Source organism: Arthrobacter sp. NPDC058097, assembly GCF_042884885.1.
Lineage (GTDB): Bacteria > Actinomycetota > Actinomycetes > Actinomycetales > Micrococcaceae > Arthrobacter.
This window is the reverse complement of the sequence record NZ_JBHVSZ010000004.1, coordinates 179813-295155: the sequence shown is the minus strand read 5'-3', so window position 1 is coordinate 295155 and position 115343 is coordinate 179813. Positions and strand designations below refer to the sequence as shown.

The window sequence follows — 115343 nt, the reverse complement described above, 5'->3', positions numbered from 1 at the left end:
CGCTCCGGCCGTGGCAACCACCTACCCGGCGCCCGGCAATGAGCAGGGACTCGTTTCCGACGGCACCATCGCTCGCGGCGAATCCATCACTTTCTCCGCCAGTGGCTACATCGCCGGCGAAGCGATCAACATTTCATTCCAGCGGACCGGCGGCAAGAAGGATTCTGAAGGCCGGCGGGCCGCTCCGTCCAACTTCAGCGTCTCCGCTGACCGCACAGGCGCCTTTTCCACCACCATTACCTTCACCGAGGGCGGCAACTACATAATCAGTGCCGTCGGCGCGACCTCCGGCACCACCCGCTCGGCAGCCGTGGTAGTGAATTCCGGGAACGGCGGAGGCAACAACAACGGCGGAGGTAACCACGGCGTGGGCAAGGGCAAGGGTAATTCCGATTTCGCTGCTGTTTCCAGCGTTACCGCCGCCGGCACCGCAACCGGCCATGTCAACACCAATGCCGAGTCCAACCTGGTCCTGTGGTCGCTGGTCGGCGCAGGCGCTTTGGCCGCCAGCGGGGTATCCGCCGCCGTGGTTCGCCGCCGCTTCAAGGCATAGCCTCCCAAGGGAAGGAAGGCGTCTTCACCGAGGGCAGGTGCTTTTCTGGGAAACCGGAAAGCACCTGCCCTTTGCTTTCGACGAGCAGATCACGGTCCCCAGCGTGCGGCTGGGAGTCGTCGCCGGGTCCGGCGCAAGGCTGGGAAATGCGTTCCGGACCCGGCGATCTGAAGCTGCGGTTAGCGGCTACCTGTGCTTCAGTGACGTGTTCACTCTGCACCCGGCACATTATGAAATGCGGGGTCTACCTGAGAGCCGGAGCCCAAATTAACCCCTCGTTTGAGGGGGCCGGCGGCTGCCTCCAAGGTTTTCCCAAGCTCCGCCAAAACAGGTCGCGGAATTCTGGACGCCAACAAATAAGCAGCCTTACGATTGAGGTGCGTTGTGGAGCCTTTGGGCTCCAGGGGGCAGCCCAATTGGGGGAGGCCTCGAACGCCGCCTGGCGGCCCTGCGGATGCTTCCCCGGGGCCGCCGGTGTCACCTGTATACGCGGACCCAGTCGATCTGCATCCAGCTGGGTTTGGTCGGTGTTCCGTTGGGGAACCAGTCCAGCTGGAGCGTTTGATGCATTGCCGCGGGCGGCAGTTGCGCCTTGTTGGTGTCCGTGAACCACAGGGCACCGTCGATGTATCCGGTGATCCCGGCGGAGTTCCACTGGACGGCGTAGTTGTGCCATTGGGTGGTGTCCACCTTGCGCGCTGCCTGGGCCTGGTAGGGATGGGGGCCGGGGCAGGCGTAGTGCAGGTTGAACTTGACCAGGGTGGTGTCCGTGAGCGACTCGGCATAGTCCACCTCGGGGCATGTGGTCACGCCGGTGTTGGCGTTGGGCCACAGGAGCAGGACGGGGTGGTACTTCGGGTCGCGGATGCTGGTTCTCATGCGGACTTCCCACCGGCCGTATCTTTGCATCGCGAATTTGGCCGCCATCCCGCCCGTGGTGCCGTACGCATTGCCGGTCACGGTCGCCACGCCGTTGGCGACGTTCCAGGCCTTGGGGCTGCGGATTCCCTTGCCCGCATGGCCGGCACCGTTGTAGACCGTCCACCTCAGGGCGCTGGGTGCCCCGGTGTAGGAGAACTCGTCCCCCGCAACCACTCCACCCCAGCCCCGCAGGACGGCTGCCTGGACGCCGGACGAGGTAGCCACGGCCAGAACCGGGCCCAAGGCCGGCGTTGGCTCCGTCGGGTGCCCGGCCACGGTCAGGGCGGCCGCGGCCAGTGCCGCTATCGCCACGGACGTCACGGTGGCGGCCAGCTTTCGCTTCAACATCGAACTCTCCTCTGCTGTAGCCCGGCATCCCCGGTGCCGGGCGGTGGGTGAGGAGACGCCGGGCCGACGCAACCGCGGGACAGCGCTCCTGTCCCAGTGAGTCGGTGTGCGGGCCGCCAGGCCCGGGACGCGACCACTCTGGCACGCCGGCCTTGGGAAATTCCCATGTGAGCTTGGCGCGGGCCACCAGTTAAGGGGGTAACTGGCAGTGAGCTCTTGGAAGGCGCGGCTCCTTGACGCCCTTCGCCGCTTCCGCATATCCTGAACGAACGGTCGGTAAATAATCCGAGTACGGACGTGAATGCATAGGAGCAACCATGGCAGCGCAGAACCTGCAGTCAGTGCCTGACCAGCCGGCAGCCCCGGGCGCCGAAGAAGCACAGGCCCAGCTGGAGGCCGAAGGCCAGGCGTATTTTGACCGCGTGATCGCCGACGACTCGCGCATTGAACCCAAAGATTGGATGCCGGCCGCCTACCGCAAGACCCTCCTGCGCCAGATCTCGCAGCACGCGCACTCGGAGATCATCGGCATGCAGCCGGAGGCCAACTGGATCAGCCGCGCCCCCAGCCTGAAGCGAAAGGCCATCCTCATGGCCAAGGTGCAGGACGAGGCCGGCCACGGGCTCTACCTCTACTCCGCCGCCGAAACCCTCGGCCAGACGAGGGACCAGATGATGGACGACCTCATCGCCGGCAAGGCCCGCTACTCCTCGATCTTCAACTACCCGGCCCTCACCTGGGCGGACATGGGTGCTATCGGCTGGCTGGTGGACGGCGCCGCGATCTGCAACCAGGTCCCGCTGTGCCGCGCCTCGTTCGGCCCCTACGGCCGGGCCATGGTGCGCATCTGCAAGGAAGAGTCCTTCCACCAGCGCCAGGGCTTCGAGATCCTGCTGGAACTGTCCAACGGAACACCCGCGCAGAAGCAGATGGCCCAGGACGCCGTGAACCGCTGGTACGCCCCGGCCTTGATGATGTTCGGCCCGCCCGACGACGATTCCCCCAACTCCAAGCAGTCCATGGCCTGGAACATCAAGCGCTTCAGCAACGATGAGCTGCGCTCGCGGTTTGTCGGCATGATGGTGGAGCAGGTCCGGGTCCTGGGCCTCACCCTCCCGGACAGCGAGGTCCGCTTCAACGAGGACACCAAGAAGTGGGAGCACGGCCCGCTGGACTGGAACGAATTCAAGGAAGTTTTGGCCGGACGCGGCCCCTGCAACTCGCAGCGGCTTGAGCGCCGCCGGCAGGCGCACGACGACGGCGCCTGGGTCCGCGAGGCAGCCTCTGCTTACGCAGAAAAACAGATGGCCAAGCAGGTTAACAAGCAGAAGGAATACGCAGCATGAGCCCCCACGGTAACCCGGAAGTACCGGCCAGCTCCGCCGGAGCGGTTGAAAGCTCGGCTGCCAAGGTCCCCGTGGCCGATGCACAGGACACCGAAACCCCGCACCGCAGCGTCTGGCCGCTCTGGGAGGTCTTTGTCCGGTCCAGCCGCGGGCTCTCCCACGTGCACGCCGGAAGCCTGCACGCGCCGGATGCCGCCATGGCCCTGCGCAACGCCCGTGACCTCTACACCCGCCGCAACGAGGGCGTGTCCATCTGGGTGGTCCCCGCTGACGCCATTGCAAGCAGCGACCCGGATGCCAAGGGCTCGTTCTTCGAATCGCCGCAGGGCAAGGACTACCGGCACGCCACGTACTACACCAAGAGCGAAGGAGTGAAGCACCTGTGAGTTCAGAAAGCAGGACGGCTCCGGAGACGCAAGAAACCACAGGCCACGGCGACATCTCCGTCGGCGTCGCCGGCGCAGGTGCCAGCGGCGACGGGTCGGCCAGCGCCACCCGCATCACGCCGGGCAACGCGCTCCGCCCGGAGGACATCGCCCTCGAGGTCCGCACCGGCCTGGCCAAGCCCACCGAGGACGTGGCCGAGTACGCGCTGCGCCTGGGCGACGACGCCCTGATCCTCGCCCAGCGCCTGGGCCACTGGATCTCCCGCGCCCCGGAGCTGGAGGAGGACGTGGCCCTGGGCAACATCGCCCTGGACCAGCTGGGCCACGCCCGCTCCTTCCTCAGCTACGCCGGGGGAGCGTGGGAGAAGTCCGAGGATGACCTCGCCTACTTCCGCCGCGAGCACGAGTTCCGGTCCGCGCACCTGTTCGAGCAGCCCAACGGGGATTTCGCCGTCACCATCGCCCGGCAGTTCGTGGTGAGCTACTACCAGTTCGAGCTCTACCGACGGCTCACCGAATCTACCGACGCAACCATCGCCGCCATCGCCGCCAAGGCCGTGAAGGAAGTGGACTACCACCGCGACCACAGCACCCAGTGGGTCCTCCGCCTCGCGGGCGGCACGGACGAGTCCCGCCGCCGCATGATCAACGGCCTCAAGCTGATCTGGCCGTACGTGGGGGAGCTCTTCGTGGATGACGGGCTGACCACCCGCCTGGCTGAAGCCGGTGCCGCCGTCGAGCCTTCCAGCCTGCGGGCGGACTTTGACCGCCTCACCGGCGAGGTCCTGAAGGAAGCCGAGCTCGAGGTCCCGGACGTTCCGGCAGCGCCGGGCGGCGGCCGCCGGGGCCGGCACTCGGAACACCTGGGCTACGTCCTGGCCGAGATGCAGGTGCTGGCCCGGGAGCATCCCGGAGCGGGCTGGTGACCATGTACGTCGCCGACTTCGAGGCCCGGACGGCGGAAACCGCCGAGCAAAAGGCCTGGGCCGTCGCCGCCACGGTGTGCGACCCCGAGATCCCGGTGCTCACCATCGAGGACCTGGGCATCCTTCGCAGCGTCCGGGTGATGCAAGAACAGAACACCGACGACGGCGGGCCGGTGCCCGCCGTCCAGGTCACCATCACGCCCACGTACTCGGGCTGCCCGGCGATGGACGCCATCCGCGATGACCTCAAAAAGGTCTTCCACCAGGAGGGCTACCCCAGCGTGCACGTGGAGCTGGTCCTCGCGCCGGCGTGGACCACGGACTGGATGACTGAGTCCGGCAAGGCCAAGCTGCGCGAGTACGGCATCGCGCCCCCGTCAGGCAAAGCGGCCTTGGGCCACAACGGCCCGGTCCGGCTGAGCCTGGCCGTGAAGTGCCCGCAGTGCTCGTCGCTGAACACCAAGGAACTCACCCGCTTCGGTTCCACCTCCTGCAAGGCGCTGTACGTGTGCCAGGACTGCAAGGAACCGTTCGACTACTTCAAAGTCCTGTAAGGAAAAAACCCATGCCCGTTGTCCGCCAGACCGCAGCCGAATCGGCAGAGGCCACCGGCCGCCGTCGTCCGACTTTCCATTCCCTCACTGTCGCGGAGGTGCGCCGGCTGACGGAGGACGCCATCGAGGTGACCTTCGCGGTGCCGGCGGAGCTGGCCGGCCAGTTCGACTACCTGCCGGGCCAGTACGTAGCCCTGCGAACCACGCTCCCGGACGAGTCCGGCGAGTCGAAGGAGATCCGCCGCAGCTACTCCATCTGCGCCGAGCCGCGCAGCTTCGCGGACGGCAGCAGCGAGATCCGGGTGGCCATCAAGAAGGACCTGGGCGGGCTGTTCTCCACGTGGGCCAACGCCAAGCTGAAGGCCGGGGACAGCCTGGATGTCATGAGCCCGATGGGCGCGTTCGTCTCCAAGCACGGCCGGGACGGGCAGGCCGTGGAGCAGAACGTCATGAACTCGATGAACCACCCCGAGGACCTGGCGGGGGAGCCGGGGAACTTCGTGGCGATCGCCGCTGGCTCGGGCATCACGCCCGTGATCGCCATCGCCCGGACGCTGCTGGCCGCCAACCCGGACACTCGGTTCGACCTGATCTACGCCAACAAGGCCGCCATGGACGTGATGTTCCTGGAGGAGCTCGCGGACCTGAAGGACAAGTACCCGCAGCGCCTGGCGCTGCACCACGTGCTGTCCCGCGAGCAGCGGATCGCCCCGCTGCTGAGCGGCCGGATCGACGCCGAGAAGCTGCAGAAGCTGCTGGGCACGGCCATCCACGCGGACGACGTGGACGAGTGGTTCCTGTGCGGGCCGTTCGAGCTGGTGCAGCTGTGCCGGGACACGCTGGCCGAGCGCGGCGTGAAGCCGGAGCACGTCCGGTTCGAGCTGTTCACCTCCGGCAAGCCGGACCGGCCCGAGGGCAACGCCGGGCGTCCGGTCATCGAGGACGAGTCGCAGGAGACGTACAAGATCACGTTCAAGCTGGACGGCCTGCAGGGGGATGTCGCCAGCCCCACGCACGCCCGCGAGTCCATCCTCAACGCCGCGCTGCGGGTGCGCCCGGACGTGCCGTTCGCGTGCGCCGGGGGAGTGTGCGGCACCTGCCGCGCCAAGGTGGTCACCGGCACCGTGAACATGGACGAAAACTACGCGCTGGAGCAGGATGAGCTGGACAAGGGCTACGTCCTGACCTGCCAGTCCCACCCCACCAGCAAAGAAGTCACCGTCGACTTCGACGTCTAGCTCCAACCGCCCCGCCGCACCCCGAACGAAGGAACCCCATGATCTCCCTCTCCATCGCCGACGGCGTCGCCGAAGTGGTCCTCAACGCCCCGCAGAAGCTGAACTCGCTGGACGAGCAGGCTCTGGCGGAACTGTCCCAGACGTACGACGACGCCGCTGCCGCGGCCTCGCGCGGTGAGGTGCGGGCGCTGCTGCTCAGAGGGGAGGGACGTGCCTTCTGCGCGGGCCGGGACATTGCCGGTGTCACGCCGGAGAACGACGACGCCGAGGCGTACCTGGGCGGGCTGGTGCAGCCGCTGCTGCAGAAGATGAGTTCGTTCCCCGCACCCACGTTCGCGGCGGCGCAGGGAGCGTGCCTGGGAGTGGGACTGGGGCTGCTGCTGGCCACGGACGTGGTGTACGTGGCGGAGAATGCGAAGTTCGGGTCGCCGTTCGCCAAGCTGGGCGCCACTTTGGATTCTGGCGGGCACTGGTACTTCACCGAGCGGCTTGGCATGCACCGGACGCTGGACCTGATCTACACGGCGGAGCTGATCTCCGGCGCCGAGGCTGTGGCGCAGGGGATGTTCAGCCGGGCGCTGCCGGCGGACGAGCTGCTCGACACAACCCGTGCGGTCGTGGCGAAGGTGGCCACCGGTGCGACCGGCGCGTTCAAGGCCAGCAAGGAGCTGGTGGCGCATATCCGCGACCAGCGCCTGGGCCTGTGGACCTCCATGCAGGAGGAGAACGCCGAGCAGGCGCGCCTGTGCAAGAGCGACGACTACGCGGAAGGCTTCAGGGCGTTCCAGGAAAAGCGGGAGCCCAGCTTCAAGGGTTAGCCGATCTTCGGAGGCCGGGCTGGTTTCGGTGGCAGCGCTGGTTGAGCTTGTCGAAACCACTCCTCCAGCACCCCCAGCACCCAAACCCCCAGCATCGCGCCGGCTGTATTGGCCACGATGTCCATGGCGCTGGGAAACCGGTCGTGCAGGAACAGCTTCTGTCCCAGTTCAATGCAGCAAGACGCTAGGAACGCGCTCAGCACGATCCGTCCCCGGTGAAACGCCGGAAATGCGAGGGCGGCGAGCATGCCAATCGGTGTGAACATCAGGATGTTGGACGCGAATTCCACGAAGCTGTAGTTGATCAGCTCAGGTACCCCCGAGTGGTGGAGGGCAAACAGCACCGCCTGCAGCCGCCCGGCTATAGGACGGTCAACAGGGGTCGGCCAGAACGCCACGAACGCAAGGGCTGCCAGATACAGACCCAGCAGGGTGCGCGCATAGCCAGTGACGTCGGCCCGGCTCCATTTCCCCATAGGGAAACGCTACGGGAGCCCCTTCCCAACCCGAAATCTGGCCCTGGAAATTTCTCTTTCCGCAAGTCAATTTGTAAGGTTCGATCATGACCATGGGGAAATCAGTACGTAAAGCAGTTATTCCGGCAGCCGGACTTGGCACGCGCTTCCTGCCTGCCACCAAGGCGATGCCGAAGGAGATGCTGCCGGTAGTGGATGCACCGGCCATCCAGTACGTCGTGGAGGAGGCCGTGAATGCCGGCCTTGACGACGTCCTGATGATCACCGGCCGCAGCAAGCGGGCGCTGGAGGACCACTTTGATAGTGCGCCGGCTTTGGAGCGCACACTCGAACTCAAGGGCGACCAGGCACGGCTGGATTCTGTGCAGCACGCCTCGGGCCTGGGGCCCATCCACTACGTCCGGCAAGGCGAGCCCAAAGGCCTCGGCCATGCCGTGCTGTGCGGCCGCCAGCACGTCGGTGACGAGCCTTTCGCCGTGCTGTTGGGCGATGACCTCATCGACGAGCGGGACGAGCTTCTGACCACGATGATCGAGGTCCAGGCCAGGACCGGCGGTTCGGTGATTGCCCTGATCGAGGTGGAGCCGTCCCAGATCAGCGCTTACGGCTGCGCAGACATCTCGGCAGTCGACGGCGAGGGCTACGTCCGCGTCAACAGCCTGGTGGAGAAGCCGTCTGTGGACGAGGCGCCGTCAAACCTGGCTGTTATCGGGCGGTACGTGCTGCACCCGGCTGTATTCGACGTTCTCGAGAAGACTGAGCCCGGCCGCGGTGGGGAAATCCAGTTGACGGACGCACTCCAGACCCTCGCAGCGGGGCAGGGGGAAGGCGCGGGAGTCTACGGTGTTGTCTTCCGCGGTCGCCGCTACGACACCGGTGACAAGCTCAGCTACCTGAAGGCCGTTATCACGCTGGCTTCCGAGCGCGCCGAGTTCGGTGAGGACTTGAAAGCTTGGATGAAGGAATTCATCGGATAGCCCCGCTGCAAGCCAAGACGTGAAAGCCCCGACTTTGGTCGGGGCTTTTGCCATCTGCACTCTTCCTTCCGACAACAAGAAAGCGGGCCAGATCCGGAAATCCGGATATGGCCCGCTTCATTCAAGCATGGAGCGTAGTGCTTAGGCAGATGCCTCAGCGTTGGCGCGGCGGCGAACTACGACCACCGAAGCAGCACCGGCAGCGAGTGCACCGGCGCCGACGAGCGACCACAGCACGAGGCTGGAGTCAGCGCCGGTGTTCGCCAGACCAGCGCCACTGCCGCCGGTGTTGGACAGGCCCGTGCCCGTGCCCGTGCCACTGCCGGTTGCGGCAACTACCGTGACACTGGCAGAGGCCCGGTGACCGGAGGTGTTACCAACAGCGAGAAGTGAGTACGTCCCGGGCTCGCTAAGGCTAACCGGAAACGCGAAGGAGCCATCAGCCGCAGCCGTCGTGGTGAATGTCTGCGGAGCAGTCAGAACGTTGATCTTGGACGGGACCGACATGGCGGTACCACCCGAGACGCCGCCACCCAGTGCCTGCGGAGTGCTGGTGATGGTGATGGTGATGGTGACGGTTTCACCGGCCAGGAAGCCAGTTCCGGAGAAGGTGAAAACCTCGCCCGGGACGACGGTGCCGTCTGAAACGGTGCCCGGCGTGGTAGGCGCTGGGTAGTTAGCGGCCATGGCCGGCACGGCGCCGGTCAGTACGATGGATCCCGCAAGCGCAAGCGCGGCAATAGACTTCTTCAATTTGTCCCCCCTGAGACCTTTTCAACACGGATGTCACATATTTGTGGAGATTCTCCATCCCCATGTGACCGTGGGGCGAATCTCGTGGTTTAACCCAAGGAGAGATTAGCACCCCCAGTGCCGTGTCTCCAAAGTGAATCCAAACACTTTACATACTGTTAATGCGCCGGCTACGAGGCCGGAGCGCATGTCACTGCTTCAGTTTTTTGAATCACGTCTTTCAAGGCCTGCACTGTGGGCGTGACAGCGACGACCGGATCGGTATGCTGCACTATCTTGCCAAATGAAAATTCAACAGTACTGCTCTGACCTGGTGCTAGGCGCACCGTCACGGTGCCCACGGGCCGTCCGGCGTGACGCTGCGATGCAAACGCGGTTTTCTTGCCGCCGACAAAGACTTCCTCAACGTTCGACTGCACCGGTCCGTACGCAATAATGTTCGTTTGCACGCTCCCGGCAGGTACGCCAAATGCACCCCCACCTGTGACGTAGTCCGGGAGGGAAGTTGCGGCGTCTTCGGGTGCGGTGTTCGCACTTGTGACCCGTACCTTCACCTGGGAATAGCCATCAGCCGGGCATTCTTTGACGAGTTGGACAGTTCTTTGGACGTGGTAGTCCATTTTTGCGCCGGTCCCGTCATTGAAATAAACACCGAACTCGGCGGGGGATAGGCTCGGGCCTTCAATGGAGCCGCTGACCGCATACTTCGAAAGAACAGCCTGCTCGGTCGCTGTGCTGGACCAGAGAAGTACTCTTCCTTCACTCGTTCCACGTGTAATACCTCGGATGAGGCCCTCGGCATCGCCCTTACCCATCGAGAGCGCCGCGAACACTTCCTTTGCAACGCCTGCGAAATACGCGTCCTGGAGTTTTGGATCTTTGATCTTGGCGTAAACGTCTGAAAGAAGAGTCGGGACGACGTTCTCGCCATTCAGTTGGGTCGGCAATCCGGTCTTTGCTAGATCGGCGAGTTCAGGACTGCTCAATCGGACAGGCCCTGTTGCATCCAGTATGTAGCCAAGTGTCACGGGGTCAACCGAAACGACCCCATCCAGTCGTTGTCCTCTTGATCTTTCCCACATTGTCTGGGCAGTGCTGGCAGCAGTGGGAAAGTCGGGCGTAAGATTGACGTCTTGTATGTACTTGCCGAGCCGCGATGAATAGATCCGCTGTTGTTCGGAATCCACAGGCAACGCTGGCGACATCACGGCTATGTCGCCAGCGCTGCTCTGTGAACTAAGTTTGAGTTTGCCGCCATTGAAGGTGAGCACTGCCAGTGCTCCCGGGATGCCTCCGGAAGCTCTCGCTTCGGCATTATTTTGGATCATTAGCAGGTAGCTGCGCGGGCCTCTGACTCCGAGCATGCCTGGGGCGATTTGGGCAGCATCTGCCGATGCGTTGAGCGCGCCGGTCACCATTTGTAGCTGCTCGCGAGTCTTGGTCAACGGCTCGCCAACTTGGGGTAACAGCTTGCTTGCGTCGATGCGTTCCAGGCGTTCCGCAGAAGCGCTTACTGCGTGAGCGGCCACCGACACGCTGGGCGCAGCTTGTTGAAGAGGCTTCAAATCGGTGCCGGCTGCGCTGGGCATTAGGTTGTCCCAATTGAGGGACCCAAATACCTTGACGAGTGGTGCGAGCCCATGGACGGCGACGTCGTCGGCTGACTGCGCAATTTCTGTAACTGCGCCAAAGTTCGCCCCTAGGCCCGGGATAGCCGATGCTAGTGTCCATAAGGGGTCGCCCGATGCCTCTCGAGCCGCTTCAGTGTGTGATCGCAGACGGGCCACCGTGGACGCTGCAGCATCGGCACGGGCCGACGCCACTTCGTCCTTTAGCTGGGGCACGAGTTGAGTCGCAGCCAGCAGTTCGTTTTTTATCACGTTCGACTGCTGCACTACCCGTGCGGCAGCCCCCAAAGCAAGCAGGCTTACTACCGTTAGGCATCCTGCGGCGATGAGAAACCTGCGGCGTCGGCGCAATGCTGTGTTGCTTCTAGAACCCCGGGACAGGAAATTGTCTTCCGCCGTTCCCACTGCCTCATTAGATTCGCTCATAGCTATGGACGCCCAAGGCCCCGATAAGTCCATCCCGCGGCTCGCCATTTCGCGGCATCGAGGACGTTTCGACCGTCCAGAATGCGAGGAACGGTGACGTTGGCCGCTAGTTCGTAGGGATCCAGGTCTCGGAAGACAGGCCACTCGGTGAGCAGTAGTATTGCGTCGGCCTTGGTGGCCGCCTTTAGCGGATCTGCTTCGTAGTGTAACTCTGGGAATCGTTTCGCCGCGTTAGGTAGAGCCTTTGGATCCGTGACGGTCACGACAGCGCCCTGTAGTTGAAGCTGGGCTGCGATGCTGAGAGCCGGCGAGTCCCTGACATCATCGCTTTCAGGCTTGAATGCAGCACCAAGAACCGTGATTCGTTTGCCAAGTAAGCTGTCATCGCATAGATCGCGTGTGACTTCAACAACGCGGGAGCGGCGTCGCATATTGATGGCGTCGACTTCACGGAGGAAAGTCAGAGCCTGGTCGGCTCCCAACTCGCCTGCCCTAGCCATAAACGCACGAATGTCCTTCGGAAGGCATCCCCCACCGAACCCAATTCCCGCATTCAGAAATTTCCGTCCGATGCGGTCGTCCAAGCCAATGGCGTCGGCTAGACGCGAAACGTCGGCTCCCGACGCCTCACATAGTTCTGCCATTGCGTTTATGAATGAAATCTTGGTCGCCAAGAACGAGTTGGCTGCGGTTTTGACTAGCTCCGCGGTGGCATGGTCAGTAATTAAACGGGGAGTGCCGGCGGAAAGCGGCACAGAATACACTTCATCCAGTACAGCCACTGCGGGATGATCCTCGGAACCACCATCCACGCCGTACACAAAGCGATCAGGACTCAAAGTGTCGGCCACGGCGTGGCCTTCACGAAGAAACTCGGGGTTCCAGACCAGATGAGCTTCTGGCTGACGTCGATGTATGTCACTGGCCAAGCGAGCTGCCGTCCCCACAGGTACCGTCGATTTGCCTACCACAATGTCGCCGGGCGCCAGATGTTCAAGCAGTGCGTGTGTCGCAGCATCAACAAAGCGCATATCTGCGCCGTTTTCCCCACTCTTTTGAGGAGTACCAACGCATATAAAATGGACGCTACTTCCAGCAGCATGGGCCATGTCATTCGTAAAGGATAAACGGCCAGTTGCCTGAACCTCTTCGAGCAATTGATCCAAGCCTGGTTCGTAGAAGGGTGATTTCGAGGCAGCGAGGGCATCGATTTTTTCGCTGTCTACGTCGATTCCCACCACATCGTGTCCAAGCTTCGCCATGCAGGCAGCGTGGACTGCTCCGAGATAACCACAACCAATTACTGAAATACGCATAAGTTTGCCTTCCCGTACCGGGGATGCGCGGCAATGGGCCGCTGAATTTGTGGCGGAGCTGATCAGACCGCACCCGTGCTTGCAAATACTGCTTTGAATGTTCTAAATAAGATCACAATGTCCCCCATTAGTGACCAATTCTCGACGTAGTAGAGATCAAGACGGATACTCTCCTCCCAACTCAGATTTGAGCGACCACTGACTTGCCAGAGCCCGCTCATCCCGGGGCTGACGTAGAGTCGGCGGTGTGCGGCGTCGTCGTAGAGCGCGACTTCCCCCTCACGCTGTGGTCGAGGCCCGACAAGACTCATGCTTCCACCGAGAACGTTCAGGAGTTGAGGAAGCTCGTCTAGAGAATATTTTCGAAGTACCCGTCCCAATGGTGTAATTCGCGGATCGTTTTCCACCTTGAACAGGGGAGTTTCCCCGGTCCCTTGGGCAGCCAGGAGGGCCTGAAGTTCGGCATCGGCATTCACTTTCATTGACCTGAACTTCAGCATATTAAATGTAGTCCCGTTAAGTCCCACCCGCTCTTGGCGATAGAACACCGGCCCTGGGTCCGTGATACGTACGAGCACCGCCAGGAGGAAGAATATCGGTGAGCATAACGTGACCAAAGCACCTGCGATGACTAGGTCAAACGCCCTCTTAGCTACTTTCTTTCCCCCGGTGAGTTTCGGTGTGGACACGTGTATGAGGGGTAATCCGGCCACAGGCTGAGTGTGTATTCGGGGACCGGCTACGTCCGTCAGCGCTGGAGCCAAGATCATGCCGATATCTCTCGCGGCCAGTTCCCAACCTAACCTGCGTAAATCTTGCGGGTGCAAGTTGACTCCGGCCGAAACGGCGACAGCGTCGACCTCTGTGGAGAGTATGACCGACAGTATTGAGTCAAAATCAGAGTCAAGGCCAGCTACTGGCACTGGCAAGTCAGAGAGGCCACGGTGGTCAGCACCAGAGCCCGGTAAGTGTGCGGCCACAGGCAGATATCCTGCGGTTGGGGCACTTTGCAGCGAACGCGCCAAATGAGCGGCCGAATATGGGCCACCGATAATTAGCACGCGTGAACTGCTTTTGCCGTGACGTCTCTCTAGGCTGAGATGCTGTCGCACTAGCCAGCGGGCAACGAGAAGCCCCAGCGCACCTGCCGGAAAGGCCAGCCCGACGAATCCTCTTGCGGTGTCGATACGAAGCGCATACGACACGACTGCCACGAAGCCGAAAAGCCACACCGAACTGGCTATGACGCGCTTGTACTCTTCGGATCCGGCTCCCAGAACACGGGCATCCCTGGAGCCCCAGAAATCCAACATCAACCACCAAGACACTACAAGAACGCCCGACAGGACTAAGTAGTCAACGTCTTGTGAGCCAGTTGCCGGGTCATCGGTAAATCCGAAGCGTACACCGTACGCTCCCGCGACGGCCCAAACCACCACTCCGGCATCGACAAGCCTGAGCCGCGTTGAATATTTGCGTCTCCAAGGCGCTTGCCCGCGCGAAGTATCCAACTTCCACCCCCATACATTGAATGACCAGCGCCCCTAAGGACGGACCTGTGTCGGTCTGAATAATACTTGGTCAAACTAGGCGCGTAAGACGCCAGCCTGTTGGACGGTCCTTGAACCATGCTGTGGACCCGGTGTTACGTACGAGGCAAGTGGCAACATTTGACAGGTCGGTCAAGAAATATTGCATCTTGCGAACGCGCGTGGCCACGGTGGGGGCCGTGGCTTACATCAACCGCTTACTTACCTGCGATTATTACGTCATGGCTCTTCTGGAGAAACTTGTGTACGCGGTCAAGCTACCGTTCATCGGCCGCGCTGCCACTGTCTTGATTCGCGTGCTTGGAGTGAATATTCCGCCTAGTGTGGAAATAGGCGAGGGATTAGTTCTCCCGCATGGCGCGGTGGGCCTGGTTGTACACGAGCGCGCCAGGATAGGTGCGAGAGCCAAGCTGTATCAAGGCGTAACGTTGGGCAGATCCGATACCCATCTGGAGGCGAGTCTGATCAAGTCTGGGGGGTCGATTGAGATTGGCGACGACGTGATCATCGGGGCGAACTCGACGGTACTCTTCCGATCGGGTGAGACACTCACCATCGGCGATAACGCAGTCATCGGAGCAAACTCCGTCGTGCTTCGAAGCGTTCCGCCCGGTGAGATATGGGCCGGCAACCCCGCTCGGCGTGTATCCACCCGCAAGTGATCGCGCTTCCTGGCTAGGCGGTGTCTCGCGGTGGACGACTTTGAGAGGTGAACTTTTTATCGCTCGCGTTTGCACCGGATAGACTGTCGGGGACCACACTTAGAAACGCTGCACCGGAAGTGCCGAATGGTGCCATCTCCGGGCGCCACAGGGGGACCCGACATTGGCTGTACATGATTACTTACTAATGGTGCGCCGGAATTGGTTGATTGTCGTCGCCTGCACGCTCATCGGACTCAGTGCCGGTGGCGCCGCCTCCCTTTTGGTGAAGCCTTCGTACACGGCCGAGACCCAGCTTTTCGTCGCGATACAGGGCGCGGGTTCTGTGCAGGAACTGCAGCAAGGTAATACGTTCAGCCAGGCCCGCGTTCAGTCCTATGTCAAAACTGTTGTTGCACCGATTGTTCTTCAGCCTACGATTGACAAGCTTGGGCTTCCAATGTCGGCTGAGGAGCTTGCCACTAAGGTGAAAGCAAGCACCGACCTGAACACGGTGTTGATCAACATCGCGGTGACCGACAACTCACCTGTTCAGGCGGCAGCAATAGCGCAAGGAGTGGCGGACAGCCTGGTCCAAGCAGTCGACTCACTCGAGAAGCCGAAGTCGGGTGGTACTTCCCCGGTAGGGCTTTCGGTGATCACGCCTGCCACCGCGCCGACAAGCCCGTCTGCGCCTAACACGCGACTGAACTTGATGGTCGGGTTTGTTGCGGGATTTGCGCTCGGTCTAGGCGGAGCCGCTTTGCGTTCAGCTGTAGACAGGCAACTACGTGGCGAGAGTGAAGTACGGCGCATCACTGATGCCCCGGTCCTCGGCCGAATCTCCTACAGCCAAGAAGCCGCCAAGAACCCCTTGCTGACAGAGGCTTCAATGCAGGGTCCGCGCGCAGAGTCCTACCGCCAACTTCGCACCAATTTGCAGTTTGCCAGCGTTTCCGCCGTGTCGAGAACTATCGCTGTCACTTCTTCCATGCCTGGGGAAGGCAAGAGTACGACTGCTGCGAATTTGGCCATAGCCTTGGCGCAGTCTGGACAATCCGTTTGCCTAGTCGATGCAGACCTGAGAAGGCCCATGGTCAGTGAGTATTTGGGTCTTGAGAGGAACGCTGGACTGACGACGACTCTCGTCGGGGATGCGGACGTCAATGACCTGCTGCAGCCATGGGGCGACGGGGGTCTCTATGTTTTGACCTCCGGCCAAATACCACCGAATCCTAGTGAGCTATTGGGTTCGGATGAGATGAAGCAACTGCTCATCCGCCTTGAGCAAGTTTTCGACGCCGTGATTATCGACGCTCCGCCACTGCTTCCCGTAACGGATGCAAGCGTGCTGGCTCAACAGGTTGGGGGGGTGCTTGTAGTAGTCGGCTCACGAAAGATCAAGCAGCACGATCTGGAAAAGTCTCTCGGCGCACTGCAGTTGGTTGGAGGAAACCTGCTTGGGGTTGTTCTAAACTTGTTGCCCAGCAAGGGTCCAGACGCTTATTCCTATGAGTACCGGGCATACGACGCCCATGAGGTTTCTCCAAAAGCATCGAGCGGCATGCGACGCCGTACAAATGGATCATTCAACCGTGACAATGGCAGGAAGTCGCGCTCTGACACAAGGCAGGTTCGGCCGGGGGACCGAACTTCTGACCTGTCGAAGTAAAGCGCGAGTCTGAACCTGGTCAATAGAATCTTATAGTTGCTTGTCCAAGTCAGGCCATCGTCTCGAGCTTGTAGTGCGCCTAAAGATTGCCCTCAGGATTCGATTCAACCGGCGGGTGTGTGAAAAGCCCTTTGTTGATGCAGATTTGTGGCGTACAAGAATGGAAGAGAATGAATGGCCATCACGACTCGAAGTTTTGCAAGTAGAGGATCTTCTTTTCATGTCATTACAACGACCTTAGGGAATCTCCTGGGTCCTGTCTCGACACTATTATGTGCCCCGATTTTGGCCTATCAGCTGGGTGTTGCAGGTCGAGGTGAATTGGCGGCGTCGACCATGCCCCTTGTTCTGCTAGGTGCAGCTCTCACCATAGGTCTGCCCGAGGCCCTTACATTTCGCCTCGGTCGATTTCCTGGGGACGGGCGGCAGTCGCTCAAAATGGCCACATTGGTTCTTTCAATTGCTGGAGCCTTTGGAGCCGTAATCCTTCTTTTTCTGGCTCCTTGGCTTGCCACCGACTCACCTACTGTTATCGAGCTCGTTCGGCTCTCCGCCATTGCCGCGGTGCCTACGGTAGTGCTGTGGGCCCTTAGGGGAACAGCCCAGGGTTTGCAGCGGTGGGCGACTCTGAATGTAGAAAAGGCCCTGACGGGAACGGCGAGACTGCTCGGCATTGGCTCATTAGCCCTTTTCGACTCTCTAACAGTCCATTCGGCATTTGTTGTCACTGTCTGCGCCCCCCTTGTGGGTTACGTGGCGTATGTCAAAATGATCCTGGGTATGTCGCAAACCCGGCGTAGGCGCCGCCGTACGCTGCACGACATGATCTCATTTGGCAGTAAGGTTTGGCTGGGATCTATCGCGGGTATCCTGATCACACGCTTGGACCAGGTGTTGATTCTTCCACTGTCTTCAGCGGAGCAACTAGGGTTATACGCGGCTGCAGTTAACGTTGGTGACATTCCATTTTTCATGACGGCCGCGTTTGGCAGCATTATGCTCGCCAAGGAAAGTTCGGCAGCATCAAATGCAAGAGTCGAGTTCGCGTCACGGGTTCTCTTTTCAATAGTCCTGTGCGTCACGAGCATTGTTGGTGCCACCAGTCATCTCTGGTTCGGATGGCTCTTCGGCCCGTCGTTTGCCGTTGGAGCGGACACGGCCGTCGTTCTATTAGGCGCTGCCCTAATTTCGGCGCCCGGGACAATTGCGGGATCCGCACTCACAGGTCGTGGTCATGCCCATGACAGGAGTCTTGCCTTGGGAGTTGGGCTTCTTGTCAACGTAGTGCTTCTGTTGTGGCTCGTTCCGATACTCGGAGCATTTGGGGCCGCCTTAGCTACCTTCGGCGGGACGCTGGCTGTGACGTCGCTAAATCTCATGCAACTATGGCGGAGATTGGGAATTCGACCAGACAGGATGATTCTACTGCGGAGGCCTGATGTGGAAAGGTTGATCGTTGAACTTTTTCGGCGCCGGCGATAGTCAGGTGTCTGACGCGGTGACTTGTTGAAAATAACTAAGAGGGGGAAATGGTGTCTGGGGTATTAGTTCACGAATGGGTGGGCGAAACGGGCGGCGCGGAGAAGGTTTTCGATGCCTTTGCAGAAGTGTTCCCTGACGCCGACATGTACTGTCTTTGGGACGATGCATCCAGGCATGGTTCGCGCAACCTTAATGAGTCAGTGCTGGCTAGGACTCCTCTGAGGAGGAACAAGGCTCTCGCACTTCCTTTCATGCCACTCGTCTGGCGGCAATTGCGATCGGCGAACGAGTACGAGTGGATGTTGATAAGTTCCCACTTGTTCGCGCACCATGCCCAATTTGTTGGCAAGAACGCGGACACTCCGAAGTTTGTTTATGCGCACACGCCTGCCCGGTACATCTGGGAACCCGAGCTTGATCAGCGCGGTAACAATCCTTTGGCGAAAGCATTGAGTAAAGGTTTTCAAGTACTCGACCGGGCTAGGGCAGCCGAACCGGTTTCGATAGCTGCCAATAGTCGATTCGTGGCCGAGCGAATTGAGCGATGTTGGAACCGCGAGGCCCAGGTCATCTATCCGCCTGTCGACGTGGAGCTTATTAGGTCTACGAGGGATTGGACGACCAAGCTCGATGATGCCGAGCTGCGGACTCTGCAGGAGCTTCCGGCTGAGTTCGTTCTCGGTGCCTCGCGCTTTGTTGGCTACAAGAAGTTGGACACAGCCATTCGCGCGGCAGAGCTAGCGGGGTTACCGGCGGTTATTGCTGGCTCAGGACCTGATGAAGGACGACTTCGTGAACGGGCAGCCGAATCGTCCGTTCCCGTCATCCTCGTAGTTCATCCCAGTGACCATTTCCTTTATGCCCTGTATCAAAGATGCAGTGCATTCGTATTTCCGCCAATTGAGGACTTCGGAATCATGCCCGTTGAAGCGTCCGCTGCCGGAGCACCGGTCATCGCGAACCGACGAGGGGGCACAGCGGAGACGGTATTGGACGGGCAATCGGGCTTTCTCGCCGATATGGAGGACGAACAAGACTTGAAACTGGCCGTCGAGAAGGCGATTTCACTGGATCGTTCGAAAATTTCGATGACCTCTCTGCGTTTCTCTTCGGATATATTTCGTGAAAAGGTCTCGGAATGGATCCCTTCTGGTTCACCGTCTTTGGATAAAGTTCAGGAACGAAGTTAAGATGTCACTCTATGTAGACCAGCGATGGCTAGGTATTCACGGGATCGGACGGTTCGCCCGCGAAGTTTCGGCCAGACTCTCGTTCGATTACAACGACCTGACGCGTTCAGGCTCGCCTTCGTCCCCACTCGATGTACTAGCGCCGGCCCGCATGCGGCTTCGCCAGGGTGACGTCGTCTATTCACCTGGTTACAACGCAGGTTTGACGCGAGCAACTCAAATTCTGACTCTCCATGACCTTATCCACCTCGACGCGAAAGGGCCACGGGCCGAGCTTCTCAAAGCATATTATGAGCGCGTTGTGAGGCCTACGGTCACTCGAGCCGGGTCCGTTATCACAGTTTCGGAGACCTCGGCAGATGCTATTAGCGCATGGCTAGGAACGTCCCGTGTACGGGTGGTGAATGTAGGCAATGGATGCTCAGACGTATTCACCGCAGCAGGCGAATCAGCCTCTCGCGAAGGACCTTACTTCTTGTACGTCGGTAATCTTAAAGAGCACAAGAATTTTGATGTCCTCCTTCGAGCGTTGAAGAAACGACCCCATTTCCGCCTTATTGCTGTTATAAATGACTACGCCAGCGCTGCCACCGTCATCGAAGCTTCGGGTTTAACTCGACAAGTGGAGGTAGTGTCAGGACTATCCGATGTGGAATTGGCACAGTACTATCGCGGTTCCATCGGCCTCGTCATGCCGTCGCTAACTGAGGGGTTCGGGTTGCCTGCGGTTGAGAGCCTTTCTTGTGGTCGCGCGGTTGCCTACTCGAAGTCATGCAGCAGTGTGGCAGAGATTGTTGGCGACTTTGGTGTTCCCGTTGACAGGGTGCAAGACGGAGTAAGTTGGGCAGAAGCCATGGATGCCTTGTCAGATGGCGCATCCGCTTTCCAGGCTCCTAGCAGCACATGGCGCGATCAATACCGATGGTCGAATGTTGCAGAGAATATTAACACCCACCTTGCGCAAATTTTGAATTAAGCATTTCGAGGAAGAAAAATGAAGATTCTATTTCTGAGTCATACGCCGGACAATGGCGTGTTTAAGGTCGGAAGTCACCATCTTGCCCGCGAACTGTCCAAGTCTTCGATTGCAGTGGCCCACGTTTCGACTCCTCGTTCGTTTGCGCATAAGATGCTGGGCAAAAATTCTTCGAATCAAAAAGGTGGAGAAGAGTATCTGGATGAATTCGGAACGCTCCACGTGATCCCGAACGTGGTTCTGCCGGTCCAAATCTTCAAGGCCGGCCGGCTTTTGGGCGACTTAATTAAGAGGATTGAATTCGATGACGCAGATTTTGTCTTGGTCGATCAGCCATTGATGGCAGGCTACGTAGAAAATAACAGACTTCACGGCAAGGTCATCTACCGTCCCACAGACACCTACAATCGAAATCCGGCGGCAGCGCGGCAAGCTCGTTTGGCTAGCACCGCGGACGGAGTAGTAGCGACATCCGGTGCGGTTCTCCAAGGTTTAGACCTTCCCCACACTACGCCCCGTATGGTCCTGGAGAACGGCGTTGAGCTCTCTCGGTTCCGCGCGCAAGAGGTCGCTGGGCCGGATGCCAGCGAACGGGCTGGAATGGTTTATGTGGGGGCCATAGACTACCGGTTCGACTGGGAAAGCCTCATCGCTATTGCGATTGCGAATCCAGATCAGCAAATCAGCCTTGTCGGGCCTGTCTCGCGGCACCGAGATCAATTGCCGGGCAACATTTCTCTGCTGGGGTCCGTTCCGTATGACGAAGTTCCAATCCATCTTAGCGGCGCGCGTGTCGGTTTGATCCCGTTGAACGCAACGGAAGTGAACCAAGGCCGAAGCCCGATGAAATACTACGAATATTTGGCGTCCGGGCTAAGCGTCCTTGCTACATCAACGGCATCCCTTCGGGAAAGACAAAGTTCTCAAACATTCCTGTTTAGTAACGCTGAGGAAGCGGCCAAGTTGTCTAAGCGTGCCCTAAGTGCTGACGCGCCCAATCTGCGTGGAATCCAAGAGGCGGCAGGCCAGGACTGGTCGACAAAAGCGGCTGTTTTACTAGAGTTTTTAGAATCGCTGTAAGGAAAGCAGGTACTCCCATGCGCAGGCGTTCGTTGGAAGTGGCGGTGGTTTTCGCATTTGCCATTCTCCTGGTGTCACGGTCGGTCCTGCTTCCTTCCTGGGCGTCCCAAGTGGCCCCGTTGCTGGCCGGACTACTGATCTTCGCTGGGTCGTTACCCTATTTGCAGCGCTTCCGGGTTCCTTCGTCCGCGATCCTTGTCGGGCTGCTCGTGGCGGTGTATGTCGCTGCAAGTGCCGCTTCGGGGGTGACCGACAACTTTGTGAAGTCTTTGAGCATCGGCTTCTTGTGGTTCGTGGCGTTTCTTGTTGCGGCGAACGTCGAGCCGAATGAAAAGTCAAGGTTCTTCAAGTTGGTGCTTGTGGCGGCGGTGTTGGAGCTAGCCATAGCGGTGGGTGAGACTCTCATCGGTCTACCGAGTATTAGATCAATGGTCGCCGCGACTCAGGACGGGATATACACCGTGCGGCCCAACACGATCCTCGGGGCATGGACCAACAGGGCCCAAGGAACTATAGGGTATCCGATTCCTCTGGCCCATTTCTTTGCCTTAGGGCTAGCTATAGTTGTGTTCGCTCACCTCGGTCTGTCTATCTTTAATAGGTGGCTGGCAGCGATACTGCTTTTTGCGGGGATATTGCTGACGGGTACAAGATCTGGAGTCGCAGCGGCACTTGCGTCGTTAGCCGCGGGGCTCCTTGTGTCGCGGCGCGGCGAGCAGTCAAAGCTGCGCATTTGGCTGCTGGTGTTGCTGGCCACTGCAGCGCTTCTCGGCGTTCTGATCCTCATGGATCAGGAAAACCTTTCCACTGACGGTTCGTTCACTCACCGAGTCGGGGTTTTGACGTCAATCGGCGAGATAGTCCGCTTGCCGGCGGAGCGAGTTCTCTTTGGGTCTGGCCTCAATTCGCACGAAAGCCTGTTTGAGTTGGGGTATCTCGGCACTAGCGGGACCTTTGCCGTAGACAACGGTTTCATTACATTGCTGATTTACACCGGAGTGGTTGGTCTCGTTAGCTTTCTCGTGGTGACCGGAAGGGCGCTGGGACATGGGACTCCAGATGAGGTTTCGGTCCTGGTTGGAAGCCTCACTTTCTCCATGACTTATGACTTTATCAACTGGCATTTGCACGCAGCCTTATTCTTTGCAATGGCAGGTTTGACTTTCAGTCGTCAGAATACATTCTTCGATACCGATCCTAAAGTATCAGTGATAAACAGAAGTGAAGCGTGAACTGTGAAAAGCATAAAAGAGCTAAGGTTTGTTGCCACAACAGGTTTTGAGGGCGGAGCCGAAAAATACATAGCCGCACTGGCAAAGGTTCTCGCAGCTGATGGCCTCCCCGTGCGACTACTCGGTGATCTGCGAACGTGGCCAAAAACGCTACCCCACACGAGTCTGGAGGCGGGACCTAAATGGAGCTTGCGTTCTTTGCCTGGTGGGCTATTGCGTCTTGCGCAAGAATTGCGTTCGCTGCGCAGGGCCACTGCGTCCCTGGGGCCCGGAACGTATCACTTGCATTTCAAAAGAGAGCAAATAGCTTACACTCGACGGTTGGGTTCCCTTGGGCGAGTCGTCTGGACCGAGCATGGCAGGTTCCCTACTGGGCCGTTTGGATGGATCATTCGGCCGTTCTACTTCAGGGCCTCCCGCGGCGTCTCAAGCATCGTTTGTGTTTCAGAAATTGTCGCGAAGGATATCGCTCGCTTCGTGGCGGATCCATCTGTAATCGAGGTTGTCGACACCGCCGTAGACCTCCACGATTATTCTGTTCCATCAGCCGAGGAACGTCGGCACCTGCACCTCCAACTTGGTTTGGATGATCGCCCGGTAGCTATTTATGTAGGACGGATTGAGCCCAACAAGCGCCCCGAATTGGCTATCAGGGGAGCTTTGGCAGCGGATGCGCAGGTTGTGGTTGCCGGATCAGGATCTCAGCTTTCCTATTTGGAGGAAGTATTCGCGGCGGAACCTGATGTTAGGTTTCTCGGGCAACTGGACAACGCGAAGAACGTCTATTCGGTGGGAGACGTCCACATCTTCTCGTCGACTGGGGCTGGGGAAGGGTTTCCGACTGTAATCATCGAGTCTGCAGCCTGTGGACTCCCGACCATAGCTACGTCGGATGCTGGCTTCGGGTACGCCGTTGATTCGGCGGGCGGGCGTTCATGCGAACCGACAGTTGATGAGGTTGCCGCTGCCATTGATGTCGTTCTGGCCGATCTGCCCCAGCGCAGGTTGTCTGCGAGACGCTGGGCTGAATCGAGGGATTTACGGACCTGGGCAGAGCAGTACAAACGAATTTTACACGGCGAGAGCGATCAGTGAGGGCTGAGCTTGACATCTGCTAGCCTGGCGACTGGATGCGTTCTACCGGGTTGGCGCCATGCAGGTATCGTCGTCCGCTCGTCGTGAAAGCGGATCGACAAGTGCGCACACCTCGTCGATCCATGACACCCGGCTGATCACGACCGAATTCATCCCCGAGGAGTTTTGGTGCTAGACGCCGGTCGAAGAACTGTCTTATGCCCGGCTCTTGGTGGTTCGTGGGAAAATGAATCCCTGGGATGAGCGTCATGTCGCCGTTCAAGAGAATAACCGATTTGCGGGAGCCGCGCGCGGTTCGTTTGACGTCCTTTATGGCGGCCTGTTGTGGCGCCGGTAATGATCAGCACCTCGATTTCCTTCCACCACCGGCACGCGGTGCGGTAGATGCTTTTCGTCTCCGGCTTAGCGGCTCCCAACTTGACGGGTGAAGCTTCTGGTGCAGTGGGTCTCCCTGGCATCGTCGTTAGGTCAAGGTTTCCTTGACCTAACGACGATGCCTGCTTTCGCGCCGCGAAGGGATTCAGTTGACCGTTAGCCGATGAGACGGGCTACGCCGCTTGGCGCCAAGTCTGTTCTCGAGGCGTCGTTTTACTTTGGACGCGGGTAGTTCAATTACATACCAGCTCAGCGTTGCCGCCAGTATGGTTAAAGCTATAGATGCGCTTCCTTGGAAAAGGTTAAGCGGTCTGTCTCCGAGCCAAATGGCAATCGGGTAGTTCCAGAGATATGCGGCATAGGAAATCACTCCTAGCCCTAAGATGGGTCTGAGATATTTGGACGGAAGATTCCTCCACCGTTTGCACTCGAAGATGACCGCGATTGTGCAGAGAGCAATAAATGGGCCGACGAGTAAATACGTGCCAGGCCAATTCTTTGCTTCGGGAGTGAAGCTCAATCCGAGCAGTGCCACGAGTCCGACGCAGGCAATGGTCTTGGATCTCAATCCGACGACGGATCTGTCCAGAGCATTTTCGTGGAGTTTGGCCAAGGCGCCCAGCAACATGGCGGCGACCCATGAGGTGGGAAGGCTATAAATTTTGAATGTCTCTGGAGAGACAACCACCACAGAAGCTGCGCATAGTGCGAGCGCCGCCAAGACTGCTAGGGCTGTTACCGTACCCGCCTTGGCCCTTCTCATACCAAAGGCCAAAACTATTGGCCAGAGCAGGTAGAACTGCTCCTCGGTGGCCAGCGTCCAAAGGTGACTCAAAGCATCGCTTCCATGATCGATGCCGGGGACGTTCATCGTGTAGGTCAGCCCTACAACAACGGATAGGCCGACAAGGTGCCGATCACCCAGGAGATTCCATTGGCCTTCAATTAGGGCAAAGCCCAACAGCATGAAAGTCAGTGCAGGCATAAGCCGGAAGAATCGGTGCAGGTAAAATCGGCTGTATCGAACTCGACCGAATTCACGGATGTCCCGCTCCAAGAGGCCGGTGATAAGGAAGCCGCTAAGAGCGAAGAAAATAACGACACCCACAACACCGGCGCTACCAAATATCTCCGGCCATGCATGCCGCAAGAGCACTAGCAAAATCGCAAATCCGCGTATGAGGTCCAGACCTTGAACCCTCCCGCTACGAACCCGGACAGAACTCGGAGTCGTCATTATGTTTCCCCCACGCTGAAGCTGTAATCTGCCGTCGGGCCAGGCAGCCTCGGTCACTGACGTAAATTCTAACCCGCGCTATAGGTGATGACCCAACCTTGGGGCGGTCTAATCGCACACCATCAAAGACTCGCTTCCAATTGACCTCGTTCGAGCCGCAGTAATTTAGGTAAGGCAGTCTGACAGCCAAGGGGATAGCATCGTAGTCCCGGGCGCAGTCTGGTGGAGCGTCCAAATGAGAGACGATGGAGCCGGCGACCTGGTCCCCGCCCCTTGTCCTCAAGACGACAGATCAACAGGGCTAGCGCGCGTCCACGTCCTCAAACACCAAAAACGTTTGCGTATCGAGCACCCCGGGCACGGACTGCAACTGATCGAAGATAACCCGCCTCAGGTGGACATTGTCCACTGCGCGCACCAGCAGGATGACGTCGAAGTCGCCGCCCACGAGGGCTATGTGGTGCACCTCGGGGATCGCCCGTAGCTGTTCCCGCAGTTCCCGCCACGAGTGCTGCTGCACCTTCAGCGTCACGTAGGCCGAGGACTTCAGTCCCGCCTTGATGGGATCCACCAGTGCGGTGAACTTTGTCAGCACACCCTGGCCCGTCAGTCGCGCAATCCGCGTGTAGGCGTGCGCCCGGGATATGTGGACGTTCTCGGCCACCTGGGTTACGGACATCCGCCCGTCCCGCGTCAGCTCGGCGATGATGTTCCGATCCACATCGTCAAGCGGCACCGCTGCCTGTTCCTCGTCTGCCTCGGCCATTTGTCTACAACTCCCGCCCGTTACACAGCTCACATTTGCAATCTGTCTTTCAGAATAGGGGCCAGAGGCGTACTTCTCCACGATTCCTGGTGGGACTGGATACGAAAGATCGTCGGGGACCATACTGAAAGTGAATAGTGGCTACAGAAGGACGGACCAATGACGATCTCCGCAGACCACACCGCGCGCGGCGCGGCATGGCAGGGCCAGCCTGCTCCGGAGCATGCCGGGGACACCTACCTTGCCGGCGCGGCCGCCGAGGCGGTGCGAAAGTTCGGCATCACCGCCGAGGACTACATGCTGCCGGCCCGCCATCAGATCCAAATGGTGGACCAGGGCGGCAACCTGAAGCACCATTCAGAACAGGGCGCCGAACCCGGCCACGAGTATCCGTTGCCCGGCGATGACGAACTTCTGGCCGCCTACGAACAGCTCGTTATCGGGCGGCGGGTCAATGACCAGAATTCCGCGCTCGTCCGCCAGGGCCGGATGGCCGTTTATCCCTCCAGCCACGGCCAGGAGGCCTGCCAGGTGGCCGCTGCGCTCTGCCTGGCAGAGGGCGACTGGATGTTCCCCACCTACCGCGACGCGGTTGCCGTCATGGCCCGCGGCGTGGACCCGATCGAGGCCATGACCATCTTCCGCGGGGACTGGCACGGCGGCTACGACCCCCTGAAACACAAGGTCGGCATCCAGTGCACCCCGCTCACCACGCAGCTGCTCCACGCCGTCGGCGTCGCACACGCCGCCAAGCTGCGCGGCGAGGACACGGTCGTGCTGGCCATCTGCGGTGACGGCGCCACCAGCGAAGGCGACTTCCACGAAGCACTGAACTTCGCCGCAGTCTTCCACCTGCCTGTCATCTTCTTCGTGCAGAACAACCAGTACGCCATCTCCGTGCCCTTGGCCCACCAGTCCGTCGCCCCGTCGCTCGCCCACAAGGCTGTCGGCTACGGCATGGCCGGGGAACGGGTGGACGGCAACGACGTCGTCGCCCTCCTCGCCGTGCTCGATCGCGCCGTCAAGCTCGCCCGCGAAGGCTCTGGCCCACTTCTCGTCGAAGCCCACACGTACAGGATGCAGGCCCACACCAATGCGGATGACGCCACCCGCTACCGCCAGGACAGCGAGGTGGCCCAATGGGTTGCCCGGGACCCCCTCACCCGGATGAGGAAATACCTCATGGACAGGCGGCTGCTGGACGACGGCGGCGATGCCCGGATTACGGAAAAGGCGGAAGCGGTGGCCACCCAGCTCCGCACCGGCCTCGGTGAAGAGGTGCCGGTCGATCCCCAGAACCTGTTCAAGTACGTCTTCGCAAACCAAACCACGCAGCTCAAAGAACAGTCTGCTCTCCTCGCCGACGAGCTCGCCCGCGACGCCGCCGGCGCTGCATCCGAAACGGAGGCCACCAATTGAGCCCCACCATCACCACTTCCTCCGAGGCCAACGGCAACGTCAGCTCGGCCACCGCACGCGCGGCTGCGTCGGCCGCGGCCAGCGCCGACGCAGCCGGACCGCAGCCGGTCACCATGGCCAAGGCACTGAACACCGCGATGGCGCATGCGATGCGTGCAGACGACTCAGTCTTGGTCTTCGGCGAGGATGTGGGCAAGCTCGGCGGCGTCTTCCGCATCACCGACGGCCTCATGGCCACCTTCGGCGAGCAGCGCTGCTTCGACACCCCGCTGGCCGAGTCCGGCATCGTCGGGATGGCAGTCGGCATGGCCATCAACGGCATGCGTCCCGTCATCGAGATGCAGTTCGACGCCTTCGCCTACCCGGCCTTCGAACAGATCGTCAGCCACGTGGCCAAAATGCACAACCGGACCAAAGGCCGGGTGAAGCTGCCCATGGTCATCAGGGTTCCCTACGCCGGCGGCATCGGGGGAGTGGAGCACCACTGCGACTCCTCCGAGGCCTACTACGCCCACACGGCCGGGCTCAAGGTCTACACCCCGGCCACCGTGGCCGACGCCTACCGCATGCTTCGGGAAGCTATCGACTCGGATGATCCCATCATGTTCATGGAGCCCAAGAAGCTCTACTGGTCCAAGGACCTGGTGGACCTTGAGCTGCTTCGTGAGGAGTACGAAGGGAAGAACGACGGCGGACGGGCCACCGAGGGCCGCGCCGCTGTCGCCCGCTCCGGCACTGACGCAACGCTCATTGCCTATGGGCCGTCCGTCCCGACGGCGCTGGCGGCAGCCGCCGCCGCGGCGGAGGAAGGGCGTTCGCTCGAAGTCATCGACATCCGCACCATCGTGCCCTTCGACGACGAGACCGTCGCGGCCAGCGTCCGGAAGACCGGGCGGGCAGTGGTGATCGCCGAGGCGCACGGGTTCGCCTCGGTGTCCTCAGAAATCGTTGCCCGGGTTCAGGAACGCTGCTTCCACAACCTCGCCGCCCCAATCCGCCGAGTGACCGGCTTCGATGTTCCCTACCCAGCACCGAAACTCGAGCGCTATTATCTGCCGGGCGTGGACCGCATCCTCGACGCCGTAGACGACCTCCAGTGGGAAGACTGATCAGATGACCGAAACGAAAGTGTTCCTCCTGCCCGACCTCGGCGAAGGCCTGACGGAAGCCGAGCTCCTGAACTGGCTCGTAGCCGTCGGTGACGAGATCCACGTTGACCAGCCCATAGCCGAGGTGGAGACTGCCAAGTCCGTTGTAGAGGTCCCGTCCCCGTATGCCGGCACCGTGGCCGAACTGCATGGCGAGCCAGGCCAGACCCTGGACGTCGGAAAACCCCTCATCTCGGTGACCCCGCTGGTTGAGCTCGTCGAATCCATGCCTGCCGAACCTCCAGTGGTCGAATCGGTGGAAACCAAGGAAACCGCGGCAGCCGAAACCTACCGCACAGAAGAACGAGCAGGTTCCGGCAACGTCCTCATCGGTTACGGAACACCAGGCGGCACCGCGACCGTCCGCAGAACGCGCCCGCCGCGCACCACTTCACTGGTCGAGCCTGCCGAGACAAAGCCAGAGGGAGCGGAAGCCAAACTCACGACGCCTGCCGACGATGCGATACTTCTGCGTACCCGCGTCCCCGGAAAACTAGGGGCCGTCATCTCACCGCTGGTCCGCCGCATGGCCAAGGAACATGGCGTAGACCTCGGCCACATGCAGGGCTCCGGGGAGAGCGGCCTGATCATGCGCCGGGATGTTGAAGCAGCAATTTCCAAGCCGCTGGTGGTGGAGCCGGAAAACAAGCAAGCTGAAACCCCGCTGGTTGAGCCCGAAAACAAGGCGCTCGAAACCAGGCCCGTCGGAGCCAGCAGTCACGCTACTGATCCGCGGACCGGTCTCGGAATCGCCAGCCGCACCCCTGTTCGTGGCGTCCGCAAAGCCGTCGCCACAAACATGGCCCGCAGCCGCACCGAGATCCCTGAAGCAACCGTTTGGGTCGATGTTGACGCAACCGCCCTCGTGGAGCTGCGTGCAGGGCTCAAGAAAGGGGACCCGCACAATGCCCCGGGGCTGCTCGCCTTCATCGCCCGCTTCGTTACCGCAGGATTGAAGAAATATCCCGAGCTGAACACCCGTTTCGTGAGCGCAGAGGACACATCCGGCGGGGAGTCCCAGGAGATTCTGTCATTCGACGGCGTCAACCTCGGCTTTGCAGCACAAACCGAGCGCGGGCTAGTGGTCCCGTCGATCCGCAAAGCGGACAAGCTCACCGCCCGGGAACTGGACACAGAGATCAAGCGGCTTACCGCCGTCGCGCGGGATGGCAAGGCGACTCCGGCTGAACTCGGCAGCGGAACCTTCACGCTGAACAACTATGGCGTGTTCGGCGTTGATGGGTCGGCCGCGATCATCAACTACCCCGAAGTGGCCATTCTCGGCGTCGGACGGATCATCGGCAAGCCGTGGGTGGTCGATGGCGAACTTGCCGTTCGCAAGGTCACTGAGCTGACACTTACTTTCGACCACCGCGTGTGTGACGGCGGAACGGCCGCCGGGTTCCTGCGTTACGTCGCGGATGCTATCGAGAACCCCGGGGCCGCGCTCGCCGACCTGTGAGGCGCTGCCGGTATCTACGCGGCAACGTCCGAATGTTCGGAGCAGCTGACGGTGGCCACCAAGCTGCTTCCGTCAGTCCGGTACGACGTGACGTGGTTGGTGATTTCCTTGCACTCCTCGCAGAAGTGCCTGTGTTGTTTAGTCCCCATAGGCAGATCTTACCTAGAGGTTCATTTCGCCTGAGTAAAACATGGTCCCTTGCAGTTGTCTTGGCGGGAGGACGGCCGCTGCTTCCCGGATAATCCCCAGCTTGATGGGTAGAATCGAGGCCAGACCAACGGTAACGCTCCCGGAACGTACGGAGAAGAAATGTCACGATGGCTCGACGTCGGCGCGGACAACTATGTCCTGGTAACAGAAGGCTCCAAGCTCAACACCGGGCTGATTGTTGGAACCGAGCGGGCCATGGTGATCGACACCGGCTGCGGGCCGCGCCAGGGCAAGGAAATCCTGGATGCCGTCCGGGAGAAGACCCCGCTGCCCCTGGTTGTGGTGAACACGCACGCCCACTACGACCACTTCTTCGGTAATGCCGTCTTTGCTGACGCCGGTGTCGAAGAGTTCTGGGCACACGAGAACTGCGCCGAGGAGATCGGCGAAAACGGTGATGCGCAGCGCAGTGAGGTCACGGAGTCCGAGCCGGAGATGGCCGCGGGGGAGGGCCAGGACGTGGAGTTGGTGGTTCCCAACGCCATCGTCCGCGACCAGCCTGTGCTTGTGGACCTTGGCGGGCAAACAGTCACCCTGTTCTATCTGGGCCGCGGGCATACGGACGGTGACCTTCTGGTGGGAACCACCACCACCTTGTTCGCCGGAGACCTTGTGGAGCAGGGCGCGCATCCGTCCTTCGAGGACTCTTACCCGGAAGAGTGGGCAGACGCCTTGCGGCACCTCTCTGCCCTCCGTCACCGCTACGAGTTCCTGGTGCCCGGGCATGGCGAGCCGTGCAGCGACCGGTTCGTCAAAACCATGGCTGACACCATGACCACGGCTGTCCGGCAGGCCCGGCAGTCCATCCGTGATACGCCCGCGGATGCCACCAAGGCAATTCCCGTGCTGCCGTATGGGCCGGAGCAGTCTCGCTGGTTCATCAAGCGGTTGCAGGAAACCCGCTCGCAGCACTGAAGCGCGTACTCTGCTCACTCCGAGTAGCCAGCACCCGGAAAGACAGGTAATGACTACGCTGGGGACCCCCGGCAAACGTCCCTAGGTTTGGGACATGAAGACCGGAATCAGCGTAGCCATCCGCCACTTCATCGAGCAGCACATTGTCGCCGATGACCCGTTGCCTGAGCGTTCTTGGCTTGATCAACGGGACATGCCCCACGCGCAGGAACCCTCGAAGACCGCCGTGGCTGGTCTCCCTGTGGATCCACTGGCTCCGCTTCGCGGCCGCCAGGCCGGGCATGGCCGACACCCGCAGCGCCTCCGCCGGATGGTTCGCGGTCAGAGCCGCGCCGACGGCAGCTAGTTTGCGTGGCGCTAATCGCCCCTTCCTCTTGAGTATTTCTTGAGGAACTTCTGAGCTTTCCTTGAGCTTGCGTGCCTAACATCTTCCGCGTGAGGACTTATGGGGGAGCCCGTTATGACCGCGCAAGTAGGCGGGAGGTGCGCAGTCGACATGTCCGTATCCTGTCCTACGTGGGGCTCGCTGCACTGGCAGTGACGACCGCGGTGGTGGTGTTTCTAGCTCTTCGACGATAGAGCTGAGTGCAGCGCAACAACTGAATTTATTTGACTTGGCTTGTTACGAGGGTGTGTCCAATTGGACAGCGCCCTTAACTGCTAAGTAGGCTGGCGACTGATCCAGATTATGGGGGATCCCACTTCCAGCCACTGAGAGCGCCCGGAGCAATGCTGCTTCGGGGGCGTCGAAGGTGCTGCCGCTTCCGGAGGTCTCAACCGTGGCTTTCACCGATTATGTTTTTGCACTGTCTGGCCTCCTTGGCAGCCTGTTGCTTCCCTTTGGCGGGCTGTACTGGATGCTGCGGCTCAAGCGCCGGACTGTGGCGCCCGTGGCGCCTTCAGGCCGGGTGAAGTAGGCGTGCCGTACGTCGACATTAACCCCCATCGCAACCGGCCCAAATGGTGGGGCTACGTGGCACTTGGCATCCTCCTGGTGGTGACAATCGCTGTCGTAGCCACAGCCCTCCTGCACCACTGAAAGGGCAGACTCCGGGTTCCTCGAGTTGCGATAGCAAGGCTGCTGGCCATTCTGTGATCCGGTAGCACCTAGAATGGCTATTTGAACCAGACCGATTGACAACTGCAGCGGGACGCCGCTGCGAGTCCCGGGGGGACCGAATATGCCCGAGCCAGCGGATAACCGATTAGCCGACGCCGCGACCGATGAGGAGCAGCCCGAGCTGCGCCGCCGCCGCTACCGCCGCCGCAACGACGACGGCTCCGACGCCTGGACAGGAACCTTTCCCGCCGTGACACCTGAACCCACCGCACCGCCCCTGCCCGTCCGCAGTTCCTCCTGGGCGGAGGCGGCCGCCGTCGCCGACGCACTTTCCGATGCTCCGCCGTCGCCGGCAAGTCCTCCAGCCGCGCCGACCCGCAGACCTGCGGCAGCGCCGCCGTCCGGCATTCCCGAGATTCTCCCGGAACCCGAGGCGCGGGAGGCTGACGCCACCGCCCTGCCGACGTCGTTTGTCCGGGAGCAGAAGCCCCGCCCGAAGAAGGGCTTCCGCGGCTTCCTGTACCGGGCCACCGGCGGCGCCTGGAACCTGGGTCCCAGCGCGCAGGAGCGCGAGGAGGACGAGTTAGCCCGCCGTATCTCGCGCCAGCTCCAGGGCAGCTTCAACACCGCCGTCCTCAGCCTCAAAGGCGGCATCGGCAAGACCTCCACGACCGTTGGCGTTGGCCTCACCCTGGCCGAGTTCCGCGGCGACCCGCCGTGCGCCATCGACGCGAACCCGGATTCGGGCGACCTCGTGGAGCGCGCCCTTGGCGAGGGCATCTACCAGAAGGCCACTCCGCGGACCATTACGGACCTGCTCAGGAACATCGACTCGATCGATTCATTGACTGAGCTGTCGCGCTACATGCACCACTCGGGTCGGCTGCATCTCATCGCGGGCGAGCAGGACCCCGAGGTGTCCGACTCGCTCACGGCCGAGGAGTACCTGCGGATCCGTAAGCTCATCTCCAGCTACTACTCTGTTGCGCTGACGGACTGCGGCACCGGCGTGACGCATAACGCGATGAGCGGGATCCTGCAGTCGGCGGACAACTTGATCATTGCCGCCGGCTACGCGGTCAGCGGTGCCAAGCGCGCCCGCAGCACGCTGCAGTGGCTGGCTGGCCACGGCTACGAGGACCTGGCCCGCAACGCGATCGTGGTGATCACGGACAAGGATGAGGTGTCCAACCGAGTGGACAAGGACGCCATCGAAGAGCACCTGGCCGGGATGTGCCGTCAGCTTATCGCGGTGCCGCATGACAGGGGAGTGGCCGACGGCGACCTGGTGACGCTCGACCATCTGAAGCCCGAGACACGGAGGGCCTACAAGGAGATCGCTGCGGCGATCGTGGACGGGTACCGGTGAAGGTCCACTAAGGGTTGTCTTGCTGCACGTTGCACCACGGCGGTAGCACTCTTGGCGGTCCTGCCCACCGAAGAGAGGCGTTTGGAGCCGCACAACCGCTCCCATGTGACTAGTAGTGGGTTGCCTTACCGAGCGTGGCATTGGCGACGGTGAGCCGAACGTACCAGGCATGCGGAACCTCGATATTGACCAATTCCACTTGACCCACTGTTGACTTCGCCGGCTTGGTCCACGTACCGAGGGCGGTGTAGGTGACGTTGTCGGGAGAGAGCTCGACAAGGCAAGTAGCCGCAGCCCCCGCTGTAGCGTTGAACGTCACGGGCACGGTTACGTGCTTGTCACCTGAGCCGATGATCTGTGAGCCGGCGCCGGAGGTAAATATTTTGGCCCCAAGGGTTCCGCCCTGCCGTGTCACAAACGATCCGAGCACGTGCACCTGTGGCCCTGAGGCGGTGTACCGGTAGCGAAGGTAGCCGTAGTGCTTCGCACCGTCGTATGAAGTGACGATGCAATCCTGATCGCTGTAGCTGATGCCGTTGATGGACGGGGGGTGGCTCACCATAGCAAAGAGCGGCGAGGATGCAGACACGCTTGTTCGGTTGAGTATGATTCCGCCTGTGGCTCCTGGTTCGCGGGTTGTCGAAAGCAGGTATCGCTTATCAACGCCGCTAAGGTCATTGCCGAAACCATGACCTGCAATGGTTCCAGAGTGACCGAATACGGCACCCGCCTCGAATACGGGTGTGAACCCGGTCGTGTTGACGAAAGCGATTACGCCAGTATTACCGATGATCTTCCCCCCTGCTCCGAGTGAGATTGACGTCCCCGATGTCCCGGAGGTCATCTCCCCGCGGATGGAAAGAGAAGAATTTATGATGCTGGTCATATTGTCCTGCACACGGATGAATGTCGGCACCACTGTGTTTGCGCCGGACACGCCGGCAACGTTACCTATGAAGTTCACATCGCAGCCGAGAATGGTTGCCCCGTTTCTCAACAGGAAGCCGGTCTGCGCTGGATGACCTGCGGCGACGGCATTGACGTTGACCGTAAAGTTCAGCGCCTCAGCGTACATGAAGCTGTTAGTGCCTCCCTTTACGTCGAAGCAGACGTCGACTGTGCTGTTCTCCCCCACCGCACCCTGAATGTCCAAACGCTCAGTCCAGAAGGGTGTACCGCCAATGGCTATGTTCTGAAACCACCAACCAATACCGCCAGTGCCAGTGAAGTTGGCGGTTCGAACGTCTCTAATCTTGGGCTTGACAAGACTACTGATTCGCACGCCGCAGGCGTTAGCCCCACCCGTTCCTGCGACGACGCTCAGCCCACAGAGCGTGCCTGCCGCCCGGCCGGAGAAAGAAACCTGAGGCTTCCAATCGACGCCAACGCCGTCGAAGTCCACCTTGAAGGTAGTACGTAGCGACCCTTGTCCTTGAAGGCTGTTGTTCACGTCCAGGGCGAGGGGTGACGTCAGCGAGAACGATCCGTCCCCGACAATCACCGTGCCAGAAGACCCTGCCGTGGCGAGGGCGGCTGCAACTGAGGCCTTTGCCTTGCCCCAAGTTGCGCCGCTGTTGGAGTCGTCACCGGCCGCAGCGACGTAGACAATCTTTGAGTTCCTTACCGCGGCTTCGTCCAGCTTCCCGGCAACAACCGGTGATGATGCGATGGCCTGCGCGGTTGTGGCGGAAAGGTCAGGAATCTGCGAAAGTGGGACCTTCGCCTCAAAGTCCAAGGATGCGACGCCCGACGCGGCCCCTTTTTCCGTAAGGGGAACGTATGCCAATGGCGTTAGGTCACTAAGGGCGGCCTGCGAGCTGGGCGCTCCGATAGCTGACATTGCGGAGGCCCCAGTTAGTGCAGTCATGAGGGTTCCTGCCCTGAGGAGCCCGCGACGTTCGACACTGCCGTCGCTCCGGGACGCCGAACGATCCTTCTTTCCAATCTCGCTAGCCATGTGTAGACGGTATTTCCCCGGATTTGGCTAAACCACCGTGGTAGATACGTAATTTATTGGCAGGAAGTACCCGCGGGAAACAAGTAGTTACTCAGTTGGATGATTGTCCTGCGAGGAAATGGCGTCCTGAATCTCTGTCCCGAGCTGCCCGCAACGACATATGACTAAGGATCGAGGCGTGGCAAGAACACGCTGCTATGAATCGGCGCGCTACCGAGATGACTTATGCGGGCCGGGGGAACTAGACCACCGCCGTCTCACCTGTGAAAGGACCGGATATATAACGCCACCGGCAGGATCCACTGATATGACTGCGGTTTATCGCCGCCATGCTCGTGGTCTTGTGTCACGTGGCAGTGACGCTGGATGTCGGAGATGTACCTGCTCGTGTCCATGGGGCAGGCCGGTGTGACGTTCTTCTCCCTGTCGTCGGAGTTCGTGCTTGCCTGGTCCATGAATTCGAGGACGTACAAGCGCCAGTTCTACTTGCGGCCGTTCGCCCGGATCTGGCCGCTGCACGCGCTCACGGCGGTGGCCGCCGCCGTTCTTACGCTCGCTACTCAGAGTGACAAGTCCCTGCCCAAGCTCCTGGCCCGAGTTCACAGTGGGTGCCCCTCCGGCCGTCGCCCAGTGGAAACGCTGGGATCCCTTCGGCGTGGGCGTCGGCGATGTTGCGGCCACCTACTCGTTCTCTGCTCGAGGTGATCGACGTCGTTGCGCCGTGGCATACCGCGGTGCCGCTGGCGGGCGCGCTCTGCATTCCCGGCTTCGCCCTCCTGGTCGTGGCCTGTGCGGAACGGAACGTGACCGCATCGGCAGCCCGCCCACCTTCATCAGTGCCCCGGCCATGTTGAAGCTGGGTGAATGGTCCTTCGCGCTCTATCGGGTCCACGAGCTGATGCTGTGTTCAGCCTTGGAATTCGGCCCGGAGAGCCTTCCCGAGCTGGCCCCGTTTGGCATCCCTCCGGCTGGCGCCCTTACACCTTCGTCGAACGTCTCGTTGAGGCGGCTCAGGAACGGGGCATGAGTGGGCGCCCGTGGCCGACACACACGTCGGCCTGATCAGTGCCTCGTGGCCAAGTAAGTCAGGCTGAGGGCGACTTAGGGGGGACACCGCCGGGCCCGCTCGAAGACTTGGCGCCACGGCCGTTGCAAGCAACCGAATGCAAGGAACTGCTGCGGACGGACCTCGTGTCCAAATCTTGATCCAACACGCTGGATTCCTTCTGGGAGGTGCCCGGTTCGTGCGGGTAGTGTCGCCGCAACACAACTGGAAGGTGTGGCCACGATGACTATCTTTGAATACGCATCAGCACTGGCACTAATGCTCGGATCCCTGGCCGCTGCAAGCGGTCTTTCCGCCGTGATTATCCGGTCCAGATCCAGACACTGACTGCCGCACCCCCGGGCAGACGGCGAACCGTCGCTCCGGGGAATTCTCTCCGCTGCCCGGATATTGAAAACGATGCTGGGAATCACTGTTCATGAAGGCCTATGCTGGTGCCAGCCGTCGGGGCCTCTGAACTCCGAAGATTCCCGATGCGGTGTTTGCCGACGACTGCCGGACGGGTCCGTGAGAGAAGGACACGATGGGCTGGAAGGTCAGGCGGAGGCCGCGCGGAGATGCCCGCCGCGGTGCCCAGTGGCTCGCCCTTGCCGTCGCCGTACTAGTGTCAGGCTCGACCAGCCAGCCGGCACCGCCCCCGCAGAACGCGCCACCTCCCGCCAGCACGTCCGCTCCGGCCGCCGCTGCCGCGGTGCCGGATGCGACTGCGGTGACACGGGCAGCGAGGCCCGGCCACGTCTTTGTGGTCAATCTCGAGAACAAGGGCTATGGCACCATCTGGGGTCCGGCGTCGAAAGCCCCTTATCTGTCCAAGTTTCTGCGCGCCCGGGGTGTCCTGCTGTCCCAGTACTACGCGACCGCCCACCACTCGCTGCCGAACTATCTGGCGCAGATTTCCGGGCAGCCATCGAACGCCAAGACGCGTGCCGACTGCGGGACGTATGCGCGGTTCCGGCCCTCAGGTCCTCCGTACCGCGGCGTCTTCAGGGGTGCCGGCTGCCTCTACCCCCGGTCCGTTCCCACAGTTGCCGGGCAGCTGACTGCGGTCAGGAGGAGCTGGAAGGGGTACATGGAGGACATGCGCATCCCGTGCCGGCATCCGCGGCCCGGCGCCAAAGACGGGAGCCAGGGGGCCAGGCGCGGTGACCAGTACGCGACGCGGCACAACCCCTTCGTGTATTTCGAAGCGATCACTGCCTCGCAGGACTGCCGCAGGCGGGTGGTTGATTTCCGGACGCTCGCCGTCGATTTGCGCTCAGCGGCGACGACGCCGAACCTCTCCTACATCACGCCCAACCTGTGCCACGACGGCCATGACAGCCCCTGCGTCGACGGGCGGCCAGGCGGCCTGGCCACCGCGGACGCCTGGCTCCGGCGGCAGGTGCCGGCCATTCTGCGTTCCCCGGCGTTTCGGCACGACGGGGTCCTGATCATCACCTTCGACGAAGCCGAAGGGCGGTCGGGCGGCCCTCCCGGCAGGGCCGGCGGGACTGCGGGCGGACGGGTGGGTGCACTGGTGCTCTCGCCGTTCGTCAGGGGCGGCACAACCTCCACCCGCTTCTACAACCACTACAGCCTTCTGGCCAGCATCGAGGACATCTTCCGGGTGCCCCGCCTCGGTGTTGCCCGCGGCGTAGGAGTGAACAGCTTCGGACCCGACGTCTTCAACGCCCGGCGCTGACGTGCTTCAGTCCGGAACTGAACCGCATCCATGCAGCCGGGTAGAATGGACCGTTCATTGCCGTCTCGCCTGTAGGAGGACTGAACATTTCACGCACCCGCCTGGATTCACTGACAGGGCTGCGGTTCATCGCCGCCATGCTCGTGGTTCTGTACCACGCGGCAGTGACGCTGGTGCCGGAGATGTACCCGCTCGTGTCCATGGGACAGACCGGCGTGACGTTCTTCTTCATGCTCTCCGGGTTCGTGCTCGCCTGGTCCATGAACCCCAGCACTTCCAAGCGGCAGTTCTACTGGCGCCGGTTCGCCCGGATCTGGCCGCTGCACGCGCTTACGGCGATTGCCGCCGTCGTTCTTGCCCTGGCCACCGAGGGCGACCAGTCCGTTTCCCGGTTCCTTGCCTCCCTTTTCCTCGTGCAGGCCTGGCTCGGGGACCAGCACTGGGTCTACGCCTACAACGGGGTGTCCTGGTCGCTCTCCTGTGAAGCGTTCTTCTATGCCGTGTTCCCGTTCCTGGCGGTACGGCTTTCACGCCTCGAGCCGGGGAAGCTCTTTCGCGTCAGCGCGGCCGTCTTCACCGCCGCCGTCTCCCTCGTGGCCGTCCTGCTCGCGTTGGTCCCAAGCTTCGACTGGGGAGCCCTGTTCTACACGTTCCCCGCGTTCCGGATCGCGGAGTTCATTGTGGGTGTCTGCCTGGCCATCGCCATGACGAAGGGCTGGAAGCCCAGGTTCGGCGTGGGCACCGGCGCAGCCGCGGCCATCGGCTCCTTCCTCATTCTCGAAGTAGTGGACGGCATCGCGCCCTGGCATACCGCCGGGCCGCTCGCCGGCGCGCTCTGCATTCCCGGCTTCGCCCTGCTGATAGCGGCCTATGCGGACCGTGACCGCTGCGGAGGCCGGCCCACCTTCGCCAGTGCGCCTGCCATGGTGAAACTGGGTGAATGGTCCTTCGCGCTCTACCTGGTCCACGAGCTCGTGCTGCGGATCGCATTGGAACTCGGACCGGAGAGCCTTGCCGAGCGGGCCGCGTTCGCCGCCGTCGGCGTCGTCATCGCCATCCCGCTGGCCGGCGCCTTGTACACCTTCTTCGAGCGTCCCGTTGAGGCCAGGCTGCGAAACCGGGGCGCGAAGGGCGGCCCGGTGGCGGACACTCGACCCGCCGAGGAGTCGGCCGCCATGTCCGAACCAGTGCCGGAACCAGCAACTACCGGGGCATCTGCACGAGGGTGACCCTCGGTGCCCTGTAGAGCCAGAGCAACGGGACGTCTTTTTGCCCTTCACAATCCCGACCACCCACCCGGGGGATAGGCAGCCAAGATGTCCCCAAGGTCCCGCGGCTAGCGTGTATTCATGGAAGATCGATATTCGTCCGCGCCGCCGCCCTAACCGGCTGAGGTCCCTGCCCCGGGAGTACCGAGGGGCCGCGTCGCGCCTGCATAACTATTTCTGGATGGCCGGTTCCCTGATACCGTGCCCGAGGTCACTGCCGCTAGACTCGTCCTGAACGCGGCGGGGGGCCGCGCCCCATAACTGCGTCCCGGCACTAGCGGCTGAGCGGCGCCGCACAGGATGGTCTCGATGTCTCTTACGCGCCGAACACGTTTCTCTGCTGCACTCATGTCCGCCGGCCTCGCCGGCCTGGTGGCGTCGGCCCTCGTAGTGCCTTCCGCGTCAGCGGCCGACGGCGACCCCCACCTGCCGTCCGTCCCGCGCCGGCCGTCCGTGGCCACCCCGCCCACGGACCAGTTCATCGTCAAGTTCAAGGACCCGGCCCGCTCCGGTTCGGTGCTCCGCGCCGCCGCCAAGCTCGGCGCCACCGTGAAGGAGCTGCGCCCCACCGCCAGCGGAGCCCGCGTGGTGCGCACCAGCAAGGAACTGGGGGAGGGCGACGCCGAGAAGATGCTTGCCTCGCTGCGCGCCGACCCTGCCGTCGAGTACGCCGAGCCGGACGTGAAGCTGCAGGCCAAGTTCGCGGACCCGAACGACCAGTTCTTCCCGTGGCAGTGGGACCTGTCGGCGGAAACGGGCGGCATCCGTGCGACCCGGGCCTGGGACGTCACGCAGGGCGCCGGCCAGGTGGTGGCCGTCATCGATACCGGCAAGACCACCCACGTCGACCTCAATGCGAACATGCTCCCCGGCTACGACATGATCACCGACGCCGGTGATGCCCGTGACGGCAACGGCCGTGACTCCGACGCCACGGACGAGGGTGACTGGTCCACGGCGGGACAGTGCGCCGAAGGCTCCGCGGAAATGGCGTCCTCCTGGCACGGAACGCACGTGGCCGGCATCATCGCCGCCGTCGCCAACAACAACAGCGAAGGCATCGCCGGCATCGCGCCGAAGGCCAAGATCCTGCCCGTCCGCGTGCTCGGCCCCTGCGGCGGCCAGCTCTCCGACATCGCCGACGCCATCGTCTGGGCCTCCGGAGCCCCCGTGGACGGCGTGCCGGCCAACCCGAACCCCGCCCGCGTGATCAACCTCAGCCTCGGCGGCACGGAAGCCTGCTCGCAGACGTTCCAGAGCGCCATCGACACCGCCGTGGCCCGCGGCTCAGTTGTGGTCGCGGCGGCCGGCAACGAGATGGCGCAGGCCTCCACCTCCAGCCCCGCCAACTGCCGCAACGTCATCGCCGTCGCGGCCAGCGGCCGGACGGGCGCCCTGGCGCCGTACTCCAACTTCGGATCCGCCGTCGACATCACCGCCCCCGGCGGCGACATGACGCCCACCAACGCCTCCGAGCCGGACAGCGGCGTCCCCAACGGCATCCTCTCCACCCTGAACGACGGCCCGCAGACGTTCGGCACGGAGGCCTACTTCTTCGCCGAAGGCACGTCCGCCGCGGCACCCCACGTGTCCGGCGCGGCCGCGCTGCTCATGGCCCAGATGGGCCCGACGGCGACACCCGCCGCCGTCGAAGCCCGCCTCAAGCGCACCGCACGTCCCATGACCGGCGGCTGCCCGCAGGGCTGTGGCGCCGGCCGGCTGGACGCCGCCGGCGCGGTGCTGCACTTCAACACGGTCCTGGCCGCGGGCGACTTCAACGGCGACAGCAAGGCCGACGTCCTGGCGCGGGAGAACTCCGGCTTCCTGTGGCTGTACCCGGGCAACGGCAAGGGCGGCTGGCTCGCCCGCAAGCAGGTGGGCTCCGGCTGGAACGGCTACACCTCGCTGGTGGCCCCCGGCGATTTCAACGGCGACCGGCGCGCGGACGTCCTGGCCCGCGACACCACCGGCGCCCTCTGGCTCTATCCGGGCAACGGCAGCGGCGGCTGGCTGGCGCGCGTCAAGGTGGGCTCCGGCTGGAACGGCTTTAACGCCATCGTCGGTGCGGGCGACATCAGCGGCGACAGCAAAGCGGACGTCCTGGCCCGCGACACCACCGGCGCCCTCTGGCTGTACCCCGGCAACGGCCGCGGCGGCTGGCTGGCCCGGACCAAGGTGGGCTCGGGCTGGAACTCCATGACCGCCGTCGTCGGTCCCGGCGATATCACCGGCGACCGCAAAGCCGACCTCCTGGCCCGTGACGCCGCCGGCGTCCTGTACCGCTACCCCGGCAACGGCCGGGGCGGCTTCGGCGCCAAAGTCCCGGTGGGCTCCGGCTGGAACTCGATGACCACCATCACCGGCCGCGGCGACTACAGCGGCGACGCCAAAACGGACGTGCTGTCGGTGGACGGCAACGGCACGCTGTGGCTGTACCGAGGCAACGGCCTGGGCGGCTTCTCCGGCCGGACCGCCGCCGGCAGCGGCTGGAACTGACCATCCCACCCCGGACGCTCTGTCAGTACCTGCGCGAACGTACAGTTGTGGCCCCTGGCTGCCCGAGCGATTCACTGATCCACGGAGATGAAAACGGAGTAGATTGGCAGTGGCAGTCTGCGCTGCCTGGAAGATCCAGTCTCTAAATTTCACAACGAGGAAGTTGGGAAGTGAGGATTCCGTGTCTCACACAATTCCCCCGGGTGCCAGTGCGCGCCTGTACAACGAAGACCTCGCCCCGGCCGAACACCGCACGTGGGGTTTCTATTCGCTGTTTGCCATGTGGATGTCGGACATCCACTCGCTGGGCGGTTACACCTTCGCCGCCGGCCTCTTCGCCCTGGGCCTCGGGGCCTGGCAGGTTTTCCTTGCACTGGTTGTGGGGATCATCCTTGTTTACTTCCTGATGAATTTCTCCGGCTATGCCGGGCAGAAGACCGGGGTTCCCTACCCGGTGCTCGCGCGGGTCTCCTTTGGAACGTTCGGAGCCAACCTGCCGGCCCTGATCCGTGCGCTCGTGGCCATCGCCTGGTACGGCATCCAGACCTGGCTCGCCTCCCGCGCCGTGATCATCATCGCCCTGAAGATCTGGCCCGACCTGAAGGGGCTGACGGAAAACAACTTCCTGGGTGAATCCACCCTGGGCTGGCTTGCTTTCCTGCTGATGTGGGCGCTGCAGCTTCTGCTGCTGCGAAACGGCATGGAGACCATCAGGCGGTTCCAGGACTGGGCCGGCCCGGCCGTCTGGGCCGTGATGGGCCTGCTGGTCATCTACATCCTGGTCAATGCGGGCTGGAACGTGTCCCTGGACCTGCCGGGAGGAACCGCGCAGTGGGGCGCCGTGCATGCCTTCTTTGCCGCCGTCGCGCTGACTGTCACCTACTTCTCCACGCTGATGCTGAACTTCTGCGACTTCTCCCGCTTCGCGCCCACCCGGAAGGCGGTGCGCACGGCGAATCTGTGGGGGCTGCCGGTGAACTTCATTGCCTTCTCCGTGGTCTCCGTCGTGGTCACGGCCGGAACCTACAAGGTCTACGGCGAGCACATCTACGACCCCGTGGAGATTGTGGGGCGGATCGACAGCATCTGGGCCCTTCTGCTCGGCGCGGTGACCTTCGCCGTGGCGACACTGGGCATCAACGTCGTGGCAAACTTCGTCTCCCCGGCCTACGACCTGGCGAACGTCTGGCCCGCAAAGATCGACTTCCGGCGCGGGGGCCTGATCGCCGCCATGATCGCCCTGGTCATCACACCGTGGAACCTGTTCAACAGTCCGGTGGTGATCAACCTGTTCCTCGGCGGGCTCGGTGCACTGCTCGGTCCGCTGTTCGGAATCATCATGGTGGACTACTACGTGCTCCGCCGGCAGCATGTGCTGGTGCCGGACCTCTTCGTTGAGCAGGGCTACTACACCTACACGGGCGGCTGGAACCGCAAAGCCGCCATTGCCTTCCTCGTCTCGGCCGCCCCTGCCGTGGTGGTGGCGCTCGTCCCGGTTTTTGGCGCGCTCTCCGCCTTTTCCTGGTTCATCGGGGCAATCCTCGCGGCCGCGGTGCACTATGCCATTTCGCGCAACGACACGACTCTTGCCGCGTCTGTCAGGGCCGCCACGCAGGCGGAAATCGAAGCGGATACCTCCCTGCAGGTGCGGTCGAAGCCCTAACCGGCCGGCACCGCGGGAATGCTTCCGGAATTAGACGCCGGCCTTCACCAAGAGTGCATCCAGCACCATGAAGAAATTGCCCCGGTGGTCGGCGCCCTTCGGGTCGGTCATGTACTGAATCGCCGCGCCGTCGTAGATCATCAGGAAGGTCCGCACCAACGTCGCGGCGTCGATGAGGCATTTGTCCCCGTTGCTTTCGGCCGCAGCAGTGAACAGGTCTCCCAGCTCCACCTCATAGGCAGGGTAGATCTTCGCGGCCAGCGGGCTGGAGGCCGCGTTGCGCGTTGCCCACAGGATGAGTTCCATCTCGGCGAGCAGGCTGCCGGGCTCTTCCTCGAGCGCGCGCCAGTAGTTTTCCGCCACCTGCTCCACCGCCTTGCGCAGCCCCAGGTGGACCGGGACGTCGCTGGAGTAGCGGTTCAGGTTCTTCAGCCACGCCTCGGCGGCGGCGTCCATGAGCTCGCTCTTGTCGTTGAAGCAATAGTGCGCGGCAGCCAGTGGAGCGTTGGCCTCCTTGGCGATGGCACGCATGGTCACAGACTGGACACCTTCACGCCGCATCAGTTCCACGGTGGCGGCAATCAGCTGTTCTTTTCGATCGGCTGAGGATATCCGCATAGCTCACTCTCCAGGTTCCCGGGTCTGCCCAACGGGGACATTTCCTTAAGACTATTGCTTGGATAAAGGTTACACACCTTTGTCCTGAACAATTGACTGGAACGGGTGACGTTGTGAGGAATGCGTTGCGGTCCGTGATTAAACGGGTACACTGCCTGCCCCCCGGCCGCGCACTTCCCCGTTGGGGAGTGTGCGCGGTCCAGGGTGCCAGGCAGTGTACCCGGACGCGGGCTCGGCCGTAGGCTACCTGGCGGCCACGATGTCCGGGACTGTGGCGCCGTTGTCCACGTCCTGCGAGGGCCCGTTGAGGTAGCGCTCCATGGAGTCGTCCATGGCGTTGAGCCAGCGGGTGTGGTGTTTGGTGGCCATGGTGCCGGTGACCACGGAGCGGTGCAGCATGTCGCGGTAGCCCAGGATGTCGTCGTGCTTGTGGCGCATCCAGTCCTTGAACAGCTGGGACACGGCGTCCAGGTCGAACGGCGGGTAGTCCGTGGCGTCGATGAGTTCCCGCAGGTAGTCCGTCTGGAAATCGGCCTCCGCGTCGTGGTCCGGCAGGGCGGCCTGGCGCTCGAGCCAGAGCTGGATGTCCGCCTCGCGCTCGGCAAGGGACGGCAGGTCAATCGCTCCGGTCATGACGTCGCGGGCAAACCACGCCTGTCCGTCGAACATGTTGAACGTGTAGTACTGGTCCTGCGCGCCCAGGTAGAACAGATTGGTGTTCTGCTGCCACACCACGCCCTTGTACAGGTTGCCCGGGTACAGCACGTTGGGCGACCTCAGCGACAGCTCGCTGGGCAGGAACGGGTACTTGTGCTGGTATCCGGTGCAAAGTACGACGGCGTCAAAGTCACCTTGGGTGCCGTCGCTGAAGTGTGCGGTGGGTCCCCGGAAATGGGTGACGAGCGGGCGCTCCACCGTGTTCTCCGGCCAGTGGTACCCCATGGGTGCCGAGCGGTAGCTGAGGGTGATGGACGCGGCGCCCATCTTGTGGGCCTGCATGCCGATGTCCTCAGCGGAGTAGCTGCTGCCGATCATGAGCAGGTTCTTGCCGTAGAAGCGCTCGGCGCCGCGGAAGTCGTGGGCGTGCAGGACCTCGCCCGGGAAGGTGTTGATGCCCGTGAACTCCGGCACGGAAGGAACGGAGAAGTGGCCGGTGGCCACCACGAGCTTGTCGAACACGTGGGTCTCGGTGCGGTTGGTTTTGAGGTCCTCAACCGTCAGCGTGAATTCCTGCGTGTCCTCGTTGTAGCTGGTATGGCGGGCAACGCTGTTGAACCGGACGTACTTGCGGACGTCGGACTTCTCCACGCGGCCCTTGATGTAGTCGAAGAGGACCTCGCGGGGCGGGAAGGACGAGATGGGGCGGCCAAAGTGCTCGTCGAAGGAGTAGTCCGAGAACTCGAGGCACTCCTTGGGACCGTTGGACCACAGGTGGCGGTACATGCTGGAGTGGACCGGCTCGCCCTGGGCATCCAGGCCGATCCGCCAGCTGTTGTTCCACTGGCCGCCCCAGTCCTCGCGCTTCTCAAAGCACACGATCTCGGGGATGGCGGCGCCTTTTTGCCGTGCTGATTCGAAGGCCCGCAGTTGTGCCATGCCGCTGGGGCCGGCGCCGATGATTCCTACTCGTAGTGTCATGCTTCTCTCCTCTTCAAATGGTTCGTGTGGGTCGCGGCTTCGGCTGTGCTTACGGGGCGAAGGAGCGCTCGCCGGTGAAGAAGCCCAGGCCGTACTCGGGGGTCTCGAACTTGACGGTGGTGCCCTTGGGGAAGAAGAGGACGTCGCGCTCCTTGGCGTGCGTGACTTCGCCTGTGGTCTGGTCGGTGAGGATGAACTCGCCCTTGATGACCACCTTCATTTCGTCGTAGGTGTACGTGTATACCAGCGGCTCGGAGGCCTTCAGCTCGAAGAAGCCGGCGCTCATGACCGAGCCGGTGGGGTTGTGGAGGGAGTCGCCGATCGCGGCGATCGTGCCGGGTTCGTCCATTGGCGGCAGGCCGAGGTAGCCGCCTTCGACCTTGTGGATGGATCCGGCCTTGGTGAGGGTTCCGACGAGGGTTTCCATGGTTTTCTCCTGTGTGGTGGGTGTTGTTAGGGAGTTCTCAGATATGGGATGTCTGAGGGTTGAGCGGTGGTGCAGATGGGGTGGGGTGCAGATGATGGCGCTTTGGTGCCGTAGGGGCTTGGTGCGATAGGACTGCGTTGGGATCAAGCCGGAGCCGTGGCTGGGCTCCGGGGGATCGAAAAGCCGAACGTGACATTCTCTGAGTCGAGAGGCCCCGGCGGGCTCCGCGTCGAGGCCGCCGGTGTGATGCCAGTCACGCATTGGGTGTTCAAAAACTTTCACATGAACAGCTGTCCGAGTCAAGCGTTCAAGATGGAAAATATTTTCGGATAGTTATTACTCGGTAGTAGGTAAAAAGGGCCAGATCTTTCGTTCTGAACCATTGACTGGAACAAGCGTCCCTGTCACTGTATTGAAAGCGCCGTGACGCAGATCACGATGTCGCAGTCTGATTCAGATTTCCCAAAGCAAAACCCGCAGAGCAGATCTCCCTACTTCAGAAACGGGTAATGACAATGACCACCACCACTAACCAGCCCCCGGCAACCACCAAGCCCCCGACGCCGACGACGGGGGAAGCGATCGATTTCTGGCCGGCGCAGTCCATGAAGCCCATGAAGGACGAATGGCAGCGGTTGCGCTGCAGGTTCATAAACTCCGATCCCATAGGCCCCTGGGACGAATTCATCCTCTCGGAGTGGGAGCTGGAGTCGTGTGGCTGGCAGGACTTCCACCCGCATACCGAGACCAACTTCGTGCTGGAAGGCGAACTCCACATCGAGTGCGAAGGCCAGACCGTCATCCTGAGGCCGGGCGACTCAGCCCGCGTAAACCCAGGCCGGACCGGCCGCTACTGGGCGCCCGTCTACGCCCGCATGGTCACAATTTACGGCCCCAACCCCGACGGTGCGGAGTCCCACTCCTTCCGCTACTCCGAAATCTGAGGTGGGTACCGTGAGCACAGTGGAAAAGCGGTACGCGGAAGAACTCAACGCCCGCCTGGCTGAATGGCAGACCGGAAGCCTGGAGCCGCCGTCGGGGTTTGCCGACATGCGGACCCTGTTCGCCGTCACCATTGCCTTTCCCTTCGTCGCCCTGATCGTGGGGTGGTTCCTGTGAGTCAGGCCACGGGCGAAATCTCCACCTCCGGAACCGAGGGATCGCTTCCCCTGCTGAGCCACGAGCGGAACTGGAGCCCCAAATCCCTGTTCTTCAGTTCCGCCCAGGCTGCGGTGGCCACCTGGTGCTTCATCATCGGCGGCTACGTGGCCTTCTACCTGCCGGCGGTGCAGGGGTCGGTGGTGATGATCGCGGCGATGCTGGCGGGAATGTTCCTGGTTTTCCTGGCCACGGTGCCGATGGCAACGCGGTACGGCCTGGAGGCGGTGCGCTCAACACGGCCCGTCTTCGGTACCCGCGGTTCGCTGTTCAGCGTCGCACTGACCTTCCTCTTTACCATCGGGTGGGGGACAACGCTGATGATTTTCAGCGGAAAGTCCGCTTCGCTGCTCCTGGTGAGTCTCGGCGTCGTAAGCGAAACTAACGGGCCCATCGCCCAGACGGTGAGCAGCCTGGTCTGCCTGTTGGTGGTGTGGGCGCTCATCAGCCGCGGCCCCGGCATCCTGCGCAGGGTAGGTGTGATTGTTGCCTGCTCCGTCCTTGCCCTCGGGGTCATGGTCATCGTGGTGATTGTTGCCAAGGTGGGCTGGGGTGCCCTCCTCGACGCCAAGCCGAGCGCCGCCAGCGGCAACAAGCTCCTGGACTACACGACGGCGATCGAACTCATGCTCGCGACGGCCCTGTCCTGGTGGCCGTACGTCGGCGGCATGACGAGGCTCTCCAAGAGCACCAAGAAATCGGTGCTGCCGGTAACCTTGGGGCTTGGCCTCGCGCTCGGGGTGATCTGCCTGATCGGCCTGTACACCGGACTGGTCTTCCCGGATTCCGGCGGAGACCCGCTGCCCGGGCTGCTGGAAATCGGCGGCGTGTGGCTGGCGCTGCCGGCGTTCGCGTTCATCATCGTCGCCAACGTGGGCACGGCGATGGTGGGCACCTACACGGCGGCGCTTTCCCTCAAGCAGCAGCCGGCCATCGACGCCCGGCTCAGCTGGCGGGGCTCGACGACCGTGGCCGGACTGACCGTGGCCTTGGTGATCCTGTTCGTGGCGGAGCCCTTCTACGCCAACTTCGGAACGTTCCTCACCCTCTCCGCCGTCGTCTTCGGCCCGCTGTGCGGGCTCCAGATCGCCGACTACTTCATCATCAGGAAGCAGCGCCTGGACCTGGACGGTTTGTATAACGACGGCGCGGGGTCGGCGTACTGGTACTGGAAGGGCGTGAACGTGGCCGGCTTCGTCAGCATGGCCATCGGCGTGGTGGTGTACCTGGTGCTGCTCGACCCGGTCACGTTTGCCTCCGCGCCCCTGTTCGCCTTCACAACGGCAACGCTGCCGTCAGTGCTGGCCACGGTGGTGGTCTACGTGCTCCTCGCGCGGCTCCAGCCGAAGGCATTCGGTCCCGGTGCGCTGCGCCTCGACGCCGACAAGGTGCACTGATCCATCCGGGCTCCTTCGGATGACAGGGCCTCCATGTGACAGCGCTTCCGCGTGACAGGGCCTCACGTGACACAGGACCTCAGTCTGGAATTTCCAGACTGAGGTCCTGCCCCCACTCCCGGACGCTCCCTCATTTCCTGCCGCTTTTGAACCGACGCTTCCTCACTTCCGGTCGCTTCAGGCCGGACGCTTCCTCACTTCCGGTCGCTTCAGGCCGGACGCTTCCTCACCGGAAGATGTTGTAGCTGCTCCAGCCGGCGCCGAAAATGGTCCGTACGCCCCAGGTGCCCCTGCTGAAGGGGTAGTGGGCGAGGCGGCCGTCGGTGAGACGGGCGATGAGCCCGGAGCTTCCCGTGGTGAATCCTTCCACAGCGGTGATGCTGTTGATGCCGTTCCAGCCGCTGCCCACCGCGGGCCTTGATTCCGGGATGAAGCCGCCGGTTCCGTTGGAGCGGAACAGAACGAGCCTGCCGTCACTGCGTTTGGCAAGAATGTCCTGTGACCCGTCCTGGTCGAAGTCGGTCATGGTGAGGTACAGGCCGCCCCAGCCGGCCCCGGTCTTGACCCGGGGTGACAGCGATGAACCGGCGCTGTTGCCGTAGTACCAGAGGGTCCCGGCGGCGTCGTAGGCAAGGATGCCGGGGTGCTGGTCGGTTTTCCGCCAGCGGCCCACGGTGACGTGGAAGCTGGCCCAGCCGGTGCCGATGGCCCGGGCCGGTGCGAACCCGCCGGTGGGCCGTCCGGGATAGAAGCTGAGCCGGCCGTCCTTCCATTGGGCGATGATGTCGAAGACGCCGTCGCTGTTCCAGTCCGCCACGAATCCTTTGGCCAGTCCGGACCAGCCGACGCCGATCTTCACCCGGGATTGAAGCCCACCTGTGCCAGTGGCCGGGTAGTTCCACAGCGTGCCGTCGGGGCCGGCAGCCACGACGTCCGCTGCGCTGCGGATGGACGGCGTGGAGGCGGCACGGGGTGCGGCGTTGATGACGACGTCATCAATGTAGGTGTCGCCCATTTGACGGTTGTGTTCCGCGCCGAGCTGGACCGTGTCCAGCGTGGTGGCGCTGGTGGCCACCTGGCTGCTGGAGTACACCGTTGTGCCGTCAAACCCTACCTCCACGGTTGACGCGCTGCCATTCGCCGTAACCCGCATGGCCACGTGGTGCCATTCGCTGAGCGTGATGCTTGAACTCATCAGGAGGGTAAAGACAGAGGCCCCGTCAGGTGCCGTCGTGCGGAGCCAGAGCTGTCCGTTGTTGTTGAACCGGTAGACATCGGCAACCCGGATACTGCCCGAGAAGAACCGGAGGTAGGGGACGTCGTTGCCCGCCACGCCGGCCTGGGTGATGTTGAACCAGCCGTCGGCATAGGCCGTCGCCGTGCCCGCCGGGAGAGGCGTGGTGAGGTTGGCGAGCGAGCTTGGATCGGTTGTGACATGCAGGTGTGCGGCGCAGGTTCCCGAGTGGGCCTGGTCCGAGGAGATCTCCGTGATTCCGGTGCCTCCCGTGGAGGAAGTGAACCCATCCAGGTTGCCGGATTCGAAATTATTGGCCATCACCGCTGTTCCAGGGAAGGTGCTGACCGGGGCGGGGGTTCCTGGCTGGCACGTTGCCGCCTGGGCCGGGACGGCACCCACCGCCAGCGCCCAAATCAGGGACACAGAGGTGCCGCCCACAACCCCATACTTCAAGTACTTTTTCATCATTCCGCGCTCCGATGTGACTGAACACGTGGTTCAGGCTGATAGAGCTGTTCGGCGACAGTGGCCACATCTCGACGACCAGTACACGGCAAATTACCGGGGGACGGGAGGGCGGACAACAGTGGCAGGTACTCGACTTTAGTGCCCCGCTGCTCCCACTACTTGGATGAAGTACTTGGTTCGGCGGCAGCGTCCACTAAGACAACTCAATCAAGACAGCGGAATTTGTCCATCGTGCCAGCGTCCGTACCGGTTCCGCCGACCGTTATGGGCAGCCCAGGAACGCCGATCGTCGCTGATCCATCCAAGGTGTTGTCATGCAAGGTGTCAGCCGTCTCGCAGGCAGAGCGGACGATTTCTTCCGCGGGTTGTTCCGCGGACCCCTGGCGGACGGGTTCAGGTGCCGTCTTGGGAGTAACAGGAAGCGGCGTGACCTGTTTCAAACTGCCTGTTGCAGGCCGTGTTTTGGCTGCGTCCCGGGCCGCTTTCTCTTTGGCGGCGGCTTCCTTCTTAGCTGCCGCTTCTGTCTTGGCCGCGGTGGCAGCTGCGTTTTCAGCAGCCGCCGCCTTCGCCGCCGCCTTGGTTGCCGCTGCTTTTGCGGCTGCCGTTGCCTCGGCGGTCGCGGCTGGCTTGGTCTTGGCGGCTGACTTTGCCTTCGCTGCTGCGGCCGGCATGGTCTTTGCGGATGACCCGGCTTTGGCGGCTGCCGCCGGCTTGGTTTTTGCCACCTTCGCAGCCTGGGCCGCGTTCCACTGGGAAATTCCGATTTCCGGCTGGCTGGTGGAGCCATCCCCCGTGCCGGAGCCCGTCAGGCGTTCGGAATGTGGGGATGCGACGGAGGCGGAGGATCCCGCCTCGCACGCCGATGTGGCAAGCAGTACCGAGAGCATGGCGACGGACAGCAGATATTTCCTGCGCATGAGAACTAAATCCTCTTCGGGGGTGCGAAACGGGCAGGCCGATGCACAAGACAAGTCCTGCCCGAAGTGGGGCACCGGCATGAGGCAGGGAAAGGACGCCGCCTCTTTGGCCCATACCACGCCCAATGGAATTCGGGTTGTTCCGACGGGGGCGTGAGCCAACCGGTGACTAAAACGTTACATTGGCGGACAAGGGCGGGCCAACTCGTGGCGCGCCGTGCCGGGGTTCAAGGGTTCACAGCATCCGCACAGCATCGGGACAGAACGGCGAAAGGCCCAGTGGACAGGATTAGGGGGAAAGCTCCGGGAACAGCCGGAGCGTACCCCCTGAGGAGCCACCCATGTCCACGGAGACCAGCCACAAACCTGTCCCTCACACCGCCGCCCTGCAGGAACCAGTTCCGCAGGGGACCGCCCCTCTGCGCACGCTCCCTCCTGCAGGAGCTCCTGCGGCAGTTGGCCCTGTGCCCCCGGCGCCGACGGTCCGCCCACGGGACAAGAAGCGGGTTGGTCCGGCAGTCTTCCTCACGTGCCTCGTGGCGGCCGGTCTCCTCGGCGGCGGGGTGGCTTCCGGGGTTGCGGCGCTGCGGCCCGATGCGCCGGCGGCGGCGAGCACCACGGCCCAGGCAGCGATCAGCCCGGTCATCGTCAACAACACGGAGAGCGTCAATGCCGTCACGGCCGCGGCACAGAAGGCCTCGCCCAGCGTGGTGACCATCAGCGTCAGCTCCGGCAGTTCAGGCGGCACCGGCTCGGGCATCATCCTGGACACGGAGGGCCACATCCTCACCAACACGCACGTGGTGACGCTGGACGGGGCGGCGGCGGATGCCGCCGTCGAGGTCCGCACCAACGACGGGCAGGTCTATAAGGCGACGATCGTGGGCACGGACCCGCAGTCCGACCTGGCCGTCATCAAGATCGACGCCGGGGGCCTGACTCCCGCAACCCTCGGTGACTCCGGCGCCGTCAACGTGGGCGACACCGCCATCGCCATCGGCGCACCCCTGGGCCTCAGCGGCACGGTGACCGACGGCATCGTCTCCGCCGTGAACCGCACCATCGAGACGGCGTCCTCCGCCACCTCCGACGGATCGTCCCAGGGCGGATCGTCGCAGAACCCGTTCGGATCCCAGCAGGGGCTGTCGGCCTCCGCCGCCCAGGACTCCATCAGCATCAACGTGATCCAGACGGACGCGGCCATCAACCCCGGCAACTCCGGCGGCGCGCTGGTCAACGCGCAGGGTGAGATCATCGGCGTCAACGTGGCCATCGCGTCCACGGGATCGTCGTCGTCCTCGTCGACCCAAGGCGGGAACATCGGCGTCGGCTTCTCCATCCCGATCAACCAGGCGAAGCGGGTGGCGGAGGAGATCATCTCCACGGGCAAAGCGACCCATGGCCAGCTGGGACTGTCCGTTCAGGACAAAACGTCAGGGTCGTCGTCGGACTTCACCGCCGGCGCCGAGGTGGCCTCGGTGACCTCCGGATCCGCCGCGGACAAGGCCGGACTGAAAGCCGGCGACGTGGTGACAGGCCTGGCCGGCCGGACCGTGACCGACGCCTCCGAGCTGACGGCCGCCGCCCGCGAGCAGGCCGCCGGATCCACGGTGAAGATCACCTTCCAGCGCGACGGCCAGGAGCAGACCGCCGACATCACCCTCGACGCCGCCTCCTAAGCCGTCCCCCGAACGGAACCACGGACCGGGCGCCGCTCCATGGGGGAGCGGCGCCACTTGCTGCAGAATCTCCTGCGACAGCTCCCATCGGCCGACTGCGTCATTGCGGCCGATGGGCGTAGGTGCGTGGAGAATATGCTCCTACACGACTCCTGCTTGGCCGACCTCATGCGCCTTCAGTGATCTCCTGATGGCTTCTCTGCTCAGCCGCATGGCCGAACTCCCTGCGGGCTTCTTGGGCCAGCCAGTCAAAGTCGTCCCAGTAGCTTCGAGCTAGCGAATCGGCCATATTGCTGCGGAAACCTTCGATCATGGGGGCGCAGATATCGTGGCAACGAATAATGCTTGCTCCATAGCTCTGGATTATCGGGCCCCTGTCGACGACCCCGCTACGGAGCAGCGTTCCCACGAGGTCGTAGGAGGCCGACGCATTTGAGGCAGTAGCCAGCTGCGTGTCTGACCATGAAGGTGCAGGAATGGCCGACAGCACAGTTAGCACCTGCCGCCTTGATTCGCGGATATCCGGCCGTTGGAGGTAATCCATGACAGCGAGGAGCGATTGAGCGCGTGAGGCTGCCTGCGCTGTACGCACCTGCTGCCGGGCGAAAAGAGCGCTAATAGCTGCGGCAATAAGGGCAAGAACTGAAACCACAAGCGCTGCGACGTCCATGGACTCATATTCGCAGAGCGTGCTTCCAGTCGCCACAGCAGCAACCTATTTCCTGATATTGTGCGCGTCGATAACCCGAAGCCCTAGGTCGGCCGCATCATCGCTGGGAACCGGCTCCGGTGGCCGTGGAACGGACATCAGTATAACTATCGGAATGGAATCCTCGACATGTCGACGACAATCTCGTTTTCGATAATTTGCAGGTCCTCGTTGTACTCACCCCCATATCCGTTTGCCCTCAAGAGGGACCGCAGACTGCGCAGGGCATAAAATCTGTCCGATCCCGGAGACATTCGAATTCGCCGGATAGGCAGTAGATTCGGTTGCTCAACAACCGTCTTTTCGGAGCCATCGCCGCCAGTGAGCGCTACATAAGGGACCATTCCCATGGACCCCGACCTGTAGCGTGTCAAATCGCCGCTTGCGTCGACGATGATTCTGGCCTCTTCCTCATGGACGAATCCGTGATGCTTGGTTTCGTTTCTGAGGGGTTCCGTTTCTTCCTGAATCGCGTTGAAGATGTCACCCGTTCTGAAGTACAGGTCCTCCGGCGACGACGATGGCCTTCGGAAAATTTCGAGAATTCTCTGCATAGCCCGCTGGGCGCGGCGTTCGGCCGCACCTGGGTCATAATTGACGTCGAACCACGGGTACACCTTGGCTACTCCAGTAGACCAGTAGTGCCCATACTTGCTGGCTTCGGGTCTCAGTATTCTCAGTGGTTCATTGCGATCCAAGCCAATTGCATAGGACACGTGGTCTGTTCCTGCGTACCCTCTCCACATCGTTAGTGAGTCCCCATTGTTGGACGCACTCAGGAGATATCTCGTTCCGTCAGGCATCTCTTCCGAGCGGAAGCGTGTCCTGTCGTAAAGATCGCCTACATGATCTAGATAGTTGTCAAGCATTGCGGGGAAGCTGTTCCTCATGCTTTCTCTTGCTTGGATCAAGTATTTGTCCGCCAAGCGACGTTCATGGGTGTCATTCATGAAGGCCGTATTGCTGGCCCAAAGTTCATTCTTGATGATGATGTTCTGCAGTGCAACGCCATTCGTGTAATGCCACACGAGATTGCTGCCAGATGATTCGCTGGGCAATTCCTCACTCATGCAAGTATCTAACCGCACCGAGACGGCAATCTCGGAACTATGAGGTGCCGTGGTGCAGCCCACTCGATAGCAACGTGGTTGCTGGGAGTTCTTTGTTGCCGACGTCGATCCTGTAAGCCCGCAGGACGATGTCGCAGGCTAGGTCCGGCACGGCAGGTGCCTCCTTTTTGACGACGGGGTCGCCTAGGATTCGTGTATGCGCCGGACCGTTGTCAACAACATCGTCTCCCTCGACGGCTTCTACGCCGATCAGAGCGGGAACCCGACGGTGCTGAACATGGATGAGACTTTCGACGCCTACAACCTCGAACGGCTGCGGTCGGCGGGAACGGTGCTGCTGGGCCGAACGTCCTTTGAAGGGTTCGGTGCCTACTGGCCAGCCATCGCTGACGCCGATGAGGACCCCAACAACCGGGCGTTGAGTTCGGACAACCGGGAAATCAGCCGCCTCTACAACCGCGTAGCCAAGATGGTGGTCTCGGACTCCTTGGAAGTTCCTGCGGACCACCCCTGGGTGGCCACCACCACCGTCATCCGGCGCGAAGATGCCGGCGAGTGGCTGGAACAGGAAAAGCAGCACGGGAGCGGGGACATCCTCATCTTCGGCAGCCGCGTCATGTGGAACGGCCTGCTGGCCCAGGGGCTGGTCGACGAACTGCACCTGACCGTCAGCCCGGCCGCCCTCACTGAAGGCCAGCCCCTGTTCCTCGAGCCAGCAAACCTCACACTGCTGGACGTCCGGCCGTTCCCGGGATCCAGCAACGCCCTGCTGCGGTACCGCCCGGCGTCGGTCTAGTCCTCAGCTCTCAGGCGCCCCCGTCGGCCGCGCCGAACCATCTCTTCAGGTGGCGGAACAGGGCTTCCTGGTCCGCCCCGATCCACGCGACGTGGCCGTCCGGGCGTAGCAGGACCGCGGGCGCGTCCAATTCGGCACTGGTATCCGCGGCGAGGTCGACCCGGTCCGTCCACCCCGCCACCGACAGTTTGCCGGACCGGTCGAGCAGGAGCCCCCGGCCTTCGCGGGTGAGCTCATAGAGTCGGCCCCGGGACAGAGGGATGTCGCGGAGGCGCCTGCCGAGCAGTTCGGGCCCATCGCCGAGGTCGTACCGGACCCCGATCGAACTGATCCTTTCGGCCAGAAACCGGCTGACGTCGTCGAACTCCATCAGCTCAGCCAGCAGGCGGCGCACGGCCTGGGGCCCGGGCTCGGGTGAGATCAGCTCGCTCTGGGCGCGGGTGATGGTCAGGACGTCGGCGGCGACCGGGTGGCGCTCGTTGAAGTAGGTGTCCAGCAGCCCGTCCGGCGCCCAGCCCTTGACCTCGGCGGCCAGCTTCCAGCCGAGGTTGAACGAGTCCTGGATGCCAAGGTTCAGCCCCTGTCCTCCCAGCGGCGGGTGGATGTGCGCTGCGTCGCCGGCGAGGAACACCCGGCCGGCGCGGTACTGCTCCGCCAGCCGGGTGGCGTCGCTGAACCGGGTGATCCAGCGCGGTGAGTGGACGCCGAAGTCGGTGCCGGCATGTGCCCGCAGCTGCGTCCGGAGCTCCTCCAGAGTCGGCGGGACCGAGCGGTCCTCGGCCACGGTTGCCGCCGGCACCACGGCGCGGAACAGGCCGTTCCCGGCCGGGCCGACGCCGAAACCCCGGTGCGTCTTGCGCACTTCGTCCACGACGGCGGCCAGCTCGTCCGGGGGAGTGGTCACCTCCATCTCGCTGTGGATCCATTCGGTCGTGGCGGGGTCGCCGGGAAAGCCGACGCCGAGCCGACGGCGCACCAGGCTGCGCCCGCCGTCGCAGCCGACCAGCCAGCTTGCGCGCAAACGGGTGCCGTCGGCGAGCCCGACGGCCACCCCGTCGTCGTCCTGTTCGAAGCCCGTCACCTCACAGCCGCGGCGGACCTGCGCACCGAGTTCGACGGCGCGCTCCGCCAGCAGGCGGTCGGTGACCGGCTGCGGGATGCCGAGGATGTAGCCGTGGGCGGTGTCCAGGTCCGCCGGCAGCGGTTTGTCGATCCCGGCGAAGCGCCCGACGCCGGGATACTGCTTCCCCTCCGCGAGGAACCGGTCCAGCAGCCCGCGCTGGTCCATGATCTCGATGCTGCGCGGGTGCAGCCCGAGCGAACGGACGGCCTGGGTCGGCTCCGCGTCCTTCTCCAGGACGAGCACGTCCACACCGTGCAGCCGCAGCTCGCCGGCCAGCATCATCCCTGTCGGCCCGCCGCCGCTAATGATTACGTCAAACATGTGAGAACCCCAATCGAAAAGTCGCCGCGGCCAACCATTCTGGCGGAAGGTGGGGGCCTTGCGGCAAGCCCCCTGCCGACCTATATTCTGAAAATGGCAGGGCCAGACAGACCCGTCTGTCTCGTTTCCACGCTATTCGTTGTAATATCCGGTTGTGGACACCTCAGAAGCGACCGAGCAGCAAGGGCGCCCTGCAGCGGGCAGTCCTCCGGAGAAGATCCTTGCCGTCGCCTACGAGCTCTTCGCCCGGCGCGGGATCCGCGATGTGGGGGTCGACGAGCTGATCCGTGCCTCAGGGGTTGCCAAGGCCACCTTCTACAGGCACTTCCACTCCAAGGACGACGTCGTCCTGGCCTTCCTCGAGCAGTGGTACCGGGAACGCACGGCCGCGATCGAGGAGGCAATCGCCCGGCGGGGAAGCCGCGGCGAGGCGGCCATGCTGACCATCTTCGACGTCTTCGACGACTGGTTCCGCCAAGGCGCGGCCCAGGTCAGCTCCTTCCTGCACGTGATGATGGAAATGGGCCCCGACCACCCCCTCGGGAAAGCGAGCATCCAGTACCTGGAGAAGACCCGGGAGCAGATCGCCGACCTCGCAGAAACCGCCGGCCTCGACAACCCGTACGACTTCGCCTGGTCCATCCATATCCTGATCAAGGGAGCCATCGTGGCCGCGGCCGAAGGGGACCCCCGTGCCGCTGCCCGCGCCAAGGACATGGCCACCCTGCTCATAGGCAGCCACCAGAAGTAGCAAGGGCTGCGCCACCGCCCATGGTTCGTCCGGGCAGACCAACTTTCGTGAAGAAATCACCCCATCAGGGATAATCGTCACCATGACCCTTGCTTCGCTCGCTGCCTTCGCCGGACTGTGCCTCATTCTGTCCCTGACGCCCGGACCGGACACGTTCCTGGTGCTGCGCATTGCGCTGAACCGGCCCAGCGCGGGGATTGCCGCCGCTGCGGGCTCGGCGGTTGCCGCCATCGGATGGGCGGCCCTCGTCGGCGTCGGCCTGGCCGCGATCCTGGAACAGTCCGCGCAGGTGTTCCGCTGGCTCAAGATCGCGGGTGGCCTCTACCTGCTGTACCTAGGTATTTCCTCGTTCCTGAAGACCCGGAAGGCCGCCAAAAACGGCATGGCGGCGGACGGCAAAGAAGGTAGCGCGCTTCGCTACAGCAACCTCGCCGGCTTCGGCGCCGGGGCGCTGTCCACGCTGCTCAACCCCAAAGTCGGCCTGTTCTATCTGGCTGTAGTTCCGCAGTTCATCCCGCAGGGCGGCGACACCATGGGCACCGCGATGATCCTCGGAGCGGTGGAGGCGGTCATCGGCTTCGCCTACCTGGCCGTCGTCGCGCTCGTTGCCTACAAGGCGATGGGGTGGCTTCGCCGCCCCAAGGTGAGCACCGGCGTCGAACGCGTCAGCAGCGGCATCATTGCCGCCCTCGGCGCCGGCGTCATCGCCTCCGGCGCGAGCAGCTAGCTCCGCCCCCGGAACTACTTCTGGGCCCCGCGGGGGACGCTGTCCGGGTGCACCATGTCGCCGAAGCCGTGAACCATCCACCGGCCGTGGTCGGGCCGCCACACCAGCGTGATCAGCAGCGGGTCGTCCAGCACTGAGGCCGGTGTGATGAGCGTATGTTCCTTAGCTTCCCGGATGACCCGCATGTAGCAGACGTTGAGGTCCCCGTGGGCGTAGACGGCCTCCTGCAGCATGCCGGCGTCTTCGATGGAGTCCAGCAGCGCGGCGGCGACTTCGAAGGATCCCCAGAACGGACGGGACTCCGGGGTCACGATCATGTGCAGGTCGTCCAGGTTCTTCGCCCTGTCGTGCAGGGCCCTGAAAAACCAGTACCCAATGCGGCGCGGATCATCGGCGATTTCCTGCGATTCTTCCGCTTCGAGGTCAAAGTCTCCGGTCATGGCACAAAAATACTCGTGGGGCAGGCTGCTGACGAGACTTTCCCGGGAACGGTTGTGTGACCGTTAGGAGAATTCCCCTGGTCACGGAGCCCCAAGACCGCCCACTCACCGCGCCGCGCCCGCAACCGAGACACCCAAATCGCTTCAGCTAGGCTGGCTTCATGACGTTGGGGGACGCGGCCGAGCCGCTTGTGCACATTCAAAACTTCCGCATGGACTTCGGCGAGGCGACGGTCGTCAAAGACCTGTCCTTCGATGTCCGGGCCGGCGAGACGTTCGGGTTCCTGGGCAGCAACGGGTCGGGGAAGACCACCACGCTGCGGGCACTGCTCGGCATCTACAAGCCCACCGCCGGCACCCTGCACATCGGCGGGAAAGTCTTCGAACCCAAGGACGGCGCCCGGCTGGGGTACCTGCCGGAGGAGCGCGGCCTGTACAAGAAGGAAAACGTCCTGGACGTGATGGTCTACTTCGGCCGGCTCAAGGGCCTGAGTAAACACCGTGCCCGCACCTGGTCCCAGAACTACCTGGAGCGCGTCGGCCTCGCCGACAAGGCCGCGGTCCGGCTGGACAAGCTCTCCGGCGGCCAGCAGCAGAAGGTCCAGCTCGGCGTCACCATCATGAACGACCCCGACCTGCTCATCCTCGACGAGCCCACCAAGGGCTTCGACCCCGTGAACCGGCGGCTGCTGATGGACATCATCGAGGAGCAGAAGCTCGCCGGCGCCACGGTCATCATGGTCACCCACCAGATGGAGGAGGTGGAGCGGCTCTGCGACCGGGTCATCCTGCTCAAGGACGGCACCTCCCGCGCGTACGGGACCGTCGCCGAGGTCCAGGACCAGTTCGGCGGCACCGTGTACCGGCTGGGCTACGCCGGCGTCCTGCCCACCTCGGACCTGTACGGCGTGGTGCGCGACGGCGGCGGGCACGCCGAGCTTGCCCCGGCCGCCGGCGCCGATGAAACGGCGGTCCTGCGCGAACTGATCGGGGCCGGCGTCGCGGTCCGCAGCTTCGCCACCGCTCGGGCGTCGCTCGAGGAAATCTTCATCCAGGTGTACGGGGAACAGCACGAAATGGCAGAGGTCTAGGACGATGGCACGCACAGCATTCAGACAGCACAACCTGGGCACCGTCGTCGGGTTCGAATTCATGCGCACCATCAAGAAGCGCGGGTTCATCATCGCCACCCTGGCCATCCCGGTGGTCTTCGCGATCATCTTCGCCCTCGTCTACGCCAGCAACTCCAGCACCTCGGCCAACGCGGACGCGCAGAAGAACTCGGCGCTGACGTTCACCTACACGGATGCGTCCGGGCTCATCCCCGCAGCGCTGGCCCAGGCCGTCGGCGGGACCCCGACGTCGGACCCCGGCGGCGCGCTCGAGGCGGTCAGAAACGGCAGCAGCGAGGCGTACTTTGCCTACCCTGCCGATCCCGCCACCCAGCCGGTCAAGGTCTACGGCGCGGACAGGGGCATGTTCGAGAACGGCAAGTATGAGGCCGTGGCCAAGCACCTGCTCACCACCGCGGCCCAGTCCCGGGTCAATTCGCCGGACGTCACCGCCGCCTTGAGCGGCGGGGTGAAGTTCGACGCCGAAACGTACCGGGACGGCCGGGTCTCCGGAGGCATCGGTTCAGTCATACCGCCGCTGCTGTTTCTGGTTATTTTCTACGTCAGCATCATCCTGCTCTCCAACCAGATGCTGAACAGCACGCTGGAGGAGAAGGAAAACCGGGTCACGGAGATGATCCTGACCACCCTGAACCCCACCACCCTGATCACGGGCAAGATCATCTCCCTGTTCGCCGTCGGGCTCCTCCAGATAGCGGTGTTCCTCACGCCGATCGCCGTCGCCTACTTCCTGTTCCGCGACTCGGTGTCCCTGCCCGACCTCGACCTGTCCTCCCTGGTCTTCGAGCCCGTCCCGATGATCACCGGCCTGTTGCTGCTGCTGGGCGGGTTCACCCTGTTCACCGGCGTGCTTGTGGCCATCGGCGCGATCATGCCCACGGCCAAGGAAGCCGGCACCATCTTCGGGCCGCTGATGGCCCTCATCTTCGTGCCCTTTTACGCCGTCAGCCTCATCATCAGTGACCCCGAAGCCCTGATCGTGCAGGTCTTCACCTACTTCCCGCTCACCGCCCCCGTGACCGCGCTGCTCCGCAACGGCTTCGGAACCCTGGGTCCCCTCGAATCAGCCATCGTCATCGGCGAGGTCTTCATCGCCGGGATCCTCGTCCTGCGCCTGGCCGTGCACCTGTTCCGCTACGGCTCCATCGAATACGGCCGCAAGCTCTCCATCGCCGGGACGTTCCGCCGGAAGGACCTGACCGCCAAGTAGGCGGCCCTGACCGGGGCGGTGGCCGGGACGCGGGCGGCCGGCTACGGTGTGATCTCCCAGGCGAACATCATGGCGTGGTCCTCGTGGGTCAGGTTGTGGCAGTGCCCCACATAGGGTCCCGTGAAGTCCCGGAAGCCGCGGTAGACGATCACGGACTCGCCGGGGTCCAAGGCCACCGTGTCTTCGCCCGAGATGTCATCGGGATGCCCGGGATCCGGCCTTACGGTCACGTCCTTGCCGTTGCGCATAACGGTCCGGTGTTCCTCCATGTGGAGGTGCACGGGATGAACCCAGCCGCCGCCGCCGTTGCGGAGCTCCCAGAGATTGAAGCTCCCCTTCTTCTGCTGGGCCAGGGGTGTGCGGCCGGCCGGGTTTTTCAGGCTGGCCAGCACGTGTTCCGGATCGAAAGGCTTGCCGTTGATGAGCCACTCGGTTTCCCCGCCGGCGCTTCCGCGCTGCACCTCGAAGATCATCCGGTTGTCCAGCAGGCTCTGCCAGTTGCTCGGCAGCGGCTGAATCGGACGGAGGGCAGTGGGGATCCGGCTGTTGTCCGGGGCCGTGTCGCCTATAACGATCTTGAGGAGGGGCACCTTGTATTTGGGATCAGGCGAGAAGCGCGATGATGCGGCCCACTTCCGGCCGTTGGGCATCTTCATCACGTTGGTGACGTAGATGACGTCGCCCTTGGTGGTGGGGGTGCCGTCCTGATACTTGGCGAAGTCGACAATCACCTCGCGCCGCTTGGCCGGCCACAGCTCAAACGAATCGCGCTTGAGCGGGAACGGCAGCAGGCCGCCGTCGACCGCGATTTCGGTGAACTGCATGCACTGCTGCCCGTCCTCGATGCGGTACTGGCCCTGGAGTTCGTCGCCTTTGTAGCCGAGGGATACTGACGACTTCGGTCCTCTGGTGGAGGTCATCAGCTTGAACTCGTAGATCCTGGCGACCGAGGCGTCCAGGAACCTGAAGCGGTACTTGCGCCGCTTCACCTCCAGGACCGGGAAGGCCGTCCCGTTGATGGTGCAGATGTCGCCGACGAAGCCGTGGTTGGGGAAGTGCTTGTAGAAGGTCTTGCCCCACCACTCCGGATGCGTGGCCGGATTCTTCGCGGCCGGGAACTCACCTTGCCCGTCGTGGAAGTCCTTATGGACGGTGACGCCGTCGTCGAACCGGAAATCGGTGAAGGCGAGCGGGATGTCGTACTGGACGTCGAAGGACCCGTCGGGGTTGTTCGTTCGGACCCCCGGCAGCCGTAGTCCCCGCCGCTCATCGCCCATGTCGAAGCCGTTCTTCGGGTCATAGATCGGGTACAGGCCCACCATGCCCTTGTACACGTTGGCGCCGGTGTGGTCCATCGTGTGGTCATGGAACCAGAAGAAACTTTGCTTCGCACTGTCCAGGCCGCCCGCCGCCCTGTTCAGATACAGGTTGTCGACGAACATCCCGGGCCTGTAGCCCCTGTGCCTCGGACCGGCCACCATCGCATAGTGCGGGTTGCCGTCGCTCTCGGGTGCGGTGTGGGCGTTGTGCAGGTGCGTCAGGAATGAGAAGTCCGGGGAACCGAAGTCCTGGCGGTCCAGATTCAGTGGATTCTCGCCCAGATGGTTCTCGAACCGGACCAGCACGGGTCTGCCGTATTCGGCGTTGATCCTCGCCCCCGGAAACCCGCCGTTGTAGCCGTAGGTAGTGCTGGGAGGCAGAAGCCGCTTCGTACCCGCCGGGTAGGTCTTGCGTTTTGCGTCGAAGGAAACCGCGGGCCGGCCGTTCGCGTCGATCGGCAGCACCTGGGACGTGGTGAACGAATGGGTGCGGACGAGCAGGTTGATCTTGTAGACGATCGGGTCAGGAAGGCCGACGTCGCTCGTCCACACCTGGTGCCGTTCGTTCCGCAGGGAGTTCTGCTGGCCCGGCCCGGGGCCCGGCGGTTGCGGCCATGCGCTGTACACGGATTTCGGCACCGGTGCCAGTGCTTTCAGGACCGGCAGCGGATCATTGAACGGTGACAGAATCAGGGGGCTCGTGGGGAAGGCCTCGATGTAGAGGGCGTCGCTGAGGGCCGTCGACGCGGCGGCGAAGGCGCCGTCCGACGAAACAAGCCCTGTTTGGGCCAGCAGCGGGCCAGCCCAGTTCTGCGCGGCGGCGACCGCGGCTGCTGCTCCGCCGGCCGCACCCAAACGCAGAAGGGTACGGCGGCCCAGTCCGGTGGTGTTCGTGGATTCTTCGGTCATGGTCGGTGCCTCCTTGGCATGGTGCGCAAGCCAAGCCAGCCGGCGCCCGTGTCAACCCCAATATGGATTCCGAGACCGATCTTCAGACCACGGGGATCTCTGTCCCGTGGGTTAGTTTTGTGCGCCGGTTCCCCAAGGCAACTACCTTGGACAGCGGACCTTGGGAAAAGGTTGGCTTCAGGGCCGGGGCATGGTACTGCTCTGCCGGCGCACTGTGAAGCCTCGGAAAGGGTCCTTCCCCGATCGTGCTGCTCCTGCGCAACTGACTCGCAGTTGTTGTCGTTTTGGGCCCCCAAAACGACAACAACTGCGAGTCAGTTGGGCCACCAGCACCGGAACCGGTGCGAGAAAGCCTCCTATCTGAGGAGACTCCTACGTGAAGATGTCCGCCACGTACCTGCCGTGGGTGCGCTCCACCTCGTCCATCCAGGCATCGGCATCCGCCTCGGAAGCGCCGGTGGCCTCCTGGTAGATGCGCTCGCAGGTGTCGCGGACCTCCGGCGCCATGTTCTTCCCGTCGCCGCAGACGAACACCGTGGCGCCCTGCCTCACCAGTTCCTTGACGTCGTCACGGTCCGCCCAGAGCCGGTGCTGGACGTATTTCAGCCCGTCGGCCGGCGCCTTGGAGAAGACCGGCCGGAGGTCCAGGTTGGCCTGCTCCGCCCAGGACGCCAGCTCCGCCGCGTAGAGGAAGTCGGTGTCCGGTGCCCGGCAGCCGAAGAACAGCAGCGACTTCGCCGGCCTGATCCCTTCGGCCTGGGCCTTCAGCGCCCGGTCCTGCACGAAGCCGCGGAACGGTGCCAGCCCGGTCCCGGCGCACACCATGATGACCGGCATCGCGAGGGACTCCGGCGGATGGAAGGCCGCGTTCGACGGCCGCACCGTCACCGCCACCCGCGATCCCGGCCGCGCCTGGGCCAGGTACGTGGATGCCGCCCCTTCGAAGGTGCCGCGGCCGGACCACGCCGGTGCCCGGACGACGGCGAACGTCAGGGTCGCGTGGTCAGGGCTCCAGAGCGGCGACGACGAGATCGAGTACCGCCGCGGGGTCAGCTGGGTGAGCAGCTGCAGGAACGACGTGAACGGCAGCTGGCACGACGGGTACATCTCCAGCAGATCCAGCAGCGAGACGCGCTTGTCCACGATCTCCGCCGCATGCCGCTCCCGGTCCTGCGCCAAAGCCTCCAGCTCCGCGCGCTCCGCCGGGTCCGTGGCCACCTCGGCCAGCTGCTCCACCTGCGGGCGGGTGGCCGGAACCGCGAGCTCCACATAGCTGCTCAGCAGCTCGCCCACCGCCACGGGCGTGCCGGTGGGCAGGAACGTGTCCCCGTGCTCCATGGCCAGCACCACGTGGGAGTCGTAGTCCAGGGCAAGCCGCGTGAGGGCCCGCTGCACCAGGTCGCTGGGGTTCAGCGGCAGCACGGCCAGGTAGTCGCCGGTCCGGTAGCTCATGCCCTCCGGCAGCGCGATCTCCACGTGCCGCTTGGACCGGGCATGCGGTTTGGTGATGTCCACCAGTTCCCGGTTCACGACGACGGTCCCCAGCGCCAGATCGTTCTGCCGCAGCAGCGTGTCCCGGACGTTGCCCACGAACTGGACCGCCAGCTGCGGTACGCCGGTGGGCGCGCTGGTCCGCTGGCCCAGGGCGCCGTCCACCGCAGGCCAGAATCCCGCGTACCACTCCTCGAAGTCACCGAAGAAGTCGCCGCGCGCGTTGGCCTCGCCGCGCTGGTAGATCCGCTCGGCACCGGCGGCCTCGAGCCGGGCGTCGATCGCCTTGGGCACCTCCTGGTACGTCCGCGCCCAGTCCCGGTTGCCGTTGCCGAACACCGTGTACTGCACGCCGCGGAGGCTGCCCGGCTGCAGGCCCTCGGTCCAGGCCATGAACTTCTTGGCATTGTCCGGCGGCATCCCCTCATACGAGGAGGCGACGACGGCGACAAGGCCCTCCGTGGGCAGCCCGCCGGCCGCACTGTCCAGCGGACCGATCGTTGGGCTGTATCCCCGCCGCCCGGCGTCGTTCGCTATCCGTTGGGCAAAATCCTGGGACGTGCCCGCATTGGACCCGTACAGCACCCGGACCGGAACGCCGTTGGCGGAGGCCGCCGGTGCCGGCGCTTCCTTCGTTTGATCCAGTCCGACGGCGGCACTTGCCGTTGCGTCGATACGGACGTTCCGCCGTCGGACATGGACGTACAGGCCTTCCGGCTTCATGGTGAGCGTGTGCTTGATCTTCAGCTCATAGCCGGGATCCGCCGGGGTGATGTCGAACCGCTGCAGAGTCTTGGCGAGGAACAGCATGGCCTCCTGCAGGGCGAACCCGCGGCCGATGCAGGAGCGCTGCCCGTTGCCGAACGGCTTCCAGGCGTTGGGCGGGACGGACGCGTACCGCTCCGGGGCGAACCGGTCCGGGTTGAAGAGCTCGGCATCCTCTCCCCATGCCGTCTTGTCCCGGTGCAGCTGGGGGATCAGGATCATGATGGTCTGGCCCTTGGGCACCTCGTACTTGCCGCCGATCACCGTGTCCTCGTACGGGGCCACGTTGAACGCCGGGGCGGTGGGCCACAGCCGGAGCGTCTCTTTCAGGATCTGGTCCAGGTAGCCCAGCCGGGGAAGGTGTTCGAACTTGGCACTCTCACTGCCCAGCACCTCGTCCACCAGGGCCTGTGCCTTCCGCAGTACTTCGGGATGGCGCATGAGTTCGTACATGGTGAAGGAGAGCAGGCCGCTGGTGGTCTCATGGCCGGCCACCAGGAATGTGACCATCTGGTTGACGACGTTGTCCTCGGGAAGGCGCTCGCCGGTCACCGGGTCCGCCGCGTTGAGCATGGTGTCCAGGATGTCCTCGCTGCCGGGAGGGCTGGGGTTGCGGCGCCGGTCGCTGATGAGCTGCTCGGCCACCTCCTGCATCAGCGCACGGTCCTCCTCCAACTGGTGCCGCTTCCGGACCATGAGCTTGTTCTGCACCGGCAGCCGCCGCGACCGGTCCCGGGACTCAACCAGGGAGCGGACCATGGCCCCGATGAAGGGGTGCATCTCGTCCCGGTACAGGCTGTTGAACCGGTAGCTGAACGAGCAGAGCGCGATGGTGTCCAGGGTCAGCCGGGTGGTGTTGTCCGGGATGTCGATCCGGGCCGTGGGGCCGAGCCGCTCCCATTTGAGCAGCAGCTGCTCGAGGATGTCGTCCATGCCGGCGAACATCCTCTTCAGGGCGGCGGGACCGAACGCCGGCATCAGGATCCGGTGCGCCTTCTGCCAGTTGGGTTCCTCGGTTTCGGCGGTGAACAGGCCATCGCCCGCAGACTCCCGCACCGAGCGCAGGGAGATCCCCAGGACCTTGCCGAACCGGGTCTCGTCGCAGACCTCGTTGACGAGCTCCTGGGACGAGATGGCGACCATGTTGCGGCTGAAAACCTCGATGCGGACGATCGGGCCGTACTCTTCGGCCACGTCCACCAGGCCCAGGACGCCCTTGCTGGCGTCGATGTCGGGCAGGTTGCCGACCACCGGTTTGGTGGGAGGCTGCGGAATGGGGACGCTGCTGCTGCCGGCACTGCTGTTGCTGCTGTTGGATGAAGGCATGGGGCCCCTCCTGGGCGGTCTTCATTGACTCTTGTTTTTGTCGGTTCTTGGCTGGTTGCTGTGTGCTTCGTGGTGCTTCCAGGTGCTTCCGGTTGCTTCCGGTTGCCGGGAGGGGGCGCGAGAGCCTGCTGCTTTTTCGACGGGGCTGGCCGGGCGTCACGGGCCGGGCGTGGTACAGAATACTCCGGTCCGGTGCCGGGGACTACGGGTATTTTCTTGGGCTGGACCGGCCGGCGGGCTCATCCGCCACGGGCCCAACTAGGTAGCACTTCAGGGCCTTCCCAGCGCTGAGAACCCCCTGTGCTGCGACCTACTTGTGGGGGACGTGCTTTGTGATGGGGTTCTGTCCTTCGTGCCCGGACCTCCCGTGCGACCGGCCCTGCCTCGCACGGGATTGCTCAACGCCGGATAAAGATTTGCGCAGTTCGCCCTAGGGGCCGGTCAAGATTTTCCTAGCTTATGCACATATGGGGCCGTATCGGTTTCGCAGGCCTGCCCGGCATGCTCCCATGTTAGGAGCATGCCGCTATCCACAGCATCCGGCGACCTTTCATGGGGGATCTAATGTCAAAGCATCTGGCACCAACCGCTGTCCGGCGCACGCCGCAGGACCTACGACACGCCGTTCCGGGCCGTCCCGTTCTGAGCCGTGCCGTTCGCGCAGGCGCGGGCGCGGCGTTCCTGGCGGTCTACGCTTTTGGAATCCAGGGCACTGGCCCGGTTCTTTCGTCCGGTCTCATATCCGGGCAGGTGCCCGCCGACATGCGTGGTGACAGCTCCGTCAACGTGCCGCTCGGATCGGCCGCCCTGGCCTCGGATGCGGAGGGCTCAGCTGCAGGCACCTTCGTTGCAGCCGCCGGCGCCATCTCGACATCGGCGGACGCGTTCGTGTCCTACAGCCGTACCGTGGTCTTCACCGCGGCAAAGCCCGTGGGCCAAAAACTCCATGCGGCTTCAACTACCGTGCGGCGCCCGGCGGCAGGAACCCTGATGGCGCCGTTGGATGTCCTGGTCCCCACCTCACACTTTGGGCTCCGGACGAGTCCCATCACCGGCTCGGCAGGTGAGTTTCACTGGGGCCAGGACTTCGCTGCCGCCTGCGGAACCCGCGTGTATGCAGCGGATTCCGGCGTGGTGCGGGCCGTGGGATGGCATCCGTGGGGCGGGGGGAACAGAGTGGAAATCGATCACGGAAACGGCCTGATCACCACCTATAACCACCTTGAGGGCATCGGTGTGAAGAAGGGCCAGTCGGTCCAGGTGGGACAACTCATCGCCAAGGTCGGGACCACCGGGTCGTCAACCGGATGCCACCTCCACTTCGAAACGATTCTGAACGGGAAACACACGGACCCTGACAACTGGACGCTGCTGCGGCTGCGACACTCGGGGCCCGTTGCCAACATCAAGATGACGGACTACGGGAACGCCGGCACCGCTACGGAGACGCCCTCCTGGGCTGTTCCGGTCGGGGCAAGCGCCGCCCGGCACGCGGTCAAAAACGAAGCGCAGGCAAACAGGTCTTCTTCTCCGGCCACGACGGCTGTTTTCGCGACGGTGCCTTCCGTTACGTGGGTCTCGCTGCCTGCACCGACGGTGACTGCGGTTCCGGAACCGCGGGTGGCCGAGCCGAAGCCCAAGCCGGCAACTCCGGCTCCGGCACCGAGGGCGGCTGCGCCGAAACCACAGCCGGCTCCGAAGCCGACCGTCGCGCCGAAGCCGAAGCCCAAGCCCAAGCCGGCTCCGGCACCGACTGCCGCCCCTAAGCCCAAGCCGGTTGCACCAGCTCCGGTGGTTACGCCGGCTCCGGCACCAGTTCCGGTTGTTGCGCCGGCTCCTGTTGTTACGCCGGCTCCGGCTCCGGTTGCTCCAGCACCGGTCGTTGCTCCGGCTCCGGCTCCGGTTGCTCCAGCACCGGTCGTTGCTCCGGCTCCTCTGATTGCTCCGGCTCCCGTGGTTACGCCGGATCCGGCCCCTGAACCGGTTGTTGCTCCAGCTCCTGTTGTTGCTCCAGCTCCCGCCGCCCCGGCGCCGGTGTCCGCAGAGGTTCCGGCGGCCACTGAGTCAGCAGCACCGTAAATAGGGCTCGTGGAGCTGTCTACTGGAGCTGTTAGCCAGACGATGACGGCTTGTGGAACGGCTCCGCCACGGTTAGTGAGTGCGAGTTTGTCGTAGCGGGTGGCAAGACCGTGCCAAAAAGGACGATCTGATGAAGCCGGGCTATCAGCGGGTCGGATACTTAGAGCCGGTCTTGCGCCTGCGAAACTGGCCAGCATGACCCACGAACAGCACCAAACGGCCCCGCAACCACACACCGGCGCAGACCCCGCCTTCGAAGCCGCCTACCAAGCCGCTCAAAAAAGCCTCCGCGAAGGCGGCATTCCTATCGGAGCGGCGCTCGCCCGTGACGGCGTGGTCATCGCGAGCGGCCACAACGAACGGGTCCAGAACGGGGATCCGATCGCGCACGGCGAAATGTCGGCACTTCGCGCAGCTGGCCGGCAAACGAGCTACCGGGACACCACGCTCTACACCACCCTCGCCCCGTGTGCCATGTGCACCGGAACCATTATTCAGTTCAAAATTCCCCGGGTGGTGGTGGGTGAGGAGCGAACGTTCGACGGCGAGTTCGAGCTTCTGCGGTCACGCGGCGTTGAGGTGGTGGTCCTGGATGATCAGCGCTGCGTGGACATGATGCGCACCTTTCAGGACAACAACCCGGACCTGTGGGCGGAGGACATCGCCGAGGACATCGTCGAGTAGGACTGGACGACAATGTGAAGGGGCCCCAGGCCGGCGCTTCTTCAAGGTGCCTAGCGGTGTTTGGGCAAGGTGAGGATTTCGGCTCCGTCGTCGGTAATGGCGATCGTGTGCTCGCTGTGAGCTGTCCGGCAGCCTGTGGCACTTCGGAGCGTCCAGCCGTCGGCATCGGTGACGAGCTGGGCCGTGTCCGCCATGACCCACGGCTCCAGTGCGAGCATCAGCCCAGGCCGCAGTTTGAACCCCCGGCCTGGACGTCCGGTGTTTGGAACATGCGGGTCCTGGTGCATTGTCGATCCGATGCCATGACCGCCGAATTCGGTGTTGATCGGGTAGCCCGCTTCGCTGAGGACAGAGCCGATGGCATGGGAAATGTCGCCGATGCGTGCACCCGGTCCGGCAGCGGCAATCCCCGCGCTCAAAGCCCGTTCGGTCGCGTCGATCATCGCGACGCTTTCCGGGGGCTGTGATTCGCCCACGATGAAGCTGATGGCGGCGTCCGCGGCGACTCCGTCCTTGGAGACGGCGAGGTCGAGGGTCAGCAGATCGCCGTCGGCAAGCGGGTAGTCGCGAGGCAGTCCGTGCAGCACGGCGTCGTTGACACCCGTGCAGATGTAGTGGCCGAACGGCCCGCGTCCGAAAGACGGCGCATAGTCGACGTAGCAGGATTCGGCTCCGGCCTCCAGGATCATGGCCTTGGTCCACTGGTCGATTTCCAGCAGGTTGGTGCCGACAGCGCTGCGTCCTTTCAGCGTGTGCAGGATATCAGCCACCAGGGCACCTGACACTTTTGCCCGGGCCAGCTCGGCGGGGTTCAGGATCTCGATCATGCGGCGCCCTTCTTACGCATCCAGTAACTCCGTCGTATCACTATGCGCTCCGGCGCTCCTTCGGCGCCACGCCGCCCAGGCGCTGGGTGACCTGCCGTGCCGCGCCGGCGCAGGCTTCGCCGAGGCTTTGCAGGGTGTCGGGCGAGACCCGGAACTTGGGTGCGGGGATGAGGACGGCGGCCGCGATGTCGCCGCGGTGGTCATAGACCGGGGCGGCGATGCCGACTTCCTCAATGGATGTCTCCCCGTAGTTGATGGCCCAGCCGCGCTTGGTGACTTCCTCGAGCCGTTGCAGGTATTCCTCGACTGAGTGGTCGTCGAGGCCGGGCAGGGTAATGGTGCCGCTTCGGAGCAGGGCACTCACCCGTTCCGCCTGTTCGCCGGCGAGGAAGATCTGGACCGAGGCGCTGAGGGCGTCGTTGTAACGGGCGCCAAGCGGGGTGGTGTGCTTGACCTGCTGGCGGCTGGCGATCTGCTCCACGCACATCGACTCGGTGCCGTTCCACACCATGAGGGCGCTGGTTTCGCCGGTGCGCTCGGTTAGTTCGCGCAGCACGGGGTAGGCCACCCGGCGTTCCTCGAGTTCGGCCAGCAGCGGTCCGGCGACGGCGATAAGGCCGAGTCCCAGCCTGAAGCGGCGTGTGTCCGGGTCCCGCTCCACCAAGTGCTCCTGCTCGAACGTGGCGAGGATCCGGGACACAGTGCTCTTGTGCAGGCCGACCCGGCTGGCGATCTCGGTGACGCCCAGCATCGGTTCGTCCGCGGTGAAGCTCCGCAGCACCGCGATGGCGTTGACGATGACAGAGGCGCCGCGGGCGTCGCCGTTGGCGGCCTCTTTGCCAGTGTCTTTGGCCGCGTCCTTGCCTGCGTCGGGGCCTGTGTTCGCTGAAGAAGCCGGGGGAGTCATGGTGTTCACTATATTTCTTCGCTGTCGTGCCTCCGGTTTTGTTGTCCCGGGAAGCGGTGGCGGGCATGCCCTCCTGGCCGCCCGCCGTCGTCGTACTTAACCCAAGGCTGCTAAATCCAAGGCCTTGCTGACAACGGCGGGCGGTGGAGGGCATGCCCCATGACCCGGGGGTTTAGGCGCTGATGATGTTGTGCTCAGGGCCGAACGGGAACTTCGTGATGTTCTCGGCGCCGTCCTCGCCCACCACCAGGATGTCGTGCTCGCGGTAGCCGCCGGCTCCGGGCTGGCCGTCGAGGACGGTGATCATCGGCTCCATGGAGACCACCATGCCGGCTTCGAGCACGGTGTCGATGTCCTCGCGGAGCTCGAGTCCGGCTTCGCGGCCGTAGTAGTGGCTGAGGACGCCGAAGGAGTGGCCGTAACCGAAGGTGCGGTTGGCGAGCAGGCCGTGGGACACGTAGATCTCGTTGAGCTCGGCGGCGATGTCCTTGCAGACGGCGCCGGGCTTGATGAGTTCGAGGCCGCGGCGGTGGACCTCGACGTTGATGTTCCACAACTCGAGCGAGCGGGCATCCGGTTCGCCGAAGAACAGCGTCCGCTCCAGGGCCGTGTAGTAGCCGGAAGTCATCGGGAAGCAGTTCAGGGACAGGATGTCGTGCTCCTGGATCTTCCGGGTGGTGGCCCAGTTGTGTGCGCCGTCGGTGTTGATGCCGGACTGGAACCAGACCCAGGTGTCGCGGATCTCGGAGTTCGGGAACGTGCGGGCGATCTCGTGCACCATGGCCTCGGTGCCGATCAAAGCCACCTCGTACTCGGTGATGCCGGCAGTGATGGCGTTGCGGATGGCTTCGCCGCCGAGGTCCCCGATCCGGGCACCGTGCTTGATGACCTCGATTTCCTCAGCGGACTTGATCATGCGCTGGCGCATCGCGGCCTGGGCCACGTCCACCAGGGTGGCCGACTCGAAGGCGGCCTGGATCTTGTTGCGGTTGTCCAGCGGCAGCGAGTCGTCCTCGACGCCGAGCCGGCGGACGCTGATGCCGCGGGTGCGCAGGACCTCCCGGATTCCATGGATGAAGTTGTCCCGGCGCCAGTCCGTGTAGACGATGTTCTCGCCGTAGCTGCGGCGCCAGGGCATCCCGGCGTCGATGTTTGCGGTAACGGTGACCGTGTCCTCTTTGGTGACCACCATGGCATAGGAGCGGCCGAAGTAGGTGAACAGGAAGTCGGAGTAGTACTTGATCGAGTGGTAGCTGGTCAGGACGACGGCGTCGAGGTCCTTCTCGGCCATGATGCTGCGCAGGCCCGCGAGGCGGCGCTCGAACTCCGCGTCCGAGAAGGTCAGGGTGACCTTCTCGCCGTTGTTCAGGACCTTGAGGCGCTCGAGCTTGGCGACGTCGTTGACAGCTTCATTCTCGGTGATGGTCATGCTTTGTGTTCCTTTTCTTTCTTGGGTGGGTGTTTGTCAGTGCTGCTGCAGGGGCTTCTTGGAAGTCTCCGTGGCGAACAGGACTGCGATGAGGGAAACCAGTGAGGCGGCCACGAGGTACCAGCCGGGCGCCAGCTTGTTATGCGTGAGGCCGATGAGGAGCGTGGCCATGAACGGGGCGGTGCCGCCGAACAGGGCGTTGGAGAGGTTGAAGCTGACGGCGAAGCCGCTGTACCGGGTCTTCGTGGGGAAGAGCTCGGCCAGGAAGCTGGGCAGCGTGCCGTCATTCAGGGTGAGCATGCCGCCCAGGAGGATCTGGACCAGGACGATCACCAGGAAGTTGCCCGTGTCCAGAAGCATGAACGCCGGCACGGTGACCAGCATGAACAGCACGGACGCGGTGATCAGCATGCGCTTGCGGCCGAACCTGTCCGAGGCGATGCCCGTGAGGAAGATGAAGCCGATGTAGCTGGCCAGCGCGATGGTGGTGGCCAGGAACGACTCCCCGGCGCCGAAGCCCAGTTCCTCGGCGAGGTAGGTGGGCATGTAGCTGAGGATGACGTAGAAGCCGACGGCGTTCAGCAGCACCGCGCCCGTGGCGATGGTGAGCTGCCTCCTGTTGTTCCGGAACATGTCCCGGGCCGGCGCCTTGGTCTTGTTTTCGTCCTCGGCGAGGGCGCGGAAGGCCGGGGTGTCCTCGAGCTTGGTGCGGATGTACCGGCCGATCAGGCCCATCGGCGCCGCGAGCAGGAACGGCAGGCGCCATCCCCAGTCGTGCAGCTGGCTTTCGCTGAGGACGCTCGTGAGCAGTGCGGCCAGGAGGCTGCCCAGCAGCAGTCCCGCCGCGGTGCTTGCGGGTACGACGGCGGCATAGAGTCCGCGCCGATGTGCGGGTGCGTACTCCACCAGAAAGGCGGAGGCGCCGGCGTACTCGCCGGAGGCGGAGAACCCCTGGACGACGCGGACCAGCAGGAGCAGGGCCGGCGCCAGGATGCCGATGGTGCCGTAGCCGGGGATCAGGGCGATGCAGAACGTGGCGACCGACATGATGACGATCGACAGCGACAATGCTTTCCGCCGTCCGAGCCGGTCGCCGATGTGGCCCCAGAAGAAGCCGCCCAGCGGACGGACGAAGAAGGAGATGGCAAAGACGCCGAAGGTTGCCAGGAGCGCTGTCTGGCGGTCGGCCTCCGGGAAGAAGACCGTGGAGATGATGCCGGCCAAGTAGCCGTAGACCGCGTAGTCGAACCATTCGACGAAGTTGCCGATGAAGCTCGCAGTGATGACGCGGCGCCGGGTCTCCTTGCTGACGTCGTCGCCGGTGTGGGGTGCGCCGGTCAGCTGCGCTGCTGCTCCGGCCTGGGTGATCGGGTGTTCCATGTGTCCACCAATGAAAACTTGGGGTTGCTTGTGTTGCAACGCTGTTGCACCAGATTAGGCGTGACTCAGCTCACCCGTCAATGGGTATGTTTGTTTCTCCTTGGGGCTGTGAACCTGCCTTGGCGGTGAAACTGGCGCAGAAATTGCTCGGCCTTCGTTGCATTCGCCGCAACGAGGTTGTGACAAACGCGGCTTCACGGGGCATGCCGAGCTGACGCGTCCTCACTTTTCGTCGGGTTTTCCCGGACGCGTCCTCACTTTTTGCCGGGTTTTCCCGGACGCGTCCTCACTTGGGCATGTGAAGATCGCGGCTATGGCGTCCAGACGTGCGCCGCTGTATCAAGGAACTACCGCAATGAACGGGAGTGCATCATGGTGAAGATAGCGGTGGTCATCGGCAGTACGCGTCCGCAGTGAGCACACGAAAGTCTGGGCAGAGGCCATTTCGCGGTTCGACGGGTTCATCTTCGTGACCGCCGAATACAACCACTCCGTCCCCGGTGCCCTGAAGAACGCGCTGGATTTCCTGTATGCAGAGTGGAACAACAAGGCCGCCGGGTTCGTCAGCTACGGAAGCGCCGGGGGAGTGCGGGCCGTGGAAAACCTTCGCCTGATTGCGGCCGAGCTGCAAATGGCAGGCGTCCGCAGGTGGCGCTGCCCTTCGCCTCAGAGTTCGAGAACTACACCGTCTTCACGCCGAGCGGCGACGCCGAAGAGGCCCTGAAGCCGCTGCTGGACCAGCTCATCTCCTGGTCCACCGCCCTCAAAACCATCCGCGCCTGACAGAGCCGGGCCGGGAGGCGCCCAAAACGTCAGACGCTGCGCACGCTGTACGTGCTGACGACGTTTCCTTTGCTGGTCCTGTACTGGTCCTTCAGTTCCAGCCGCGTCAACGGATCGCCGTCCTCGAAGAGCCGCCGCCCGCTGCCGGCCACAACGGGATGCGTCATGAGCGTCAGTTCATCTAGAAGGCCGGCGAACAGGAGTTGGCGCGTGACTGAAATGCTGCCGCACACGGCGATCTCGCCGCCGTCGCGCTTTTTGAGATCAGCGACAAACTCTTCCAGCGGCGCCCCAATCAGGTGCGAATTCTGCCATTCGAGCGGCTCCGCGAGCGTGCGCGATGCGACGAACTTTTCCACCGGGTTGATGAAGGCTGCGAACTCCTCGTCCTGGGAAGCGTTGGGCCAGTAGCCCGCCCATTCCTGATAGCTGACCCGCCCGAGGACCACTGTGTCCACGGTGTTGATCATCTTGGTCAGTCCCTTGCCAAGGTCCTCATCGAAGCTGTCGAACTGGAAATTGAATGGGTCCTGCACTACGCCATCCACGGAGTGGAACAGTCCGGCGGTCACCTTGCGCATCGGTTCCTCCTAATCGGGTCGTCAGGCATTACGGTATTCGGCCGCGGCCGGCCTGGGAAGGTTTTGAAGCGGTTGCGTCGCGGCGGTTTGACATGCCGGGGCCGGGCGGATGAACTGTGTGGACGTGCAATGAGGCAGCCCGTTGCCCGGCATTATGTTTACGCTGCCGTGGGGAACCGCGCCAGGAATGATGGGCTGGGCTGTAATCATCAAAAAGACAACGGACGACAAGGTCCGCCTCAAGGGCGTGCGGGCTGGCGAGATAGTGAAGTTCGGCGGGATCCCGTTGCGTGTCCTGTCGACGCACCGCGACGCGGACCTCGTGACACTGAAGCTCGAGGACAAGCCGGAAAGACCGATGACCTTCCTCGGAGTGGCGGATATGGCGGTTCATCGCGTCGAAGCGCCTTGATGATGCCGGCGCGAGCCGCCTGGGCTTCTATGCTGGCGTAGGAACCGGCGTCGAATTCTAGGGGGACAGAGATGACTCACCGCGCTGCCTTCGGTATTGCCGCGGTCATCGCGCTATTGCTTTCGGCATGCTCGGCGCCGCAGGCCGGTCCCGCTCCCACGTCCGCTGTGCCCTCCGTTCAGGAGGAAATGCCGACGGCGGTGGTACAGAGTGCGGAAGGCAAGAAGGCCGTTGTGCACGCCGGAGTTTCGTTCGCTCCCGAGGAAAGCGGCCAGCTGGTGGGCCGTCTCGCCGCGGACGGGGCCGGATGCCTTGTGGTGCGGACCGGCGACGGGCGGTCAACCACACTGGTGTTCCCGGCAGGCACTGTTTTCAACGGCGAAGCACTGGCATTGCCGGATGGCTCATCCCTGTCCGATGGCGCCAAGGTGACCCTGGACGGTGCCCGTGTTCCAGCCGACGAGAAATTGAGCGTTTGCCCGAACTACTTCAGGCTTTTCTCAGTGGTGACAGCCACCGTCGACCCGTAGCGGCAGGATCTGATAGAGCGTCCGTTGGCTAGCGCTGCCGGCGACACTTTACATCGGGTTTTTCCAAACGCGTCCTCACTTTCGGCGTCAGTGCCCCGGGTGCGGACCAACTTCTGGCGAGTGCCGCCGTCGGACTCCCCAGGGCGGAGGCTCGTTGTCACCCCTGTGCGGTACCTTGCGGGTATCCGACCGGAGCCAGCTAAGAGGAGTCATCGTGGAATACATGCTTTTCATCTGTACCGATCCCACCGCGCCGAAATATGTGGCCGCCGAGGACAACATTGAGGAATGGGTTGCCGAAATGGAAGCCCGCGGCGTTGCCCAGCACGGGGACAGGCTGCGTCCCGTTGAAGATGCGACCACTGTGACGGTCCGCGGCGGCGAAGTGGTGGTCTCGAATGGGCCGTTTGCGGAGACGCAGGGGTGGATTGCGGGCTACGACATCATCAAGTGCGCCGATCTGGACGAGGCGGTCGAGGTGGCGTCCAAGCACCCCATGGCGAAATTCGGCAAGATCGAGATCAGGCCGGTGTGGCCCTTCGGCGAGTAGCTTCCGTGCGTCAATAATCCGTCAATATTCGGGGCCGGACGTTCCGGCGGAGCATGCGGGGCTTTGATGTAATCAAGGCAGCCTTCAAGGGCTTGCGTCCGGATAAATCGCATGAGGTGGGCGGCCGCCGTCGTCCTCTGTCCTTAACTTTCCAGTTCGGTCAGAACGTCTGCCGCGTCCCTGCTGCCGCTGGCGGCGAGCCGCCGGAGTTCTTCGACGTCGCCCTTTTCGGCGGCGAGCTCAACGAGCTGGTCTGTAGCGTCCCTGCTGCCGTTCGCGGCCAGGCGCCGAAGCACTTCGAAGTCCTCCCGTTCAGCGGCGAGTTCAATCAGCTCGCCGACGGCGTCAGCCTCGCCTCTGGCGGCCCGGTCCTGGAGTGCGGAGTATTCAGATTCTGACATTGTGGGACCTCCCTTATGGCGACAACGGTACCTCCATCAGGTGCTTGCCAGCCCTTGCGCCCTATCTACTTAGCGTTACTATGTACTGGTAGCTAGTAATACTAAGTAGCTGGAGGAGGTGTCCGATGGGCAAGCAAATGACGGAGATGCTCAAGGGGACGCTGGAGGGCATCGTTCTAGCCCTTCTGACCGGAAAGCCGGCGTACGGATACGAGATCACGACGCTGCTGAGGGACAAGGGCTTCGCAGATATCGCCGAGGGCACGGTCTATGCGCTGCTGGTGAGGATCGAGCAAAAGGGGCTTGTCGACGTCGAGAAGCGGCCATCGGAGAAGGGCCCCCCGCGCAAGGTGTACACGCTCAACGCCCAGGGCGATGAGTACCTGGAGGAGTTCTGGAGAACATGGAGTTTTCTGGCCGAGCGGCTCGAACAGCTCCGAGAGGGAGGGAAATAGACATGGCCATGGGATGGATTGAGCAGGTCACCGGATCGCTCGAACAGAAGAAGCAGTACCGGCAGTACAAGGCACGCACCAAGCAATTGCCCACAAACTACCGAACAGCGATCCAGGCGCTGGAGCGGTACCTAACGTACTTCGGCGCGATCACGAAGGGGGAGACCCTGGTGAAGATGCTCGAGGATCTGGCGGATCTCTTCGAGCAGAGCGCGGCAAGCGGAACGCCGATCCGGGAAGTCGTGGGGGAGGACCCGGTGGAGTTCGCGGAGACGTTCCTCCAGAACTACTCGGAGGGGCAGTGGATCAACAAGGAGCGGAAGCGGCTCACCGAAGCGATCGAAGGCATCACGAAAGAGGAGGAAGTCCCATGAGTCTTGACCTCGTCCCTGCTCGGGACCGCGAACCCGCGATCCGTGTGCGGGGCATGGAGAAGTCGTACAAGTCTTTGCAGGTGCTGCGCGGTGTGGACTTCGACGTGGCGCCGGGCAGCATCTTCGCCCTTCTGGGCTCGAACGGGGCTGGGAAGACCACTATGGTGCGGATCCTGTCCACACTTTTAAGGCCCGACGCCGGCACAGCCACCGTGAATGGGTTCGACGTGGGTGCCCGGTCGGTTCAGGTCCGGGAATCCATTAGCCTGACCGGACAGTTCGCGGCGGTTGACGAGATCCTGACCGGCCGGGAGAACCTGGTGCTGGTCGCCAGGCTGCGGCACCTGAAGGACCCCGGCGCGGTGGCGGACGATCTGCTGGCGCGCTTCAACCTGGCGGAGGCCGGATCGCGGAAGGTGTCCGAGTATTCCGGAGGCATGCGCCGCCGGCTCGACATCGCCATGAGCCTGATCGGGCAGCCGAAGGTGATCTTCCTTGATGAGCCTACGACGGGGCTCGACCCTGAGGCGCGCATCGAAGTCTGGCAGGTTGTCAAGGATCTCTCCGCGCAGGGGACCACTGTCCTGCTGACCACGCAGTATCTCGACGAGGCCGAGCAGCTCGCAGACCGGATCGCCATTCTTCACGAGGGGCGGATCATCGCCAACGGGACCCTCGCGGAGCTGAAGCAGCTCCTCCCGCCGGCAGAGATCGAGTATGTCGAGAAGCAGCCGACCCTGGAGGACATCTTCCTCGCCCTGGTAGGGAAGGACGGCAAGGTCGGGTCGGGTGCCGCATCCAGGGTTGCTACTAGTGAGGAGCTGTCATGAGCAGGCATTTCTTCGGGGACACGGCCGTCCTGCTGGGCCGGTCCATGCGCCACATCTTCCGCAGCGCGGACACGATCATCACCACGGCGATCACGCCGATCGCGCTGATGCTGCTGTTCGTCTACGTGTTCGGCGGCGCCATCAGGACTGATGCCGACAACTATATCAACTACCTGCTGCCGGGAATCATGCTGATCGCGATCGCGTCGGGCATCGCGTACACGGCCGTTCGCTTGTTCACCGACATGAAGAGCGGCATTTTCGAGCGGTTCCAGTCCATGCCGATCGCCCGGTCGTCCGTGCTGTGGGCCCATGTCCTGACGTCGCTGGTTGCCAACGGGCTGTCGCTCGTGATCATTATCCTCGTGGCGCTGCTGATGGGCTTCCGGACGTCGGCCGGCCCGCTGGAGTGGCTCGCCGTCGTCGGTATTCTCGCGCTGTTCACCCTCGCACTCACTTGGATCGCGGTCATTGCCGGGCTGTCGGCCAAGTCCGTCGACGGTGCCGGCGGCTTCTCCTATCCGCTGATCTTCCTGCCGTTCATCAGTTCGGCCTTCGTCCCCACGGCCACCATGCCGGGTCCCGTGCGGGCGTTCGCCGAGAACCAGCCGGTCACCTCGATCGTCAACACGATCCAGGACCTGTTTGCGCAGCGGCCGGCCGGCGTCGACATTTGGATCGCCCTGGCGTGGTGCCTCGGCATCTTGGTCGTCGCCTACGTCTTCGCCGTGGCGGCGTACCGGCAGAAGATCGGCTAGCGTTTCCTTCTTCCCGATACCCGGGCGGGCCGGCTCGTGTATCGGGGCCTGGCACGACGCCTGATGGGTGGTAATTGGGGAAGAGGCCTGGCCGCGCTGAGCGCGGTCAGGCCTGTCCCGGTGTAACGCTTCCTCATTTGCCGTCGCTTCAGGCCGCACGCTTCCTCAGGTCTTGCGCGTTTTCCCCGAACGCTTCCTCACCCGGGCCTTGCAACGGCGGCGGTGTTTTACGGCGTGAGCGGACCGCGGATGACACGCAGCGCGAGGTCGGTGTCGCCGTCGAGCACTGCCGTGTCGGAAAGGCTCGATCGGCCCCAGAGGCCCAGGTACATTTCCAGCGGCGCTGCAGTGACCGATGCCGCTACGTCGCCGGTGCCGATTGTCCAGGCCGAGCCGTCGGGTACGTGGAAGGTCACCGCTCGTCCCGGGTCGGTCATCCGCTGCAGCCGGATCTGCCGCGGGGCGAACATCGCCAGGGCCTCGTCGACGCCGTCGAGCACGAAATCCTCGGCGAAATCCGGATCCGGCACGCCGGACCCCTGGTGGGCGTCGACGAGGTGGATGGCGTGTTCGTGGGCCTGCCGGCGAAGCCAGAAACCGGCCGTGCGCGGGGGAGGACCGAAGTTCCAGCATGACGCCGCGGGGTCCAGGGAATTCATGGTGGCCAGGAAATCCGGCGCGCCTTCGAGGAACCATGCCGCTGCGTTCCCTGTCGGCGGGGCCTGTTCCTCGAGGTATTTGCCGGCACGGACAACAGCGGCTGCCCACCGTTCGATCGAGCCGAGATGGCCGAAGAGCGCATCCAGAGTCCAGCCCGGGCAGGCCGGAACCGAACTGCTTAGCACGCTCTCCGGCTGGCGCGCCAGTGGTTCGAGGGCGCGGAGGTGGTGTGCGATCTCGGCGAGGTAGCGTTCGGGCAACATGGGTCGAGCTTATCCGGACCACCTGCTGGCTCAGGTAGATTCATGCGAGGTGGCATCCACGCTCACGATGGGGGTAGAAGTGGGATTCTTTAAGCGCAAGGCTGCTCCGGTTTCACTGCATCCAATTGCAGGGTTCTGGCAGTGGTGGGTCTCGGAAGGCTCGGGCAGGTTCAGTGCCGCCGTGACGAGCGGACAGTGGGGCGAGCTTCCCAACGAAATGAGTGCCCAGGTGGCAGCCGTCCATCCGGGCCTGGCCTGGGATACGGGCCGCGGGCGCGCGGCCCGCAGTCTCCTCACTGTCAGTTCCGAAGGCGATCCGGCTTTGCGTCGCATCGCAGAGCAATGGCTCCGGGCGGCTCCGGCTGCCGACAAGTCCTGGGAATTCGCTGCCGCCCGTCAGCCGAACTCCGGGGCGGTCGACAACATCATCGAGATCGGCGGCCACAGCCTCCACCTGGGTGATGTGCGCTTCCGAATCACAGAGGATGTCGACAGGGAACTCCTCGACATTGCGGTTCACCATCCACTCTTTGCCGACATGCCCGAGCAGGGGCCACTCCAGGTTTCGTTCCTGCTCCTCGACTGGATTCTTGGGGAGGACGGAGTCGAACGGTGGGTCGGCGCCGTCGACATAGCTGACGTTGGCGAGACGGCTACGGCTACTGCCGCCGACCTCACTGCTTCCGTCAAGGCGATGGCCGCTCAATCACAGCCCGACAGGTGGGCCCTCCTGGAAGGGGCGACCCGCGATGGCAAGCGGAGCATCGTGACTGCCCGCCGGCCGCTGCGCTGGATCGACTACCCGATTTTCGACCTCCATACCGAGGTGTGGCTCGCATCTAGGGACCAGCGCGACGACGGCCTGCCCACATCAGGGTCGCTCGACTTGCTCCGCGACATCGAGGACGACATATCCGCGGCACTTGGATTCCGAGGGATTCTGGTCGCCCACGAGACGGCAGCAGGGAGGAGAGTGCTGCACTACTACTCGGATTCCGAAGACCAGAACGGGCGCGACGCCCTCGAGACAGCCGCGCACAAGGCCGGCGGGTCCACCAAGCACGCCTCTGATCCCGGTTGGAAACGGGTGCGCCACTTCTCCTGAGCGGGATGTGAGGACGCATCCGGGTTGATGCGACGGGATGTGAGGACGCGTCGGGTGGAAAGCGACGGGACGTGAGGACGCGTCGGGTGGAAAGCGACGGGATGTGAGGACGCGTCCGGGTTGGGGCGGCGGGATGTGAGGACGCGTCCGGGTTGGGGCGGCGGGATGTGAGGACGCGTCGGGGGTGCGGCGACGGGATGTGAGGACGCGTTTGGGGTTCTAGGGGAGTGCGGCCAGACGGGTTGCCAGGTGCAGGCCCACGAGGCGGCCGGTTCCCCGCGGGTCGCCGCCGCAGAGGTCGAAGATGCGCTGCAGCCGGTGGTACATCGACTGCCGTTCCAGATGCAGTTCCCGTGCCGCCTGCGCGGTGTTGCAGCCGGAGTCGAGCCACACCGTCAGGGTGTGCAGCAGCTGGGAGTTCCGCTGCTCGTCGTGCTCGAGGATCGGCCCCAGTGTACGGCGGACGAAGTCGCGGCGGGCGGCGGCGTCGATGCTTTCGGCGGCAAGGCGTTCGGCACCAAACGCGTCGGCGTCGCGCACCTGCCTCGCGGAGCGGCCCGTCCTGGGCGCCAGATCCAGTGTCCGCCGGGCCTCCGCCATGGACCAGGCCGCCTCGCCGATGCCCTGGCCCAGAGGTCCGACGGCGGTCGCGGAACCCTCCGGGATGTCGAGGCTGCCCAGTGCTTCGACCAGGGACGCCCGCGCGGCCCGGGTTCCCTCGCGCGGAAGGCTGGCCAGCGCGATGAGCTCGAGTTTGTCCGCGTAGCTCGCGGCATGCGGAACCGACGCCGCCAGGGCCGCATCCAGCGCCGGGCGCAGCCGGCCCGACGCGGCGGAACGGATCATGACGGCGGCCACCGGACCGTCGACGGCGAACCCGGCCGCTGCGCCCAGCTGCTCCAGCCGCCACGGCTGGGCACCGGAATGCACGGCCCGCATCAGTTCAGCTCCCGCCAGTTCCTTCAGCCCGGGCGGCATCCGCTGGAGCAGGGCCAGGCCGAGAATATCAACGGACCGTTCGCCGGCCACCCGCACAAACGTGGGGTCGACGCCTTCAGGCAGCTCCAGTTCCAGCCGGGCCGCCAGCACACCGCGGACCGGAACGTCGACCGCCGTCGTACTCACCGCCGTCGTACTTACTGACCCGGAACCTACTGCGGCCGAACCGGCGGTTCCCGGACCGCCGGCGGCACCCCCGCCGTCGGCCGCCCCAACGGAACCACCAGAACCCGCGCTCCCCAGCGTCAGCCCCGCCGGCGACACCAGCCGGACAGCGGTCCCGGTCTGCCCGGCGAGGACTGCGAGCACCTCGTCCAGCCCGCCGCCATGGGCGAGCTCGGCGGCCATCGCGTGGCTGATCTCGTCCCCGCGCTGCAGCAGCTCCACGGACTGGCCCACCAGGATCGAGTTGATCTCCTGCATGATGCCCACGAACGGTGCCACCCTGCGGAGCTCAAACAGCGGGAGCCCCTGGGACTCGGCGGTGACCAGCATCGACTCGGGGATGTCAGGCAGGACAGGCCCGGTCTCTATGGCCAAAGCCGCGACGCCACGGGCCGCCAGCTCGCGCACGTAATCAACCCGCCGCTGATCGGACGCGGTGGCCAGGGCCTGCCCGCCGCTGAGCAGGAGCTCGCCGCCGCGCAGCAGGGGAGCGATGTCCAGGACCTCGCTCGAGTGCACCCAGCGCACCTGCCGGCCGGCCACGGCGGAGGCGGCGGCGCGCAGCAGCGGGTCAGCCGCCTGGACGGTCCGGTGCGTCAGCACGTCTTCAAGGAACACTGATCTGACACTCCGTCATAGGCAAGGGAATTCTGCTAGACAGATCGTACCTTGTTGCTGTGATGGAGCCCACATACGCTTAATCCATCCCTTCTTCCCGGAGGCTCTTCTTCCTCACACGGAGGCTTTTCCGATGCACAACTCCTCAACACCGCAGTCCGGGCCCGCAATGGAGCAGGCCGAGGACTTCGAAGCCTGGCTCCAGCCCATTCCGGAAAGCGCGCGCACCCGCAAGGTGTCCGGCCAGTTCTGGATCTGGGCCGGCGCAAACCTCGCCCCGATCAACTGGGTCCTCGGCGCCCTCGGCATCAACCTGGGCCTTGGCTTCGCCGACACCGTCACCGTCCTGGTCCTGGGCAACCTGATCGGCATGCTGCTCTTCGGCTGCTTCGTCCTGCTGGGCCAGAAGACCGGCGCCACCGGCATGGTCCTGGCCCGCGCAGCGTTCGGCCGCCGCGGCAATTACCTGCCGGCCGCCATCCAGGCCCTGCTCGTGGTGGGCTGGTGCGCCGTCAACACCTGGATCATCCTCGACCTGGTCATGGCGCTCTTCGGCACCCTCGGCTGGGTGGACCCCGCGGCGCACAACTACGCCTGGAAGATCGGCGTCGCCACCTTCATCATGGCCGCCCAGGTGGCCATCGCATGGTTCGGCTACAAGGCAATCGCCGCCTTCGAAAAATGGACCGTGCCGCCCACCATCATCATCCTCGTGGTCATGTCCGCCGTCGCCTGGTTTGGGCTCAAGATCGACTGGACCTACGCCGGCCCCGCGGGCAACATCCTCGAAGGCTCCGAGCGCATCGCCGCCATGAGCGCCGTGATGACGGCAATCGGCATCGGCTGGGGCATCACCTGGTTCACCTACGCCGCCGACTATTCCCGCTTCGTCAGCACCGCCGTCCCCAAGAAAAAGGTCTACCTGGCCTCCGTCCTGGGCCAGTTCATCCCCGTCGTCTGGCTCGGCGTCCTCGGCGCCAGCCTCGCCACCAACAGCGGCGAGGTCGACCCCGGCAAGCTCATCGTGCAGAACTTCGGCGCCATGGCGCTGCCCGTCCTCCTCATGGTGCTGCACGGCCCCATCGCCACGAACATCCTCAACATCTACACGTTCTCGGTGGCCACGCAGGCGCTCGACATCACCATTAGCCGCCGCAAGCTCAACCTGTTCGTCGGCGTCTTCTCGCTCATCGCCGTCGTCTTCTTCATCTTCCAGGAGGACTTCGCCGCCGTGCTGGACGCCTGGCTGATCGGCCTGGTGGCCTGGGTGGCTGCCTGGGGCGGCGTGATGCTGGTGCACTTCTTCTGGCTGGAGAAGCGCTGGCCCGGCAACGTGGAACGGCTGTTCGACGGCGTCGGCACCCGCCGCCTGCCCGTGGTCAACTGGGCCGGCGTCACCTCGCTGCTCGCCGGAATCGTGGCCACCTGGCTGTTCATGTACGGTCTCATCCCCATCATGCAGGGCCCCATCGCGGTTGCCCTGGGCGGCTGGGACCTCTCCTGGCTGGCCGGCGGCCTCACCAGCGCCGCGGTCTACGCGGTTCTCGGCCCGCGGCTGCACCGGCCGTACGTGACGGTGACGTCCGACGGCGGCCCTGCGGCTGTTGCGGTCAACGCACCAGACGCTGGGCAGGCACCCCAGCCCGTTCCCGCCGTCGAACTCTAAACCCTTCCTCTCCACTTCGCCCTCTGACGAAAGGAACTCCGGCATGACCACCAGCGCCTTCGCGGATTCCCAGCACCCCATCTCCTGGCCGGCCGGCTTCACCGCCGCAGCGTCCTTCACCTTCGATGTCGACGCCGAATCCTGCGTCATCGCGCACGAGCCCACCAGCACCCGGCGCATGTCGCTCATGAGCCACCAGTCGTACGGGCCCAAGGTGGCGGTGCCGCGGCTGCTGCAGATCCTGGCGCGGCAGGAGGTCCGCGGGACGTTCTTCATCCCCGGGTTCACCGCCGAGAGCTACCCCGACGTGGTGCGGCAGATCGTCGACGGCGGCCACGAGATTGCGCACCACGGCTACCTGCACGAGCCGATGCAGGGGATCGACGCTTTGACGGAGGCTTCGTATCTGGACCGGGGGCTTGAGGCGCTGGAGAAGGTCGCCGGGATCCGGCCCGTGGGTTACCGGGCGCCGTGGTGGGAACTGAACTGGCACACGCCGGCGCTGCTGGCGGACCGCGGCTTCCTCTACGACTCCAGCCTGCTCGACGGCGATGCGCCGTACCGGATGTCGGTCTCGCAGGATGGTGCTTCGGACTCCCGCGACATCGTGGAGATCCCCGTGGACTGGACGCTGGACGACTGGGAGCAGTACGCGTTCTACCCCGGTGTGACGGGCAGCGGCGTGATCGAGAGCCCGGCCAAGGTGCTGGAGATGTGGACGCTTGAGGCCGAGGCCCACCATTCGCAGGGGAGCTGCTTCGTGCTCACCAACCACCCGTTCATCTCGGGCCGGCCATCGAAAGCGGTGGCGCTGGAGCGGCTGATCGAGCGGGTCAAGGGCCTGGACGGCATGTGGGTGACGACGCTGGAGCAGATTGCGGAGCACACCAAGGCGACTGTTGCCGAGGTCCACACCCACGCGCGGATCGATGTGCCCGTGTACCCCGGAGCCGGCGCCCGCTTCAAGCCCGGACAGCTGCAGGTGCCCGCGCTCAGCTAGCGCGGCGGCGTCGCCGAAGCGCGAACGGACACTTGAGGCCCTTCCCAAGGGCCCCAAGTGTCCGTTCGCGCTTCCTGCGTTTCCGCACGCGTCGCCTCGGCACGGGAGCGGGCCGAACTGCAATGATCAGTCCATGAGCAGAGTGGATGGCACAGGACACCAGGCAGCGCACTTCGACAGGCCGGCGCACCATTCGCGGCTCAGGTTGCTGGTGATGGCCGTCGTCGGACTGGCAACGGCCGTGGCGGTGGGGCTCCTGCAGTCCTGGACCTATGCGCCGGCCATGGGGTGGGCGGCGGCGTCGACCACCTATCTGGTCTGGGTGTGGGCGGTCATCGGGCGCCTGCCGGCGGGGGCCACGGCGGCGCACGCGCGGCGTGATGATCCCGGCCGGGCGGCATCCGACGCCCTGGTGCTGGCCGCTACCGTAGCCAGTTTCGGTGGCGTGGCCATGATCCTCCTGGACGCCTCCAACAGTGAAGGCGGTGCCAAATCCGCCATCATCGCGCTCGGGCTGGGGACCTCAATGTTGTCCTGGTTCCTGGTGCACACGCTCTACACCCTGCGCTATGCCTCCATCTACTACCGCGACAAGACCGGCGTCGATTTCAACCAGGACAAGCCGCCGCGCTACACGGACTTCGCATATCTGGCCTTCACCGTGGGCATGGCCTACCAGGTTTCTGACACGAACCTCAAGACCGACGCCATGCGCGGCACGGTGCTCCGCCACGGGCTGCTGTCCTACCTGCTGGGCGCGATCGTGCTGGCCACCACCATCAACCTGGTCTCCGGTTTGGTCGCCTGAGGGATGCCTCGCCTCGACACGTGGCCGAGATAGGGCCCCAAGTGTACGTTCGCGCTTCCTGGGGTGGCGTGCATACGTCCCGACCGATCAGCATCGCCCCTAATGCCCGGCCTTCACCGTGAGCACCTTCAGGGCGGCGGCGTTGACTGCTGCAGCGAATGCGGGACTGCGCTGCGCGAGCTGCAGCACTGCGGTGTACATGGTGGGAATGGCTCGGGGGTTAGCGCACAGCAGCATGGTTCCGCCGGCGCTGATGAAGTTCGTGGCCCGCGTGCCTACAGCCCACGGAGCCAGTTGCGCCGCATTGCAGAGGTCATCAGAGAGGACGACGCCGGTGAAGTGCAGGTCGGTGCGCAGCATCGTCCGCATGATCACCGGGGAGAACGGGGCGATGTGGCCGGCGTCGATGCGCGTGTAATAGGCGCTTGAGACCATGACCCACCGGGTGCCCGCCTGGATCGCTGTCCGGAACGGCAGCAGGTACGGGTCGCTGCGTGTGGTGGCCGTGTCCTTGACGTTTCGGCTGGTGTCGGTGTTCAGCGTGACGCGGCCCAGGCCGGGGAAGTGCTTGATGACCGGCGCGATGCCCGCCTGACGCATGCCGGCCGCGAAGGCGCCGCCGTGCGCTGAGACTGCCTGCGGAGTGAACCCGTATTCGCGGGCAAAGAAACCGATGGGTGCGTTCCGCGGGGCGAACTGTCGGCTCGGCACTGTGTCCATAACGGGCGCCAGGTTCATGGTGAGCCCGGCCGAGCGGAGCTGGCTTCCCCAGACGCGCGCATTGGCCTGGAGCGCGGCCGTCGTCTGTGCTCCCTGGGCCAGCGCTGTGGGGATCGCCGAGAAGCCGGGACCGCTGAGGACCTGGACGAAGCCGCCCTCCTGATCGGTCGCCACGGCGAGGCGGATCCCGCCGGTGGTGGCCGCCGACACGGTGGCAGTCATCCGGCGAACGACAGCGGCCGTCGCGGCGGTGCCCGCCCGGCTGCGCCCCGCAAGATACACATTGCCCACGTGGAACCTGGTGAGGCCGGACATGGTGTTGGCGTCCGCTCCGGTGGCCGCTGCTGCCACCATGAAGAGCTGGCCGACCCGCTGCGCCAGTGTGAGCCGGGCGAGCTGCTGGGCCGGAGTCGGTGGTGCCGCCGCCTTCACCGCCGCCACACGGTGGACGACGGCGTGCCGGCCTGTCCGGGGGACTGCTGCGCGAAGGCTTATCGGCGGCTGGGTTGCTGCGGACGGGTTCATCGCGGGCAGGACTGTCGCATGAAGTGGCTCGGCCGTTGTCGCAGACAGCGACCGGCTTGTGGACCGAGACTGGGGCGGGCCGACCGCTGCAGACAGCGCGAGCAAAAGCGCGGCTCCCAGGACTGCCAATCTACTCAGATGACGCATGTTCACACGGCTTCGCGGGGGCACTCATATATCAATGAGAGTACGCCGATTTCCACCGCCGCACGGCAAAGGTCAGACGCCCGGAGACGCGCGTGGTTGGACACCAGCGGGCGCGTGGTTTTGCCAAAAGTGGCCGGCTGGAAGCACTGCGGGCGGCCCTTTTTGGTAATGCGGCGGCCAAGGCGCAGGCGAAGGCGGCCGGTTTAGGCTAAACGGCGTCCGTCAGCCGGCCGGCTTCGCCTTGAGCTTGGCGTACACCACGTAGTTGTCGTTGAAGAGGCCGGTGGCGGGGTCGTAGCCGTCGCAGGTGATGAGCCGCAGTTCGGGGCCCTTGGTGTTGCCGTAGACCTCGAACGTGGGGAAGTTGTCTTTGCTGTACGCCGCGCCCCTCGTCACCGTGAAGACGACGGTGCTACGGTCAGCACGGCCCACAGTGATCTCGGCGCCGGGCTTGAGACCCCGGAGGTTGGCGAAGACACCCGGTCCGCCGCCGGTGGCGTTGACATGGCCCAGCATCACGGCCGGTCCCGTTTCGCCAGGCGACGGCGACCCCGAGTACCACCCTGCAGGCGCGCCCGGCCCGTCCGGCGGCACCTCCAGCGACCCGTTCTGCCGCAGAGCCAGCTTCACCAGCGGGGACTGCACGCCAATGCTCGGAACCGTAACGGACACAGGAGCGGCGGCGGGTACCGGCCGGGCACGGGACGGAACCTTCACAGCGGGGGCGGGAGCCGCCGTCGTACTTTTCGCCGGTGAGGGGGAGGGGGACGCCGGAACTGCGGGGGACTCAGCCGCCGACGGCATGCTCGCCGTGGGTGCCGAGGACGGTGCCGCCGTTCCGCATCCGCTCAGGACAATCGCGAAGAAAAACAGGGCAGCCGCCGCGTAAGTCCGAGGGCGGCGCGCGCGAGACAGGGCGCTAGCGGAGTCCATGCTCAGTGGTGTTCTTTCCAGCAGGCCAGGATGGTGGTGGCCACCTGGTAAGCGAAGTCCGTGCGCGCCACCTTCTGGGGCCCTACGTCGGAGGGCAGCCCGGTGGCGTCGACGTGCAGGGTGCTGCTGTCTTTCAGGAAGACCACCGACCCGCCAGGGGTCTGGGCGGCCGGGAAGCCAAGGTTGGCCAGGCCCTTGATCGGTGTCGCCTGGAGCTTGCCCTGGAGGGTGTCGAAGTATTGCCGTGCTGCCGCGGGGTCGGGGGATTCCTTCACCGAGATCACGAGCGGGCCGCCAGCCAGGTGGTAGGTGCAGGTGTAGGTGGCATCCGCCCAGGCGTCGGCGGTGTGCGGTGCCTCCTTCAGGGCCAGGATTGAGGCAACGTCGTCCTTGGTTTCCTGGGCGCAGATCATCCTGGAGGCTTCGGACGGACCGGTCGCCTGCGTCGCTGAGTGCTGGTCACCGGAGTGCGGGGCGGCGGCGCTCGCCGACGCCGGCAGGTCCGACGCCGGTACGTCCGACGGCGGTGCTGCCGCCGGCGCCGTTGTTGCGGTTGCCGCTGCTGACTCGACAGGATTGGTGCTTCCCGCTGCTGCTGCGCAGCCTGACAGCAGCAACGACGCTACGGCCAAAGACGCCACCGTGTGGGTGCGGGCGTTGGGTGCTTTGTTCATTCTCGCGTCCTCTGTCCTGGTGCGTCGTTCGTGGCGGGCACAAGTTCGGCGGCCGCTCGGCGTGACTGAAGCGGCGGTCCGGGGATTGGGCAGGATTCCGGCGGCCGCGGGCGCACCCCCATACGCGTCCGCGGCGGCCGGAACCGGTGCGCAGAAACCTAGGCAGCCCGGCGTCGGCGGACGATGTAGGTTCCGCCAGCAGCGGCAGCCAGGACAAGGCCGCCGCCCAAGGCCAGCACCCCGGCGTCGTTATTCTGCGGAGCTTGCTGCGGAGTCTGCGCAACGCCGGTGTCAGCGCCGCCCACCGGCATGTTCATCTGCCCGACGGCGAGGGTGCCGCAGAGGGCCGGTGACGTGGCCGCCAGCGGGAGGCTGGGCACGAGATCGCTCTTGGCGGCCTGGCCGGCGGCACTCAGGGTTGCCGGATCCAGCCCGTGGACAACGACAACCGCGGTCCCGTTGGCCAGCGCCGCCTTGGTCTCGGCGTTGAGCGGGAAGCTGCGGTCGATCGTGTAGGCGCCGCCCTGGCCGGCGACCTTGAGGTCAAGTCCGGCCGCCGGGCTGGTGTCCCCGCTGGTCGAGAGCGTGGTGCCGATCTTGCCGTAGGCCGGAGCGCCCTCGGTGGTGGAGATGACGCCGTCGCCATTCGCGTCGGCTGCGGGGGCGGGGCACTGGCCCTTGGCCCCGACGTGGATGTGCTGCACATGCGGGTACGGCGCGTTGTTGAACGTCTGGGCGAGGCCGGAGACGTTGAGGACCACGTGGGCCTCGTTGCCGGTGACGTGCAGGGTGACGGTGCCTGACGCAGAGCTGCCGTTCAGCTGGCCGAGCGTTGCCTGGTAGGTCTGGTCGCCGTCGGCGGCCATGGCCGGTGCGCCGGTCAGGGCAAGCGCGCCGAGAGCGAGCGTGGGGACGGCCAAAAATCGCAAAGTCTTATTCATCGGAAGCGTTCTCCTCATGCGAGTGGTGGTGGATCTCCCGTGGAAGGGACACAGGCAGTTCGGAGCAGCGCCGGGGCCGGATGGGTGAAAAAGTGAGGTGGCTTACTTTTTCTGGTTGAATCGCGCGTTTGTCGAGTCGCGCGCCACACGGCCAGCCCGCCGGGCAGAGAAACGCCGCCCTGCGGTGTTGGGGGCCATCGCAGGACGGCATGGATCCACGGTACTTCGCCGCGCGAAGCCGCAACAGCGGTTCCCCGGCCGGAGGCGGAAATCTTAACGTTTTTTTAACGGCTCTTCGCGTTCGAAAGGCAGGAGCGTGCGAAGACGCGGCGAGGCCCTGTCCGCTCTTACCGGACAGGGCCTCGAGCTCTAATGCGGGACCTTAATGCCTCCTGAAGGCGTCCTTGATCTTTTCGCCGGCCTGCTTGAGGTCGGCCCTCATATGGCGTGCCCTGCCTTCGGACCGGAGCCGTTCGTTTCCGGTCGCGCGGCCGGCTGCTTCCTTGCTTCTGCCGTGGAGTTTTTCGGCGGCGTTGTGGATCTTGTCACCCAAACCCATCGTGACCTCCTGTTCGGGAAAGCCGGGGCGGCCTGCTGCCGCGGCGGCCACTTTTAGTCTATCCACGGCGGCCCGGTGCGGCCATGCCCACTTTGCGCGCCACGGCGCGGGTACGTGCCAGCGCCGTCACGCCCGCGGCGAGCCCGATCAGTCCTGCGGCCAGACCGACCCATCCCGCCGTTTCGCCACCGGAGGAGGACGTCGACGAGGCCGGCGCAACTGCCGAAGCCTGCGTGGCCGCCGGGGTCGCCTCCGCGTGCGCGCCCTCGCTTTCGGCAGCGGTGGTGACGAAGGCCGGTGCCGGATGGGACTCTTCAGCTTCCGAGGCTGGCGCGGAGGCGGACGCTGACGCGTGGTGGTGCTCCGCCTCCGCGGCGTCGGCCCAGTTGACGGTGGTCCCGTCCGTGTAGCCCTGCGCCGCGGGCAGGGTCACCGTGGTGCCTGCTGCGGGGAGCCGGCCGACGGACAGGGTGAACGTCTGGAACTGGTGCTGCCCGATCTGGTGCGCGGCGTCAGCCGTCCAGACCACGCTGGTGGGCGCCTTGGTCACGGTGGCCCCGGCCACCTCGACCGGCTTGGGCAGCGTGGCGGTGATGATCTGGGCCTTCCATCCCTCGATGGGCAGGACCGAGACGGAGGTCAGCGGCGTGTCGGTGGGGAGCTTCACTTCGAGCCGGTTGGTCTTGGCGGTATCGGACTCGTTGGGGACGCTGAACGTGAGCTTGGTGAAGCCGCCCTCCGAGGTGGCGGAGGGGTCGACTGTGACGTGGGCGGAAGCTGCGGCCGCGCCGGCGGCCAGGAATCCGGCCGCCAAGGTGGCGGCTGCGGTGCTCTTGAGGGTACGGCGAAGGGAGGTATTCATGGCAGGAGTGCCTTTCACAAGTATTTGGGGTCAGGAAAAGCAGGCCGGGAGGCCTGTCCGGAAAGCGGAAGAACCGCCGTCGGAAGCTCCTGCCAATTGTGAAAGGAACTGTCTCTACGCGGCGGCTGCGAGCAGCGGAGGGCCGCGGCGGGATGGCAGGCGCAGCGAGTGGTGCCTGGGCGGAAGAACCGCGGCAGCCGCGCATGTGAAGGGGGCACGGACGGGAACGACGACGGACGGTTCGGGGTCCCGGAACAGCGGGCTCAGCCAGTCGGCCAGTGCCGCGAGGGCCCGCTCGCCGTGGGCAAGCACCAGCGCCGTGGCCAGTGTGGCGACGGCGTGGGCAGCGAACATGACACCATCAGGTGCAGCCCCGTGCGCCGGTGCGGACATCATCAGCGCCTCGTGGTTCAGCGGCGCAGGCATGTGTCCGGCGTGCCCGGACAACGTGGCCGTGGAAACCGCCGTCGACGTTCCTGCAGACATGGCGTCGAACGCCCAGTGAAGCCAGGCCTGCCCGCCGCCCACCAGCCCGATCAGAACCGGCAGCGACAGTTTGAACCGGGTGAGGGCCGCGACCGGAACCATGGTCACGGCGCACAGGGCCGCGAGGATTGTCGGCTCGGGCAGTTGGCCTCCGCCGGCGAGGTGCCCGCCGGCGGCCAGGCCCAGGACGATGGACCCGATCAGCCCGGAGCGGAACAGGCGGAACGAAGCATGCGGCTTCACGGGCTGTCCTTTCTCCTGGGCGTCGACGTTGGCGTCAGCAGCGGATTGCAGTTTACAAGCCAAGGCATGACGCAGGCCACACTCTGGGGCGTTCATGACGCATCCAGCAAGGTCAGCGACTTGAGTGCCACCAGAGCACCGACGGCCAAACGGCCGACGGCGATGGGCAGCGCACAGAGGGGCTTCAGCGCACAGAAATGGTGCAGCACGCGAAATTTCATTGCCGCCCCTTTTCGAACAAGGCTCCGGTGGGTTCATTCCGACACTAGATAGAGCGGCGTGGAAAAACCTTGGACGGGCCGTTCCGGTTCGACTCCAAGGGTCGGCCCGGATGGGTGGGGCGGCCTGCCCGGTAACGCGACAGGGCCGCTGCAAACCCACACGGAGTCGCAGCGGCCCTGCCCTTCGTAACTGACGACGAAGGTCAGTTGACTCGAGCGGTCAGCTCACCTGAGTCGTGGCTGTCCAGACTCTCACCTCCGCCGTGTAGCCGGCTTTTGATCCCGTGACGGTTACCGTGAATGTCTTGCCCAGGTCTGCTGGCAGCAGCGAGAAGGTGCTCGCCGTGGCACCCGGGATCGGAGCGCCATTTGCGTACCACTGGTATTTGAGCGCAACTGGCGCGGGTCCCCACGTCCCCGGCACAACGGTTAGGACCGAACCCACCGTTAGCGTGCCCGTGACGGTGGGGTCCGGTGCTGTCAGCACCCCGACAGCCACCTTGACCGACACCGCGCTGGTCTTGGCGACCGTGGTGAAGCCGGCCTTGGAGCCAGTAACCGTCACCGTGAGGATTTTGCCCAGCACCGCGGTGGTCGGCGTATAGGTGCTGGCCGTGGCACCAGTGATGGCTACGCCGCTCGCCTTCCATTGGTACTTCAGGTTGACCGGAGCCGGACCCCACGTGCCCGTTGCCGTCAGGACTGACCCCACTCTGACCGTGCCGCTGATCAGGGGAACCGGTGCCGTCAGAGTCCCGACGGCGGCCTTAGCGGTGAGTGCCGACGTCCTGGCCGCCGTCGCATAGCCAGCCTTGGATCCCGTCACCGTGACGCTGATGGTCTTGCCGATGACGGCTGCGGACGGCTTGTAGGTGCCGGCTGTGGCGCCGGTAATGGCGATGCCGTTCGCCTTCCACTGGTACTTCAGGGTGACCGGAGCCGGCCCCCAGGTTCCCGGCACTGCGGTCAGGGTGTAGCCCACCTTGGCGGTGCCCGTAATCCTGGGAACCGGAGCGGCGAGGGTGCCGACGGCGACCCTTGCCGTGAGTGCCGATGTCTTGGCCGCGGTGTTATAGCCGGCCTTGCTGCCGGTGACCGTGACGCTGATGGTTTTCCCGACCACTGCCGCCGACGGCTTGTACGTGCCGGAAGCGGCCCCGGCGATGGCGACGCCGTTGGCCTTCCACTGGTACTTCAGGGTGACCGTTGCAGGTCCCCAGGCTCCCGGTACGGCGGTCAGCGTGTAGCCCACCTTGGCAGTTCCGGTGATCTTGGGAGACGGTGCCGTCAGGACCGGGTTGAGGGCCATGACCGTGCCCGTGGCGGCCGAGATCTTGGTCGCCGTGGTGTATCCGGTCTTGCTGCCTGTCACGCTGAAGGTCAGCGTCTTGCCCACCTGTGCGCTCGTCAGCTTGAAGGTGGTGGCGGTGGCGCCCGTGATGGCCGCCCCGTTGGCCTTCCACTGGTACTTGAGGGCAACGGGCGATGGTCCCCACGTGCCGGGGATGGCAGTGAGCGTGGACCCCACCCTGGCTGTTCCCTTGACCACCGGCGTGGGTGCGGTCAGTGTCTGAACGACTGCAGCATAGGAGAGGTCGTGAGTCGTAGAGTTGCCCCTGACGACGCTGACCTTCGTTGCTGTCGCTTCGGTGCCCACGTTGCCCGAGTAGAGGTCGCCGCGCCCTGACAAGGCACCGTGCACCTTGATGACGTAGTTGCCAGTGCTAAGGCCCGACAGTGTGTACTGTCCGGTGGCATTGGTGCCCGCGGTGCGGGTAACCAGCGAGCCGTCCGGCGTGTAGGCCTGAATCATGGCATTGACGACCGGCTTGCCGGCCTTGTCCAGCACGACGCCAGTCACAGAACCGCCCGCCGTGAGGACGGCGTTGATGTTCTGCACTTTCTGCCCTGCGGTTAGCGGGATGGGCTGGGCCTGCCCGGCCCCGGCGGATTCGGGCTGGTTCTGGTAGTACTGGGCCTCGTCCTGCGTGAACCCGCTGGAGCGGTTGAACGCAACCTTGTAGGAACCCGCGGCCAGGCCGACCACGCTGTAGTTGCCAGCCTCATCCGAATAGCCGTTCTTGACCAGCTTGCCCGCTGAGTCCAGCACGCTCAGCAGGTGGCCGGGCTGGGCACTGGCCCCGGAGATGTTCCCGCTGATGGTGGCGCCGGTGACAACCGCCATGTCCGCGCCGGTGACAGCCTGCCCCGCGGTCACCGCTACAGACTTGGCGGTGACCGCTGTTGAACCTCCGTACCAGAGGTCCTCCGCGCCGCTCTGGCCGCCGAGGAAACGCAGCTTGTAGGAACCCGTTTCCAGTCCGACGATGCTGTAGGTACCGTCGGTATTCACATAACCGTAGACGGCCGAGTCATCGATGGTTCCGGTCTTCGTGGCCACCATTTGTGATGCGTTCAGCCGCGTCCCCGCCGGAGCGGTGATCTTGCCACTGATCTCACCGCCCCTTAGGAGAGTGGCGTTGATGCCGGTAAGGGCCTGGCCGTCTGTCACCGTGACCGGGGTAGCCGTGGCCAGGGAAATGGCGTTGGTGTACCACCGGGCCAGCAGCCCAGAGCTGCTGTAGCCTCCGAACAGGAGTTTGTAGCTGCCTGCGGGGACGCCGCGCAGCGCATACGTTCCATCGCTGTTCAGCTGGACAGAACTAACCGATGCGCCATCTGCTGCTTTGTAGAGGCCCACATTAACGTTGTAGGCGTTCACCCCGGCAGGCAGTGTGACCTTGCCGCTGATCGTGGCCCCCTTGGCCAGGGTTGCGTCCACCGCTGTCTTGTCCTGGCCGGCCGTAAGGACAATGGGCGTGGCAGCAGCTTCGGTCTGCACGTTGTTGTACCACTCATCCAGTGCCCCGGAGTTGTAGTTGGTGAAATGGATCTTGTAGCTGCCGGCCGCCAGGCCCTTCACCTTGTACGTACCGTCCGCGTTCAGGCTCGCGTGCGTGCCATAAGGGCTGCCTTCACCGCTGGCAGACACCGACACGCCGGACAGGGTTACCCCGGCCGGGACGGTCACTTTGCCGCTGATGCTTGCACCCTTAACCAGAGCGGCGTCGATGCCGGTAACGTCCTGACCGGCTGCGACCGGCAGCACGGTGGCCGTTTCCCGGGATGTTGCGTTCGCATGCCATTGGTCAAGGGCCCCCGAGCTGTACCCGGAGAACAAGAGAACATAGTTGCCCTGCGGGAGCCCGCTGAGCCTGTAGCTGCCGTCGGCCTGCACGCTGGTGTAAAGGGGATAGAACAGGCTGTTCGTGGAGCTGTAGGCATTGACGGAGACCGCGGAGAGGTCCACGCCCGCGGGCGCGGTTACCTTGCCGCTGATGGTCGCACCTTTTACGAGTGCGGTGTCTCCCAGTGCAAGCTCCTGGCTGTTGCTGAGATCAACGACGGCGGCGGCAGACGCTGCGGTCGCGCCCCCGTACCACTGCTCCAGGGCCCCGGAACTGCCCGTGCTGAACTGGATTTTGTATGATCCGGCGGTGAGGCCGCCGAACTGGTAAGAGCCGTCCGCGCTGACCCTGGCAGATTGCACGTAGGCGAGGTCGTCGGCCTGATACAGGTACGCCCACACGCCGCCGAGGTTCACTCCCACGGATGAAGTGACCCTGCCGTTGATGGATGCGCCCTTCACCAGTGAAGCGTTGACACTGGCGTGCTCCTGGCCGGCTGCTACGGCCACCGGAGTTGCGTCCACAAAAGATGCTGCGCCGTCGAACCAGTTTTCCAGTAGGCCGCTGTTGGTCCCCAGAAACTGCACTTTGTAGCTTCCGGTATTGAGCCCATTCACCTTGTAGGTGCCGTCGGCATTGACCGAGGACGATCCGACGTAGTTCGGATTCGGTCCAGCCGCGTCGTAGACACTGGCCTGGACTGAGGAGAGGTCGACTCCGGCTGGCGCAGTGATTTGTCCGCTGATGGAACCGCCTGTGACCAGGGTTGCGCCGATTCCCGTTCTGTCCTGACCTGCTGCCAGGACAACGGGCGTCGCGGCAGCGAACGATGCGGCGCCCGGGTACCACTGCTGGAGGAGGCCGCTGTTGTAGTAGGAAGCAAACTGAACCTTGTAGCTGCCCGGGGGAAGCCCGCGGAGGTTGTACACACCGTTTTGGTCGGGGTTTGCGCTGCCCCTGGTGAGGCCGTTGTCGTCCATGGCCTCAACCGACACGGAGCTAGGATCAAAACCTGCCGGAACCGTAACGGTGCCGCTGATGGAAGCGCCGCGGACAAGGGTTGCATTGATGCCGGCCAGGTCCTGCCCGGCCGTAAGTGTAACCGGCGTAGCGGTGTCGAAGGAGGTCGCTGCCGCATGCCATTGGGTCACAGCGCCGGAGTTCCCACCGACAAACTGGACCTTGTAGCTACCGGCTGGCAGGCCGCGGACAGAGTAAGTCCCATCCGGGTTGACCGACGCAAAAGCGGAGTACCACTCATTGCCTGTGCTTTGGACAGAAACGCCAAGAGAGTTGAGGTCAATGCCGGCCGGGACAGTGATTCGGCCGCTGATGGTTGCCCCCTTGACCAGGCTCGCGGTGATTCCGGTGAGGTTCTGGCCTGCCCCGAGCGTTACGGGCGTAGCAGTATCGAAGGAGGAAGCCCCTGAGTACCACTCAGCGATGGCGCCCGACTCGGAACCCTCGAAGTACAGCTTGTATGCACCCGCCGGCAAGCCGCTGACGGTGTATGTGCCGTCCCCGTTGACCTGGCTGGAACCGGCGTACGTATTCGCGTCGGCGGTGTACACGTACACCTGCGTCGCGGCGAGGGTGACGCCTGCCGGCGCCGTCACGGTTCCGCTGATCGAGGCGTCGGACAAGTCCACCGCGTTGGCCGGGGCCAATCCTGTGACTACCAGCGCCGAAAGTACCGACAATAATAATGCGATCCTTAAACGGAATCGCCCGCTCCTTACGAGCATTTTTGTCCCCCCCATGGGTCAGTAAACGGCGCGGCCGTACTTTAAATTGTCAAAGAACGCCTCAGTCTAACCATGAAATATGGTTTGTCCAACGATTGTGTAATGTTCCGGATTTCTTTATTGCACACCTCAAGCCAGTGGAAAAGGGGCCCGCATCCGGCCGCTATTGTGAGGGATGAACCGTTTCGGGGGAAAGGCTGCAGATCACGCATGAAACGAGCACTCACGCGCCTTCCCGGTGTCTGCATCATCCTGATGGCCGCATCCATCCTTGCTTTCCAGCCCGGCGGACTTTTCCGGTTTGTATGGATCAAGCTCGTCGTGGTGCTCCTGGCAGTTCTCGCGGGCCTGCTGTCGCCGGTTGGTGCCCGCCTCCCGCCGGCAGTGAAAGCCGTGCTGGCCGCGTGCGTGCTGTGGATCGCCGTCGCCATGACGCTCTCTGACACGCCACTTGCGAGTCTGGTTGGCCGGTGGCCCCGCTATGAGGGCCTGCTGATGGTCGTCGCGTACGTCGCGTCTTTCGCCGTCGGGGCGAAGATTCTGGGAGGTTCCGGCGGTAGCCGGCGGCGCGCCCTGCTCAGCCTGTCCCTTGCCGCTGCGGGCATCGCCTTGTTCGTCATTGCGGCGCTGGAAAGCGCTGGTCTTCGCCCTCTGGGAGGCGAAGCAGACGTACGGCCGGGAGCGACGCTTGGCAACGCAACCGACCAGGGCCTGGTCGGCGTCGTGATTGCCGGCGTCCTTGCCGCTCAAGTGGGCCTGGACAAGAACTGGCAGACTTGGTTCTGCCGTGCAGGTCTGCTGGCCGGCGCCGGCGTAGCTGTTCTTTCCGGGTCCCGGGCGGCGATGGCCGCGCTGCTGATCGTTGCCCTATTCAGTGCCTTTGCATGGATGAATGCCCGGTCCTGGACTTCCCTAAAGATGGCAGCAGGAGCCGCACTCGCCGTGGCGGGTATCGCCGTCGCCGTGATGCTGGTGCCATCCGCCCGGGACCGCCTGCTGTCTGCCGGGACAGTCGATGGCCGATGGCTGCTGTGGGACCGGAGTCTCGGGCTTGTCGCAGACCATCCCGCCACGGGCGTGGGTCCGAGCGGATTCGTGGATGCCCTTCCGGTGTACCTGAACCGGGAATGGGCGCGGACTGTCGGCGACAGCTTTCCTGCGGACTCGCCCCATAATTGGCCGTTGCAGGCGCTGGCCGCAGGTGGGTTTCCTCTGCTGGTACTCGTTCTCGCTCTGATCGCAGCGTCTGCGGTGGCTGTGGTCCGCCGGTTACGGGAGACGGAGCCGGCGGCCGACCGTAGATACCTCGCCGTGGTGCTGGTGACCGTTGCCGCGTACGCGCTTGCCCTGCTGACACACTTCACCTCGATCGGCACTACGGGCTTGGTGGCCTTCCTTTGCGGGGGACTGGTGGGGTCCGACGGCGGGAAGCCTGCCCGAGTCCGGAACCGGTTCATCACGGCCTTTGCTTCCGGGGCGCTGCGTGTAGTTCCGCGGCTGACGGGCGTGCTCCTGGTCCTCGGGGCGCTGGCCGTTGCCGTTCCCGCTGCGACTGCGGAATGGCCCATGCGGGCCGGCGCCCGGGCAGCTGCGGCAGGGAACAATGCCGAGGCCGGGCAGGCGTTTCATCAGGCCCGGCAGCTTCGGCCGTGGGACAGCGACACGGCACTCCTTGCAGCCCAGGCCTTCGCCGGCCCGGCGTCAGCGGGCGACCAGGATGCGGCCCGCCAAGCTGTCGAGTGGGGAAGGCTCGCCCGGGAACGGACGCCCGGCTCGCAGGAAGCAGGCACGGCCCTGGCGGTTGGCTACCTTTACAGCGGCGACGTTCCTGCGGCCAAAGACCTGCTTGACTCGCTGGTTGCTGAGTCCCCCTATTCCACGGCGCTTTATGTCCATCGGGGTGTGGCCCAGTTCGGCATGGGAGACTCCGTGGAGGCCATCACAGACCTGGAGCATGCGGCCTCGCTGGACCCTTCACTGGATACCCCGTGGCGGGTCTTGGCCAACATTCACCAGCGCCTCGGTAACGTGCAGGAGGCCGCGACGGCCAGTCAACGGGCCGATTCCCTGGCAGGGAAATAGGCGCCGCTTTCCTGTGCGCGGACGTGCCGGTTGTTTGAAAAGGGTAGAAACTTCTCGATGGCATTCCTGAATATTGTGTTCCGGCGATTGCTTAAGCCAAGAATTCCGCAGGAAAAGATCAAGATTTACGCAGTTTTTGGGGAGTTCGGCCTAATCTCAATGTCATCCATGCTATTTGGCAGCCAATATTCCGCAGCCGAATTTCATGCCACTCGCATTACGAGGTGCGCTCGCAGACGCAGCCGGTAACAGCGCAGACACAAAGTGATCCCATGCCCGAAACGTCCCAGAAAACATCGTGGTGCAGTCTGGTCCCATCAACATTCCGATGGAGGGAGACCGGCTGTGAACGAAGATGTGACGCGTGAAGTGCAGTCCAGCGCCGAGTTGGCAATAGGTGACCAGGTTGAGGCCTGGCACCGCGGACGGCTGGCGCACCAGGGGACCGTGACCAGTACCATCCAGGACATCGATCTGTTCTGGATCATCGACGCGCGGACTGGCACCCGCCGGCTGCTGGACCTTGAGCAGCTCAGCGTGCGGCGGGTGCCGGCCGGAAAGTCCGCATCCGCCGTCGGGCATTCCACAGGTGCCGGGCATTCCCCGGGCGCGGGGAAGCTGAAGTCCGACGGCGGGAAGCCGGCTAACGCCGTCGGCGCGCCTGCCGCCCGGCGGCGGAGGCCGGTCAGAAGCCTCAGCCAGGTGGTCTTCATCGAGGCGCCGGCCACACGGTAAGCGGCCCGCGGTAGCCGGCCAAGACAGGTAGCGGCTGCAGCGTGGCCCGGGCAGGCCTCGTCAGAACCTATGGCATGTTGCTGAACCGCTCCGCCTGGGTCTTGCTGCCCTGCACGATGATCTGGTCGTCGTCGTACAGGACGGTCTGCGCGGTGGTGTGGCCCCAGATGCCGCCGGGACGCTTGACCGCCACGATGGTGATGCCGTACTTGTCGCGCAGGCCCAGCACGCCGAGCGGGCGGTCGCGGGCCTCAGTGGGCGGGCTGGTGCGGATCATCACGAAGTCGTCCTCGAACTCGACGTAGTCCAGCAGCGAGCCGCGGACCAGGTGGGCCACGCGCTTGCCCATGTCGTGCTCGGGGCGGATCACGTGGTCCACGCCGAGCTGGTTGAGGATCTCGGCGTGCGGTTCGCTGATGGCCTTCGCCCAGATCTGCGGCTTCTTGAACATGAGCAGGCGCGACGTGGTCAGGATGCTCGCCTCGATGTCGCTGCCGATGCCCACCACGGCGCGGTCGAACTCGTGGACGGAGAGCTGGCGCAGCACCTCCTCCTTGGTGGAATCGGCCCGGACCACGTGGGTGAGGCGGCCGTTGTAGGACTGGACGGTGTCCTCATTCGAGTCGATGCCCAGCACCTCGGTGCCCTGCGCCTCAAGCTCCAGCGCCAGCGATCCGCCGAAGCGGCCCAGCCCGATGACCACAACTGTGCCGGCCTGCGCCCCGGACTCGGCGGAACGGGAGAAGAGGTTCTTAGCCAATGAGGGGCCTTTCCTTCGGGTATTCGTAGAGAAGCGGGCGTTCGCGGAGCGCCAGCGCGGCGCCCAGCGTCACCGGCCCGAGGCGGCCGATGAACATGAGCAGGATCAGCACCACCTGCCCTGCCGGCGGCATGGCGGCCGTGATGCCGGTGGACAGGCCCACCGTGGCGAACGCGGAGATCACCTCGAACAGGATGCGCTCCTGGCCGAAGTCGCTGATGATCATGAGGAACATCGTTGAGCCCACCACCAGCCCGATGGCCAGGAGAACCACGGTGATGGCCTGCCGGTGCACCGCCCGGGAGAGGCGTTTGCCGAAGATGTTCACGGCAGTGCCGCCCTGCAGCTCCGTCAGCAGGATGAAGAACAGGACGCTGAAGGTGGTGATCTTCAGGCCGCCCGCGGTGCCGGCCGGGCCGCCGCCGATGAACATCAGGATGTCCATGCCCAGCCAGGAGACCTCGTGCATCTGCCCGATATCGATGCTGTTGAACCCGGCCGTGCGGGTGATGACTGACTGGAAGAATCCGGCCAGGATGCGTTCGCCCGGTTTGAGCGCGCCGAGGGTGGCCGGGTTGGACCATTCGACGGCGGTGAGGAAGACGGTGCCTACGGTCAGGAGCACGGCCGTGCCCACCAGGACCAGCTTGGTGTTCATGCTCCAGTGGATGGGCCGCTGGTACTGCCGGCGCAGTTCGAACAGCACCGGGAAGCCGAGGCCGCCGATGATCACCGCGGCCGCGATGGGCAGGCAGATCCAGGGGTCGCCCGCGAAGCCAATGAGGTTGTCCGTGTGCAGGGCGAATCCGGCATTATTGAACGAGGACACCGAGTGGAAGATGCCGTGCCACAGCGCCCGCCCGGGTTCGTAGCCGTAGCCGGCCACCAGCCTGGCGGCCAGGATTCCCGCGAGCACCATCTCGACGGTGAGGCTGATGGCCAGCACGCCGAACAGCACGCGGCGGACGTCGCCGAAGCCGGTGCTCTTGATTTCCGCCGCCGCCGAGAGCCGTGAGCGCAGTCCCAGCCTCCGGGCCATGAGCACACCCAGCAGCGTGCCGAAGGACATGACCCCGAAGCCGCCGATCTGGATCAGGCTCATGATCACCACCTTGCCGAAGCCGCTCCAGTACACCGGAGTGTCCACGGTGACCAGCCCGGTGACGCACACCGAGGACGTGGACGTGAACAGGGCATCGAGGAAAGGGGCGCCGCCGGGGCTGTTCCGCGCGACGGGCAGCATAAGCAGGCCTGTTCCGACGGCGACGGCGGCCGCGAACCCGAGCACGATCACCTGCGCCGGGTGCTGGGGTGCAAAGACGTTGAGGATGCGCGGGAAGACTTTGGAGCCGCCGGACCAGAGCCCGCCGAAGCCGCGGTCGGCCCTCGTGCTGTCCGTCCTGGCCGACAGCCTCGCCGTTTTAGCCGCCGTTTTCGCCGCGAGCCTGGCCGTTTTGGCTGCCGGGCGGGGCGATCTGGCGTCAGGCGAGGACCGTTTGCCCTCCGGCAGGGGACCGTTGCCGGGAGGGCGGGCGTTCCTGCCCGCAGGCCGGGCCTTCGGGTCAGGAACGTCGCGCATACGCGTCACGCTACCACCGCGGAATTCCCCCGGGCCGGTGTGAAGGGCGAGGCGTTAAGAAAGCGTTAAGATCGCCCGTTTTGGCGCTTTTCGGATTCCGGCCGATGCTAGGCTCCCGTGGTCATCAGCAAACTGCCCATGTGAATCGAAGGACCCCGTGGCCACCTCAAGCACGCAAGGCCGTGTCCTGCCATGCTGACGCAAAGTGCCCCGTTGCTGTGGCTGATCCTCGGGATCGGCGTCACCGGCTACATGATCTACCGGCTCATCAGAGCAACGAAGTAGCCCCCGCCGTCGGACGCTCTCCCGCAGTCCGGCGGCGGGCAAGCCGCTCCCGGCCCGCCCTCCCGCCGCTGCCAGCGGCCCGGCGGCGGAACCTTCCCCGAAATCCAGAAAGACACTTCATGACCGCACCAGCCCAATACTCCGTTCCGGCCAGCGTGCCCAACCCAGAGCGGGAGAACGGCCCCGGCGGCGCGTTCACGCGGTGGCTGTTGGAGCACAAGGTGCACCAGCCCGTGGGGCCGGAGTCCGCCGAGGGCACCGGGCACCAGCAGAGCTGGTGGAAGGTCATGTGCCTGACCGGCGTGGACTACTTTTCTACGCTGTCCTACCTCCCCGGCATCGCCGCGCTCGCCGCCGGGGCGCTGTCGCCGCTGGCCACGCTGCTGATCGTGGCCCTGACACTGCTGGGCATGCTGCCGATGTACCGCTGGGTGGCGCAGGAGAGCCCGCACGGGCAGGGGTCCGTCGCCATGCTCGAGAACCTGCTCCCGTTCTGGCGCGGGAAGTTGTTCGTGCTGGTGCTGCTCGGGTTCGTGGCGACGTCATGGATCATCACCATCACGCTGTCCGCCGCCGACGCCACCGTGCACATGCTGGAGAACCCGTACCTGCCGCCGTTCCTTGAGGGCCAGGCGGTGCCCATCACCGTGGTGATGCTGCTGATCCTGGGCGGGGTGTTCCTGATGGGCTTTTCCGAAGCGGTGGCCGTGGCCATTCCGCTGGTGGCCGTCTTTCTGCTGCTGAACGCCGTCATCATCGGCACCGGAATTTACGACGCCGTCACCCAGCCGGGTGCCGTCGCCGCCTGGATGGCGCAACTCGGCTCCTTTGGCGGCGGCATTGGGAACATTGCCGGGCCTGCGATCCTGGCCTTCCCGCTGCTGGTGCTGGGCCTCTCCGGCTTCGAAACCGGCGTCAGCATGATGCCTCTGGTCAAGGCTTCCGGTGCGACGCCGGAGGAGATGCTGCGGAACCGGATCCGCAACACGCGCAAGCTCCTGACGACGGCGGCCGTGGTTATGAGTGTGTACCTGATCGGCAGCAGCTTCGTGACCACCGTGCTGATCCCGGCCGAGGCGTTCCAGGAGGGCGGCCCGGCGAACGGGCGTGCGCTGGCGTACCTGGCACACGAGCGGCTCGGCAACGGCTTCGGTTCCGTCTACGACATCAGCAGCATCCTGATCCTGTGGTTCGCCGGCGCCTCCGCAATGGCCGGGCTCATCAACATCGTGCCCCGCTACCTGCCCTCGTACGGCATGGCGCCCGACTGGTCCCGCGCGGTGCGGCCCGTGGTTCTCGTGTACACGGCCATCAGCATCCTCATCACCATCGGCTTCAAGGCAGACGTCAACGCCCAGGCCGGCGCCTACGCCACCGGGATCCTGTTCATGATGGTTTCCGGCGCGGTGGCCGTGAGCATTTCCGCCGCACGCAAGAAGAAGCGCGGGGCCGCCGTCGGCTTCACCGTGCTGACGCTGGTGCTGCTCTACGCCCTGGTGGAGAACGTGATCGAGAAACCGGACGGCCTGGCGATCTCCGGGTTCTTCATCCTGGGCATCGTGGTGGTTTCCCTGGTGTCCCGAGTCTCGCGCACCACCGAGCTGCGGGTGGACCGGATTGAGTTCGACGAGGCCGCACGCCGCTTCGTGACCGACACGATCGACTACGACGGGCGGATCAACATCATCGCCAACCGCCCGCAGGCCAGGGACGCCAAGGAGTACGCGGAGAAGGAGGCGGCGCAGCGGGAGAACAACCCGGTGCCCGGCACGGCCGATGTGATGTTCCTGGAGATCGACGTTACGGACCCGTCGGGCTTCAGCGACGTGCTCACGGTGCGCGGGGTGGAAGTGGACGGGCACCGCGTCCTTCGCGCGAACAGCCCGGCAGCGCCCAACGCCATCGCCGCGATCCTGCTCGCCCTGCAGGCCGCCACCGGAGTCAAGCCGCACGCGTACTTCGAGTGGGCCGAGGGCAACCCGCTGGCGCATCTCATGCGGTACCTGCTCCTGGGCCGCGGCGACACCGCCCCCGTGGTCCGCGAGATCATCCGCGAAAACGAGCCCGACCCCGCCCGCCGCCCCGGCATCCACGTCGGCTAACCCTTCGGTCCCTGCTCTTCTCTCCCCTCCACTCCCTTCCTGCCGCTTTTTCGCCGACCCTTCCTCACCTTTGGCCGCTTAATTCCAGACGCGTCCTCACCTTTGGCCGCTTGATTCCAGACGCGTCCTCACCTTTGGTCGCTTAATTCCAAACGCGTCCTCACCTAGGCATAAGCCAGTGAGGACGCGTCTGGTTCTTGTCGACAGGATCTGAGGAAGCGTCGGCCGGCGGGTCTGCGACATGTCCCGTTCACCTGAGTGTCAGCGGCCGGTGGACAAGCGTTAGCCGCCGGCGGGCAGGGTGGTGGGGCACGCCGTCGGACGTTCCCAATCCGGGAAGCGGCGGCCGCGTCCCCAAAACCGCACTGAAGGAGAACCCTGTGCTGCTCAAAAGCACCGTCACTGCCCTCGTCGCCCTAACGGCGCTCGCCGGAATCGCCGCCCCGTCCACCGCGGCGCCGGATGCCGCCGTCGTACTGGGCGAGCCGCATGCCGCAGCGCACGCGCACAACGACTACGAACACGAACGGCCGCTGCTGGACGCGCTGGAACACGGGTTCACGAGTGTGGAGGCGGACGTCTGGCTGGTGGACGGCGAGCTGCGCGTGGCGCATGACCTCGCGAATGCCCGCGCAGGCGTCACGCTTGAAAGCCTCTACCTGGACCCGCTGGACAAGCTCGTACGGCAGCAGGGCCACAGCGTTTACCCGGGTTGGGACGGCAGCCTGCAGTTGCTGATCGACATCAAGAGCGACGGCGAACCGACGTATGCGGCCGTCGAGAAGGAACTGGCGGAGCACCCGGCGCTGATGACGCGGTACGCCAACGGCAAGGTCACCACCGGGCCGGTCACCGCCGTCATCAGCGGCAACCGCCCGCTGGCGACAATGCAGGCTGCGGACAAGAGGTTCGGCTTCTACGACGGCCGCTCGGCGGATCTGGCTTCGGGGATGCCTGCTTCACTGATGCCGCTGGTCAGTGACAACTGGACCAAGCTGTTCACCTGGCAGGGTGTCGGGCCGATGCCGGAGGCCGAGCGCGCCAAGCTGCGTGCGTATGTGGCCACGGCTCACGCGAACGGTTACCGGGTGCGGTTCTGGGCGACGCCGGACCAGCCGGGTCCGGCGCGTGATGCTATGTGGACCGAACTGCTGGAGGCGGGCGTCGACCACATCAACACGGACGACCTCCCAGCGCTGGATGGTTTTCTGAGCAAGCGCGGGCAGTAGGGCGCTAGGCCGCGAGTACCCTGCATGTCGTGCCGACGGGTATACCCAGCAAGCTGAGAACGACCGTCACCTCACCCTTGACAGGCGACGAATCCCAACCGCCAGGCCCGGCCGCGACGAGAGTGAATTCTGAGGTACCGCTCGTGAGTAGTCCGGACGGGACCGGCACACTTGTCGCTTGTGGGCTATTAATGGTTCCACTGCCGGACGGCCCTCCAGCAGTTGTGGCTGTAAGAGTCCACTTATAGCCGGTTCGGGGAAGTCCATCGTCCGGGAGAGTCCACGTAAATTGGGCGTCCTGCAGGCTACCGGCTGTGCAACTCAATGATTTCGGAGGTGCGACCGTCCCGGCCTTAAGTGTTGCTTTCGCCTGCTGCGGAACTGTCCATGCCGCCGTCGTCGGCTCAGGGGGAGCCGCAGCTAAGGAGCCCACTAGGGTGAGGAGTCCGACGACGGCAATCCGCTGCCGCTTCATGTTGCCGCTTCCTGACGCTCGCTTTCACTCCGACGGCGGCGGGGCTCATCCCGCGGCCAGAAAGCCCACGTCACCACAACGGCCATCACGACAGTAAGGCCCCCTAGCACCAGCGGATTATTGGCGGCATTGACGGCGTAGGCCAGCTCCGGCACCGACCACAGAACGATCCGCACCGTCTGGACCTCGTAAGGCAGGGGATCGTCGGTTGGGTTGGCGTCACCGCGCATCGTGATTCTGGCTGCGCCGCCTTCAGATCGCGAAACAGAAGTAACTCGATGCGTCACGGGCAGGGCCGATGCCCGGTCTATCGTGACGACGTCACCCACGTGCACCTCGGATGCCGGGATCTTCTTGACCACGGCGAGCGAGCCGGCCGGGATCGTCGGACTCATGGAACCGGTCTTGAACATGATGAGGGTGATGTGGAAGAAAAACGCAAGGACCACCAGGATGATGCAGACAGTGCCGCCAAACGCTGCGACGTTCAGGAGGGCGTTGCCTATCCGGCTGCTTCCGCTCTTCCTGTGACTCACGCTGGTTCCTCCTTCCCTAATTTGATGTCCCGGTGAATAGCCATGTGACCGTTGCTGACTTGCCCTGGAAGCTGTTGTCCGCACCAGCCTTGATTCTTACGTCAAAGCAGTACTGGAGCTCGTTGCCGGAGCCCGAGCTGATTGGCGATGTGACAGCCGGACTCGGCACCGACGTAATCGGCTGGTACGTCGACGAAGACCCGGCGATGAACGTTGCCGCGCTTGTGAAGGCGCTCGAATCGCACGTCGCAGCCGCTAAGACCACGCGATATTCCAACACCGGCGACAAGTCTCCGACCGGTGTTGAACTCGTCAGGCTGACATTTCCCCCGGCGGTTGAAGCAGCGGTGGTGCGGATCTTCAGCGATGCATACTTCGACGCTTCCGGAGACAAGCCAGCCGCGCTGACAACGATGGATGCGTCATCTGCAGTGCCGTCCTTCCAGAGAGTGCTGGATCCGGTGCTGGACTCAAGGCGGAACGTGCTGGCCGTGAATGTGCCTGCGGCGTACTCGGAGTCAGTCCACGACGCAAGGGTGACGCTGGCGCCCACGCCAAGGACGAGGGCACCAGCCAGTAATGCGCGTACACGTGTGAAGTGGCGGCCGCGCAACGGCTTCACATGTTGGCCCATGGCGGCTTAGGAGGCTTTCGACTCCGCAAGCAGCCCCCAGGTTGCCGTTGCCGTCTCATCCTGAACCAGGGTGCTGTCAGCCGACACTTGGAAACACAGGTAGACGGGGGCTCCGGGGTCGGTCCCGTTGCTGGACTTGGCCAAATCGAAGCCTGAAGCACCATCCACGGAATCGAGACCGTGGCCCGCAGAGACAATTTGAGTTCCCGAAGTGGAGGCTGCCGTAGCGCTCGGCGTGCAGTCGTCCCAGTCAGCAACCGTGAAGATTCCGTAGGTAAGGTGGCTCTTCCCCGCGCCAGAGCCCTGCGCTGAATTGACCCTGACCGTAGCTGCAAAATCGGTGGCGGCGTCTAGCTGAACAGCATATGTCGCAGCCACTGTTTGACCCGGTGTCAGATTGGCCGCGCTTACCTGGAAGTCTAACGCCGCGCCTGCAGACGCGTCGTCGTGATTCGTAAACGCGTCATTCTCAGCTTTGCTGCCAACCATCTTGAAATGGCCTCCACCGAAGCTCCCAATGGCGAATTCGGAGTCGTTCCAGGCGGCGAGCGTGACTGCTGCACCGATGCCAAGAACTAGGCCGCCGGCCAGAATTGCTTTTGCCTTCCGGCGCTTCGATTTGTCCGCAGACGGCGGAGCAATGGCAGGTGTGATTTCGGTTGTGGACATAGTTCCCCCCAGGAAGTTTTTTGTCGGATTTTTGCAACCGAACTAATACTGTCACGGTGCTCGCACTTGCCTGCCGCATAAGGCCCAAGATTGCCGCAGGATTCGATCAATATTGAATCAAGCTTGCTTGGAAGTGAGGACGCGTTGGGAAACAAGCGACGAAAGGTGAGGACGCGTTGGGGGTCAAGTGGCAGGGGAGGCCGTGAGCACCACGTTCTTGCCCCACGGGTCCTCGGTGTAGCAGCTGATCAGGACCACACGGTTGGGCACGACGTTCCAGATGTCGCTGTCCTTGAGCGTGTTCTTGTCGTGGGTCGTCACCGAATCCACGACGTACTTCAGCGCGCCCTTCGCCGTGGTCACCGTGACCGGCTTGCCCACCAGCGTCTCGTCGCTGAGCCGGTTGAACGGGGCATCCCGGCCGTCCCAGCTGTGGCCCACGATGTACGTCGTGTTGGCTGACCCCGCACCCGGCACGCCATAGATCGTCAGCCAGTACGCATCGACGGTCAGCGGTGGCACGAGCGATTCCGAAGCCAGATCGTCCGCACTCGGAGTCAGCGGAAGAACCCGCACGTTCAGGTCGGCAGCCGGGATGGACACCGCCGTCGGCGCCGCCGCCAGCGGAGGCACCGGCTTGCGGGCTACGTCCGCGGCGCTCGGGGAATCCGCCGCCGACGGAACTGCTGAAGGCACGACGGCGGTGCTGCCGCCGCCGTTCAGGGGGCCGCCGCTTGGGGGAACAGCGTTCGACGGCGCCAGGAAAAGAGCGGCCGCCAAACCCGCCGCAGCAACTGCGGGCACGAACAGCCAGCGACGGCGGATGGGCCGGCACTGGCTGGGCGCGGTCTGCGGAACCAACTGCTTACCTCCGGCTGCGCTCCAGGCGGCGCATTCTCATGGCGACGGCCGCGGGCACGGCGATGCCCGCCGCCAGTAGCCCGGAGAGGAGCGCCAGTCCGGGGTGAACGGCCGGCTCGGCCTTTGCCGCGGTCTGTACGTTCAGGCCCCTGTTCGTGGCAGCCAGCGCAGTGCCGCCCCCGGCAGGGGTCACGTCGGCCGCACCGGCGACGGCCGGCGTCGTGCTTCCCGGAACAGTCCCCGGACCGGTGACCGGCGGTGTTCCCGGGCCGGTCACCGGCGGCGTGACCGGATCAACGCCCGTCGAATCCGGATCGCAGGCGGCGACGAAGGCCTCGAAGAGCCCCGCAAGGCCGTTGGCTGTGGCTTCGTCGAGCGAGACGGCGGCCAGCGCGGCGTCGAAATCGGCGGCAGCCGCGTCGGCGGCCTCCAGAGCTGCCCTGATCTGAGGCGTGTCGATGGCGGCCTGGTACGCCGCGGTAAGGTCGTCCACTGCCTGCCGGGCTGCGTCCTCTGCCTGCTCTGCTGCTGCTGTGGCCTCCTGTGCAGCTGTGATGGCCGCTGGGTCTCCAGAATCTTCGGCTGCTTCCTCCGCCTCTTCGGCGGCAGCGGTCGCCGCGACGGCGTCGTCCAGCGCTGCCTGCGCAGTGGCGAGTTCAGCGGCGGGAACAGCACCGGCTGCCTCGACCAGTGAATTGTAAAGAGCCTCGGCGTCCGCCGCGACGGCGGCCTTGGACTCGAGGTCGCCAACCGTGGTTTCGGTAATGCCGGCGGCAGCGAGGGCGGCTTCGAACTGGGTGGAAGCCTGCACACAGGCGGCATCGCCCGGTGCTGCCGCGGCTGTGGGGGCTCCAAGGAAGAGTCCGCCAGCGACTACGGCCGCGGACGAACCGGCGGCGACCCATTTGGATACGGTCATGTGTGCGTCCCCCAAACACGAAGTGGCCGCCGGGACAGCCCCGGCGGTTCAGCCGCGGCAGAGCGGCTCGTCGCTGATGCGCTGAAGATTCAGGCTGGGCCAGGCGGGAGACGTTCGTACTGCTCATCATCCGGAGTACGACGGCGAGACCCCAGTTTTACCTGAATGCCACCCGGAAGATTGCTGTGAGTGTAAAAATACCTACCGACATCGGCCGTGGCAAACGTTACTGACCTGCTTCGGCATTCGGACCGCCGGTCGCATCGGGGGCAGCGTCGGCGGACTGCAGCCGGACCACGTGCAGGGCCAGCGGATCCAGGAGCTTCCGGGTCCTGGTCCTGGCCTCGTGAATCCAGAACATGCCCAGGTCGGGCACGGTTTCCGTCACCGTTCCCACGTAATAAAGCTGTCCGTTGTAACTGGCCTCAATCGTGTCGCCGGCGGAGAGGTTGCGGCAATCGATGATGCGGCCGGCTGCGGTGCCGGTCGCGGCTGAATCGTTCATGGCGGGCTCCATCCCGGCGCTGTCGGCGCTTTGGTTCTGTCGCGCCGTCGGCGCTCTATTCAGGATGGGGCCGCGACATTGCCGGGTGGTTTCCAGCCGGTGATTTCCGCGTGACCTGCTGGTCAGACCGGCCGCTTGGCGATGGGAGGTGAGGAAGGGTCGGGGGAAATGCGATGGGAGGTGAGGACGGGTCGGGGGAAATGCGATGGGAGGTGAGGATGGGTCGGGGGAAATGCGATGGGAGGTGAGGACGGGTCGGGGGAAATGCGATGGGAGGTGAGGACGGGTCGGGGGAAATGCGATGGGAGGTGAGGAAGGGTTGGGGGAAATGCGACGGGAGGTGAGGAAGGGTTGGGGGAAATGCGGCGGGAGGCGAGGAAGGGTTGGGGGAAATGCGACGGGAGGTGAGGACGGGTCGGGGGAAATGCGACGGGAGGTGAGGAAGGGTCGGGGGAAATGCGGCGGGAGGTGAGGATGGGTCGGGGGAAATGCGACGGGAGGTGAGGAAGGGTTAGGCGGGGCCGGGGGACTGGAGTCCTGGGGCCACGGAGAGGTTGGGTTCGGGCTGGCTGAGGTCGCGGGCGCGGAGCACTGCCATGGATTTGGCGGCCACCTTCAGCACCGAGCCGGCGTCGATCGGGGCGCGTTCCATTCCGGTGCCGGCCGTGTTGATCACCATGTCCCAGGCCTCGGCAAACTCACCGGACGGGAGCGTGAACTTGATGTCGTCGTCGTGCGCATTGAAGTACAGCAGGAAGTTCACGTCCGTGATCCGGCGGCCGCGGTCGTCCCGGCCCTGGATGCCGTCGCCGTTAAGGAAAGCTCCGATGGTCCGGCCGAACCCGCGGCCCCAGTCCTCGGGGAGCATCTCCATGCCCTCCTCGTTCAGCCACACGATGTCCGGCAGCTTCTCGCCCTTGCCGCGCCGCACCGGCCGGCCGTCGAAGAACGTGCTGCGCCGGAATGTGGGGTGCTTGGCGCGGAGCCGGTTGACCGCGGAGGTGAACTCCATGAGCGGCATGTCGATGGCGTCCCAGTTGACCCAGCTGAGTCTGGAGTCCTGGCAGTAGACGTTGTTGTTGCCCTGCTGCGTGCGGCCGAGTTCGTCGCCGTGCGCGATCATCGGCACGCCCTGCGAGAGCAGCATGGTGGCGATGAAGTTCCGCTGCTGCCGGGCCCGGAGCGCCAGCACCTTCGGATCGCTTGTGGGGCCCTCCACGCCGCAGTTCCACGAGCGGTTGTGCGATTCGCCGTCGCGGTTGCCCTCTCCGTTGGCCTCGTTGTGCTTCTCGTTGTACGAGACCAGGTCCCGCAGCGTGAAGCCGTCGTGCGCCGTGACGAAGTTGATGGAGGCCACCGGGCGCCGCCCCGACCGCTCGTACAGGTCAGCGGACCCGGTCAGCCGGGACGCGAACTCGCCCAGCGTGGCCGGCTCGCCGCGCCAGAAATCGCGGACCGTGTCGCGGTACTTGCCGTTCCACTCCGTCCACTGCGGCGGGAAGTTGCCCACCTGGTACCCGCCGGGCCCGACGTCCCACGGCTCCGCGATCAGCTTCACCTGCGACACGATCGGGTCCTGCTGCACCAGTTCGAAGAAGGTGGAGAGCCGGTCGACGTCGTAAAACTCGCGTGCCAGCGCGGCGGCGAGGTCGAAGCGGAAGCCGTCCACGTGCATCTCGGTGACCCAGTAGCGGAGCGAATCCATCAGCAGCTGCAGGGAATGCGGCTGGCGGACGTTCAGCGTATTTCCGGTGCCCGTGTAGTCGACGTAGTACTGCTTGTCGTCCTCCAGCAGCCGGTAGTATGCGGCATTGTCGATCCCCTTGAAGCTCATGGTGGGGCCCAAATGGTTCCCTTCCGCCGTGTGGTTATAGACGACGTCGAGAATCACCTCGATCCCCGCACGGTGCAGCGAGCGGACCATCGCCTTGAAGTCCTGGACCTGCTGGCCCATCTGGCCGATCGAGCTGTACGTGTTCTGCGGCGCGAAGAACCCGATGGTGTTGTACCCCCAGTAGTTGCTGAGGTTCTTCTCCTGCAGCGTCCCGTCATTGACGAACTGGTGCACCGGCATCAGCTCGATGGCCGTGATGCCCAGCCGCTGCAGGTGCGCAATGACGGCGGGATGGGCGACGCCGGCAAAGGTGCCGCGCTGCTCCTCGGGCACCTCGGGGTGCAGCTCGGTGAGCCCCTTGACGTGTGCCTCGTAGATGACGGAGCGGTGGTAGGGGATCCGCGGCGGCCGGTCCCCGGCCCAGTCAAAGAACGGGTTGATCACCACGCCCAGCATGGTGTGCGGCGCCGAATCCTGGTCGTTCCGCGAGGACGGATCGCCGAAGTTGTAGGAGAACATCGCCGGGTGCCAGTGCACCTGCCCGGCGACGGCCTTGGCGTAGGGGTCCAGAAGCAGCTTGTTGGGATTGCAGCGCTGGCCCCTGGCGGGGTTGTACGGCCCGTGGACCCGGTACCCGTACTTCTGCCCGGGCTGGATCTGGGGCAGGTAACAGTGCCACACATACCCGTCAGCCTCAGGGAGCTCAACGCGTGTTTCGGTGCCGTCCCCGGCTATCAAACACAGCTCGACGGCGGTGGCCGCCTCGCTGAAGAGCGCGAAGTTTGTCCCCATCCCGTCAAAGGTCGCGCCCAGTGGATACGCGCTGCCCGGCCAGACTTCCATGATCACTCCTGCGTCTGTTCAGTTTTTCCGAACCATACTCGATGTCCGGTTGGGGTCCGCGCGCCTCGCCCTGACTCAAGGCTAAGCACACTTATTAATTTCGCCAAGGTCTGGTTGAAATGTGTGGCGCCGTAAATCAAATTGTTTGTGATTCCGGCCTCGCGGGACCCGGGTTTCCGCGGTCCCGTTCGGGTGCGCACCTAGGATGAAGGGGATGACTCCGCCGAACAGCCCGCCGCCTTTCAGCCTGCGCGGCATTGCTGTTCCGGCATTCGGCCCCGCCCTCCTTTTCAGCATTGGCCAGGGCGCGATCCTGCCGGTGGTGGCACTGTCCGCCGTCCAGCTGGGTGCCTCCGTTGCCGTGGCCGCTTTGATCGTCACCCTGATCGGGCTCGGCTCGTGGTTCTTCAACCTGCCGGCCTCGATGATCACGCTGAAGTTCGGCGAACGCTGGTCCATCGTGGGCGCAGCAGCAGCAGGCG

At 64.1% G+C, this 115343-nt stretch carries 102 protein-coding genes and 1 pseudogene (2 of these 103 running past the window's edge); 56 read left to right on the top strand and 47 right to left on the bottom strand.

The window, feature by feature from the left end; translation table 11 throughout:
- Positions 1–553, top strand: the 3' portion of a protein-coding gene (locus ACFVTE_RS09565; protein WP_387099507.1) for a hypothetical protein. Its footprint begins 56 nt before the window's first position; 553 of the gene's 609 nt are visible here — the last part of the coding sequence; its start codon lies off the left edge, out of view; it ends in the stop codon at positions 551–553.
- 477 nt (positions 554–1030) lie between these two features.
- Here the strand turns inward: ACFVTE_RS09565 and ACFVTE_RS09560 are convergent, their stop codons facing one another.
- Positions 1031–1822 (bottom strand): glycoside hydrolase family 16 protein, encoded by a 792-nt coding sequence (locus ACFVTE_RS09560; protein ID WP_387099505.1) that lies wholly within the window; start codon positions 1820–1822, stop codon positions 1031–1033.
- Between the two features lie 317 nt (positions 1823–2139).
- Here ACFVTE_RS09560 and paaA point away from each other — a divergent pair, with 317 nt between their 5' ends.
- From paaA to ACFVTE_RS09530, 6 genes are read left to right on the top strand one after another with little or no spacing between them, the layout of a single operon-like run.
- Positions 2140–3168, top strand: a complete 1029-nt coding sequence (paaA, locus tag ACFVTE_RS09555; RefSeq protein ID WP_387099503.1) for a 1,2-phenylacetyl-CoA epoxidase subunit PaaA — start codon at positions 2140–2142, stop codon at positions 3166–3168.
- Positions 3165–3554, top strand: a complete 390-nt coding sequence (gene paaB / locus ACFVTE_RS09550) for a 1,2-phenylacetyl-CoA epoxidase subunit PaaB (RefSeq protein WP_387099501.1) — start codon at positions 3165–3167, stop codon at positions 3552–3554. The genes paaA and paaB overlap by 4 nt, the downstream gene beginning before the upstream one ends.
- The gene (paaC, locus tag ACFVTE_RS09545) at positions 3551–4480 is read left to right on the top strand and encodes a 1,2-phenylacetyl-CoA epoxidase subunit PaaC (RefSeq protein WP_387099499.1); all 930 of its coding nucleotides are present in this window, start codon (positions 3551–3553) and stop codon (positions 4478–4480) included. Before paaB ends, paaC begins: the two co-directional genes overlap by 4 nt.
- A gap of 2 nt (positions 4481–4482) precedes the next feature.
- Positions 4483–5034, top strand: coding sequence for a 1,2-phenylacetyl-CoA epoxidase subunit PaaD (paaD, locus tag ACFVTE_RS09540; protein ID WP_387099751.1), 552 nt, complete (start codon positions 4483–4485; stop codon positions 5032–5034).
- A gap of 11 nt (positions 5035–5045) precedes the next feature.
- On the top strand, positions 5046–6272 hold the full coding sequence (paaE, locus tag ACFVTE_RS09535; protein WP_387099497.1) for a 1,2-phenylacetyl-CoA epoxidase subunit PaaE: 1227 nt from the start codon (positions 5046–5048) through the stop codon (positions 6270–6272).
- Between the two features lie 38 nt (positions 6273–6310).
- Positions 6311–7090, top strand: a complete 780-nt coding sequence (locus tag ACFVTE_RS09530; RefSeq protein ID WP_387099495.1) for an enoyl-CoA hydratase/isomerase family protein — start codon at positions 6311–6313, stop codon at positions 7088–7090.
- Here ACFVTE_RS09530 and ACFVTE_RS09525 read toward each other — a convergent pair.
- Positions 7087–7566, bottom strand: coding sequence for a VanZ family protein (locus ACFVTE_RS09525; RefSeq protein WP_387099493.1), 480 nt, complete (start codon positions 7564–7566; stop codon positions 7087–7089). The two genes, ACFVTE_RS09530 and ACFVTE_RS09525, sit on opposite strands and share 4 nt — an antisense overlap.
- Positions 7567–7652: 86 nt before the next feature.
- Here ACFVTE_RS09525 and galU point away from each other — a divergent pair, with 86 nt between their 5' ends.
- Entirely contained in the window at positions 7653–8543 is an 891-nt protein-coding gene (gene galU / locus ACFVTE_RS09520; RefSeq protein ID WP_387099491.1) for a UTP--glucose-1-phosphate uridylyltransferase GalU, read from the top strand.
- A gap of 141 nt (positions 8544–8684) precedes the next feature.
- Here the strand turns inward: galU and ACFVTE_RS09515 are convergent, their stop codons facing one another.
- The 4 genes from ACFVTE_RS09515 to ACFVTE_RS09500 all read right to left on the bottom strand — a co-directional run bounded on the left by ACFVTE_RS09515 (position 8685) and on the right by ACFVTE_RS09500 (position 14105).
- The gene (locus ACFVTE_RS09515; protein WP_387099489.1) at positions 8685–9296 is read right to left on the bottom strand and encodes an LPXTG cell wall anchor domain-containing protein; all 612 of its coding nucleotides are present in this window, start codon (positions 9294–9296) and stop codon (positions 8685–8687) included.
- Positions 9297–9466: 170 nt separating this feature from the next.
- The gene (locus ACFVTE_RS09510) at positions 9467–10885 is read right to left on the bottom strand and encodes a DUF4012 domain-containing protein (protein ID WP_387099487.1); all 1419 of its coding nucleotides are present in this window, start codon (positions 10883–10885) and stop codon (positions 9467–9469) included.
- Positions 10886–11352: 467 nt separating this feature from the next.
- On the bottom strand, positions 11353–12666 hold the full coding sequence (locus tag ACFVTE_RS09505) for a UDP-glucose dehydrogenase family protein (protein WP_387099485.1): 1314 nt from the start codon (positions 12664–12666) through the stop codon (positions 11353–11355).
- A gap of 62 nt (positions 12667–12728) precedes the next feature.
- A complete protein-coding gene (locus ACFVTE_RS09500; RefSeq protein WP_387099483.1) occupies positions 12729–14105 on the bottom strand; it encodes a sugar transferase in 1377 nt (458 codons plus the stop codon).
- A gap of 290 nt (positions 14106–14395) precedes the next feature.
- Here ACFVTE_RS09500 and ACFVTE_RS09495 point away from each other — a divergent pair, with 290 nt between their 5' ends.
- The 8 genes from ACFVTE_RS09495 (at position 14396) to ACFVTE_RS09460 (ending at position 23584) form a co-directional block, all read left to right on the top strand.
- Entirely contained in the window at positions 14396–14878 is a 483-nt protein-coding gene (locus ACFVTE_RS09495; RefSeq protein ID WP_387099481.1) for a serine O-acetyltransferase, read from the top strand.
- A 163-nt stretch (positions 14879–15041) separates the two neighbouring features.
- Positions 15042–16529 carry a polysaccharide biosynthesis tyrosine autokinase gene (locus ACFVTE_RS09490; protein WP_387099479.1) on the top strand — a complete coding sequence of 496 codons (1488 nt, stop codon included), beginning with the start codon at positions 15042–15044 and terminating at the stop codon, positions 16527–16529.
- 174 nt (positions 16530–16703) lie between these two features.
- Entirely contained in the window at positions 16704–18011 is a 1308-nt protein-coding gene (locus tag ACFVTE_RS09485; RefSeq protein WP_387099477.1) for a polysaccharide biosynthesis C-terminal domain-containing protein, read from the top strand.
- 47 nt (positions 18012–18058) lie between these two features.
- Positions 18059–19201, top strand: a complete 1143-nt coding sequence (locus ACFVTE_RS09480) for a glycosyltransferase (protein ID WP_387099476.1) — start codon at positions 18059–18061, stop codon at positions 19199–19201.
- A gap of 1 nt (position 19202) precedes the next feature.
- Positions 19203–20177 carry a glycosyltransferase family 4 protein gene (locus ACFVTE_RS09475; protein WP_387099474.1) on the top strand — a complete coding sequence of 325 codons (975 nt, stop codon included), beginning with the start codon at positions 19203–19205 and terminating at the stop codon, positions 20175–20177.
- Positions 20178–20195: 18 nt separating this feature from the next.
- Positions 20196–21257 (top strand): hypothetical protein, encoded by a 1062-nt coding sequence (locus ACFVTE_RS09470; RefSeq protein WP_387099472.1) that lies wholly within the window; start codon positions 20196–20198, stop codon positions 21255–21257.
- Between the two features lie 17 nt (positions 21258–21274).
- Positions 21275–22489 carry an O-antigen ligase family protein gene (locus ACFVTE_RS09465; protein WP_387099470.1) on the top strand — a complete coding sequence of 405 codons (1215 nt, stop codon included), beginning with the start codon at positions 21275–21277 and terminating at the stop codon, positions 22487–22489.
- 3 nt (positions 22490–22492) lie between these two features.
- Positions 22493–23584, top strand: coding sequence for a glycosyltransferase family 4 protein (locus tag ACFVTE_RS09460; protein ID WP_387099468.1), 1092 nt, complete (start codon positions 22493–22495; stop codon positions 23582–23584).
- A gap of 520 nt (positions 23585–24104) precedes the next feature.
- Here the strand turns inward: ACFVTE_RS09460 and ACFVTE_RS09455 are convergent.
- Entirely contained in the window at positions 24105–25253 is a 1149-nt protein-coding gene (locus ACFVTE_RS09455) for an acyltransferase family protein (RefSeq protein WP_387099466.1), read from the bottom strand.
- A gap of 244 nt (positions 25254–25497) precedes the next feature.
- On the bottom strand, positions 25498–25962 hold the full coding sequence (locus ACFVTE_RS09450; protein WP_387099464.1) for an Lrp/AsnC family transcriptional regulator: 465 nt from the start codon (positions 25960–25962) through the stop codon (positions 25498–25500).
- 159 nt (positions 25963–26121) lie between these two features.
- Here ACFVTE_RS09450 and ACFVTE_RS09445 point away from each other — a divergent pair, with 159 nt between their 5' ends.
- From ACFVTE_RS09445 to ACFVTE_RS09435, 3 genes are read left to right on the top strand one after another with little or no spacing between them, the layout of a single operon-like run.
- The gene (locus ACFVTE_RS09445) at positions 26122–27381 is read left to right on the top strand and encodes a thiamine pyrophosphate-dependent enzyme (RefSeq protein ID WP_387099462.1); all 1260 of its coding nucleotides are present in this window, start codon (positions 26122–26124) and stop codon (positions 27379–27381) included.
- Positions 27378–28490, top strand: a complete 1113-nt coding sequence (locus tag ACFVTE_RS09440; protein ID WP_387099460.1) for an alpha-ketoacid dehydrogenase subunit beta — start codon at positions 27378–27380, stop codon at positions 28488–28490. Before ACFVTE_RS09445 ends, ACFVTE_RS09440 begins: the two co-directional genes overlap by 4 nt.
- A gap of 4 nt (positions 28491–28494) precedes the next feature.
- Complete coding sequence (locus ACFVTE_RS09435) at positions 28495–29991, top strand: dihydrolipoamide acetyltransferase family protein (RefSeq protein WP_387099458.1); 1497 nt, start codon at positions 28495–28497, stop codon at positions 29989–29991.
- A gap of 14 nt (positions 29992–30005) precedes the next feature.
- Here ACFVTE_RS09435 and ACFVTE_RS09430 read toward each other — a convergent pair whose 3' ends face one another.
- Positions 30006–30140: a hypothetical protein gene (locus tag ACFVTE_RS09430; protein WP_387099456.1), complete on the bottom strand. Its 135-nt coding sequence runs from the start codon at positions 30138–30140 to the stop codon at positions 30006–30008.
- Between the two features lie 160 nt (positions 30141–30300).
- Between ACFVTE_RS09430 and ACFVTE_RS09425 the strand changes: the two genes are divergently transcribed.
- From ACFVTE_RS09425 to ACFVTE_RS09415, 3 genes are all read left to right on the top strand, one after another.
- Complete coding sequence (locus ACFVTE_RS09425) at positions 30301–31116, top strand: MBL fold metallo-hydrolase (protein WP_387099454.1); 816 nt, start codon at positions 30301–30303, stop codon at positions 31114–31116.
- 94 nt (positions 31117–31210) lie between these two features.
- Positions 31211–31462 (top strand): hypothetical protein, encoded by a 252-nt coding sequence (locus ACFVTE_RS09420; protein WP_387099452.1) that lies wholly within the window; start codon positions 31211–31213, stop codon positions 31460–31462.
- A gap of 835 nt (positions 31463–32297) precedes the next feature.
- Positions 32298–33545: a MinD/ParA family protein gene (locus tag ACFVTE_RS09415; RefSeq protein ID WP_387099450.1), complete on the top strand. Its 1248-nt coding sequence runs from the start codon at positions 32298–32300 to the stop codon at positions 33543–33545.
- Positions 33546–33654: 109 nt separating this feature from the next.
- On the opposite strand, the gene ACFVTE_RS09410 is transcribed toward ACFVTE_RS09415, so the two are convergent.
- Positions 33655–35502 (bottom strand): hypothetical protein, encoded by a 1848-nt coding sequence (locus tag ACFVTE_RS09410; RefSeq protein WP_387099448.1) that lies wholly within the window; start codon positions 35500–35502, stop codon positions 33655–33657.
- 1589 nt (positions 35503–37091) lie between these two features.
- On the opposite strand from ACFVTE_RS09410, the gene ACFVTE_RS09405 reads away from it, so the two are divergent.
- The 4 genes from ACFVTE_RS09405 (at position 37092) to ACFVTE_RS09390 (ending at position 43676) form a co-directional block, all read left to right on the top strand.
- Positions 37092–38249: an alkaline phosphatase family protein gene (locus tag ACFVTE_RS09405; protein WP_387099446.1), complete on the top strand. Its 1158-nt coding sequence runs from the start codon at positions 37092–37094 to the stop codon at positions 38247–38249.
- 56 nt (positions 38250–38305) lie between these two features.
- Positions 38306–39478: an acyltransferase family protein gene (locus tag ACFVTE_RS09400; RefSeq protein WP_387099748.1), complete on the top strand. Its 1173-nt coding sequence runs from the start codon at positions 38306–38308 to the stop codon at positions 39476–39478.
- A 348-nt stretch (positions 39479–39826) separates the two neighbouring features.
- On the top strand, positions 39827–42013 hold the full coding sequence (locus ACFVTE_RS09395; protein WP_387099444.1) for a S8 family serine peptidase: 2187 nt from the start codon (positions 39827–39829) through the stop codon (positions 42011–42013).
- Between the two features lie 181 nt (positions 42014–42194).
- Entirely contained in the window at positions 42195–43676 is a 1482-nt protein-coding gene (locus ACFVTE_RS09390) for an NCS1 family nucleobase:cation symporter-1 (protein WP_387099442.1), read from the top strand.
- A gap of 30 nt (positions 43677–43706) precedes the next feature.
- Here the strand turns inward: ACFVTE_RS09390 and ACFVTE_RS09385 are convergent, their stop codons facing one another.
- From ACFVTE_RS09385 to ACFVTE_RS09375, 3 genes are all read right to left on the bottom strand, one after another.
- Positions 43707–44294: a TetR/AcrR family transcriptional regulator gene (locus ACFVTE_RS09385; protein ID WP_387099440.1), complete on the bottom strand. Its 588-nt coding sequence runs from the start codon at positions 44292–44294 to the stop codon at positions 43707–43709.
- A gap of 243 nt (positions 44295–44537) precedes the next feature.
- A complete protein-coding gene (locus ACFVTE_RS09380) occupies positions 44538–45932 on the bottom strand; it encodes an NAD(P)-binding domain-containing protein (RefSeq protein ID WP_387099438.1) in 1395 nt (464 codons plus the stop codon).
- A 49-nt stretch (positions 45933–45981) separates the two neighbouring features.
- Positions 45982–46359, bottom strand: coding sequence for a cupin domain-containing protein (locus tag ACFVTE_RS09375; RefSeq protein ID WP_387099436.1), 378 nt, complete (start codon positions 46357–46359; stop codon positions 45982–45984).
- Between the two features lie 509 nt (positions 46360–46868).
- Here ACFVTE_RS09375 and ACFVTE_RS09370 point away from each other — a divergent pair.
- Genes ACFVTE_RS09370 through ACFVTE_RS09360 form a run of 3 tightly spaced genes read left to right on the top strand, consistent with a single transcriptional unit; the run spans position 46869 to position 48914 of the window.
- Positions 46869–47303 (top strand): cupin domain-containing protein, encoded by a 435-nt coding sequence (locus tag ACFVTE_RS09370; RefSeq protein ID WP_387099434.1) that lies wholly within the window; start codon positions 46869–46871, stop codon positions 47301–47303.
- Between the two features lie 10 nt (positions 47304–47313).
- Positions 47314–47478, top strand: coding sequence for a hypothetical protein (locus ACFVTE_RS09365; RefSeq protein ID WP_387099432.1), 165 nt, complete (start codon positions 47314–47316; stop codon positions 47476–47478).
- Positions 47475–48914: a purine-cytosine permease family protein gene (locus ACFVTE_RS09360; protein ID WP_387099430.1), complete on the top strand. Its 1440-nt coding sequence runs from the start codon at positions 47475–47477 to the stop codon at positions 48912–48914. Before ACFVTE_RS09365 ends, ACFVTE_RS09360 begins: the two co-directional genes overlap by 4 nt.
- A 226-nt stretch (positions 48915–49140) precedes the next feature.
- Here ACFVTE_RS09360 and ACFVTE_RS09355 read toward each other — a convergent pair whose 3' ends face one another.
- Positions 49141–50589, bottom strand: a complete 1449-nt coding sequence (locus ACFVTE_RS09355; RefSeq protein WP_387099428.1) for an FG-GAP repeat domain-containing protein — start codon at positions 50587–50589, stop codon at positions 49141–49143.
- Positions 50590–50822: 233 nt separating this feature from the next.
- Complete coding sequence (locus ACFVTE_RS09350) at positions 50823–51536, bottom strand: hypothetical protein (RefSeq protein ID WP_387099426.1); 714 nt, start codon at positions 51534–51536, stop codon at positions 50823–50825.
- 341 nt (positions 51537–51877) lie between these two features.
- On the opposite strand from ACFVTE_RS09350, the gene ACFVTE_RS09345 reads away from it, so the two are divergent.
- Positions 51878–53215, top strand: a complete 1338-nt coding sequence (locus ACFVTE_RS09345; protein ID WP_387099424.1) for a S1C family serine protease — start codon at positions 51878–51880, stop codon at positions 53213–53215.
- Between the two features lie 166 nt (positions 53216–53381).
- Here ACFVTE_RS09345 and ACFVTE_RS09340 read toward each other — a convergent pair whose 3' ends face one another.
- Both ACFVTE_RS09340 and ACFVTE_RS09335 read right to left on the bottom strand, forming a co-directional pair.
- The gene (locus tag ACFVTE_RS09340) at positions 53382–53885 is read right to left on the bottom strand and encodes a hypothetical protein (protein WP_387099422.1); all 504 of its coding nucleotides are present in this window, start codon (positions 53883–53885) and stop codon (positions 53382–53384) included.
- A 146-nt stretch (positions 53886–54031) separates the two neighbouring features.
- Positions 54032–54994, bottom strand: a complete 963-nt coding sequence (locus ACFVTE_RS09335; RefSeq protein WP_387099420.1) for a DUF2971 domain-containing protein — start codon at positions 54992–54994, stop codon at positions 54032–54034.
- Between the two features lie 196 nt (positions 54995–55190).
- Here ACFVTE_RS09335 and ACFVTE_RS09330 point away from each other — a divergent pair, with 196 nt between their 5' ends.
- Positions 55191–55790 (top strand): dihydrofolate reductase family protein, encoded by a 600-nt coding sequence (locus ACFVTE_RS09330; RefSeq protein WP_387099418.1) that lies wholly within the window; start codon positions 55191–55193, stop codon positions 55788–55790.
- A 10-nt stretch (positions 55791–55800) separates the two neighbouring features.
- Here ACFVTE_RS09330 and rox read toward each other — a convergent pair whose 3' ends face one another.
- Positions 55801–57234 (bottom strand): rifampin monooxygenase, encoded by a 1434-nt coding sequence (rox, locus tag ACFVTE_RS09325; protein WP_387099416.1) that lies wholly within the window; start codon positions 57232–57234, stop codon positions 55801–55803.
- A gap of 154 nt (positions 57235–57388) precedes the next feature.
- On the opposite strand from rox, the gene ACFVTE_RS09320 reads away from it, so the two are divergent.
- Together ACFVTE_RS09320 and ACFVTE_RS09315 are read left to right on the top strand one after the other, a co-directional pair.
- Positions 57389–57985, top strand: a complete 597-nt coding sequence (locus tag ACFVTE_RS09320; RefSeq protein WP_387099414.1) for a TetR/AcrR family transcriptional regulator — start codon at positions 57389–57391, stop codon at positions 57983–57985.
- An 82-nt stretch (positions 57986–58067) separates the two neighbouring features.
- Positions 58068–58712 (top strand): LysE family translocator, encoded by a 645-nt coding sequence (locus tag ACFVTE_RS09315; RefSeq protein ID WP_387099412.1) that lies wholly within the window; start codon positions 58068–58070, stop codon positions 58710–58712.
- Positions 58713–58726: 14 nt separating this feature from the next.
- Here ACFVTE_RS09315 and ACFVTE_RS09310 read toward each other — a convergent pair whose 3' ends face one another.
- A complete protein-coding gene (locus ACFVTE_RS09310; RefSeq protein ID WP_387099410.1) occupies positions 58727–59152 on the bottom strand; it encodes a hypothetical protein in 426 nt (141 codons plus the stop codon).
- A 161-nt stretch (positions 59153–59313) separates the two neighbouring features.
- Between ACFVTE_RS09310 and ACFVTE_RS09305 the strand changes: the two genes are divergently transcribed.
- The gene (locus tag ACFVTE_RS09305) at positions 59314–60243 is read left to right on the top strand and encodes an ABC transporter ATP-binding protein (protein ID WP_387099408.1); all 930 of its coding nucleotides are present in this window, start codon (positions 59314–59316) and stop codon (positions 60241–60243) included.
- Between the two features lie 4 nt (positions 60244–60247).
- A complete protein-coding gene (locus tag ACFVTE_RS09300; protein WP_387099406.1) occupies positions 60248–61495 on the top strand; it encodes an ABC transporter permease in 1248 nt (415 codons plus the stop codon).
- Positions 61496–61536: 41 nt separating this feature from the next.
- Here the strand turns inward: ACFVTE_RS09300 and ACFVTE_RS09295 are convergent, their stop codons facing one another.
- Complete coding sequence (locus tag ACFVTE_RS09295) at positions 61537–63723, bottom strand: multicopper oxidase family protein (RefSeq protein WP_387099404.1); 2187 nt, start codon at positions 63721–63723, stop codon at positions 61537–61539.
- A 372-nt stretch (positions 63724–64095) separates the two neighbouring features.
- Complete coding sequence (locus tag ACFVTE_RS09290; protein ID WP_387099402.1) at positions 64096–67305, bottom strand: bifunctional cytochrome P450/NADPH--P450 reductase; 3210 nt, start codon at positions 67303–67305, stop codon at positions 64096–64098.
- A 762-nt stretch (positions 67306–68067) separates the two neighbouring features.
- Here ACFVTE_RS09290 and ACFVTE_RS09285 point away from each other — a divergent pair.
- Entirely contained in the window at positions 68068–69384 is a 1317-nt protein-coding gene (locus ACFVTE_RS09285) for a M23 family metallopeptidase (protein ID WP_387099400.1), read from the top strand.
- Positions 69385–69579: 195 nt separating this feature from the next.
- Complete coding sequence (locus tag ACFVTE_RS09280; protein ID WP_387099398.1) at positions 69580–70068, top strand: nucleoside deaminase; 489 nt, start codon at positions 69580–69582, stop codon at positions 70066–70068.
- A gap of 50 nt (positions 70069–70118) precedes the next feature.
- Here ACFVTE_RS09280 and map read toward each other — a convergent pair whose 3' ends face one another.
- From map to ACFVTE_RS09260, 4 genes are all read right to left on the bottom strand, one after another.
- On the bottom strand, positions 70119–70895 hold the full coding sequence (gene map, locus ACFVTE_RS09275; protein WP_387099396.1) for a type I methionyl aminopeptidase: 777 nt from the start codon (positions 70893–70895) through the stop codon (positions 70119–70121).
- 40 nt (positions 70896–70935) lie between these two features.
- Complete coding sequence (locus ACFVTE_RS09270) at positions 70936–71802, bottom strand: IclR family transcriptional regulator (protein WP_387099394.1); 867 nt, start codon at positions 71800–71802, stop codon at positions 70936–70938.
- 172 nt (positions 71803–71974) lie between these two features.
- On the bottom strand, positions 71975–73231 hold the full coding sequence (locus ACFVTE_RS09265) for an aminopeptidase P family protein (RefSeq protein WP_387099392.1): 1257 nt from the start codon (positions 73229–73231) through the stop codon (positions 71975–71977).
- 36 nt (positions 73232–73267) lie between these two features.
- A complete protein-coding gene (locus tag ACFVTE_RS09260) occupies positions 73268–74611 on the bottom strand; it encodes an MFS transporter (protein WP_387099390.1) in 1344 nt (447 codons plus the stop codon).
- Between the two features lie 469 nt (positions 74612–75080).
- Between ACFVTE_RS09260 and ACFVTE_RS09255 the strand changes: the two are divergent.
- Positions 75081–75200: pseudogene (locus tag ACFVTE_RS09255) on the top strand (NADPH-dependent FMN reductase); the annotation flags it as partial.
- 59 nt (positions 75201–75259) lie between these two features.
- Positions 75260–75394, top strand: coding sequence for a hypothetical protein (locus ACFVTE_RS09250; RefSeq protein WP_387099767.1), 135 nt, complete (start codon positions 75260–75262; stop codon positions 75392–75394).
- 29 nt (positions 75395–75423) lie between these two features.
- Here ACFVTE_RS09250 and ACFVTE_RS09245 read toward each other — a convergent pair whose 3' ends face one another.
- Positions 75424–75975, bottom strand: coding sequence for a dihydrofolate reductase family protein (locus ACFVTE_RS09245; protein WP_387099388.1), 552 nt, complete (start codon positions 75973–75975; stop codon positions 75424–75426).
- A 154-nt stretch (positions 75976–76129) separates the two neighbouring features.
- On the opposite strand from ACFVTE_RS09245, the gene ACFVTE_RS09240 reads away from it, so the two are divergent.
- From ACFVTE_RS09240 to ACFVTE_RS09230, 3 genes are all read left to right on the top strand, one after another.
- Positions 76130–76387 (top strand): hypothetical protein, encoded by a 258-nt coding sequence (locus tag ACFVTE_RS09240; RefSeq protein WP_387099386.1) that lies wholly within the window; start codon positions 76130–76132, stop codon positions 76385–76387.
- Positions 76388–76458: 71 nt separating this feature from the next.
- Entirely contained in the window at positions 76459–76917 is a 459-nt protein-coding gene (locus ACFVTE_RS09235; RefSeq protein WP_387099384.1) for a hypothetical protein, read from the top strand.
- A gap of 223 nt (positions 76918–77140) precedes the next feature.
- A complete protein-coding gene (locus tag ACFVTE_RS09230; RefSeq protein ID WP_377949808.1) occupies positions 77141–77467 on the top strand; it encodes a YciI family protein in 327 nt (108 codons plus the stop codon).
- A gap of 143 nt (positions 77468–77610) precedes the next feature.
- Here the strand turns inward: ACFVTE_RS09230 and ACFVTE_RS09225 are convergent, their stop codons facing one another.
- Positions 77611–77868: a hypothetical protein gene (locus tag ACFVTE_RS09225; protein ID WP_387099382.1), complete on the bottom strand. Its 258-nt coding sequence runs from the start codon at positions 77866–77868 to the stop codon at positions 77611–77613.
- Between the two features lie 125 nt (positions 77869–77993).
- On the opposite strand from ACFVTE_RS09225, the gene ACFVTE_RS09220 reads away from it, so the two are divergent.
- Genes ACFVTE_RS09220 through ACFVTE_RS09205 form a run of 4 tightly spaced genes read left to right on the top strand, consistent with a single transcriptional unit; the run spans position 77994 to position 80285 of the window.
- On the top strand, positions 77994–78323 hold the full coding sequence (locus tag ACFVTE_RS09220; RefSeq protein WP_387099380.1) for a PadR family transcriptional regulator: 330 nt from the start codon (positions 77994–77996) through the stop codon (positions 78321–78323).
- A 2-nt stretch (positions 78324–78325) separates the two neighbouring features.
- Positions 78326–78697 (top strand): DUF1048 domain-containing protein, encoded by a 372-nt coding sequence (locus ACFVTE_RS09215; RefSeq protein WP_387099378.1) that lies wholly within the window; start codon positions 78326–78328, stop codon positions 78695–78697.
- Positions 78694–79527 carry an ABC transporter ATP-binding protein gene (locus ACFVTE_RS09210; protein ID WP_387099376.1) on the top strand — a complete coding sequence of 278 codons (834 nt, stop codon included), beginning with the start codon at positions 78694–78696 and terminating at the stop codon, positions 79525–79527. Before ACFVTE_RS09215 ends, ACFVTE_RS09210 begins: the two co-directional genes overlap by 4 nt.
- Entirely contained in the window at positions 79524–80285 is a 762-nt protein-coding gene (locus tag ACFVTE_RS09205; protein ID WP_387099374.1) for an ABC transporter permease, read from the top strand. Before ACFVTE_RS09210 ends, ACFVTE_RS09205 begins: the two co-directional genes overlap by 4 nt.
- A gap of 227 nt (positions 80286–80512) precedes the next feature.
- Here the strand turns inward: ACFVTE_RS09205 and ACFVTE_RS09200 are convergent, their stop codons facing one another.
- Positions 80513–81208, bottom strand: a complete 696-nt coding sequence (locus ACFVTE_RS09200) for a maleylpyruvate isomerase family mycothiol-dependent enzyme (RefSeq protein ID WP_387099372.1) — start codon at positions 81206–81208, stop codon at positions 80513–80515.
- 79 nt (positions 81209–81287) lie between these two features.
- On the opposite strand from ACFVTE_RS09200, the gene ACFVTE_RS09195 reads away from it, so the two are divergent.
- A complete protein-coding gene (locus tag ACFVTE_RS09195) occupies positions 81288–82313 on the top strand; it encodes a DUF695 domain-containing protein (RefSeq protein WP_387099370.1) in 1026 nt (341 codons plus the stop codon).
- Between the two features lie 219 nt (positions 82314–82532).
- On the opposite strand, the gene ACFVTE_RS09190 is transcribed toward ACFVTE_RS09195, so the two are convergent.
- Positions 82533–84095, bottom strand: coding sequence for a PucR family transcriptional regulator (locus tag ACFVTE_RS09190; RefSeq protein WP_387099368.1), 1563 nt, complete (start codon positions 84093–84095; stop codon positions 82533–82535).
- Positions 84096–84228: 133 nt separating this feature from the next.
- Here ACFVTE_RS09190 and ACFVTE_RS09185 point away from each other — a divergent pair, with 133 nt between their 5' ends.
- From ACFVTE_RS09185 to ACFVTE_RS09175, 3 genes are all read left to right on the top strand, one after another.
- Positions 84229–85761 carry a purine-cytosine permease family protein gene (locus ACFVTE_RS09185; protein ID WP_387099366.1) on the top strand — a complete coding sequence of 511 codons (1533 nt, stop codon included), beginning with the start codon at positions 84229–84231 and terminating at the stop codon, positions 85759–85761.
- Positions 85762–85804: 43 nt separating this feature from the next.
- The gene (locus tag ACFVTE_RS09180) at positions 85805–86761 is read left to right on the top strand and encodes a polysaccharide deacetylase (protein ID WP_387099364.1); all 957 of its coding nucleotides are present in this window, start codon (positions 85805–85807) and stop codon (positions 86759–86761) included.
- Between the two features lie 133 nt (positions 86762–86894).
- Positions 86895–87569, top strand: a complete 675-nt coding sequence (locus ACFVTE_RS09175; protein ID WP_387099362.1) for a DUF1345 domain-containing protein — start codon at positions 86895–86897, stop codon at positions 87567–87569.
- Between the two features lie 99 nt (positions 87570–87668).
- On the opposite strand, the gene ACFVTE_RS09170 is transcribed toward ACFVTE_RS09175, so the two are convergent.
- Entirely contained in the window at positions 87669–88814 is a 1146-nt protein-coding gene (locus tag ACFVTE_RS09170) for a glycoside hydrolase family 3 N-terminal domain-containing protein (RefSeq protein ID WP_387099360.1), read from the bottom strand.
- Between the two features lie 369 nt (positions 88815–89183).
- Positions 89184–89606, bottom strand: a complete 423-nt coding sequence (locus ACFVTE_RS09165; protein WP_387099358.1) for a sortase domain-bontaining protein — start codon at positions 89604–89606, stop codon at positions 89184–89186.
- A 4-nt stretch (positions 89607–89610) separates the two neighbouring features.
- Here ACFVTE_RS09165 and ACFVTE_RS09160 point away from each other — a divergent pair, with 4 nt between their 5' ends.
- Positions 89611–89850: a hypothetical protein gene (locus tag ACFVTE_RS09160; RefSeq protein ID WP_387099356.1), complete on the top strand. Its 240-nt coding sequence runs from the start codon at positions 89611–89613 to the stop codon at positions 89848–89850.
- Between the two features lie 46 nt (positions 89851–89896).
- Here ACFVTE_RS09160 and ACFVTE_RS09155 read toward each other — a convergent pair whose 3' ends face one another.
- The 7 genes from ACFVTE_RS09155 to ACFVTE_RS09125 form a co-directional block, all read right to left on the bottom strand.
- Positions 89897–90568, bottom strand: coding sequence for a hypothetical protein (locus ACFVTE_RS09155; RefSeq protein WP_387099354.1), 672 nt, complete (start codon positions 90566–90568; stop codon positions 89897–89899).
- A gap of 158 nt (positions 90569–90726) precedes the next feature.
- Complete coding sequence (locus ACFVTE_RS09150; RefSeq protein ID WP_387099352.1) at positions 90727–91509, bottom strand: hypothetical protein; 783 nt, start codon at positions 91507–91509, stop codon at positions 90727–90729.
- A 382-nt stretch (positions 91510–91891) separates the two neighbouring features.
- Positions 91892–92068, bottom strand: a complete 177-nt coding sequence (locus ACFVTE_RS09145) for a CsbD family protein (protein ID WP_331573156.1) — start codon at positions 92066–92068, stop codon at positions 91892–91894.
- A 58-nt stretch (positions 92069–92126) separates the two neighbouring features.
- Positions 92127–92930, bottom strand: coding sequence for a YcnI family protein (locus tag ACFVTE_RS09140; RefSeq protein ID WP_387099350.1), 804 nt, complete (start codon positions 92928–92930; stop codon positions 92127–92129).
- A gap of 114 nt (positions 92931–93044) precedes the next feature.
- Entirely contained in the window at positions 93045–93659 is a 615-nt protein-coding gene (locus tag ACFVTE_RS09135) for a hypothetical protein (protein ID WP_387099348.1), read from the bottom strand.
- Positions 93660–93751: 92 nt separating this feature from the next.
- Complete coding sequence (locus ACFVTE_RS09130) at positions 93752–93880, bottom strand: hypothetical protein (RefSeq protein ID WP_387099346.1); 129 nt, start codon at positions 93878–93880, stop codon at positions 93752–93754.
- Positions 93881–94100: 220 nt separating this feature from the next.
- Positions 94101–98768, bottom strand: coding sequence for a carboxypeptidase regulatory-like domain-containing protein (locus tag ACFVTE_RS09125; RefSeq protein ID WP_387099344.1), 4668 nt, complete (start codon positions 98766–98768; stop codon positions 94101–94103).
- A gap of 255 nt (positions 98769–99023) precedes the next feature.
- Here ACFVTE_RS09125 and ACFVTE_RS09120 point away from each other — a divergent pair, with 255 nt between their 5' ends.
- Together ACFVTE_RS09120 and ACFVTE_RS09115 are read left to right on the top strand one after the other, a co-directional pair.
- The gene (locus ACFVTE_RS09120) at positions 99024–100895 is read left to right on the top strand and encodes an O-antigen ligase family protein (RefSeq protein WP_387099342.1); all 1872 of its coding nucleotides are present in this window, start codon (positions 99024–99026) and stop codon (positions 100893–100895) included.
- A gap of 345 nt (positions 100896–101240) precedes the next feature.
- A complete protein-coding gene (locus ACFVTE_RS09115; protein WP_387099340.1) occupies positions 101241–101630 on the top strand; it encodes a hypothetical protein in 390 nt (129 codons plus the stop codon).
- 67 nt (positions 101631–101697) lie between these two features.
- Here the strand turns inward: ACFVTE_RS09115 and ACFVTE_RS09110 are convergent, their stop codons facing one another.
- Together ACFVTE_RS09110 and ACFVTE_RS09105 are read right to left on the bottom strand one after the other, a co-directional pair.
- Positions 101698–102390, bottom strand: coding sequence for a potassium channel family protein (locus ACFVTE_RS09110; protein WP_387099338.1), 693 nt, complete (start codon positions 102388–102390; stop codon positions 101698–101700).
- Entirely contained in the window at positions 102383–103969 is a 1587-nt protein-coding gene (locus ACFVTE_RS09105) for a TrkH family potassium uptake protein (protein ID WP_387099336.1), read from the bottom strand. Before ACFVTE_RS09105 ends, ACFVTE_RS09110 begins: the two co-directional genes overlap by 8 nt.
- A gap of 404 nt (positions 103970–104373) precedes the next feature.
- Here ACFVTE_RS09105 and ACFVTE_RS09100 point away from each other — a divergent pair, with 404 nt between their 5' ends.
- Together ACFVTE_RS09100 and ACFVTE_RS09095 are read left to right on the top strand one after the other, a co-directional pair.
- The gene (locus ACFVTE_RS09100; RefSeq protein ID WP_387099334.1) at positions 104374–106356 is read left to right on the top strand and encodes an amino acid transporter; all 1983 of its coding nucleotides are present in this window, start codon (positions 104374–104376) and stop codon (positions 106354–106356) included.
- 380 nt (positions 106357–106736) lie between these two features.
- Complete coding sequence (locus tag ACFVTE_RS09095; RefSeq protein WP_387099332.1) at positions 106737–107585, top strand: phosphatidylinositol-specific phospholipase C/glycerophosphodiester phosphodiesterase family protein; 849 nt, start codon at positions 106737–106739, stop codon at positions 107583–107585.
- 471 nt (positions 107586–108056) lie between these two features.
- Here ACFVTE_RS09095 and ACFVTE_RS09090 read toward each other — a convergent pair whose 3' ends face one another.
- The 7 genes from ACFVTE_RS09090 to glgX form a co-directional block, all read right to left on the bottom strand.
- Positions 108057–108596: a signal peptidase I gene (locus ACFVTE_RS09090; RefSeq protein ID WP_387099330.1), complete on the bottom strand. Its 540-nt coding sequence runs from the start codon at positions 108594–108596 to the stop codon at positions 108057–108059.
- A gap of 16 nt (positions 108597–108612) precedes the next feature.
- A complete protein-coding gene (locus ACFVTE_RS09085; RefSeq protein ID WP_387099328.1) occupies positions 108613–109230 on the bottom strand; it encodes a SipW-dependent-type signal peptide-containing protein in 618 nt (205 codons plus the stop codon).
- Between the two features lie 6 nt (positions 109231–109236).
- Positions 109237–109899 (bottom strand): SipW-dependent-type signal peptide-containing protein, encoded by a 663-nt coding sequence (locus ACFVTE_RS09080; RefSeq protein ID WP_387099326.1) that lies wholly within the window; start codon positions 109897–109899, stop codon positions 109237–109239.
- Between the two features lie 183 nt (positions 109900–110082).
- Positions 110083–110760, bottom strand: coding sequence for a class F sortase (locus ACFVTE_RS09075; protein ID WP_387099324.1), 678 nt, complete (start codon positions 110758–110760; stop codon positions 110083–110085).
- Positions 110761–110764: 4 nt separating this feature from the next.
- Positions 110765–111679, bottom strand: coding sequence for a hypothetical protein (locus ACFVTE_RS09070; RefSeq protein ID WP_387099322.1), 915 nt, complete (start codon positions 111677–111679; stop codon positions 110765–110767).
- 226 nt (positions 111680–111905) lie between these two features.
- Complete coding sequence (locus tag ACFVTE_RS09065) at positions 111906–112184, bottom strand: hypothetical protein (RefSeq protein WP_387099320.1); 279 nt, start codon at positions 112182–112184, stop codon at positions 111906–111908.
- Between the two features lie 511 nt (positions 112185–112695).
- Positions 112696–114861: a glycogen debranching protein GlgX gene (gene glgX / locus ACFVTE_RS09060; RefSeq protein ID WP_387099318.1), complete on the bottom strand. Its 2166-nt coding sequence runs from the start codon at positions 114859–114861 to the stop codon at positions 112696–112698.
- A gap of 214 nt (positions 114862–115075) precedes the next feature.
- Here glgX and ACFVTE_RS09055 point away from each other — a divergent pair, with 214 nt between their 5' ends.
- On the top strand, positions 115076–115343 hold the beginning of the coding sequence (locus ACFVTE_RS09055) for an MFS transporter (protein ID WP_387099316.1). 950 nt of this gene lie beyond the right edge of the window; only the first 268 of its 1218 coding nucleotides appear in the window; its start codon is at positions 115076–115078; its stop codon lies beyond the right edge, outside the window.

Coding starts and splice junctions, on each gene's coding strand:
- paaA (WP_387099503.1), top strand. CDS start 2,140: ATGGCAGCGCAGAACCTGCAGTCAGTGCCTGACCAGCCGGCAGCCCCG.
- ACFVTE_RS09450 (WP_387099464.1), bottom strand. CDS start 25,962: ATGGCCGAGGCAGACGAGGAACAGGCAGCGGTGCCGCTTGACGATGTG.
- ACFVTE_RS09380 (WP_387099438.1), bottom strand. CDS start 45,932: ATGACACTACGAGTAGGAATCATCGGCGCCGGCCCCAGCGGCATGGCA.
- ACFVTE_RS09290 (WP_387099402.1), bottom strand. CDS start 67,305: ATGCCTTCATCCAACAGCAGCAACAGCAGTGCCGGCAGCAGCAGCGTC.
- ACFVTE_RS09385 (WP_387099440.1), bottom strand. CDS start 44,294: ATGCGGATATCCTCAGCCGATCGAAAAGAACAGCTGATTGCCGCCACC.
- ACFVTE_RS09295 (WP_387099404.1), bottom strand. CDS start 63,723: ATGACCGAAGAATCCACGAACACCACCGGACTGGGCCGCCGTACCCTT.
- ACFVTE_RS09330 (WP_387099418.1), top strand. CDS start 55,191: ATGCGCCGGACCGTTGTCAACAACATCGTCTCCCTCGACGGCTTCTAC.
- ACFVTE_RS09155 (WP_387099354.1), bottom strand. CDS start 90,568: ATGAACAAAGCACCCAACGCCCGCACCCACACGGTGGCGTCTTTGGCC.
- ACFVTE_RS09150 (WP_387099352.1), bottom strand. CDS start 91,509: ATGAATAAGACTTTGCGATTTTTGGCCGTCCCCACGCTCGCTCTCGGC.
- ACFVTE_RS09240 (WP_387099386.1), top strand. CDS start 76,130: ATGTTTACGCTGCCGTGGGGAACCGCGCCAGGAATGATGGGCTGGGCT.
- ACFVTE_RS09130 (WP_387099346.1), bottom strand. CDS start 93,880: ATGAAATTTCGCGTGCTGCACCATTTCTGTGCGCTGAAGCCCCTCTGT.
- ACFVTE_RS09185 (WP_387099366.1), top strand. CDS start 84,229: ATGCACAACTCCTCAACACCGCAGTCCGGGCCCGCAATGGAGCAGGCC.
- ACFVTE_RS09425 (WP_387099454.1), top strand. CDS start 30,301: ATGTCACGATGGCTCGACGTCGGCGCGGACAACTATGTCCTGGTAACA.
- ACFVTE_RS09315 (WP_387099412.1), top strand. CDS start 58,068: ATGACCCTTGCTTCGCTCGCTGCCTTCGCCGGACTGTGCCTCATTCTG.
- ACFVTE_RS09410 (WP_387099448.1), bottom strand. CDS start 35,502: ATGGCTAGCGAGATTGGAAAGAAGGATCGTTCGGCGTCCCGGAGCGAC.
- ACFVTE_RS09145 (WP_331573156.1), bottom strand. CDS start 92,068: ATGGGTTTGGGTGACAAGATCCACAACGCCGCCGAAAAACTCCACGGC.
- ACFVTE_RS09340 (WP_387099422.1), bottom strand. CDS start 53,885: ATGGACGTCGCAGCGCTTGTGGTTTCAGTTCTTGCCCTTATTGCCGCA.
- ACFVTE_RS09415 (WP_387099450.1), top strand. CDS start 32,298: ATGCCCGAGCCAGCGGATAACCGATTAGCCGACGCCGCGACCGATGAG.
- map (WP_387099396.1), bottom strand. CDS start 70,895: ATGATCGAGATCCTGAACCCCGCCGAGCTGGCCCGGGCAAAAGTGTCA.
- ACFVTE_RS09220 (WP_387099380.1), top strand. CDS start 77,994: ATGGGCAAGCAAATGACGGAGATGCTCAAGGGGACGCTGGAGGGCATC.
- ACFVTE_RS09080 (WP_387099326.1), bottom strand. CDS start 109,899: ATGTCCACAACCGAAATCACACCTGCCATTGCTCCGCCGTCTGCGGAC.
- ACFVTE_RS09430 (WP_387099456.1), bottom strand. CDS start 30,140: ATGGGGACTAAACAACACAGGCACTTCTGCGAGGAGTGCAAGGAAATC.
- ACFVTE_RS09205 (WP_387099374.1), top strand. CDS start 79,524: ATGAGCAGGCATTTCTTCGGGGACACGGCCGTCCTGCTGGGCCGGTCC.
- ACFVTE_RS09170 (WP_387099360.1), bottom strand. CDS start 88,814: ATGAACCCGTCCGCAGCAACCCAGCCGCCGATAAGCCTTCGCGCAGCA.
- ACFVTE_RS09350 (WP_387099426.1), bottom strand. CDS start 51,536: ATGCGCAGGAAATATCTGCTGTCCGTCGCCATGCTCTCGGTACTGCTT.
- paaE (WP_387099497.1), top strand. CDS start 5,046: ATGCCCGTTGTCCGCCAGACCGCAGCCGAATCGGCAGAGGCCACCGGC.
- rox (WP_387099416.1), bottom strand. CDS start 57,234: ATGTTTGACGTAATCATTAGCGGCGGCGGGCCGACAGGGATGATGCTG.
- ACFVTE_RS09085 (WP_387099328.1), bottom strand. CDS start 109,230: ATGGGCCAACATGTGAAGCCGTTGCGCGGCCGCCACTTCACACGTGTA.
- glgX (WP_387099318.1), bottom strand. CDS start 114,861: ATGGAAGTCTGGCCGGGCAGCGCGTATCCACTGGGCGCGACCTTTGAC.
- ACFVTE_RS09510 (WP_387099487.1), bottom strand. CDS start 10,885: ATGCCCAGCGCAGCCGGCACCGATTTGAAGCCTCTTCAACAAGCTGCG.
- ACFVTE_RS09465 (WP_387099470.1), top strand. CDS start 21,275: ATGCGCAGGCGTTCGTTGGAAGTGGCGGTGGTTTTCGCATTTGCCATT.
- ACFVTE_RS09280 (WP_387099398.1), top strand. CDS start 69,580: ATGACCCACGAACAGCACCAAACGGCCCCGCAACCACACACCGGCGCA.
- ACFVTE_RS09345 (WP_387099424.1), top strand. CDS start 51,878: ATGTCCACGGAGACCAGCCACAAACCTGTCCCTCACACCGCCGCCCTG.
- ACFVTE_RS09210 (WP_387099376.1), top strand. CDS start 78,694: ATGAGTCTTGACCTCGTCCCTGCTCGGGACCGCGAACCCGCGATCCGT.
- ACFVTE_RS09475 (WP_387099474.1), top strand. CDS start 19,203: ATGTCACTCTATGTAGACCAGCGATGGCTAGGTATTCACGGGATCGGA.
- ACFVTE_RS09305 (WP_387099408.1), top strand. CDS start 59,314: ATGACGTTGGGGGACGCGGCCGAGCCGCTTGTGCACATTCAAAACTTC.
- ACFVTE_RS09300 (WP_387099406.1), top strand. CDS start 60,248: ATGGCACGCACAGCATTCAGACAGCACAACCTGGGCACCGTCGTCGGG.
- ACFVTE_RS09100 (WP_387099334.1), top strand. CDS start 104,374: ATGACCGCACCAGCCCAATACTCCGTTCCGGCCAGCGTGCCCAACCCA.
- ACFVTE_RS09335 (WP_387099420.1), bottom strand. CDS start 54,994: ATGAGTGAGGAATTGCCCAGCGAATCATCTGGCAGCAATCTCGTGTGG.
- ACFVTE_RS09265 (WP_387099392.1), bottom strand. CDS start 73,231: ATGACCATCACCGAGAATGAAGCTGTCAACGACGTCGCCAAGCTCGAG.
- ACFVTE_RS09370 (WP_387099434.1), top strand. CDS start 46,869: ATGACAATGACCACCACCACTAACCAGCCCCCGGCAACCACCAAGCCC.
- ACFVTE_RS09230 (WP_377949808.1), top strand. CDS start 77,141: ATGCTTTTCATCTGTACCGATCCCACCGCGCCGAAATATGTGGCCGCC.
- ACFVTE_RS09200 (WP_387099372.1), bottom strand. CDS start 81,208: ATGTTGCCCGAACGCTACCTCGCCGAGATCGCACACCACCTCCGCGCC.
- ACFVTE_RS09120 (WP_387099342.1), top strand. CDS start 99,024: ATGAAACGAGCACTCACGCGCCTTCCCGGTGTCTGCATCATCCTGATG.
- ACFVTE_RS09310 (WP_387099410.1), bottom strand. CDS start 59,152: ATGACCGGAGACTTTGACCTCGAAGCGGAAGAATCGCAGGAAATCGCC.
- ACFVTE_RS09175 (WP_387099362.1), top strand. CDS start 86,895: ATGAGCAGAGTGGATGGCACAGGACACCAGGCAGCGCACTTCGACAGG.
- paaD (WP_387099751.1), top strand. CDS start 4,483: ATGTACGTCGCCGACTTCGAGGCCCGGACGGCGGAAACCGCCGAGCAA.
- ACFVTE_RS09215 (WP_387099378.1), top strand. CDS start 78,326: ATGGCCATGGGATGGATTGAGCAGGTCACCGGATCGCTCGAACAGAAG.
- ACFVTE_RS09285 (WP_387099400.1), top strand. CDS start 68,068: ATGCGTGGTGACAGCTCCGTCAACGTGCCGCTCGGATCGGCCGCCCTG.
- ACFVTE_RS09530 (WP_387099495.1), top strand. CDS start 6,311: ATGATCTCCCTCTCCATCGCCGACGGCGTCGCCGAAGTGGTCCTCAAC.
- ACFVTE_RS09485 (WP_387099477.1), top strand. CDS start 16,704: ATGGCCATCACGACTCGAAGTTTTGCAAGTAGAGGATCTTCTTTTCAT.
- ACFVTE_RS09525 (WP_387099493.1), bottom strand. CDS start 7,566: ATGGGGAAATGGAGCCGGGCCGACGTCACTGGCTATGCGCGCACCCTG.
- ACFVTE_RS09435 (WP_387099458.1), top strand. CDS start 28,495: ATGACCGAAACGAAAGTGTTCCTCCTGCCCGACCTCGGCGAAGGCCTG.
- ACFVTE_RS09420 (WP_387099452.1), top strand. CDS start 31,211: ATGAAGACCGGAATCAGCGTAGCCATCCGCCACTTCATCGAGCAGCAC.
- ACFVTE_RS09180 (WP_387099364.1), top strand. CDS start 85,805: ATGACCACCAGCGCCTTCGCGGATTCCCAGCACCCCATCTCCTGGCCG.
- ACFVTE_RS09445 (WP_387099462.1), top strand. CDS start 26,122: ATGACGATCTCCGCAGACCACACCGCGCGCGGCGCGGCATGGCAGGGC.
- ACFVTE_RS09245 (WP_387099388.1), bottom strand. CDS start 75,975: ATGCGCAAGGTGACCGCCGGACTGTTCCACTCCGTGGATGGCGTAGTG.
- ACFVTE_RS09505 (WP_387099485.1), bottom strand. CDS start 12,666: ATGCGTATTTCAGTAATTGGTTGTGGTTATCTCGGAGCAGTCCACGCT.
- ACFVTE_RS09235 (WP_387099384.1), top strand. CDS start 76,459: ATGACTCACCGCGCTGCCTTCGGTATTGCCGCGGTCATCGCGCTATTG.
- ACFVTE_RS09140 (WP_387099350.1), bottom strand. CDS start 92,930: ATGAATACCTCCCTTCGCCGTACCCTCAAGAGCACCGCAGCCGCCACC.
- ACFVTE_RS09160 (WP_387099356.1), top strand. CDS start 89,611: ATGCTCGGAACCGTAACGGACACAGGAGCGGCGGCGGGTACCGGCCGG.
- paaB (WP_387099501.1), top strand. CDS start 3,165: ATGAGCCCCCACGGTAACCCGGAAGTACCGGCCAGCTCCGCCGGAGCG.
- ACFVTE_RS09375 (WP_387099436.1), bottom strand. CDS start 46,359: ATGGAAACCCTCGTCGGAACCCTCACCAAGGCCGGATCCATCCACAAG.
- ACFVTE_RS09065 (WP_387099320.1), bottom strand. CDS start 112,184: ATGAACGATTCAGCCGCGACCGGCACCGCAGCCGGCCGCATCATCGAT.
- ACFVTE_RS09070 (WP_387099322.1), bottom strand. CDS start 111,679: ATGACCGTATCCAAATGGGTCGCCGCCGGTTCGTCCGCGGCCGTAGTC.
- ACFVTE_RS09405 (WP_387099446.1), top strand. CDS start 37,092: ATGGGCTGGAAGGTCAGGCGGAGGCCGCGCGGAGATGCCCGCCGCGGT.
- ACFVTE_RS09480 (WP_387099476.1), top strand. CDS start 18,059: ATGGTGTCTGGGGTATTAGTTCACGAATGGGTGGGCGAAACGGGCGGC.
- ACFVTE_RS09270 (WP_387099394.1), bottom strand. CDS start 71,802: ATGACTCCCCCGGCTTCTTCAGCGAACACAGGCCCCGACGCAGGCAAG.
- ACFVTE_RS09470 (WP_387099472.1), top strand. CDS start 20,196: ATGAAGATTCTATTTCTGAGTCATACGCCGGACAATGGCGTGTTTAAG.
- ACFVTE_RS09395 (WP_387099444.1), top strand. CDS start 39,827: ATGTCTCTTACGCGCCGAACACGTTTCTCTGCTGCACTCATGTCCGCC.
- ACFVTE_RS09105 (WP_387099336.1), bottom strand. CDS start 103,969: ATGCGCGACGTTCCTGACCCGAAGGCCCGGCCTGCGGGCAGGAACGCC.
- ACFVTE_RS09260 (WP_387099390.1), bottom strand. CDS start 74,611: ATGGAACACCCGATCACCCAGGCCGGAGCAGCAGCGCAGCTGACCGGC.
- ACFVTE_RS09560 (WP_387099505.1), bottom strand. CDS start 1,822: ATGTTGAAGCGAAAGCTGGCCGCCACCGTGACGTCCGTGGCGATAGCG.
- ACFVTE_RS09225 (WP_387099382.1), bottom strand. CDS start 77,868: ATGTCAGAATCTGAATACTCCGCACTCCAGGACCGGGCCGCCAGAGGC.
- galU (WP_387099491.1), top strand. CDS start 7,653: ATGACCATGGGGAAATCAGTACGTAAAGCAGTTATTCCGGCAGCCGGA.